Origin of the sequence: Kaistia sp. MMO-174, assembly GCF_037147815.1 — a bacterium.
Lineage (GTDB): Bacteria > Pseudomonadota > Alphaproteobacteria > Rhizobiales > Kaistiaceae > Kaistia > Kaistia nematophila.
Genome location: NZ_JBBCUO010000002.1, coordinates 508946 through 621120, shown reverse-complemented (window position 1 = coordinate 621120; position 112175 = coordinate 508946). Strand labels below are relative to the sequence as shown.

Below are 112175 nucleotides of genomic sequence, written 5' to 3'. Positions count from 1 at the left end.
TCGGCTTCTACCAGGGCAAGCCGTCCGACCACACGCTGAAGATCCTGATGGAGGAGGGCGGCTTCCTCTACACCTCCGACAGCTATGCCGACGACCTGCCCTATTGGGTGAAGGGGCCGAGCGGCCCGCACCTGATCATTCCCTACACGCTCGAAACCAACGACATGCGCTTCGCCACGCCGCAGGGCTTCAACTCGGGCGACCAGTTCTTCACCTATCTGAAGGACGCGTTCGACGTGCTCTACGAGGAGGGCGAGCAGGGCGCGCCGAAGATGATGAGCGTCGGCCTGCACTGCCGCCTCGTCGGACGGCCGGGGCGCGCCGCGGCGCTCGCCCGTTTCGTCGACTACGTGGCGTCGAAGGAGAAGGTCTGGATGCCGCGCCGCATCGACATCGCCTGGCACTGGCACGCGCACCACAGGCCGGCATGAAACGGCGGCGGCCGGCCAGTTTTCCTTGAATCGGCGGAATTCAGCGGATACTCCCATCAGGCATGGGAAAAGCGCTGATTCCGCCGGATGGCGGCCATGTCGAAAGCATCAATCTCCGCGAGGCGCTGGAAGAGCGCTATCTCGCCTACGCTCTCTCGACCATCATGGGTCGGGCGCTGCCGGATGCGCGTGACGGCCTGAAGCCGGTCCACCGCCGCATCCTCTACGGCATGCACCTGCTGCGGCTCGATCCGAACTCGGCCTTCAAGAAGTCCGCCAAGATCGTCGGCGACGTGATGGGCTCGTTCCATCCGCATGGCGACCAGTCGATCTACGACGCGCTCGTGCGCCTCGCGCAGGATTTCTCCTCGCGCTATCCGCTCGTGGACGGGCAGGGCAATTTCGGCAACATCGACGGCGACGGCGCGGCGGCCTACCGCTACACCGAAGCGCGCATGACCGAAGTCGCGCAGATGCTGCTCGAAGGCATCGACGAAGACGCGATCGACTTCCGCGAGAACTATTCCGGCGATCTGAAGGAGCCGGTGGTGCTGCCGGCGAGCATCCCGAACCTGCTCGCGAACGGCACCTCGGGCATCGCCGTCGGCATGGCGACCTCGATCCCGCCGCACAACATCGCCGAGCTCTGCGACGCGTCGCTGGCGCTGATCAAGAACCCCGACGCGACGGCCGAGGATCTCGTCCAGTACGTGCAGGGACCGGACCTGCCGACGGGCGGCATCATCGTCGACACCCGCGCCCAGATCACCGAGGCCTATCGCACCGGCAAGGGCGGCTTCCGCGTCCGCGCGCGATGGCATGTCGAGGACCAGGGTCGCGGCACCTACCAGATTGTCGTCACCGAGATCCCCTATCAGGTGCAGAAGTCGCGCCTGATCGAGAAGATCGCCGAGCTGATCCAGACGCGCAAAGTGCCGCTGCTGGCGGATGTGCGCGACGAATCGGCCGAGGACATCCGCGTCGTGCTGGAGCCGCGCGCCCGCACGGTCGATGCGGCGCTGCTGATGGAATCGCTCTTCAAGCTCACCGAGCTGGAGAGCCGGATCTCGCTCAACATGAATGTCCTGTCGAAGGGCATCGTGCCGAAGGTGATGAACCTCTCGGAGGTTCTCCGCGAATGGCTGGAGCATCGTCGCGAGGTGCTGGTGCGCCGTTCGGCGTTCCGCCTGGCGCAGATCAAGCACCGGCTCGAAGTGCTCGAAGGCTATCTCGTCGCCTATCTCAACCTCGACGAGGTGATCCGGATCATCCGCTACGAGGATGAGCCGAAGCAGGAACTGATCAAGACCTTCTCGCTGACCGACCTGCAGGCCGAGTCGATCCTCAACATGCGCCTGCGCTCCCTGCGCAAGCTTGAGGAATTCGAGATCCGCAGCGAGCACGAGAAGCTGTCGGCCGAGATGGCGGAGATCGAGGCGCTGCTCGGCTCCGAGGACAAGCAGTGGAAGACGGTGGCCTGGCAGATCAAGGAGGTCCGCAAGACCTTCGGGCCCGAAACGCCGCTCGGCAAGCGCCGCACCGGCTTTGCCGATGCGCCCGACCATGACGTCGAGGATATCCAGCAGTCGATGATCGAGCGCGAGCCGATCACGGTGGTGGTATCCGAGAAGGGCTGGATCCGCGCGCTGAAGGGCCATGTCAGCGACTACACGACGCTGACCTTCAAGACCGACGACGGCCTGAAGATGGCCTTCCACGCCGAGACGACGGACAAGCTGCTGGTGTTCTCCACCGGCGGCAAGTTCTACACGCTCGGGGCGGACAAGCTGCCGGGTGGTCGCGGCCATGGCGAGCCGATCCGCCTGATGGTCGACATGGACAATGCGCAGGACATCGTCACGGTTTTCGTGCACAAGCCCGGCCGCAAGCTGCTGCTGGCCTCGACCGATGGTCGCGGCTTCATCGTGCCGGAGACCGAGGTGATCGCCAACACCCGCAAGGGCAAGCAGGTGCTCAACGTCGACGGCACCGAGGAGGCGCGGATCTGCGTCGAGGCTGCGGGCGATCTCGTCGCCATCATCGGCCAGAACCGCAAGTTCCTCGTCTTCCCGGCCGAACAGGTGCCCGAGATGACGCGTGGCAAGGGCGTCCGCCTGCAGCGCTACAAGGATGGCGGCCCGGCCGACGTCCGCATGTTCTCGACCGCCGACGGGCTGACCTGGATGGATTCGTCCGGCCGCAGCTACACGCGCACGGCCGAGGAACTGAAGCCCTGGATCGCCGAACGCGGCCAGGCCGGCCGCCTGCCGCCGGACAAGTTCCCGAAGACCAACAGCTTTGGCACGCCGCCGCTGAAATAGGCCGGCAGACCCTCACCCCAGCCCTCTCCCGCCAGCGGGAGAGGGGGGCGCTGCGGCGCCTGTTGAGGCTTGAGGTTCACGAAGTACGCCGGCCCAAGAGCCCTCGCCCGCTGGCGGGAGAGGGTTGGGTGAGGGGCTTACTTCAAACCTTGATCACTCGCCGTCCTGGCCCACCGGCTCCCAGCCGCGGGGACCAAGATGTTCCTGGGGCTTGAAGCGGGCCTTGTAGGCCATCTTCTTCGAGCCATCGACCCAATAGCCGAGATAGACATAGGGCAGGCCCATCCGCCGGGCGCGGCGGATATGGTCGAGGATCATCAGCGTTCCGAGCGAGCGGTCGATCAGGTCGGGCTCATAGAACGAATAGACCATCGACAGGCCGTCCGAGAGCAGGTCGGTGAGGGCGGTCGCGACCAGCGGACCATCGCCTTCGCCGGTGATGGCGGTGTCCGGCCCACGGAAGCGGTATTCGACCAGGATGGTGTCGACATGCGTGTCCTCGACCATCATGGCGTAGTCGAGCACGGTCATGTCGGCCATGCCGCCCTGCGAATGGCGGGCGTCGAGATAGGCGCGGAAGAGCGAATACTGCTCCGAGGTCGGTGCAGCCGCGACGCGGGTGCCGATCAGGTCGCTGTTCTTCTCCAGCACGCGGCGGAAACTGCGCGTCATCACGAACTGGTCGACGGGGACGCGGATCGAGACGCAGGCCTTGCAGGCCTCGCAGGCGGGCCGATAGGCGATGTTCTGGCTACGGCGGAAGCCGCCCTGGGTCAGCACCTCGTTCAAGGCCGAGGCCTTGTCGCCGACGAGATGCGTGAACACCTTCCGCTCCATCTGGCCCGGCAGATAGGGGCAGGGCGACGGCGCGGTGAGGAAGAACTGCGGCGTGTCGGTCGAGTGATGGGTCATCGCACAACGGGGCCGGACGATTCAGGCATCATCGAACGATAATACGCGAGCAGCCGGTGCCAATAGTAAATTCTGCAGGAGTCAGCGGCGCGTCCGCACCAGCGGGTCGTTGTTCAGGATCACCGTGCCGAGGAGCATGTCCTGCAGCAGGCGCTTGCGGTTGGAGAACAGGCCGACCAGCAGGACGAGCGGCGTCAGCACCGACATGGAGAACCAGAAGATCAGCGCATGGGCGGCCGCGATGATCGGGCCGATGCGCTGGCCGTCGGTGCTGCGGATCGTGACGCCCATCATCCGCATGCCGGGCGTCGCCGCCTTGGGGCCGCCCAGCGTCAGCGCGATGTAGAGCAGCGCCACGATCGCGAACAGCGGCAGCGCGAACAGGAACCAGCCAATGCCGAGCGTCACCACGCCGATCGCGAAGATGACCAGCGCCGCCAGCGCGAGGAAGACGCCGATCAGGATTGCGTCGACGATGCAGGCGAAGAACCGCTTCGACAGCACGCCGTCGAAGAGTTCCGGCTCGCGCGCCGGGTCGAAGACCAGGCCATCCGAGCGGTAGGCGTCGTCATAGTGCGTCATGGCGATTTCCTGGCCCCGTCCCATGGTTAATCAAATGGGAAATGCTGCTCCTTCATACAAGAAGAGATGCTCTCGTGCTGCCCGGGATCAGGGCGGATCCATGCGCTCCACCGAATAGTGCTTCGCCTCGAGGGCGGCGACGATCTCGGCCGCATGCTCGGGGCCGTGCGTCTCGAATGTCACGTCGAGGCTGGCGCCCTTCGCCGGCACGCTCAGCAGGTGGCGATGATGCGAGACTTCGAGGATGTTGCCGCCGCACTCGCCGATCGTCTCGGCGATGTCGGCCAGCACGCCCGGCCGGTCGGGAATGGTCATCCGCACGGCGACGATCCGTTCGGACCGCGCCAGTTCGCGCACCATGATGGAGGCGGCGAGGCGCGGATCGATGTTGCCGCCGCAGAGCACCAGGCCGACGCGTCGTCCGCGGAAGCGCTCGGGATCGGCCAGCATGGCGGCGAGGCCCGCGGCGCCGGCGCCTTCCGCCATCGTCTTCTGCAGCGTCAGATAGGCGTTGACCGCGCGCTCGATCGTCGTCTCCGGCACCAGCACGACATCGTCGACATGGCGGCGGGCGATCTCCAGCGTCAGCTTGCCGACATTCTTGACCGCGATGCCCTCGGCCAGCGTGTTGCCGCCGCATTCGCCCTCGACACCGTCGAGCGCGGCGCGCATGGACGGATAGAGCTCGGTCTCGACGCCGATCACCTCGGTTTGCGGCGAGAGCGCCTTGGTGGCGATGGCGATGCCGCCGATCAGGCCGCCGCCGCCGACCGGCACGAGGATGCAGTCGAGGGGAGGGCCGTCCTCCAGCATTTCGAGCGCCACCGTGCCCTGCCCGCGGATGACGTGCGGATCGTCATAGGGATGGACCCAGACCGCGCCGGTCTCCTGCGCGATGTTCGCGGCGATCGCCTGGCAGACCGCGAGGGTCTCGCCCTCGACGACGACCTTGGCGCCGAACGCCTGGGTCGCCTCGACCTTCACGAAGGGAGTGGTCTTCGGCATCACGATGGTGGCCGGGATGCCGAGCCGCTGCGCGTGGTAGGCGACGGCCTGGGCATGGTTGCCGGCCGACATGGCGACGACGCCGTTGGCGCGCTCCTCCGGGGTCAGCGACAGCAGCTTGACCAGGGCGCCGCGTTCCTTGAAGGCGGAGGTGACCTGCAGGTTCTCGTACTTGACGTAGACCTCGGCGCCGGTGAGGCGCGACAGGCGCGGCGCAGGCAGGAACGGCGTCCGGATCAGGACGCCGTCGATGATCCGCGCGGCGTCGCGAATGTCCTCAAGGGTCGGGATGGCCTGGGGGGAGGGCCGCGACGTGTCTTGGCTGGACGCTTCTTGCATGGAGGTCTCCGAAACTCAGGATAGTCGGGTGCCGCGCCCTTCCTCCAGCGCCTTGCCCAGCCCCATGAGGCCGTTGGGACGCAGCAGGAAGAGCAGCGTGAGCACGCCGAGCACGACGATGTCGCGCGATGTCGAATCGAAATAGGCAGACCACGCCGTCTCCAGCGTGGCGATCAGCAGGCCGCCGAGCACGGCGCCGAGCAGGGAGCCGGCACCGCCGACGAGGCTCGCGAGTAGCGCCTTCAGTCCGACCATCAGGCCCATGGAAAAGCTGATCGTGCCATAGCTCAGAGCCAGCACCAGCCCGCCGCCGGCCGCGAGCGCCGAGGCGAGGATGAGCGTGACGGCGGTGACCGCGCCCGTATTGATGCCGGCGAGCCGCGCCATCACCGGGTCGTCCGCGACCGAGAGCCAGGCCCGACCGAATCGCGAAAGGCGCATGAAGGCGAGGACCGCCGGCAGCACGATCAGCGCGACCAGGATGATCACCAGCCGCATCTCCGGCACGACGACGGGGAAGGCGCCCGCCGTCAGGATCACCGGCGTGTCCAGCATCGGCTCGACCCAGATCTCGCGCGCGCCCTGGCCGAGGTGGAGCATTTCCGACAGCGCGATTCCGAGACCGATGGTAGCGATCATGAAGGCGCGGTCCGGACGGTCCGCGAGCGGCAGCACGACCGTCCGCCCCACCAGCCAGCCCCAGAGCGCCGCGAGCGAGACCGCGCAGGCGACGGCGAGGGCGAGCGTCGCGAAGGGGCCGAAGGAGGGGATCCCGACTGCCGCAACGATGCCGAAGATGGCGCCATAGCCGCCGATCACCGTGATCTGGCCGAAGGCCATGTTGATGCGCCGGATCAGGCCGTAGATGAGGGCGAAGGCGAGGGCGAGCGGCGAATAGAGCGCCGCGAGGTTCAGAATGTTGGTCACCTGCTGGAGCGCGAAGCCGACCGCCTTCGGCGGCGCCCAGGACAGCAACTGGATACTCTCCGGCTGCCAGTTCGTCTCGGCCACGGCGCGATCGATGAAATCGTCCCGCGACAGGAACCAGCGATAGAGCGTCAGCAATTCCCGTTCCGACAGCGCGCCGTCATAGCCGCGCACGCCGATGACGTCGCCCCGGCCGGGCTCCAGCATGCCGCCGCCAAAGGCGCAATCGACATAGAGCGGCAGCGCCATGCCGGGCACGCTGTAGTTCACCCGCACCGCATGGCTGACGCCGACGAGCGGGATGACCGACTGGATCGATACCTTCTGGTTCTCGGGCGCGACGGCGGTGGCGACCGCAACGCAGATCTTCGCCTGCTGGCGGTCGACGTCGCTGCAGGCGGAAAGCAGCGCGGCGGCGCAGAAGAGGAGCGCCATGATCGCGGCCGATCTTGCGGCCCCCCTCATCGGCGCGCCCCGCTCAGCGAGGAAGCAGCGGCGCGACGAGCGGCGCGAAGTAGGTCAGCACCCCGTCCGCCCCCGCCCGCTTGAAGGCTGCGAGGCTTTCGATGAAGGCGCGCTCGCCGTCGATCCAGCCATTGCGGGCGGCCGCCTGCAGCATCGCGTATTCACCCGACACCTGGTAGGCGAAGGTCGGCATGGCGAAGGTCTCCTTCACCCGCTGCACCACGTCCAGATAGGGCATGCCGGGCTTGACCATGATCATGTCAGCCCCTTCCTGGATGTCGAGTTCGACCTCGCGAAGCGCCTCGTCGGTATTGCCGAAATCCATCTGGTAGGTGCGCTTGTCGCCGATCAGGGTCTTCGAGGTGCCGATCGCGTCGCGGAACGGGCCGTAGAAGGCCGAGGCGTACTTGGCCGAGTAGGCCATGATCTGGACGTCGAGGAAGCCCGATTCGTCCAGGACCTCGCGGATCGCCGCGACGCGGCCGTCCATCATGTCGGACGGCGCGATGACATCGGCGCCGGCTTCGGCCTGGCGCAGCGCCTGCTGGACCAGCAGGGCGACACTGGCGTCGTTGACGATGCGGTCGCCTTCCATCACGCCGTCATGGCCGTGGCTGGTATAGGGATCGAGCGCGACGTCGGTGATCAGGCCGATCTCCGGCACCGCCGCCTTGATGGCGCGGCAGGCCTGGCAGACGAGGTTGTTCGGATTGAGCGATTCGGAACCGGTCGGATCGCGCAGCGACGGCTCGGTGAAGGGGAAGAGCGCGATCGCCGGAATGCCCAGCGCCGCCGCCTTCTCGGCCTCCACCACCGCCTGGTCGACCGAGAGGCGCTGCACGCCCGGCATCGAGGCGACGTCCTGGCGAACATTCGTGCCCTCGATCAGGAAGATCGGCCAGATCAGGTCGTTGACCGTTAGCAGCGTCTCGCGCACGAGCCGGCGCGACCAGTCCGCCTTGCGATTGCGTCGAAGGCGGCGGCCGCCCAGGATCGCGTTCATGTCGGGCGGCGTGAAGTTGTGACGGGTCATTCTGCTTTCCTTGGATGCGCGGCAGCGGGACGTTAGCACCGGCAAAGCCGGCGGCAAGCGCCGCGCTGTCGCGCCTCCCGATGGAGTGGAGCGATTAGCTGTCGCTCTTGCGGACGAGCACCTTGTCGATCCGGCGGCCGTCGAGGTCAACCACCTCGAAGATCCAGCCTTCATAACTGAAGAACTCGCCCGGCACGGGGATGTGGCCGAGATGGTGCAGCATGAAGCCGGCCATCGTGGCGAAGTCCTCGTCCTTGGCGAGGGATCGCAGTCCCAGCGTCCGCTCGACGCTGTCGATCTGCGCGCTGCCGTCGATCAGCCACGAGCCGTCGGCGCGTTGCGTCGCGTCGGGGACGTCGTCGCCCTCGTGCTCCGGCATGTCGCCGGCGATCGCCGTCAGGATATCCATCGGCGTGACGACGCCCTGGAAGCTGCCATACTCGTCGAGGACGACGGCCATGTGGACGTTCGAAGTCTTGAACCGGTCGAGGACCTTCAGGATCGCCATCCGCTCGTCGACATAGAGCGGCTCGCGGATGATCGCCTCGATATCGACGGTCTGGCCCTTGTAGATCTGCTCCAGCAGGTCCTTGGCGTGGACGATGCCGATGACAGCGTCGATCTCGCCGCGGCTGACCGGAAAGCGCGAGTGGCCGGATTCGATCACCGTGTTGCGGTTCTCGCTCGGCGGATCCTCGATATCGAGCCAGACGACGTCGGGCCGGGCGACCATGATGGTGCGGACCGGACGGTCGGCGACGCGGATCACCGCCTCGATCATCTCGCGCTCAGCCTGGTGGAAGACGCCGGCCTCGGCGCCTTCGGCGATCATGGTCTTCACCTCTTCCTCGGTGACACCACGCTCGTCATTGCCCTGCTTGCCGATGAGGCGCAGCACCGTGTCCGTCGACAGGCGCAGGAACCAGACCACGGGCAGGGCGATGCGGGCGAGCATGCCGACGGGACGCGCCACCAAGCAGGCCAGCCGCTCGGGATTGGTCAGCGCCAGCCGCTTCGGCACCAGTTCGCCGGCGATCAGCGAGAAATAGGCGAGGCCGACCACGACGATGACGGTCGCGATCGTCGAGGCGCGAGCGCCGAGGCTCGGGAACTCGTACATCAGGAAGTCGGTAAGCGGCGTCGCCAGCGCTGCCTCGCCAAAGGCGCCCGACAGGATGGCGACGAGCGTGATGCCGATCTGGACGGCGGAGAGAAACCCGGTCGGATCCTCCGCCAGGCGCAGGGCCGTGGTGGCGCCGCGGACGCCTTCATTGGCCATGAACTGCAGACGGGCGGGGCGGGATGAAACGACGGCGATCTCGGAAAGCGCGAAGAAGCCGTTGAATGCGATCAACACAGCGATGATCAAAAGGTCTTGCCAGGGCATGTGCGGTTAGCGCGCGGCAATCATTGAGAAGGGTACCATCTTATCCGTTTGGACAAAGAAAAAGGGCTGGCCCGCCGAACCGCAAGGTTCCGCTCCAGAGCAAAGCTTCGCAAAGACTATCTAGACATGCGGTGGATCATATAGAACGCGCCGGCTTCTCGCCAGCGGAGAGATGAGGCCATCATCTCGTCTGAAAGACGCCACCGGCGAATGAGGTGGGGACGGCTGACGACGCGGCCTTGTCCCGCCACGGGTCCCGCTTACCATCGTCCACATCCCGCCGGAGGCAAGATGGCCGAGCCTGAAATCCTGTTCGAACGCCTGGGGCATGCCGGCCTCGTCACGCTCAATCGCCCGTCCGCGCTGAACGCGCTGTCGCACGGCATGATCAAGGCGCTCGCCGGCGCTCTCGAGGAATGGAAGTACGATCCGGCGATCCGCCTGGTGATCGTCCGGGCGAAGGGGCGCGCTTTCTGCGCCGGAGGCGACATCCGCGCCGTCTACGAGGCCGGACGAGGGGCGCCGGACCAGACAGCCTTCTTCCATGACGAATACCGTCTGAACGCGGCGATCAAGGCCTATCCCAAGTCCTATGTCGCGCTCGTCGACGGCTACATCATGGGCGGCGGCGCCGGCATCGCCGTGCACGGATCGCATCGCGTCTTCGCCGAAAAGGCGATCTTCTCCATGCCGGAGACCGGCATCGGCTTCTTCCCGGATGTCGGCTCCAGCTTCTTCCTGTCGCGCATGCCGCACGAGATCGGGCTCTATTGCGGCCTGGCCGCGGCGCGGCTGGCGCGCGGCGATGCGCTCCATGCCGGCGTCGCGACCCATGCGGCCCCAGCCGCCGCCTTCGATGCGATCGTCGCCGAACTCGCGGAATCCGCAGATGTCGACGCGGTGCTCGCTCGCCACGCCGAGGCGGCGCCGGCCGAAACGCTCGGTCCCGTCGATGCGACGATCTCGGCCATCTTCGCGACCGGTCCGGTCGAATCGATCCTCGCCCGCCTCGACGTGCTGGAGGGGCCCCATGCCGAATGGGCGGCGCGAACGGCCGCCACCATCCGCGGCAAATCGCCGACAAGCCTGCGCGTCGCGCTACGGCAGATCCGCGCCGCGCGCGAACTCGATTTCGACGACTGCATCCGGCTGGACTGGCGGATCGCCTGCACGATCCTCGACGGCCATGACTTCTATGAAGGCGTGCGGGCCGTGCTGGTCGACAAGGACCAGTCGCCGCGGTGGAACCCTGCTACGCTCGACGCAGTTGACCCGGGCCTGATCGAAGGGCACTTCGTGGCTCCCCACGACGGAGATCTTCCGCTGCCATGATCGACAATGAAGTTACCCAGCTGCCGAGCGAGCCGGACAATCCGTATGCGCTGGCGCTCGACGTCTATCTGCGTGGCGTGGCGGCCATCCTGCTGCTGCTCGGCCTGCGCCAGTGGCTCTACATCGCCGGCGTCTTCCAGGATGACGGCTGGAGCTTCGAGACGATGTCGACGCAGTGGCGCTTCGTCACCATCCATCTCGCCGTGGTCGACCTCGTCGCCGCTGTCGGCCTCTGGATGCGCGTCGCCTGGGGCAACGTGATCTGGATCTATGTCGCGCTGTTCGAAATCGCGATGCACACGGTGTTCGCCGAGACGTTCGGGCTCAACCTTTTCGTCGTCTCGTTCCACGTCATCGCCCTTCTGGTCTTCGTCGGCCTGCTCGTCATGAGCCGCCGGCACGAGGCGGCGACCGGCTGAAACCGAGGTGGGGCGCGGCGTTCCGCTCGCCATATAGCAAGTTTTTAACGATAGAATCCGTTTCGAATGCCAACCTGCCGGGTAAGTGGCTGTTAATCCTGATCCTTAAGATGATTTTCAAATGCCGCCTATAAGTTCCGTTGTCATGAGGTGAGAAGAATACTTGCCGCGGAACAGAGAGGCACAGAAGATGATCAGCGCAGCTCGGGCAGTCGAAACGGTCGCCAAGCCCCAGTCTACTTCGGAACTCAAGCCGCTTTACATGGAGGCCGTGACGCTCGTCGAGCGTCTGCATCGCCGCCTGCTGGATGTCGTCAAGGACGAGTTCGACCGCGAGGGGCGCTCCGACATCAACAGCACCCAGGCGCTGCTGCTGTTCAACATCGGCGACTCCGAGCTGACCGCAGGTGAGCTGCGCACCCGCGGCTACTATCTCGGCTCCAATGTCTCCTACAATCTCAAGAAGCTGGTCGAGATGGGCTATATCCACCACCAGCGTTCGCGGATGGATCGCCGTTCGGTTCGCGTCAGCCTGACCGAGGCGGGCCGGGAAGTCGCCGCCATCGTCGCCGGCGTCTATGAGCGCCACATGAAGTCGATCGAACAGATCGGCGGCATCGCCATCGACGACTTCCAGCAGTTGAACCGCTCGCTGCAGCGCCTCGAGCGCTTCTGGACCGACCAGATCCTGTATCGCCTCTGAAGCAGGATCGCCTGACCCTCCAAAAGCCCCGGCCACCCCTGCCGGGGCTTTTGCACGTTCGGCGGCGGGTTGGCGGCGCGGCACGCATCCGGGCGACTGCGCTGCGTTGCGGCGGTGTGACATGAAAGCGCCATAGTGACATGAAAGCCAGAGGCATACGGATTGTGCGGTGTCGCGCGTGCGGATCGTCTGTATGGAGTGGGTACAGTCGCGGCGCTGTGCGTTTCGCGTGGTGGTGGGGTCGGCTTCAGGCCGGCCTGTTTTCAAGGTTCGCGGCGCGTGCTAGCCGCAGTCGAAGATCGGGGGCGGGCGATCGGTTCGCGGGCTCCCAGTACAGGCGAGCTTCCAGAAGTATCGACATGAGCGGATCCAAGAACACCAATCTCCTCCCGGCGGCCCGGATGACGCGGCGTGGCGCGTTGCGCACCCTGGCCGGCGCCCTGGCCGCCTCGGTTGCGGCGCCGATCGCGGCGATGGCGCAGAGCGACGATCCGATCAATCAGGTGCTGCAGAGCAGCAGCGGCGACTGGTCCGACGGATTCGATGCCGCGTCGAGCGGCGCCGCCTCTGTGCGCACCTCGGCGCCGATCCTGTCGCCCGATACGGCGCAGGCGGTCGAATACGCGATCCAGAACTATACCGATATCGTGGCGCGCGGCGGCTGGCCCATGGTTCCGGCCGACAAGAAGCTCAGCCTCGGCCTCAAGGATCCCAACGTTGTCATCCTGCGCCAGCGCCTGACCGTTACCGGTGATCTCGCCGCCGGCGCCGGCAATTCGCAGACCTTCGATTCCTATGTCGATGCCGGCCTGCGCCGCTTCCAGGCCCGGCACGGCCTGCCGGCCGATGGCGTCGCCGGCCAGTCGACCATCAACATGATGAACGTTCCGGCGGATGTCCGTCTCGGCCAGCTGCAGACCAACCTGGTCCGGCTGCGCTCTATGTCGGGCTTCCTCGGCGAACGCTATGTCATGATCAACATCCCGGCCGCGGCGATCGAGGTGGTCGAGAACGGCCGCGTCATCTCGCGCCACACCGCCGTCGTCGGCAAGGTCGATCGTCCGACGCCGGTGCTCGCCACCAAGATCTATCGCGTCAGCTTCAATCCGTTCTGGACCGTGCCGGCCTCGATCATCCGCAAGGATCTGATCCCGCTGATGCAAAAGTCGCCGGACTACCTGACCAAGAAGCATATCCGCATCTACGACCAGAGCGGCATGGAAGTGCCGCCGACGGCGATCGACTGGAACACCGACCAGGCGACCAAGGGCTACCGCTTCCGCCAGGATCCGGGTGATTTCAACTCGCTCGGCACCGTGCGCATCTCGTTCCACAACGACGAGCAGGTGTACATGCACGACACGCCGCAGAAGGACATCTTCGGCCGCGAGCAGCGCTTCGACTCGTCGGGCTGCATCCGCGTGCAGAACATCCGCCAGCTGATCGGCTGGCTGCTGCGCGACACGCCGGAGTTCCCGCGCGAGCGCATCGACCAGATCTTCAAGTCGGGCGAGCAGGTCGACATCAATCCGAAGCCGGAGATTCCGCTCTACCTGCAATATATCAGCGCCTGGGCGATGGCCGACGGCGTGACCCATTTCCGCGATGACATCTACAATCGCGACGGCATCGGCCAGCTGGCGCTACAATAGGTCGCTGGCAGGCCCTGAAAGCGTCGTTCCGCGCCAATTGCCCGGAACGACAACCGTTAATTGAAGGGCCGATGAGGCCCTTTTTCTTGGCGTCTACCCCTACATATGGTACGCCGCGCGGGTTCCGGCACGTGCCGTCTCTGGCACGATTCCGGTACCGCCAACAGGATGGACCGCCCCATGTCTCTGACGGATCGTGCAGACAGCCTTTCCTCGACCTCCGCCTTCTTCAACCGGACGCTTGCCCAGGCCGATCCGGAAATCGCCGACGCCATCGGCAAGGAGCTCGGTCGCCAGCAGCATGAGATCGAGCTGATTGCTTCGGAGAACATCGTTTCGCGCGCCGTTCTGGAAGCGCAGGGTTCGGTGCTCACCAACAAGTATGCCGAGGGCTATCCGGGCAAGCGCTACTATGGCGGCTGCGAGTTCGTCGACATCGTCGAGACGCTCGCCATCGAGCGCGCCAAGAAGCTGTTCGACTGCCAGTTCGTCAACGTCCAGCCGAATTCCGGCAGCCAGATGAACCAGGCCGTGTTCCTGGCCCTGCTGGAGCCGGGCGACACCTTCATGGGCCTCGACCTCGCCGCCGGCGGACACCTGACGCATGGCTCGCAGGTCAACATGTCCGGCAAGTGGTTCAAGGTGGCGCCCTATGGCGTGCGCCGCGAGGACCAGCTGCTCGACTATGAAGAGATCCAGCGCATCGCCGAAGAGACCAAGCCGAAGCTGATCATCGCCGGCGGCACGGCCTATTCGCGCATCTGGGACTTCAAGCGCTTCCGCGAGATCGCCGATTCGGTCGGCGCCTACCTGATGGTCGACATGGCCCACTTCGCCGGCCTCGTCGCCGGTGGCGCCCACCCGTCGCCGCTGCCGCATGCGCATGTCGTCACCTCGACGACGCACAAGTCGCTGCGCGGTCCGCGCGGCGGCATGATCATGACCAATGACGAGGCGATCGCGAAGAAGATCAACTCGGCCGTGTTCCCGGGCCTGCAGGGCGGACCGCTCATGCACGTCATCGCCGCCAAGGCCGTCGCCTTCGCCGAGGCATTGCGTCCGGACTTCAAGGTCTACGCGAACAACGTCGTCGAAAACGCTCGTGCGCTGGCGGAAACGCTGAAGGGCTCCGGCTTCGACATCGTCTCGGGCGGCACCGACAACCACCTGATGCTGGTCGACCTGCGGCCGAAGCAGGTGAAGGGCAACGTCTCTGAGAAGGCGCTCGTCCGCGCCGGCCTGACCTGCAACAAGAACGGCATCCCCTACGATCCGGAGAAGCCCTTCGTCACCTCCGGCATCCGTCTCGGCACGCCGGCCGCCACCACGCGCGGCTTCGGCGTCGCGGAATTCCAGGAAGTCGGCCGGCTGATCGCCGAGGTGCTCGGCGCCGTGTCGCAGTCGGAAGACGGTTCCGCCCCGCTCGTGGAAGCTTCGGTCAAGGAGCGTGTCCATGCTCTGACCGCGCGCTTCCCGATCTATTCCTGATCGGGGAACTCCATGCGTTGTCCCTATTGCGGTAGCGACGACACGCAGGTGAAGGACTCCCGTCCGTCGGAGGACAATACGTCCATCCGGCGGCGGCGGGTCTGCGCGGATTGCGGCGGCCGGTTCACGACCTTCGAGCGGATCCAGCTGCGCGAGCTGATCGTCATCAAGAAAAGCGGCCGGCGTGTCCCTTTCGATCGCGACAAGCTGATGCGGTCGGTCCAGGTCGCGTTGCGCAAGCGGCCGGTCGATCCCGAGCGCGTCGAGCGCATGGTCAACGGTGTCGTCCGCCAGCTCGAAAGCAGCGGCGAGAGCGAGATCAATGCGGAGCAGATCGGCGTCTATGTCATGGAGGCGCTGAAGGGCCTCGATGACGTCGCCTATGTGCGGTTTGCCTCGGTCTATCGCAATTTCCGCGAGGCCAAGGACTTCTCCACCGTGCTGGACGAGCTTTCGAGCCAGGACGTGGCGGACGCCGAGGAGCGCGACTAGGGCTTTCCCGGTCTCGCTCGAAACCTGCGGGGGTGTCGGATGGCGACGGAGCGAACGGGCAACGCCGATCCCGAACTGGACCGCCGGCTCATGGCCGTCGCGCTCCGCTTCGGCCGTCGCAATCTCGGTTCCGTCGCCCCGGCGGTCGGCGCGCTCGTCGTCGGGGTCGAAAGCGGCGAGCCTGTCATCTTCGGTCGCGGCAACACCGCGGCCGGTGGCGTGCCACATGCAGAGCGCGGTGCGCTCGCCATGGCGGGCGAATTGGCTCGCGATAGCACTCTCTACACGACGCTGGAGCCGTCGCCGGTCGCCGTTGATGGTGTCTCCGACGTCCAGGCACTGATCGAGGCGGGCGTTTCTCGCGTGGTCAGCGCGCTCGAGAGTCCCGATCCGCAGATCACCGGGCGCGGCCATGCGCAATTGCGCGACGCCGGCGTTGCCGTCACCGTCGGCGTACTCGGCGACGAGGCCAGGCGGTTGCATGCCGGCACCATTTCCGTTCTTGCGGCCGGGCGGCCGCATGTAACGTTGAAGCTCGCCGTTTCCGCCGATGGCATGATTGGCCGACAGACCGGCGAGCGGATGCTGGTTTCCGGCCGGGAGGCGTTCGCCAGGCTGCAGACCATGCGCATCGAGGCCGACGCCACGCTGATCGGCATCGGCACCGCGCTCGTCGACGATCCGAGCCTGACGGTCCGGGTCCCGGGCCTGCGGGCGCATTCGCCGATCCGCATCGTGCTCGATACCCAGGCGCGGCTTTCGCCGAAATCGTCGCTCGTCCGGGGCGCCGCCGATACGGCGCTCTGGGTTGTCTGCAGTAATGAGGCGCCGCTCGCCCACCGTGAGGCTCTGCTGGCGCATGGCGTCGAGATACTGCCGGTCGGCACTGGATCCGGCGGCATCGACATCGAGGCGGCGATGCGCCTGCTGGCGGAGCGCGGCGTGACCCGGCTGCTGGCCGAGGGCGGCGCCAGGGTGGCGGCTTCCCTGCTCGGGCGCGGCCTCCTGGATGAAGTGGTTCTGTTTCACGCGCCGGTGGTGGTCGGGCCGGATGGCGTGCGCGCGCTCGCGGGCGGTGCGCTTTCGGCGATCGAGCGCAGTCCGCGCTTCCGCCGCGTCGAGGAAGCGCGTCTCGGCGAAGACCGAATGGTTCGCTACGAAAGGGCAGTCTGAACAATGTTCACGGGTATCATCTCCGACGTCGGCAAGGTCACGGCGATCGAGCGTCGCAACGACGTCAACCGGATCACCATCGACAGCCGCTACGATGCGGCGACCATCGACATCGGGGCGTCGATCGCCTGCGCCGGCGTCTGCCTCACCGTGATCTCGATTGACCCGCAGCCGAATGGCCGGACACGCTTCGACGTCGAGGCGGCGCCGGAAACGCTCGCGCTCACCGAAGTCGGTAACTGGCAGGCCGGGGAGGCGATCAATCTGGAGCGGGCGCTGAAGCTCGGCGACGAGCTCGGCGGCCATATGGTTTCCGGCCATGTCGACGGCCTCGCCACCATCGTCAGCCGTGAGGAACTCGGCGAGACCACGCGCTTCGTCTTCGAGGCGCCGGCCAGCCTCGCCCGCTTCATCGCCACCAAGGGCTCGGTCGCACTCGACGGCACCTCGCTTACCGTCAACTGGGTCGAGGGCAACCGCTTCTCGGTTCTTCTGATCCCGCACACGCTGAGCCCCGACGTCACCACCTGGGGCGCGCGCAGGGTCGACGACCGGGTACATCTCGAAGTCGACCAGATGGCGCGCTATGTGGCACGCCTGACAGAGGCGTCGTAAGCTGCCAGGAAAGCGGCCTGTCCGCGCGGCCTCCCGCCCCGGAATGCGCGAGCGTTTCCGCGGCGCGGGGAGGGCGGCGGCTGCGGCGTTCTTTTCCCTTTACAGCGCAGGGGCCGCGTGGTTCACCTGCCGCCCATTCCTTTCCGGGTGACCGGTCAAAATGAGAGCCTCAACATGAGCGATTCGGCACCTCATCTCCTCATCATCGACGCCCGCTTCTACGAAGACATCTCCGACGAGCTGTTCAACGGCGCCAAGGGCGCGATCGAAGCTGCCGGTGCAACCTTCGACCGCATCTCGGTTCCGGGCGTGCTCGAGATTCCGGCCGCTCTGTCGATGGCGCTCGCGGCCATGGACGAAGACGAGGTCAGTTATGACGGCTTCGTCGTGCTCGGCTGCGTCATCCGCGGAGAGACCTCGCATTACGACATCGTGGCGAACGAGTCCGCCCGCGCCATCATGGACATGGCGGTGATCGAGTCGCTGGCGATCGGCAACGGCATCCTGACCGTCGAGAACGACGCGCAGGCCTATGCCCGCGCCCGCGTCAGCGAGAAGAACAAGGGCGGCGCCGCCGCCGAGGCCGCGCTCGCCATGGTCGCCCTTCGCAGCAAATTCGGGCTCTGAGAATGGCCACTACCGACAAGGCCCCGCCGACGCCGCGCATGTTCCGCCCGGCCAATCAGCGGGGCGCGGCCCGGCTGGCCGCCGTCCAGGCTCTCTACCAGCTCGACATCGGCGGCCAGACGCTGACCGAGGTCGTGGCCGAATTCGAGAACTATCGCCTCGGCAAGGAACTCGACGGCGACCAGTATCGCGACGCCGACGCCGCCTTCTTCCGCGACATCATCGCCGGCGTCGTGCGCGAGCAGCGCAATCTCGATCCGGCCATCCATGTCTCGCTGACGCCCGACTGGCCGCTGAAGCGCATCGACGTCACGCTCCGCGCCATCTTGCGCTGCGGCACCTACGAACTCATGGGCCGCAAGGACGTGCCGGCGCGCGTCGTCATCACGGAGTATGTCGACATCGCCCGCGCCTTCTTCGGCCCCAATGACGAGCAGCGCATGGTCAATGGCGTGCTCGACACCGTGGCGCGCAAGCTGCGCGGCGAAGAGTTCAGCGACGATCCGCAGGGCGGCAAGGCCTGATCATGCCGGCGCAGGGGGAGCGGCCCGGCGAGTTCGGGATGATCGCCCGCTATCTGCGACCGCTGGCGGAGGATCCAGGCGCGTTCGGGCTGACCGACGACGCCGCGCTGATGCGGCCCGAACCCGGCTTCGATCTTGTCCTGACCAAGGACATGGTCGCGGCCGGCGTGCATTTCTTTCCCGACGATCCGCCGGAATCGATTGCCCGCAAGGCGCTGCGCGTCAATCTTTCCGACCTCGCCGCCAAAGGCGCCAATCCGGTGGGCTATCTGCTCGGCCTCGCCCTTCCGGCCGATTGGACGGAAGACTGGATGGCCGGCTTTTCCGCCGGCCTCGGCGACGATCAGCAGCGCTATGGCATTCCCCTTCTCGGCGGCGACACGGTCAAATCTCCGGACGGCCTGATGCTGTCGATCACGGCGCTCGGCCAGGTGCCGGCCGGGCGCATCGTGCGCCGTTCCGGAGCCGAGGTCGGAGATCTCATCGTCGTGTCGGGCACGATCGGGGATGCGGCGCTGGGGCTGCGGCTCCGGCTCGGCACGCTCGACGGCGCCGCGGCGGGCGAGGGCGCCTCCCACCTCCTCGACCGCTACCTGCATCCGCAGCCGCGGCTCGGCCTCGCGGAAGCCGTCCGCGACCATGCCCATGCCTCGCTGGACATATCCGACGGGCTGATCGGCGACTTGAGCCATGTCACGCGTACGTCCGGCGTTTCGGCGGTCGTCGAGGCGGCCCGCATTCCGCTGTCGCAGCCGGCGCGCGCCCTGGTCGAGCGCGACCTGACGGCGTTCGCCAGCGTGCTGACGGGCGGCGACGACTACGAGGTCCTGACGACCATGCCGGAGGCGCGTCTTGCCGCCTACGAGGCCGCCGCCGCGCGCGCGGGCATACCCGTCACGGTGATTGGCCGGATCGTCGCAGGCGAGGGCGCACCGGCCGTGATCAATGATCGCGGAGAAAGAATCGCCCTCGATCGGGCCTCGCACGATCATTTCTGATTATCGCTGGCGTTTCTGATAGACGAATTTGCTTCGGGCGGGGACTGTCGATCCCGTTCGCGGGCAGGAGAGTGTCGTGGACGCGCAGAACATGCTGGAACTCGATCGGAAGGTGCGGCGCAACGCGTTCGTGCTGATGGCCGCCAATGCAGTCAACGGCTCGATCCTGCCGATCGCTGTGACGCTGGGCGGCCTCGCCGGCGTCTATCTCCTCGGACCAGACAAGTCGCTTGCGACGCTGCCCGTTACCGCCTCGACGGTCGGTTCGGCATTGACGACGATTCCGGCTGCCATGCTGATGAGCCGGATCGGTCGCCGCAGGGGCTTCGTGCTGGGGGCCGCGCCAGCCGTACTGGGCGGCCTGCTCGCCACTTACGCGCTGATGCAGGGCACGTTCGCGCTGTTCGTCGTGGCGCTCTTCCTGATCGGCATGTCTGGCGCGTTCAACCAGCAGTACCGCTTCGCCGCGATCGATGCCGGCAGCATGGCGGTGCGGACCAAGGCGATGTCGCTCGTCATGGCGGGCGGCATTTTTTCCGGCATCCTCGGTCCGCAGGCCATCATCCTCACCAATGACTGGCTGAGCCCGATCGCCTTCGCCGGCAGCTTCCTGGCGGCGGCCGGCCTCGGCTTCATCGGCCTCCTTATCGCGGGTTTCGTGCGCGATGTCGCGCCGCCGCGCGAGGAGCCGCGCGCCCATAGCGGTCCCGCCGGGCGCCCCTTGCGCGAGATCGCGCGCCAGCCGCGCTTCATCGCGGCGGTGCTCTGCGCCATCTCCTCCTACGCGCTGATGAGCCTGGTGATGACCGCCGCTCCGCTTGCGATGATCGGCTGCGGACTGACGCAGAACGACGCCGCGCTCGGCATCCAATGGCATGTGCTGGCGATGTTCGCGCCGAGCTTTTTCACCGGTCGCCTGATCGTCCGATTCGGCAAGGACCGAATCGTCATCGCAGGCATGGCGCTCCTGACCGCCTGCGCCGTCGTAGGCCTCTCGGGAATTACGCTGGCGCATTTCTGGATCACGCTGATCCTGCTCGGCCTCGGCTGGAACTTCGGCTTCATCGGCGCCACGTCCATGCTGTCCGAAACCTACCGGCCGGAAGAGAAGGGTCGGGTCCAGGGTCTGAATGATTTCCTTGTCTTAGGCTCGGCGGCGATGGCGTCGCTCCTCTCCGGCAAGCTGATCGGCGGCCCCGGCTGGGCCTTCATCAACATGATCGTCTTCCCGGTCGTGATGGTGAGCCTCATTGCCTTGACCTGGGCATTTCTGCTGCGCCGCTCGACAAGTCGGGAGAAAGCTTGACCGCGTCGTAAAGGCGTTCTCAACTCGACTTTACGGGGGGAAAAGCTGGGAGGAACGTTGCTCTTTCCCGCCGCACGGTGAAGCCGGCGCGGCGTCCTCGGATGGCCGTAAGCAAAGAGGCCGGCCAGAGGAGGAATGTGGACGTGATCTATCTCATTATTCTATGTGCGTTGCTTGCGCTCGCCTATGGCATATGGGCGACGCGATCGGTCCTCGCGGCCGATGCCGGCTCTGCGCGAATGCAGGAAATCGCGGCGGCGGTTCGAGAAGGCGCAAGTGCTTATCTCCGGCGTCAGTACACCACGATCGCCATCGTCGGCGTGGTGATCTTTATCCTGGTGGCCTGGCTGCTTTCGTTGACCGTGGCGATCGGCTTCGCTATCGGCGCGATCCTCTCCGGCCTCGCTGGCTTCATCGGCATGAACGTCTCGGTACGCGCCAATGTGCGCACGGCCCAGGCGGCGACCAAGAGCCTCGCCGAAGGCCTCGAGATCGCCTTCAAGTCCGGCGCGATCACCGGGATGCTGGTGGCCGGTCTCGCGCTGCTCGGGGTCTCCGGCTACTACCTGATCCTGACGCATGTCGCTGGCTATTCGCCGGATGACCGCATCGTCATCAATGCACTCGTCGCGCTCGGATTCGGCGCTTCGCTGATCTCGATCTTCGCCCGTCTCGGCGGCGGCATCTTCACTAAGGGCGCGGATGTCGGCGGCGATCTCGTCGGCAAGGTCGAGGCGGGCATTCCCGAAGACGACCCGCGCAATCCGGCCACCATCGCCGACAATGTCGGCGACAATGTCGGCGACTGCGCCGGCATGGCGGCCGACCTGTTCGAGACCTATGCTGTGACCGTGGTCGCCACCATGGTGCTCGCGGCGATCTTCTTCGCGTCTTCGCCGGCCTTCGGCAGCATCATCCTCTATCCGCTCGGCATCGGCGCCGTCTGCATCCTGACCTCGATCGCCGGAACTTTCTTCGTCAAGCTCGGCGCCAACCAGTCGATCATGGGGGCGCTCTACCGTGGCTTCATCGCCTCGGCGCTGTTCTCGATCGCCGGCCTCGCCATCGCCACCCACCTGCTCGTCGGCTGGGGCGAGATCGGCACGGTCGGGGGCTTCATGATCACCGGAACGCGCCTGTTCCTGTGCGGCCTTGTCGGCCTCGCCGTGACAGGCCTGATCGTCTGGATCACCGAGTACTACACGGGCATCGGCTTCCGGCCGGTCCGCTCGATCTCGCAGGCTTCGGTGACCGGCCACGGCACCAACGTGATCCAGGGCCTGGCCGTGTCGCTCGAATCGACGGCGCTGCCGACCCTCGTCATCGTCGCCGGCATCATCTCGACCTATGCGCTCGGCGGCCTGTTCGGCACCGCCGTCGCGGTTTCGACCATGCTCGGACTCGCCGGCATGGTGGTGGCGCTCGACGCGTTCGGCCCTGTCACCGACAATGCCGGCGGCATTGCCGAAATGGCGGGCCTGCCCAAGGAAGTGCGCAAGTCGACCGACGCGCTCGACGCGGTCGGCAACACCACCAAGGCCGTCACCAAGGGCTATGCCATCGGTTCGGCCGGCCTCGGCGCGCTCGTGCTGTTCGCCGCCTACAACTACGACCTGACCCACTTCATCGCCGAGGCGAACAAGGAAGGCGCCACTGCCTTCCAGTACTTCAAGGGCGTCGTCCCCGACTTCACCCTGTCCAACCCCTATGTGGTGGCGGGCCTGCTGCTCGGCGGCCTGATTCCCTTCCTGTTTGGCGGCATCACGATGACGGCGGTGGGCCGGGCGGCAGGCTCGATCGTCGAGGAAGTGCGCCGCCAGTTCCGCGAGAAGCCAGGAATCATGGCCGGGACGGAGAAGCCGGATTATGGCCGGGCCGTCGACATCCTGACCAAGGCGGCGATCAAGGAGATGGTGGTTCCCTCGCTCCTGCCGGTGCTGGCGCCGATCGTCGTCTACTTCCTGATCTACTGGATCGCCGGCAAGAGCGAAGCTTTCTCGGCCGTCGGCGCCATGCTTCTCGGCGTCATCGTGACCGGGCTCTTCGTCGCGATCTCGATGACGTCCGGCGGTGGCGCCTGGGACAACGCCAAGAAATCGTTCGAGGACGGTTTCACCGACAGCAATGGGCAGACCCACTACAAGGGTTCGGACGCGCACAAGGCCTCGGTCACTGGCGATACCGTCGGAGACCCCTACAAGGACACGGCCGGTCCGGCCGTCAATCCGGCGATCAAGATCACGAACATCGTGGCCCTGCTGCTGCTCGCGGTGCTCGCGCAGTAGAGTTCGAGGCCAATTCCGGTCCGCGCCCGCAAGCGTGGACCGGATCCGGCTGCGGTACGATCAGCGCGAATCGCCGCTCGTGGCGACCCGACAAGAAAAGGCCCTCTCCGCGATGCGGGGAGGGCCTTTTCATTGGGTAAATCGGTTGGCTGATTCGCTACCGTCCCATCAGGACGGCGCCAGGATCAGGTGCCGAACGGATTGGTGCCCATGCCGACCGTTCCGGTCAGTACCTGCTCCAGGAAGCCCTGGTCCTTGCCGCCCGTCGGCGTCGTCTGGCTAACGTAATCGAAGATCTTGCCGTCCTGGATGCCGTAGTTGGCGACCTTGTCGACTTCGTTCTTCTTGTTGAAGTAGACCGCCAAGATCTTCTGGTCGACGACCTTGCGGTTCATGAAGGCGACCGGACGCTTGCGGGTCTGGCTGATGTAATAATAGACCTCGCCGTCATATTCGGCGGTGGTCGAGGGCGATCCGAGCACGATCTGCACCTGCTCGCGGCTGGCGCCGATCGGCACCTGCTCTATCGCGTTCGGCGGCGGCACGTAGCCCGAATGATACGTCTCGTTGAGGCCGCCGAGGCTGCCGGTGCCGGTCGCGATCTTCGAGCACGCGCCGAGCGAAACGATCGCAACCGCAGCCAGCATGCCGACGCCGGCGCGGCGCACGAAGGGGCTGGCTGCCAAGCGCCGATCTCTCATGCTGAATTCCATTCCATTCTCCTCGCCCAGTCGCTGGGTTGGCATTCTCCCTAGCCTGCGCTAGGGCTCGTGGCAATCTTCCTTGCAAGGGCAGGGGGCAACACCATCTCTGGCAAGAGTGCGCTGCCACCGTGCCCATCTGACCAACCGGATTTGGAGATCGGTCGAATGTTCCGCCGCCTGTTCGCTCGCAATCGCAGGAACGAGGCCATAGCATATTCGCTTTACGGCGCCATCGTGGCACAGGCGCGGCAGCCTGCGCTCTATACGGAGTTTGCCGTGCCGGATACGCTCGATGGCCGTTTCGATATGATCGTCCTGCATGGCTTCCTGATGTTCCACCGCCTGAAGGACGAGAGCCCGGAAGACCGTCAGCTTGGCCAGGACGTGTTCGACATCTTCCTGAAGGACATGGACGGGACGCTGCGCGAAATGGGCGTCGGCGACCTTTCGGTGCCCAAGAAGCTGAAGAAGATGGCCGAGGCCTTTTTCGGCCGGATTCGCGCTTATGACGAGGCGCTCGCCTCCGGCGACCGGGCCAAGCTCGTCGACGCGATCGAGCGCAACATATTTCCGGATGGCGCTCCGGCCGGCGTCGGCGGGCAGATCGCGAGCTATGTCGAGGCGTCGGTCACGACGCTCGCGGCTGAGTCGCTTCCGACGATCTTCTCCGGTCGCCTCGACTACGCCTCCCTTCCCACTCCTTCCGCGGCAGCATAATGACCGAGCTCCAGTTCCACCGACATTTCGACGTCTCCCATCTCGGCAACTCGGGCCAGAAGCTGCATCTTGTCGCCGAGCCTGCCGAGCGTGCGGAGCTTGCCAAGGATTTCGACCTGCTGGCGCTCGACAGCCTCGAAGCCGATCTCGACATCACGCCCTGGGGCGTGAAGGGCGTCCGGGTGGAGGGGCGGTTGCGCGCCGATGTCGTGCAGGCCTGCGTCATCACGCTGCAGCCGGTGCCCGCCCATATCGACGACCGATTCTCGCTGAGCTTCCTGCCGGCCGACGCGATCGCCGCCGATCCGAAGACGGTCGCGGAGGCCGAGGTGATCGTCGTCTATGACGAAGAGGATCCGCCGGAGCCGCTCGAGGGGAACTCGATCGACTTCGGGCCGATCGTGGCCGAGCAACTGGCGCTGGCGCTCGATCCCTATCCGCGTGCGCCCGGAGCCTCGTTGGAGGGTGGCGAGCATGACGGGGGGACAAACCCCGGCTCGCCCTTCGCCGCCCTGTCGAAGCTGCGCGATAAATGATAGCAAAGGCCTTGAATCGGCCACACGGTGATTGAAAGAGTGTTGTCTCACCGGCTGAAACAGTTATTTTCCAGCGCCGTCGTCGCCGGGCTCTTCGCTCAGAGCGGCCGCGTCGAACAGGGGCGGAATGGTTCAAGCGATTAGAATAGCGATCGACGCAATGGGCGGCGATAACGGACCCGCGACGGTGCTTGCGGGGGCCGATATCGCGCTCGTCCGTCGTCCCGAGCTGCGCTACCAGCTCTTCGGCGAGGAGCGGGCGGTCGTGCCGCTCCTCGAATCCTATCCGCGCGTCAAGGCGGCCTCGACCTTCACGCATTGCGACGTCACCGTGCAGATGGACGACAAGCCCAGCCAGGCCCTGCGCAAGGGCCGCTGGAAGTCGTCGATGTGGCGGGCGCTCGACGCCGTCAAGAAGGGCGAGGCGGATGTCGCGCTCTCCGCCGGCAACACCGGCGCGCTGATGGCGATGTCGAAGTTCTGCTTGCGCACCATGGCCGGCATCGAACGCCCGGCGCTGGCGGCGATCTGGCCGACGCTGCGGGGCGAGAGCGTGGTGCTCGACGTCGGCGCCACCATCAACGCCGATGCCCAGCAGTTGATCGATTTCGCCATGATGGGCGGCGCGATGGCGCGTGCCCTGCTCGACATCGAGAAGCCGACCGTCGGCCTGCTCAATATCGGCGTCGAGGAGATGAAGGGGCTCGAAGAGGTTCGGGTCGCCGGCCAGCTCCTCCGCGAAGCCGACCTCAAGCACCTGAAATATATGGGCTTCGTCGAGGGCGACGATATCGGCAAGGGCACGGTCGACGTCGTCGTCACCGAAGCGTTCGCCGGCAATATCGCGCTGAAGACCGCCGAGGGCACCGCCCGCCAGATCTCGACGCATCTGCGCGATGCGATGAGCCGGACGCTTATGGGCAAGATCGGCTATATCTTCGCCAAGGGCGCGTTCCAGCAGCTGCGCCAGAAGCTCGATCCGCGCGCGTCCAACGGCGCGGTCCTGCTCGGCCTCAACGGGGTTGTCATCAAGAGCCATGGCGGCACGGACGGCGTCGGCTTCGCCAACGCCATCGAGGTCGGCTACAGCATGGCCAAGAATGACTTCCTGTCCAAGATCAATCAGGATCTCTCCGACTATCACCGCGCCGGCTTCGCGCGGGGAGTGGCAGCGATCGTCGATGAAGGTGTAATGTGAGTTTCATCCGTTCGGTCGTCCTCGGCTGCGGCAGCTACCTGCCCGAGAAGACCCTGACCAACGCCCAGCTGTCGGAAATGGTGGAGACCTCGGACGACTGGATCGTCCAGCGTACCGGCATCCGTGAACGTCACATCGCGGCGGAGGGCGAGCTGACCTCAGACCTCGCCACCGCCGCCGCCAAGCTGGCGCTGGCCGATGCGGGGCTTACGGTTGGCGAGATCGACATGATCATCGTCGCCACCGCGACGCCGGACGACACCTTTCCCGCCACCGCCGTCACGGTGCAGCGCAAGCTCGGCATGGAGCATGGCGCGGCCTTCGACATGCAGGCCGTCTGCTCCGGCTTCGTCTTCGCGCTGTCGACTGCCGACGCGTTCATCCGCGCCAGCCAGGCCAAGCGCATCCTGGTGATCGGTGCCGAGACCTTCTCCCGCATCCTCGACTGGTCCGACCGCACCACCTGCGTGCTGTTCGGCGACGGCGCCGGCGCCGTCATTCTCGGCGCCTCCGTCCAGGACGGCACCCGCGAGGATCGCGGCGTGCTGACCACGCATCTGCGTTCGGACGGCCGCCACCGTGACAAGCTCTATGTCGACGGCGGTCCGTCTTCGACCGGAACCGTCGGCCACCTGCGCATGGAGGGCCGCGAGGTCTTCAAGCATGCGGTCGGCATGATTACCGACGTGATCGAGGACGCCTTCCGCGCGACCGGCTATGGCGCTGAGGATGTCGATTGGTTCGTGCCGCACCAGGCCAACCTTCGCATCATCGACGGCAGCGCCAAGAAGCTCGGCATCGAGAGCGACAAGGTCGTTCGCACCGTTTCGCTACACGGAAACACTTCGGCCGCCTCCATTCCGCTCGCCCTTTCGGTGGCGCGCGACGACGGCCGCATCAAGCGGGGCGACTTGATCCTGCTCGAGGCGATGGGCGGCGGCTTCACCTGGGGCTCCGTTCTCCTACGCTGGTAGGAAATCTGCCTGAGATGCTAGCACCTTAGGATCAAGGACGTTGACCGGTCCTCGCTCTGGCAATAGGCTTGCCTGTGGGGAAGTGACGTTGGGTCGCCAAGCAGAACATCGGGAAACGAGGCCATGTCAGGCAAGACTGTCACGCGCGCCGACCTCTGTGAGGCGGTGTATCAGAAGGTGGGGTTGTCGCGAACGGAATCCGCCGAACTGGTCGAGTCGGTCCTCGACGAGATCAGCGCGTGTATTGTCCGGGGCGAATCTGTCAAACTGTCTTCGTTCGGATCGTTCCTGGTCCGCTCCAAGGGTGAGCGCGTCGGGCGCAATCCGAAGACGGGCGAGGAAGTTCCGATCGCGCCGCGCCGCGTGATGGTTTTCAAGCCCAGCAATGTCCTCAAGCAGAGGATCAATGGCTCTCTGGTCCCGAACGGGCATGACACATCCGAGGATGAGTGATCCCCGCAGCCGGACGAAGCGGGCGCCACAGTGTGAGAGTTGATGTCCAAGGGTCCTGACGCGTTCCGGACGATCAGTGAGGTGGCCGAGGAACTCGACCTGCCACAGCATGTCCTGCGGTTCTGGGAAACCCGGTTTGCCCAGATCAAGCCGATGAAGCGCGGCGGTGGTCGCCGCTATTATCGCCCCGACGACGTCGAACTGCTGCGGGGAATCCGCCGCCTGCTCTATGGCGAAGGCTATACCATCAAGGGTGTGCAGAGGATCCTGAAGGAACAGGGTCTTCGCCATGTCATCGCCGCCGGGCAGGGATTCGGCCTGGATCCGGCTCCGGAGGGGGACGAGGCGGACGATTTCAGCGGTGAGGTCGCCGAGGACCTCGATTTCGATTCCGGTGCCGACGACGATTTCGACGAGCCGGAACAGCAGGATTCCGATCGCGATACCGATGGCCGTCGTGAGCCGGTCTTCGGTTCGCGCGCCACGCATCCGGATCGTCATGCCGACGCGCCAGCCGTTCGGGTCTCCGTTGACCGCCAGCAGCATGAGCCGTCCTTTGGCGGCCGGGCGCATGAGCCTTCGCCCGCGCCGTCTCGCATTCCGACCGCGCCGCCCGACCTGCCTTCCTCGGCTGACGACTATTTGCCGCCGCTGGTAGCCGATTTGCCGATGCCGCCCGAGCGCGGCGCGGCGTCATCGCGAGCGGAATCGATCTACGCCCCGCCGCAGCCCGCAACCCGGCGCGAGCCCGGCATGACGTCGACCCGACCGCATATGGCCTCCGCCGAACCCGGCGACTACGAGCCCGCGCCTGTGCGGGCGGCCGAAAGGGCGGCGGCCGCACCGTCGCAGCCCGTTCTTGGCCATGGCGACCGCGAGCGGCTGCAGGCGACGCTGATGGAACTCCTGGAGTGCAAGCGCATCCTCGACAATGTGCGCTAGCGTCGCTTCCCGCGCCGCGTTGCCGGTTCTGTCGCAGGTTTCCGGGGCTTCTCGATCAATCCACCGAAATGAATGCGGATGCGCGGGATCGGGCCGAATTGCCGGGTGACAAGCCCGATCGAACCATGCTAACAGCGGCGCATCGGCAGGCGACCCCAACGATGCCGACGCGGTTTCGACCGCTTCAGGGCCAAGCCCCTGAATGGAATGCGGATTTGATAATCCGATGGTGACGGAGCGTAGCGCAGCCTGGTAGCGCACTTGTCTGGGGGACAAGGGGTCGCAGGTTCAAATCCTGCCGTTCCGACCATAATTTCAAAAGCAGCACCGGATCCGACAGCGAGAGACGATGTGCCGCCAGCAGCGGCGCCGCTGCGTTGCGGGAATGCCTCGATCCTTGATATGTCTCTGACGTATGAGATCGCTCCGGCGCGGGTCGACGCGGCCATCCCGAGCGTCCAGATGTCAGCCGTCGTTGCGCCCGCCGATCAGGCGGCCCGCGCGGCCGACTACCCCGCCTTCGGCGGTGAAGGACAGCTTGCCGTTCACATAAACCCGGCCGATGCCGATTGAGCGGCGGAGCGGCTGGTCATAGGTCGCCTGGTCGAGGATCGTCTCCGGATCGAACACCACCAGATCCGCGAAGGCGCCGGCGGCGAGGCTGCCGCGACCGGCCAGCCGGAAGACGCGGGCAGGCAGGCTGGTCATCTTGTGGATGGCGGTCTCGATCGGAAACAGCTTCTCGTCGCGGGCGTAATGCCCGATGACGCGTGGAAACGTCCCCCAGAGGCGCGGATGCGGGTGATGGTCATGCGGCAGGCCGTCCGAGCCGATCATGGCCAGCCGCGAGCTCATCACCCGCCGCACGTCCGCCTCGTCCATCTGGAAATAGATCGCGCCGGCCGGCTGCAACCGTCGCGCGGCTTCGTGGATGTCGACGCCCCATTCGGCGGCGATGTCGATCAGGTCGCGCGCCTGCATCTCCGGGTGGGGCCGCGACCAGGCGATCATGATTCGATAGGTGTCGGTGACCAGGTCGGCGCGCAGATTGGTCGAGCCGGCGGCATAGGGGTAGACGTCGACATTGACCGGATGGCGCGAGGCGGCGGCCTCGATCTTCGGCAGCGTCTGCAGCGTGCGGCCCCAGTTCGATACGCCGGCGCATTTGTGATGTGAGATCACCAGCGGAATGCCGGCGGCGGTCGCCGTCGTCACGGTCTCGTCGATGCTGTCCAGAACGTGCTCGAACTCGTCGCGCATGTGGGTGGCGTAGACGCCGCCATGCTCGGCGAAGCGGCCGGCGATCCGGGTCACCTCGTCGATGTCGGCGGCGGCATTGGTGGGATAGAACAGGCCGGTCGAGAGGCCGATCGCGCCGTTCGCCATGGCCTCGTCGGCATGCGCCTGCATCGCCTCGATCTCGTTCGGCGAGGCCTTGCGCGTGATGTCGCCCATGGTCGCGAGGCGCAGCGCCGAATGGCCGATCAGCGCCGCGACATTGACGGCGGGCACCACTCGGGCGATCGCCGCGGCGTAGTCGGCGAAGCTCGCAAAGGCATAGGCCCGGGCGTCGCCGAGCAGGTTCATGGGTGGCGGCGGGTTGTCCGTGAAGGTGACGGGGGCAAGCGAGATGCCGCAATTTCCAACCACCACCGACGTCACGCCCTGGCTGATCTTGGGGAGCATTTCCGGCGCGTCGAGGACGATGCGGTCGTCGTGCGTGTGGGCGTCGATGAAGCCCGGCGCCAGCGCCAGACCGCCAAGATCCTCCTCGCGTTCACCGGTTCCCGGCGGGATGGTCCCTGCCGGCCCCACGGCGGAGATCCGGTCGCCGGTGATCGCCAGTTCGCCGGGGTAGGGCGCGCCGCCCTTGCCGTCATAGATCCGGGCGTTGCGCAGAACGAGATCGTGTGCGGGGCGCGTCGTCATGGCCTATTCACGCGGTTTGCTGGCCGATGCCAAAGGGGTCGGATCGGTCGAGGGGGTAGGGATGGCGATGCCGATGCTCGCCACCGTGTAGCGGACGCGGCGGAGCGCCTCGCGCCCCTTGCCGCCGAGCTTCACGGCGACACCTGCCGCGATCGTGTCGATGACGGCCATGTGCGCATAGCGCGATGGTGTCGGCAGCAGGACGTTCTCGTCCTCCGCGATGGTGATCGGGATGACGACCGAGGCGGCGGCCGCGAGCGGCGTGTCGGGCCGCGTCAGCGCCACTGTCGTCGCGCCGAACGAGGCGGCGATCTCGACCGCCTCGACGACGGCGCGCGAGCGGCCGCTGTTCGAGATGGCGAAGACGGCATCGCCGGGCTGCAGGGTCGCTGCCGACATGCGCATCTGGTGGCTGTCGGCATAGGCGGAGACGGGGATTCCGAGCCGGAACAGGCGCAGCTTCGCATCCTCTGCCATGGCCGCGGAGCCGCCGCCCTGGCCATAGATGTCGATGCGGCGTGCCTTGGCGAAGGCCGCGATCGCGGCGCCGACGGCGGCTGTGTCGAGCTGATCCAGCGTCTCGCGTACCGTGGTCGCCGCGCGCATCATGATGGTCTGGGCCAGCTGGCCGACGTCGTCGCTGAAGACGCGATCGGAGCGCAGATAGACCGCCGCCACCGTCAGCGTCGTCGCCAGGCCGAGCTTGAATTCGTTGAATGACGCGCAGCCGACAGAGCGGCAGAACCGCGTCACGGTCGGCTGGCTGACGCCGGCCCTGGCGGCCAGGTCGGCGATGGTGAAGCGCGTCGCGGCCTCGAAATCCTGCCGAACCACTTCTGCGACCCGGCGCTCCGCGGGCGAGAGCTCGCCTTCGACGCGCTCGATGCGCGAAACGATGTCGACAGCCGCCGTCGTCATCGGGCTGCTGCGTTTGACCATGCGGCCTCTCCTCGAAACCCGTGCGGCGGAGGCGTCGTGGCCCCGCGCCAGCGTGCCAGTGGCGAAAGTGAATTACACGATTTTTGATAATCGGCAAGCGGATCGGCGTTGCTCCGAATTCGGAGGGCTTGCGTGCCAGATTGTGGAATGGCGTCCAGAACACCCTTCATAATGGCTGAAATTTGCGGGTATTGGTCGGTTTGGATGCATTTTTGATGCCCGCGCTTTAGTGCTTGCAGTGTCCGGAGTTCTGTAACATGATTTCATGAACGAGCTGCTCAGCAAGAGTGGCCGGGGAACATGCCCGACGGATCGAGCCGCAAAAGGCCGCCGACGGATTCAGGGAATGTGGAGGGGCCTAGCGTGAACGCTATCGGAGCTCTTGGTTCGTCACGGGCGGACGTCACTGCCAGGACCAAGATGGTCGTGGAGGGGGCGAGCAAGTTCTATCAGGCGCGCAGCGGTATCGTACACGCGCTCGACGACGTTTCGCTCGAAGTGAAGGAAGGCGAGTTCCTCTGCATCCTCGGTCCGTCCGGCTGCGGCAAGTCCACCCTGCTGTGGTCGATGGCTGGCCTGCACGGACTGAGCGGCGGCCGGATCCGTCTTGGCCAGGAGCCGATCCTGAAGCCCCATCCCGAGATCGCGATGATCTTCCAGGAGGCGAACCTGCTGCCCTGGCGCAATCTCGAAAAGAACATCGAGCTGCCTTTCGAGCTGAAGCGGATCCCGCCGGACAAGGCGCGCATCAAGGCTCTGCTTGAGCGCGTCGGCCTCAAGGGCTTCGAGACGAAGATGCCGCGCGAGCTCTCCGGCGGTATGCAGCAGCGCGCCTCGATCGTGCGCAGCCTGGCGGTCGATCCCTCCGTGCTGCTGATGGATGAGCCCTTCGGCGCGCTCGACGCCTTCACGCGCGACGAGATGAATCTGCTCATCCAGGAAATCTGGATGGAGACGAAGAAGACGATCATCTTCATCACGCACTCCATCGTCGAGGCGCTGTTCCTGGCAGACCGCATCGTCGTGATGTCGGCGCGACCGGGCCGGATCCAGGAGATTGTGGATGTCGACCTCCCGCGCCCGCGCGGCGTCGACGTGCAGTCGACGCCTGAGTTCATCGAACGCGTCAACGCGATCAAGGCGATGATCGACCACCGCAAAGCCTGACGGTCGCAGTCAGAGTTCAAGGATAGTGCAAGTGGACAGCCAACTTCGCGACCAGATTCCGACTTTCGGCGCCAAGCCTGACGCTTCAGGCGGCGCCAGCCTCTCCGGAGGCCTGTCGTCATTGACGTCGGGCGGCGGCCGCAGCGCCTTCGAGACCCTCATCATCATCCTGGTCGCCGTGGTCATCATCGGCGGCACCGAGATTTTGCTCGGCATCTTCCAGGTGCCGCAATACATCATGCCCAAGCCGAGCCAGATCGGCATGGCGCTGATCACCGAATGGAAGTTCATCTGGCCGCATCTCGTCGTGACGATCTGCGAGCTGCTGATCGGCTTCGCCATCGGCGCCTCGATCGGCTTCGTGCTCGCGGCGGTGATCACACAGTTCCCCTTCGCCGAGAAGATTGTCACCCCCTACATCCTGCTGCTGGTGACGACGCCGATGCTGGCGCTCGTGCCCCTGCTGGTGCTGCGCTTCGGCTTTGGCTGGGAGCCGCGCATCATCGCGGTGGCGCTCGCCTCCGGACCGATGGTGATGATCAATTCCGCGACAGGCTTCCGACGCGTCGATCTCGCCAAGATCGCGCTCGCCCGCTCCTTTGGCGCCTCCACGCTGCAGATCTTCACCAAGATCCGCATTCCGATGGCGATGCCGATGATCATCGTCGGCCTGATGGTCGGCTCCATCTTCGGCCTGTTGACCACGGTCGGCGCCGAGATGGTCGGCGGCGCCGAGGGGCTCGGCAACCGCCTCAACTACTATTCGTCGATGATCCGGATGCCGCAATTCTTCGCGGTCATCACGTTGCTCGCGATCATCGGCATCTCGATCTACGTCTTCTTTTTCTGGGTCGGAAAAAAGTGGGCCAATTGGGAAGCCTGAGCCGGCCGTTGCCTGACAGAAACGAGGGAACTGCTATGACGGACATATCGAACATGATGATCAATCGTCGCCGGCTGCTTCAGGTGACGGCGGCAGGCGTGACCATCTCGGCCATCGGCCTTGGCGGCACCGGCTCGGCCGAGGCCGATGAAATCACCGTGCGCTGGGTGTCGCCGCGCGGCACGCTCGAGGTTCTCGACGATTTCGCCTACTGGGTCGCCAAGAAATACGGCTATTTCGGCGATCTGAACACGGTGATCGAGGCTGGTCCGCAGGACGGCACGGCGACGGTCAAGCTCGTCGACCAGAAACAGTCCGATTTCGGCTACCCCTCGCCCGGCATCCTCTCGCTCGGCCTCGAGCAGGGCATGGACCTCGTCTCCGCCTATCACGTCATGGCGGGCGACGTGTTCAACTTCGCTTTCCCGAAGGGCAAGGCCCCGGCGGACCTGAAGGGCCTCGAAGGCAAGACGATCGCGCTTGGCTCCTCCGGCTGGCAGGCGATCACCAATCCGATGCTGGCGGCGGCCGGCGTCGATACCAGCAAGGTCAAGTATGTCGAGGTCAGCGCCTGGGGCCAGGCGCTGGCGCAGGGCCAGGCCGATGCGGCGCTGTCGTGGGAAGGCCTGCGGGCGCAGTGGCGCGGGCAGGGGCTCGATTTCGACTACCTGCTCGGCAAGAACGTCTCGAAGTTCCCGGCCAATTCCTACGTCATCCGCAAGTCCGATCTCGCCGACGCGGCCAAGGTCGCGGCCTATGAGAAGTATCTCCGCGGCTGGGCCATGGGCATGGAGTTCGGCTGGATCAATCCGCGCGCCGCGACCCAGATCACGATGGAGCAGTTCCCCGGCCTGGCGAGCCAGATGGATCCGACGGTGGCGACGGAATCGCTGATGCAGCAGACGGCGCTAATGCATGCGCGCTGGGACGAGCGCAAGGCGTGGGGCTTCCACATCGAGGACAGCTGGCAGGGCTATTTCGACGCGATCGCCGCGATCGGCCAGGTGTCGCAGGTGTTCAAGGCTGCCGACGTAACGACCAACCAGTTCATCGCCGCGGCAAACGATTTCGACCACGCCAAGGTAAAGGCCGACGCCGAGGCGTTTCAGCTTTCGGACGCCTACAAGGCCGTCGACGTCGCCGCGATCCAAGCGGTTCTCTGAATAAAGCGGGGCGTCGGCAGGGTTTGCCGTCGCCCCTCTTCTTTCCGGGGGGGGGAGCAGATGTTCGAATTCGATCATGTCGGGATCACCACGACCGAGCCGCAGCCCAACGAGAACTGGGTCGAGCAGAGCAGGCTCTGGGTGACCAATCCGCGTCATCATCCCGAGCATATCGAGTTCCTGCGCTATGCGCCCGACAGCCAGGTGCCGGAGTTCGTCCGCAACAATCCGCATGTGGCGTATCGGGTGAAGGAAATCGAGCCGCTGCTTGGGGATGCCGAGGTGCTGATCCCGCCCTTCATCGTCGGCGATTTTCTTGAGGTCGTCTTCCTCCGCCGCCACGGCATGGTCTTCGAATACATGCGCTACCTGAAGGACGGCTGGTTCGGCGAGTGAGCCGGCTGTCGCCGGTCGGTCGCTCTGCATCTTCATATGCGTCGATCCCGCCTTCGCCGGATCGACGGGCATCGAAAGGGTTCGCGATGAGTGGTGCCTTTGCGGGCAAGCGGGTGGCGGTGACGGGTGCCGCCGGCGGTATCGGCCAGATGCTCTGTCGCCAGTTCGGCGGCGATGGGGCGACGATCCTGGCGGTCGACAAGAGCCCGGCCGTGCGCTCTTTCGTCGAGACGCTGAAGGGCGAGGGCATCCGGGCCCGCGCGGCCGAGGTGGATATCGGCTCGGCGGATCAGGTCGCCGAGGCGTTCGCCGCGTTTGGCGCTGTCGATATTCTCGTCAACAATGCCGGCTATTCGTCGCATCCGACACTTGCTGCCACGGATCCAGCCGGCTGGCAGTCCGACATGCACGGCAATCTGGGCGGCGCTTATAACTGTGCGTATGCCGTCCTGCCCGGCATGGTGGACCGGCGCTCGGGTGCGATCGTCAATGTCGGATCGGTGAACGCCCTCCATGCGCTCGGCGACCCTGCCTACAGCGCCGCCAAGGCGGGCATGATCGCCATGACCAAGGCGATCGCCATGGAGTATGGCCGCTATCGCGTCCGCGCCAACATCGTGCTGCCGGGAACGGTGCGGACGCCGCTCTGGGAGCAGCGCGCGGCCAAGGACCCGAAGGTGCTGGAGACATTGCAGCGTTGGTATCCGCTCGGTCGCATCGTCGAGCCGGCCGAAGTGGCGCGAGTCATCGTCTTCCTGGCGTCGGACGCGGCCAGCGCCGTCACGGGCACGGTGCTGCCGGTCGATTGCGGCCTCTCCGCCGGCAACATCGTCATGTCGCGCGAGCTGACACTCGAAGATTTCTGAGGGGGAGAGACATGGACAGACTGCGCATCGGCGTCATCGGGCTCGGCTGGTTCGGCGAGATCCACTGCGAGACGATCATCGGTGTTCCCAATCTCGAACTGGCGGCGCTCTGCACGCGCCAGCCGGATCGCCTTGCTGCCATGGGCGCCAAGTTCGGCGTCGCCAAGACCTATGTCGACTACAACGACATGCTTGCCGATCCGGATATCGACGCCGTCTCGATCTGCACCATGTGGGACCAGCACGTCGGCCCTGCCGTAGCTGCGCTGAAGGCGGGAAAGCACGTCTTCCTGGAGAAGCCGATCGCCTCGACCGTCGAGGACGCGCGCACCATCGTTGAGGCGGCGAAGGGCGCGAAGGGCATCCTGTTTGTCGGTCACATCGTGCGCTTCAATCCGCGCTACCGCATGGCCAAACAGGCGATCGACGCCGGCAAGATCGGCAAGATCGTCGCGCTGTCGTCGCGGCGGAACATCCCCGCCGCCTGGACGCCGACCATCCTGAACAAGATCGGCCCGATCGTCGGAGACGCCATCCACGACACCGACGTCATGCTGTGGTTCACAGGCGAGAGGATCGTTTCCGCCTATGCGCAGACCATCTCGGTGCGCAACCTTAGGCATCCCGACATCGGCCAGACGATGTACCGCTTCGCGAGCGGGGCGACGGCGACGCTCGAGACGGTCTGGTGCATGCCGGAGAAGACGCCTTTCGACATAGACGAGCGCATGTCGATCATCGGCACCGAGGGAATCATACACGTCCAGGACACCTTCCCGAACCTTGGCATCGTCTCCAGCGACAAGCTGCATAGCCCGGACACGACCTACTGGCCGGAGTTCAACGGCGTGCGGGGCGGAGCGCTGCGCGACGAGTTTTCCTATTTCGCCAATTGCGCGCTCGCCGGCCAGACGCCGGTCATGGGCGTGCCGGAGGATGCCGCCGCGGCGCTCGAAGCGACGCTGGCTGCCGAGGAATCCGCCCGCACGGGCAATGTCATCAGGATCGAATAGGGGTGAGGAAAATGGCCAAGCAACGCGTACTCGTCGTCGGTCTGGGCAACATGGGCATGAGCCACGCGCTCGCCTATGCGAAGATCGATGGCTACGAACTGGTCGGTCTCTGCACGCGCAACATCGACAAGGTCGAACTGCCGTCGCAGCTCCAGGGCGTGCCGAAGTTCAACAATTTTGAAACCGCGCTGGCCGAGCTGAAGCCGGACGTCGTCTCGATCAATACCATGCCGGACACCCATGCCGATTTCGCCATCAAGGCGATGGAAGCGGGCGCGCATGTCTTCGTCGAGAAGCCGATGGCAATCTCGGCCGAAGACGCCGAGCGCGTCGTCGAAGTCGCCAAGCGGACCAAACGCAAGCTCGTCATCGGCTACATCCTGCGTCAGCATCCGAGCTGGGTGAAGTTCATCGAGATCGCGCGCGAGCTCGGCACGCCGCTTGTCTTCCGCATGAACCTGAACCAGCAGTCGAACGGTGAGACCTGGGAATGGCACAAGCGGCTGATGCAGAGCTTCCCGCCGATCGTCGATTGCGGCGTCCATTATGTCGACGTCATGTGCCAGATGACCTCGGCCAAGCCGGTTCGCGTCCACGCCATTGGCGCGCGCCTGACGGACGAGGTGCCGATCAACAATTACGGCCAGTTGCAGGTGATGTTCGAGGATGGCTCGGTCGGCTGGTACGAGGCCGGCTGGGGGCCGATGGTGTCGGAGCAGGCCTTCTTCGTGAAGGATGTGTTCGGCCCGAAGGGTTCGGCTTCGATCGTCATGGCGGAGAACAACTCGGGCGTGAAGTCGGACGACATCAACGCCCATACCAAGACGAGCCAGATCCTTCGCCACTATGCCGATATGAGCCAGCCGGACGAACGCATCGACGTTTCGGACGAGCCTGACCACAATGCCCTGTGCGAGCGGGAGCAACTCTACCTGCTCAAGGCGATCGAGGAGGATCTCGACCTGACCGATCACATGAATGACGGCGTGAAGAGCCTCAAGATCGTGCTCGCCGCCGACAAGTCGATCCAGACGCAGCAGGTCGTGGCCCTTTAGCTTCCGCCTGTCGCCAGAAAGGTAGTCGGCGGAAATTCAGCGCCGGGCCGGAAGCGGTCCGGCGCCTTTTTTCTATTCGTTTGCCTCTCCTTTGAGCGCATCTACACTCCGGCCCAACCTTGAGTGACCTCGATCACATACCAAATCGGCGGGTCGTTATATGGCTTGAGGGCAGGTCGACAATTTTCTAAACTGAATCATACTTTGGTCAGAATCGCGGATTATAGAACTCATCATGTCGATGGTGATTCATCTTTTTGTTTCGAGGCCGACCGGAAAAATGTGCGATTTTTCCCGGAGCGGCTTCTTGGCGAACTGAATACCGCGCAGTTCTTCCTCTCCGGGTCCAGATCATCGTTTGCGGTTGATGCCTCTTGTGTGGCTCTCGCGGCCGGAGTTTTTGATGTCTGTTTCGTTTAGCCTTCCGATTTCTTCCCGATACGCGTCAGGCGCGCAGCGCACGTCTGTGCGCGCTCGCGGGGCGCGGCGGCCCGGGCTGGTCCAGCGCGGGGCTCGGCACTGATGGACGAATTGATCCTCGAGCGCCCGTCGCGCTGGCGTGAACCTCTCGAAGAAGGCGACGTCTTTCAGCAGTTCGGTGCCTTGCCGTGGCGGCGCAACAAGCATGGCGAGATCCGCGTGCTGCTCGTCACGTCGAGGGAACGCGGACGCTGGCTGTTCCCGAAGGGCTGGCTGGCGCCGGGGCGCTCGGCGCCCGACAGCGCCGCGACCGAAGCGTTTGAGGAAGCGGGAGTCGTGGGTGACATTCACCGCGAGGCGCTCGGGTCCTACAGCTATGCGAAGATCCTGAACGACCAGTCCTCGGTCGATTGCATTGTCACGATGTTTCCGCTGCGGGTGCGTGGAACCCTGCTGGAGTGGCGCGAGCGTTGCGAACGCAAGCGTCGCTGGTGTCATCTCTCCGAAGCCGTCGAGATCGTCTCCGACGAGGGGCTGGGGCGGCTGTTGCGCGAGATCCAGGCGGATGATCGCCTGAAGGCGCTCTGCGGGCGCTAGCTCCCTCGACATCACAGGCTCGCGCTGCTCGCGGCGGCGCGGGTTCGCCTGAGGCTGGCAGGATCACAATCGGTTGTCCGGCGGGAAGCGCTGTTGCCGCGCCTGCGTGCCGAGCACGCTCCAGAGGGCTTCGTGCCCCGCCGCTGGCCCGCTGCACGGCTCGGTTTCGTCCGGCTCGGGCAGGGGTGGCGACACGCCCTGGGTGGTCACGTTTCGGCGAGACGGCCGGAGCGGCGGGACGGCTCCTTGCCGCCCGCGTGGCCACGCCAAACTCCGATCCTGTGCTAGACTGGCGCCGCGACCGCGAGGCGCCTGCCGCGGTCGAGCGGAGATCGATCCATGGTCGATGTGCTTCGTACCCACCGGCAGCTTGACCGGCATGTATCGGCTCGAGCCAGCCTGCCGTCGCAGCAGATCTTCCAGCGTGACTGGAAGATCTATCGGAAGTTCATCGACAACAACTACCTGTTCCATCGCGAGGCCTATGCCTGCCTGCGCAGCGTCCTGGCCCGGGAGATGAGCGGGAAGTCGTTCTCCTTTCTTGACATTGCCTGCGGCGATGCGGGCGCCAGCATCGACGCGCTGCGCGGGGCCGGCATCGTGCACTATGAGGGCATCGACCTCTCTCGCGCCGCGCTGGATATCGCGGATGCCAACCTGTCGGCGCTCGGTTGCCCGTTCGTGCTGAAGGAGGGCGACTTCGCCGAAGTGTTGTCGCAGCGCGAGGAGCCGGTAGATTTCGTCTGGATCGGCCTTTCGCTTCATCATCTGCGCACACCGGAGAAGCGCTCCGTCATGCGCGCCGTTCGGTCCATCATCGGCGAGAATGGGCGCTTCCTGATCTATGAAAATACCAGCCCGGACGGCGAGAACCGGGAGGGCTGGCTGGAGCGGTGGCAGGCGCAGCGTCCGTTCTGGACTGCTTTCGATGCCGCCGAATGGGACGTGACCTGGAACCACGTTTCGGCCGCCGATTTCCCGGAAACGGTATCGGGGTGGCGAAGCCTGGCGGAGGAGGCCGGCTTCGAACGGGCGCGAGAATTGTTCGTCGCGCCGAGTGACCTGTTCCGCCTCTACTCGTTCGAGTGATGCCGTTCAGCCGGCACGGGGCAGGGCGACCGGCCCGAAGATTAGGGGTGACGGGGCGGCGGGCCGCATCCGCGCCATGCGCTGCGTCTTCCATTCGAGCGCATAGAGCCCCCAGAGCAGGCCGTAGATCAGGAAGACGTGCCGCCAGTGATCGTTGTCGATCACGTTGTGGATCATCAGATGGCCGAGATAGACGGCGTAGACGCTCTGCACGAATGGTGTCCAGGGGCGGTTCCTGAAGACCAGCGGCGTGGCGATCACCAGCGTCCAGATGACGAGGACGATGTAGGAGAAGCCGCCGAGCCAGCCATAGGCGGTGAAGCCCTTCAGCCACATGTTGTGCTCGTCCTCGCCCATCATCTTGCCGAACTCGAACGGGCCGAGTCCGAACGGAAGCTCCTGCACCATGAAGAAGCCGATGATGTGCCGCTCGAACCGGCCGAGGCGGCCGCCGTCATATTCCTGCACCAGCTTGAAGCGTTGGGCGAAGAGATCCTGCACGACGGGAATGGACAGGAGCAGCGCCAGCAGCAACGCCGTGATCAGGAGGCCACCGAGGATATAGGCGAGCATCCGTAGCCGGTGGCTCTGGCGCGGCTCGGTCAGGAAAGCGAGCAGCGTCACCAGCAGGAGCGCGAAGATGGCGAGGCCCCAGGCGGCGCGCGAGAAGGACAGGAAGATGCCGGCCAGCAGGACCAGTATGCCGGCCATGCGCCAGAACGAACGGCTGAGGCGGTCCGTCAACACCGCTCGGGTCAGCACCACCAGCGGCAACACCAGAAATGGGCCGAAGACGTTCGGATCCTTGAATGTGCCCTTGGCGCGGTCATAAAGGGTGAAGAGGCTCGCATAGGGCATCTTGCCGAAATAGGCGAGGATGCCGATCAGCGCGCAGATCACGGCGGCGGCAATGTAGCTACGCTCGATCACCTTGAGCCGACGCTCGGTATCGACCTGGATGACGGCGGCGAAGAAGATCGACGAGATGATGAGGAAACCCGTCGTCGCCATGTAGACGACCGGCTTCTGGAAAGCCTGCAACTGCGTGAAGGAAAGCAGGCCGCCGGCCATGTAGGCCAGCATCAGCGCGATCATTGGCAGCATGGGCCGGCTCAGCTTCAGGCCGGCGAAGGCCCAGATCGCGACGACGAGGCACAGCAGCAGGTCCGACGGCGCCGGCTCGAAAAGCACGAAGCCGCTCAGGAAGACCAGAACCGCGATGGTCGCGTTGGCAACCAAGCGGGCCGGGATCGCCAGGGGCCTCGTCACGACGCGCATCAATAGGCGTTTTCGGAGTTGATCAGCGAGAACGGCGTCATCATCAGGATGTAGAGGTCGAAGGGCACTGACCAGCGCTCGATATATTGCAGGTCGAATTCGACGCGGCGGCGGATCTTCTCCGGCGTGTCGACTTCGCCGCGCCAGCCATTGATCTGGGCCCAGCCCGTGACGCCCGGCTTCACCTTGTGGCGGGCGAAATAGCCGTCGACGACCTCGTCCCAGAGCCGGTCCTCTGTGTGGGCGTTGACCGCATGCGGCCGCGGGCCGACCAGCGAGAGTTCGCCGCGCAGCACGTTCACCAGCTGCGGCAGCTCGTCGAGCGAGGTGCGGCGGATGAAGCGGCCGATCCGGGTAACGAGGGCATCGCCCTTGGTGACGGCGACCTTTGCCGCCGGGTCGCTCATGTGGTGATACATCGAGCGGAACTTGAAGACCTCGATGACCTCGTTGTTGAAGCCGTAGCGCTTCTGGCGGAACAGCACGGGCCCCGGGCTGTCGAGCCGGATGGCGATGGCCGTGAGCAGCATAACCGGCGACAGAACGATGAGGGCGAGAGTCGCGATGACGATGTCGAAGGTCCGCTTCAGAAGCGAATCCCAGCCGGCGATCGGCCGATCGAACAGGTCGACCAGCGGCACCGGGCCGACATACGAATAGGAGCGCGGGGTGAAGCGGAGCTTGCTGCCAAGCGCCGAGATGCGGATATCGACCGGCAGCACCCAAAGCCGCTTCAAGAGCTGAAGCACGCGGTTCTCGGCGCTCATCGGCAGCGCGACGATCAGGAGGTCGATGCGGGCGAGTCGTGCGAATTCGACGAGCTCTGCCACGGTGCCGAGCTTGGGGACGCCGGCGACTTCGTCGGGCGAGCGATCGCCGCCACGATCGTCGAACAGGCCGCAGATACGGACATCGGCGCGGCCCTGGTCGCCGAGCGCCTCGAGCAGCTCGGCTGCCAGCTCGCCGCCACCGACGATCACCGCGCGGCGTTCCAGCCGGCCTTGTCCGGTCCAGCGATGGACGAGCGCGGCGATCGTGACGCGCTCGAGGATGAAGAAGGTCGCGCCCACAAGGAACATGATGCCGAGCCAGGCACGGCGCCCATCGCTCTGGAGCTCGAAGAAGAAGCTGCCGGCGGCAACGATGGCAATGGTCAGCGCCCAGCCGATCAGGATGCGCGACAGCACCGGTAGATAGTCGCGGAGTGCCCCAATGCTGTAGCCGCCGATTGAACGGATGCCGAAGATGGCGATCAATGGTGCAGCGACGACGAGCAGGAGTTCGCTCAGGCCGGGCACGGCCGCCGAAGATGCGCTCGGCCAGAAGGCAAGGCCGATGAGAATGAGCGCGATCGCCTCGATCGCCTGGACCGCGCCGGCAAGCAGGCGTGGCGATATGGCTTCCTTCGATAGCGCCGCGGCGACCTCGCGCGCATGCTGGTTCAGCGAGGCACGGTGCGGCGACGCTTCGAGGCTTTGATTGGGATCGATCGTCATGGCCTGATGGAAACCGACAATATCCCAACAGTTTAGGCCGCGAGCGCTAACAAACCTTTGCCGCCCCGTCTCGCCCGGGGAAATGAAGCCACATGGACGGCATTGTCCGCTACAGTGAGTGGCGGCGAAGGATTGAGGAGGCAGGAGAGCGCATTGCTGGAGAGGGATTTCGGCGTTGCGGCGCCGGCCGATGGTGCTGGTGTCTACCGTGAGTATCTCCCTCCGGCGGCGCTTGGCGCGCATTTTCAGTGTGTCTGGCTGCACCGCGCGGCGCAGGATCATTCCGGGCCGGTCGAGGTGGTTCCCGACGGCTGCGTCGATATGATCTGGCGGGAGGGCCGCCTCCATGTCGCGGGGCCGGACATCACGACGGCCCGGCCCATCCTGAAGGCCGGGGCGGTCGTCCTCGGCGCGCGCTTCCGCGCCGGCGCGGCTTCGGGCTGGCTCGGCCTGCCGATGAGCGAGATCGTTGGACGCGCCGTCGACATGGCCGATCTCTGGGACGCGCGCTCGGTCGCCGATATCAACGATCGGGTCGGCGACGCCGCATCGCCCGTGGCTCAGGCGCGCCGGCTTTTGCGGGCGCTGGCCGAGCGGGCACCTTCCCAGCCGGACCCGGAGCCAGCCGCGGCGCGCATGTTCGCCTGGTTGCGTCGCGGGCTCGGCAGCGCCGAGCCGGTCGCAACGTTGCGCCGGCGTCTCGATATGAGCGAGCGCACCTTGCTACGCCGCAGCCGCCAGCACTTTGGCTACGGGCCGAAGACGCCCGACCGCATCCTGCGGTTCCAGCGCTTTCAGGCGGCGGCGCGCTGTGCCGACTGCGCCAGCCTGGCCGAGATGGCGGCGGAGGTCGGATATGCCGACCAGGCCCATCTCGGGCGGGAGATCCAGGCCCTCTGCGGCATGTCCGCCGCGACCTATGTGCGCCAGCTCGGCGGTTGATTGGCCGATTTGTTCAAGACGCCGTCATGACGTTTCGCCAGCATGGTTCCCACTTTTCCTCGACTTCAGGAGCATGAAACATGGGTACGCGCGGCAAAGACCGGCAGATCGACAACATCGAGTTCAACGTCAGCGACATCGCTCGCTCAAAGGCTTTCTATGGCAGCGTGTTCGGCTGGACCTTCACGGACTATGGTCCGGACTATTGCGAGTTCACGGATGGCCGCCTGACCGGAGGTTTCACGACCGGCTCCGTTCGTCCGGGTGGCCCCCTGGTCATTCTCTATGCCGACGATCTTGCCGCGACGCAGAAGCGTCTGGAGGCCGTTGGCGCGCCGATTACGACGCCGACCTTCGACTTTCCCGGCGGTAGCCGGTTCCATTTCACCGATCCGGACGGCTATGAACTTGCCGTGTGGATGGCGCGTTAGAGCGTTTTCGAGCGAAGTGGATCCCGGGTCGCGTGAAGAAAACGCGACCAAGCTCTCGTCGAACTCAGAGGATCGGCCGGGGCTTGTGGATCGGCTCGACGCCGTCCTCGCGGCAATCGCGATAGAGCGCGCCGACCACATTCGTCATGTGGCGGATCGAGAAACGCGGGTGGACGAGGTGCTGCAGGCGCAGCGCCTCCTCCGCGGCGCGCGCCGGATCGTCGAGCAGGTCACCCATGGCATCGGCCAGCGCCCCCGCGTCGCCCGGGGCAACCAGGCGGCCTTGCTCGGAAGCAAAGATCTCCGGGATGCCGCCGACCCGCGTGGCGATGATCGGGCGTGCCGCCGCGGCGGCTTCCAGCACGACATAGGGCATCGATTCGGCTCGTGACGGCACGACGACCATCCGCGCCATGCCGAAGGCGGTGCGGGTTGCCATGGCCGGGTGGAAGCGGGTGGTCGCCTCCAGGCCGAGCCGGCGCACCAGCGCCTCGTAACTCTCCTTGTCGGGACCGTCGCCGACGATTTCGGCTGAAGGCGCGACGCCGCGCCGGTCGCGCAGGCGGGCGAGGGCATGGATGAAGACATCGGTGCCCTTCAGGTCGCGCATCATGCCGATATAGAGGAAATCGGCCGGGTTCGGGACGGCGACGACCGGCTCGAACTCCTCTTCGCGGATACCGTTCGGCACGATCCGCCACGGCTTGCGCGGCGCGCCGACCTTCTGAGCATAGGCCTGCGCCTCGTAGTGGCTGACGAAGACGAGTGCGTCGGTCATCGTCTCCAGGAAGTGCTCGATGCGAAAGAACAGCCGCCCCGAGCGCGTCCCAGAGTCATAGTGCAGGCTTCCGCCATGCGGACAGTAGATGCGAGCCACGCTGGAACCAAAGACCCGCAAGAGCGTGCCGATACCGCGCCCATACACGCCGCCCTTGGCGCCATGCGTATGGATGATATCGGGATCGAGAGCCCTGATGCGGCGGAACAGCCGCAGGAAGGCGAGAAGGTCGGATGGCGACACCTGCCGTTGCATCGGCGTGCGGTGCAGCCCGAGTTCGAGATGCGGCAACAGCGCCTGGATCAACTCTTCTTCCCGCGCGCCGCCCGTGGAGGAATCGCAGACGATGCCGACGCTGTGTCCTTCGGCCGCCTGCGCCTCCGCGAGGTCGCGAACATGTCGGAAGATGCCGCCGACGGGTGACCGGAAGCAGTGAACGATCCTGAACTTGGCGCCTTTGCGCGCGTGAGGTTCGTCCAGCTGCTCGGTCATTTGGGTCAGAAGAAGCGCTCGCGCACGTTGACGGTATCGCCGGGATAGATCGGCTGCGTCGGCAATAGCCGAACAGTCGTGACTTTTCCGTTCACCTGGCGAGTGACGTCGACGTCGGCACGCTGGGCGCGTGGCGTGAAGCCACCGGCGATGGCGACGGCCGTCTGCGCGGTCATGCCGTTGACATAAGGATACTGCCCGGCGCTTGCGACCTCGCCCATGATGAAGAACGGGCGGTAGCGATCGACCTCGACCGAAACGTCGGGATTGCGCACGAAACCCTTGCGCAGCTTGGCGGCGATGTCGCCTTCCATTTCCTGGGTGCTGCGGCCGCGGGCAGCCACCGCGCCGATCAGCGGCATCGAGATGTAGCCGGCCTGGTCGATGGTGTAGCTGTTCGTCAGGTCCGCCTGGCCAAACACGATGACGCGCAGGCGATCGCCGCTGTCGAGGCGATAGGGGGCGATCAGCGCCTTGTAGGTCGCGGGGTCCTGCGGCGGATAGGCGGTGGCGCAGCCACCGAGCAGGGCAGCGCCGATAAGCGTCGCGACAATAAGGAAGAATCGCATCAGGGCAGCGTCCGGCTCGCGAGTGAATCGATAGGCTGGACTGTCAGTCGCGCATGGTTAATGCGAGGTAAAATTGCCGCTCGTGCCCACATCGTTCGGCGGAAGCCCTTAACCGCCCGCGAGCGAAATTAACGCAGTAGTTACCCTGACTTACGATCATGCCGCGTCGGCAGGGAGACTGGGCGCGATTATGACGGATGGCCGGTTGGGGCAAATCGATGATGTCGAGCTCGACGTCAGGGCGCTGTTCGGCGCGCTTTTGCGCGCATTGCCATGGCTCCTGCTGGCCGCTGTCCTGTTCGCCAGCGCGCTTTATGTCGGCCTCAATTTCGTCACGCCGCGCTACTCGGCCGAAGCCAAGATCCTGATCGAGAGCGGCGAATCGGAAATCACTCGCGCCGGGACCGGCACCGAGGAGGTGAGGGCGCTTCTCGATTCCGAGGGCGTCGCCAGCCAGGTCCAGCTTATCGGGTCGCGCGACCTGGCGACGACGGTGGTCGATTCGCTCGACCTCGCCTCGCTCAAGGAATTCAACAAACCGCGTTTCCTGCCCGGATTCGACCAGATGCTGGTCCGGATTGGGCTCGGCCGGCCCGTGCCCGAGGGCTCGGTGGAAGAGCGCGTGCTACAGCGTTTCGCCGATCGGCTCGACGTCTTCTCCATCGACAAGACCCGCGTCATCACGGTCGGGTTCTCCTCGACCAACCCGCAGCTTGCCGCGCGGGTCGCCAATGCGGTTGCCGACGAGTATCTCGCGCTGGAACGCGAGGCGCGGCGTTCGACCAACGCCGATGCCACCCGCTGGCTCGAATCGCAGATCGCCGAACTGCGCACCAAGGTCACCAGTGCCGAGGCCAAGGTGGAGGCCTTCCGCACCGAGCATGGCCTGTTTTCCGGCGGGCAGAACAACACCTCGCTCGCGCAGCAGAAGCTGAATGATCTGAACGCCGAGCTGGCGCGTCTCGTCGCCGCCCGTTCCGCCGCCGAGGCCAAGGCCGACATGGTCCGCAAGAGCCTCGCCAGCGGCGCGACGCCGGACGTGCCGGATGTGCGCGATTCGCAGCTGATCCAGCGCCTGCGCGAGCAGCAGGTGGCGCTTCGGGCGCAGATCGCCCAGCTTTCGGCGACCTTGCTGCCGGCGCACCCGCGCATTCGCGAATTGAACGCCCAGTTGGGCGACCTCGACGGCCAGGTTCGCCGCGAGGTGACCCGTATCCTGCAGAGCCTCGACGGCGAGGCGGCGACGGCGCGTGCCCGCGAGGCGGATATCGGTCAGGACATCACCCGCGCCAAGGCAGCGACCGGGCAGACCAACAATGACGAGGTCGAGCTTCGGGCGCTCGAGCGCGAGGCGACCGCGCAGCGCGACCTGCTCGAGAGCTATCTGAAGCGTTATCGCGAGGCTTCGTCGCGCCAGGACGGCAACTACCTGCCGGCGGACGCCCGCATCATCTCGCGCGCCGCCGTGCCGCTGGAGCCGACCTTCCCGAAGAAGCTGCCGATCACCGCGGCGGCCACCGTGGCGCTGCTGCTGCTCGCGATCGCCGTCATCATGATCCGCGAGCTTACCTCCGGCCGGGCGCTCCGTCGCATCTCGATCGGCGCGCCGCCGATGGTCCCCGACGCCGTTCCGGTCGACGGCAAGATTCGCTGGCAGGACGAAGCGACGGAGCCGCAGCCGCTGGATCCGCCGATGCCCGCCCTGGCGCGCGGCCTGACCGCCGAGGCGCAGGATTCGCTGAACTCGATCGTCGACCACGTGGTCGAATCGAAGGCGCGCCGCGTCCTGGTTTCCATGGCGGAGCTGGGTTCGACCGGCCGCCCGCTCGCGGCGGTCGCGCTCGCCCGCGCCCTGTCGCGTCGCGGCAACCGCGTCCTCCTGATCGATCTCCATGCCGACGGGGCGGACAGCAAGGCGATGTCGGCGGGCGAGCGCCTGCCGGGCCTCACCGATCTCTTCGCAGGGATCGCCTCGTTCGCGCAGGTGATCTTCCGGGACCGCCGCTCGCGCGCCCACCTCATCCCGCACGGCCTCCTGGAATTCGGCCCGGACACGGCCGAGGGCGAGCGCTTTGTCAGCATCCTCGATGCGCTCGATCAGACCTATGACCAGATCCTGCTCGACGCGGACGCCGAGATGGCGCTTCAGCTGGCGGCGCAGTCCGGCGCCGTGATCGTCGTTGCCGACGGCAGCGCCAGCGATCCGCGCACGGCGCGCGCCTATGAGGCGATGAAGGCGGCAACCTCGGCCGAGGTCATGGTGCTGATCGCCGAGGCGCCGACGGTCGCGGAGGATGCGGCGCTCGAGGACGCCGTCGCCTGATCAGTCCGATTCGGCGGCGCCGGGCTTTTCAGCCTGGCCGCGCCAGCGCCGGACGGTCTTCGCCAGTTTCCAGAGCTTCGGATTGTCGCGGACGGCGCGCTCGGCACGATCGGCGAGGCGGAGGACGGTCGCAGCGGCCCGTCCCGCCGGCGTCACCGGGACGATGGCGCGCACATGCGGTTCGACGACGTCCAGCCAGGACGCCTTGTAGCGCTCGTCGCCGCGTCCGAGGTCGAGCGCCGTCAGGCCCCGCTCGCAACTCGCGGCGATAACCTCGTAGAGCATCAGTTCGCCGGGGCTGACCCGCCGCCAGTCGTCATCCGAAACGGACATGAAATATCCGCTCAGACGTCCGGACCGGGTGCCGCTGCCGAGGATGGCGCGGATGCCGCCATCGATCTCCAGCGCGTCGAGTTCCATGACGAAGTTGCTGTCTCCGCTCCAACGGCGGCGGACGAGGGCACGGAAGAATTCCGCGACGCCCGGCTCGGCGAAGCTGTCGTCGATGCCCTGGGCGCGGAACCACGCCGCCTTCTGGGCGAAGTAGCTATCGAGAATGGCGAGCGCCTCGGCCTCCGAGCCGGCGCGTCGCAACTGGAAGCCACCAACGGGTTCGAGCGTGTTGGTCTGCCAGCGGCGCTTCTTGGCCTTCTTGGCGCCCCGATGCGCCTTGAGCACGGCGGCGAAGTCCGGCTCCAGCCGCATCATGCCGACATCGCAGCGCGCGGGCGCGGCCTCGGTGTGGGCCGCCAGCGGGTTTGCGGCCCCCGCCCATTCGCGCGGCTGGGCGTCGAGATCGAAGAGGTCGATGCGGCCGATCGTCTTGGCGACGCGGCTCAGCAGGGCCAATGTCGATGTCCTGTCGAGCGTGGCGGAGAAGGCGGGATCGAACAGGCCCATGCGGATATTCGCATGCTCACCGCCGAGAAAGCGGCCGATCCGCAGCGGGCCGATCCTTTCGATGCCGAGCGGCAGGATGGCAAGCGGACGCCCCTGATGGCGGATCGCGACGATGGCAGGCCGGATGCGCTGCGGTCCGGTCGCCGCCTCCGTCCAGCAATCGATCCAGTCGAAGCTCTGGTAGACGGAGACCGGCAGGGATCCTTCCAGCCTTCGCCAGTCGTCCGCGATGGCGCGTGGCGAGGCATGCACGGAAATGTCGAGATCCGTAACGGCGATGCGTCTCGTCGGCGCCTGCGCGTCTGATCCGTCCATGCGTGCGATTCCACGGTTGCCATAAGTTCTTGCAACGATATCAACCTATCGTAAACATCGGGTTCGTATGACGCAGCGGCGGCTATACGGCGCGGGCGGGCTGGGATCACCGATGCATGGGCTGAAGACTACCGGCTACAAGGCAGGCCTGAACGCGCTCTACTGGAGCGGCGCGCATCGACTGTTCGCGCCGCATGCGCGCGGCGCCGGCGCGATCCTGATGTTCCATCACGTTCGGCCGGCCAGCCCTTCGCGTTTCCAGCCCAATGCCCATCTCGAGGTCACGCCCGGGTTTCTCGCCAAGGTCATCCAGCGCACCCGTGTCCATGGACTGGATATCGTCGACCTCGACGAAGCGAGGCGCCGACTGGCTGACCGTGAACGCGGCGGCCGGTTCGTGGTCCTTACCTTCGACGACGGCTATCGCAACAATTTCACCGACGCCTATCCGATCCTGAAGGCGGAAGCGGCGCCCTTCACGGTCTATGTGGCGACGGGACTGATCGACGGGACGGCGGTTCCCTGGTGGGAGGTCATCGTTCTGCTGATCGAGCGCACCCGGCGCGTGCAGGTGCGGATCGGCGACCGCGAACTAGACCTGCCGGCGACAAGCCTTTCGGAGAAGCGCGTCGCGGCGCGGACGCTCGCCCGGGAGCTGTGCAATGTCGGCGAGGACGAACAGCGCGCAGCGATCGGGCGCATCGCGGCGGCGCATGGCATCGACACGCGGCAGATGCTGGCACAGGAGATGATGGACTGGGACGAGATCCGGGCGCTCTCCGCCGACCCGCTGGCGACGATCGGCGCTCATACCGTCGGTCACTACGCCCTGGCGAGGCTGGATCCGCGCCGCGCCCGCCGCGAGATGATCGAGAGCCGCGAGCGGATTGAGGTGATGACGGGAAAGCGGCCGCGCCATTTCGCCTATCCCTATGGCTCGCTCCGTTCGGCAGGGCAGCGCGAGTTCGATCTTGCCGCCGAGCTCGGCTTCGCCACCGCAGTGACGACGCGACGCGGCGTGCTCGGTCCCAGGAGCCGATTGACGGCGCTGCCGCGGATTTCGATGAACGGCCACTATCAGTCCGCTCATTATATCGACCTGCTGCTTTCCGGCGTTCCGATCGCGCTGGAGCGGCGGATTCGTGGCTGGGTCGGCCGGAATCCTAGCGCTTCGGCTCGATAGGCTTCTGCATCCAGGCGATGATGGCGCCGGCCGGGAAGATCCAGGCGAGGCCGACAACGACATAGTAGAGCATCTGTGCCCAGCGCGGTGCTTCCGGCAGTTTCAGCTGGGCGATCACCATGGCGACGAAGGCATAGACGATCACCAGAACCACGAGCGCGATCATGCCGATGAATTTGCGGAGCCGGATGGGCATGTCTGGCCTTTCGTGTAGGACCTGCTGCTGGGGAGGGCTTGGCCGAGGGCATAGCGCGTTCGCCGCCGAACCGCAAAGGCCGTGATCGACCTTGGCAGGGCCTGACATTGCGCGACCGGATGTCGCGCGGCCGATTGGTACGCCGGGGGCGGGGTCTGTTGTCCGCGGCGCGCCGAGCCGCTAAGCCCAACCGTCGAGATCTCTTGAGGTGCGCGATGGCGATGGATGGTTTGGCGGCGAACAGCACGGTGAAGCAGTCCCCTGTGCGGGACAGGCAGCGCGACCGCGCGCTGATCCGCATCTGGCTCGGCGCCGTCATCGTGATGGTCATCGCCATGATCGTCGTCGGCGGCGCCACGCGCCTGACCGGCTCGGGTCTCTCGATCACCGAGTGGAAGCCGATCCATGGTGTGATTCCGCCGATCGGCGACGTCGAGTGGCAGGAAGAATTCGCCAAATACCAGCAGATTCCGCAATACGAGATCGTCAACAAGGGCATGACGGTCGACGAGTTCAAGCAGATCTTCTGGTGGGAATGGGGCCACCGCCTGCTCGGGCGCCTGGTCGGCGTCGTCTTCTTTGTACCTTTCGTCCTGCTCTGGGCCACCGGCCGGATCGAGCGCCGGCTGGTGCCGCGCCTGCTCGGCCTGTTCGCGCTCGGCGGCCTGCAGGGCGCCATCGGCTGGTGGATGGTCACCAGCGGCCTCGTGAACCGTATCAGCGTCAGTCAGTACCGGCTGGCGATCCATCTCACCATCGCCTGCTTCATCCTCGGCGCCGCCGTCTGGATCAGCCGCGGACTGGCGCCGGATCGCCGCGAGAATCGCAAGGCCTCCGCGCCGCTCAAGGGCATGGCTACCTTCATGGTCGTGGTCGTCTTCCTGCAGATCTTCCTCGGCGGTCTCGTCGCCGGCCTGAAGGCGGGACTGACCTACAACACCTGGCCGCTGATGGCCGGCAATTTCATCCCGATTGGCGTCTATGACTACGATCCCAAGTGGCGGAGCGTGTTCGAGGACGCGATGACGGTGCAGTTCGACCATCGCGTCGTCGCCTATCTGCTGTTTATCGCCGCGCTGATCCATGCCTTTCAGGCCTGGAAGCTGGTGCCCCGTTCGGCAGCGGCCCGGCGCGCCCGCCATCTGGCGCTGCTCGTCACCGCGCAGGCCGGCATCGGTATTGCAACCCTGATCGCCGTGGTGCCGCTCGACCTCGCCCTGCTGCACCAGTTCGGCGCCGCTGTGGTGCTGTGGGCGGCTGTCTCGCACCGGCGCGCATTGAACGAGCCGACGCCCGTCACGGCATAGGAACTTCTCGACCGAAGGAAACGCGAGCGCCGGCTTCGGCGCTTGCCACCCTTTGGCTTAAGCCCGCTTGCCCCAGCCGCCGCCCTGCGCCGTAGTGATACGGATGCTGTCTCCCGGCGCGACCGGAACCGCGCTTGCCACCGCATGGCGCTCGACGGAACCGTCCGTGCGCAGGATCTCGACCCGATTGGTGGTGCCCGCTTCGCCACCATTCAGGCCCCAGACGGGCTCGACGCTGCGGCTGAAGCCGGCCGTCATCACTGTCTCCGTGCCGCGCACCGCATATTCCGACACGATGCCCTTGCCGCCGTGGTGCAGGCCGTCGCCACCCGGTTCGTCGTTCAGCGACAGGCGGCGATAGTCGAGCCCGTAGCGGGCCTCGGCGATTTCGACCGGGCAGTTGTAGGTGTCGCCGTGACCGGCCGAGAACTGCGCGTTGATGCCGTCGCGGGTCGCCGTCGCGCCCCAGCCGCCGACCTGTGGCTCGACCAGGGTGAAGCGGCGACCATGGGCCGGATGCCGGCCGGCGACGACGATGGAGCAGATCGAGGCGAAATGGCCGGCCGGCATGCGCTCGGGGGACGCCTCGGCCAGGCCGCGCCACAGCATGTCGTAGAGGCGCACGCGGGTTTCGAAATAGTAGCCCTGCGGCGCCGGCGGGCGCGGATCGAAGATCGAGCCTTCGCGGGTCAACACTTCCAGCGGGCGGAACGATCCGGCATTGCAGACCATGTCGGGCGCCGTCGCCATCTTGAAGATCAGCTGGCAGGCGATGATCGCGCCGTCGCGGCTCAGATTGTTCGGTTTGGCGCTTTCGTCCGGCGCGTCGCGCAGATCGACGATGAAGCGATCTTCGGTGATCTCGATTGCGGCGCGCCAGAGCGAGCCATCGTCCAGCCGTTCCTCGACCTGCAGCCGCCCCTTCGGCAGCAGCGCCAGCCCCTGCCGCGACCGCGCCTCGGCATAGGCGAACATCCCCGCGATGGCGTTTTCGACGGTTGCCGCGCCATAGGAATCGACAAGGCGCTCGACCCGCTCGGCGCCCTTGCGGACGCTGGCGATCGAGGCCCAGAGATCGCCTTCAAGGAGATCGGGCAGGCGTGAATTCGCCTTGAGGATGGCGAAGACCGGCTTGATCGGCTTGCCCGCCTCGAAGAGCTTCACCGCCGGCAGCCGCAGGCCCTCGGCGAAGATGTCGCGCGCCTCGGTCCACATCGACCCGGGCACGGCGCCGCCGAGATCGCTCCAGTGACCGACATTCGCGGTCCAGGCGACAAGGCGCCCCTCGGCGAAGACCGGCATCGCCAGCACGACATCGTTCAGATGCGTCACGCCGCCGAAATAGGGATCGTTGGTGGCGAAGACATCGCCGGGCCGGATGTCGTCGGGCGAGGTGAGGGCGATGATCGCCTTCACCGCCTTGTCGAGCATGCCGACGAAGGTCGGGATGCCCGCGCCCGAACTGACCAGTTCGCCGCGCGCGTCGGTGATGCCGGTGCCGACATCGAGCACTTCGTAGATGATCGGGCTCATCGCCGCCTTGCGCAGCACGGCGAACATTTCGTCCGCCGCCGCCGACAGCGACGAGGCGATGACGTCGAGCGTGAAGGGATCGTCGACGTCGGCGCTCATGCTCATGCCTCGGCTGGCGCGACGAAGACGTCGCGCGACAGGCGGCTGACGATGCGCGGGCCGTCCGCCTCGAGGATGACGATCTCCTCCAGGCGAATGCCGAACTTGCCCTGCAGGTAGATGCCGGGCTCGATCGAGAACACCATGCCTTCCTCCAGGATCGTGTCGCTCGTCGAGGTCAGATAGGGCGGTTCATGCCCTTCGAGACCCAGGCCGTGGCCGGTGCGGTGGGTGAAATAGGGGCCATAGCCCGCCGCCGTGATCACACCGCGCGCGGCCGCGTCGACCTCGCGGGCGGCGACGCCGGGACGCGCCGCGGCGCAGGCCGCCTGCACGGCCGCTTCGACCACTGCATGGACCTTCAGATATTCCTCGCTCGGCGTGCCGACGAAGGCCATACGGGTCAGGTCGCTCGAGAACGAACCGGAGCGGGCGCCGATATCCATGACGATGGCGTCGCCGACCGCCACCGGCTGGTCGCCCGTCGCATAGTGCGGGAAAGCGCCATTGCCGCCGGCGCCGACGATGGTGAAGAGCGGCGTGGCGCCGGCTTCCTCGAACACGGCGCGCGCCGCGTCGGCAATCTCGCGTTCGGTGACGCCCGGCCGGATCGCCGCGAAGGCGGCTTCCATGGCGCGGTCGTCGATCTCGGCGTTGCGCAGGATTTCGGCCTTCTCGGCCTCATCCTTGGAAAGACGCATCCGGCCGACGCTCTCGGCGGCAAACGCCGTCTTGGGCTGGCCGAGCGCTTCGATCACGAGCAGCGCGAAATCGGCGCGCATCGTCTCGTCGACCTGCACCAGCTTGGTGCCTTTCTCGATGCCGAGCGACTGGATCAGCGCGGCCAGTGCCGTCTGCGGACCGGTGGCGTCGGACCAGGTGAAGAAGGGCAGGTCGGTCTGCCGCCGCATCTCGTCGGCGTTCAGTTCCGGCATCAGGATGGCGGCGCCGGCCGGCGTTGCGATCAGCAGGCAGGGGCGCTCGTCGGCATGCGGATGGACGTCGGCGATATAGGCCATATGCGGGCCCGGTCCGAGCGCCACCGCGTCGACGCCGTTCTGGCGCAGCATGGATTGGAGGGTGGCAAGCCGTGTCATTGTCGTCTCCCGCATGAAGTTTCACTATTGGTAAAAACTATGCGAGGCAGGGTCAACCGGCGATCGCCGACGCTTGCGAAGCCGGCGCGATTGCGGCATTGGCTATTGAAGGCTGATCCCCAGCAGGGTCATGATGCGCGTTCTTCTCGTCAAACTGTCGTCGCTCGGCGATGTCGTCCACACCTATCCGGCGGTGACGGACGCTGCGCGTGCGATTTCCGGCCTTGAGCTGGATTGGGTCGTCGACGAGACCTTTGCGCCGCTCGCGCGCCTTCATCCGTCGGTGCGAAACGTCATTGCGTTGCCGATCCGCCGGATGAAGAAGAAGCCGCGCGAGACCTTCGCCGAGATGAAGGACGCGGTCGGCATGCTTCGGGGCGGCGGCTACGACCTTCTCATCGATGCCCAGGGCCTGATGAAGAGCGCGCTCGTCGGCGTGTTTTCCGGCGTGACCCCACGCCACGGCTTCGCCAAGGGTAGCGCCCGCGAGGCCATGGCGACGTGGTTCTACCAGGTCGGGCACGACATCCCCGAGACCGAGCACATGGTGACGCGCATCCGCAAGCTGTTCGCGCAGTCGCTCGGCTATCCGATGCCGACGACGGCGGCGGATGCGGGCCTGGTGCCGGATTTCGCCAATTCCGGCATCCGCACGCGCAGCGGCGACGGCGTCGTGCTGATCCACGGCACCAGCTGGGCTACCAAGACCTGGACCGTCGAGGGCTGGCGTGGCGTTGCCGAACGCTGCGGCGCGGCCGGGCTTGGCGTGAAGCTGTTCGCCCATGGCGCGACCGAGACCGAGCGCGCCGGCAGGATCGCCGCCGACATGCCGAATGTCGAGCAGGTGCCCGCGGGCGGGCTGGAGAGCATCATCCCGGTGATCGCCAATGCGGCCGGCGTCGTCACCGTCGATACCGGCCTCGGCCACCTCGCTGCAGCCTTCGGCATCCCGACGATCGGCCTCTACGGCCCGACCAATCCCGGGCTGACAGGCCTCGTCGGGCCGGATGTCGAGGAGTTCCTGTCGACGCGAGACTGTGCGCCGTGCGAGCAGGCGCGCTGCCGGATCAAGCCGGATTTCGGCGAGGGGCCGCCCTGCATGGCCGACCAGGCGCCGGATCGCGTCTGGAACGCCCTCGCGCGGCGTCTGCGGCTCGCCTCACTCGGCGGCGTCTGACCCGAAAGCCTGGTCGGCTTCGAAGATCGCGCCCATCATGTGATAGAGCGTCGACGCCGGCATGTGGTCGACGAGCGGCGTGCCGTCGGCATCGATCCGATCCATCCAGCCGCCTTCGAGCGAGTCCGGCGCGAAGGTCAGCAGGCTCGCCATCAGATGATCGGCCATTTGGGCGGCGCCGGGGTGGCCGGCGGCGGTCGCCGTCACCAGCGCCTTGACACCCTCTGCGTGCGGCCAGGAGCGGAAGCTCGGGATCAACACGCTGCCGCTGTCGGTCACCGCATCGACGATCAGGCCGGTCGCCTGGTCAAGACCGTTGTCGATACCAAACATCAGCAGCGCGTCGGTTACCGATTCCGGCACGACACCGCCGAGACGGCGATACTCGCCGAACAGCCAGTACCATTCGAACTGGTGGCCGGGCTCGACGCGATTCTCGCCGCGCGGCTGCAGCGGCTTCCAGTCTGACGAGAAATCCTCGAGCAGCGCGCCACTCTCGGGATCGATCAGCCTTTCGAGCGCCAGCGTCACCAGCGCCTCGGCGCGGGCGAAGTCACGCGCCCGTCCTGTCGTCTCGTAAAGGGCCAGCACGGCTTCCAGCAGATGCATGTGCGGGTTCTGGCGACGGGTTGGGTCGATCGACGGCGCTGCGTCGAGAAAACCGCCATGCGGCGCCGCCAGCACGACGTCGATCTCCGCGAGCGTTTCGTCGGCCAGCCGGATCGCATGCGGATCACCGGTCAGGCGATGGCTCCAAGCGAGCGCGTAGAGGATGAAGGCATGGGCGTAGAGGTCGCGAACCCGGCTCGCCGGCCTTCCGTCGGCGTCGATGGAAAAGATCCAGCCGGGATGGCCGTCGCCGCGATGATAGAGCCGTTCGACATTGGCGAGGCAGGTGACGACCGCCTCGTCGGCGCCCCTGTGCCAGCCCTTGAGACTGGCGCGCGAGAAGGTGGCGATCTGGCGGGCCTGCACCATCAGCCGGCTGGCGGGCATGGCGATCGGCCGGCGCTCGAAATCGAGGCGCTCATGGAACAGGCCGCGCTTATCGTCGAAACCGGCACCGGCCCAGAGCGGCAGCGCCGTCTCGGTGGCCCAGGCCTTGGCGTAGGCGAGGCTCTTCATGACCGTGCCGATGCGACGAGGGCGCTCGTGGAGCGTCCGGCGATCAGATTGGCCAGCACGACCTTGCCGCCGCGCGCCTTGACGAAATCGCCGCCGACGACCTGGTCCTCGCGATAGTCGGCGCCCTTGACCAGCACGTCCGGCTTGATCGCCTGGATGGCTTCGAGCGGCGTGTCCTCGTCGAACAGGATGACAAGGTCGACGGCGCGCAGGGCCCCCATGACGCGGGCCCGCGCCTGCTCGTCCTGCAGCGGCCGCGACGGCCCCTTGAGGCGCTTGACGGAGGCGTCGGTGTTGAGGGCGACGACCAGCCGGTCGCCTTCCTTCGCCGCGGCCTCGATCAGCGCGATATGGCCGGGGTGGAGAAGGTCGAAGCAGCCATTGGTGAAGACGACGCGCGAGCCGCGCGCCTGCCAGCGGGCGACAATCCGGGCCGCGTCCTCGCGCGAGACGAGCGCGCCGGCGTGATCCTCGGCGTGGCTGGTGCGATCGAGCGCGGCGACCAGTTCGGCGCGGGTCACGACAGCCGTGCCGAGCTTGCTGACGGCGATCGCCGCGGCCGCGTTGGCGGTGACGATGCTGGTTTCGAGCGGCAGGCCGGAGGCGAGCGCCACCGCCAGCGCGGCGACGACGGTGTCGCCCGCGCCGGAGACGTCGAACACCTCGCGCGCCTCGGTCGGCACATGCGTCACGGCCCCGGTCTGGCGCCACAGCGTCATGCCCTTTTCGGCACGCGTGACGAGGACGTCGCCGTCGAACTGCTGGCCTGCAGCGGCGGCCGCGCGCACGGCTTCGTCGTCGGTGTCGTCGTTGAGGCCGGTCGCTTCGAACAGTTCCTTGCGGTTCGGCGTCACCAGCGTCGCGCCACGATAGATATCGAAGGTCCGGCGCTTCGGATCGACGATCACCGGGACGTTGCGCGTCCGGGCTTCGGCGATCAGCGCGATGATCACCGCGTCGGAGAGCACGCCCTTGGCATAATCGGACAGGACGACGACGTCGGCCTCGGCGATGGCGGCCCTGCCGGCGGCGATCAGGTTCGCCTCGGCTTCCGCGCCGGGCGCGCCGGGGCTCTCCGCGTCGATGCGCACGATCTGCTGGCGACCGCTCATGACGCGGGTCTTGGTCACAGTCGGGCGGGTCCGGTCGACGACGAGATGGTTCAGGTGGATGGCCGGATATTCGCCGAGCACGGTGCGCAGTTCGTCCGCCTCGACATCCGCGCCGACATAGCCGACCAGCGTCACGGCCGCACCAAGGCCGGCCGCGTTGGCAGCGACATTGGCGGCGCCGCCGGCAACGATGCGGATGTTACCGTGCAGCAGCACCGGGACGGGCGCTTCCGGCGAGATCCGGCTGACCGAGCCGGTAATGTAGCGATCCACCATGACGTCGCCGATGACGGCCACGCGTCCGGAATGCAGTTCGTCCAGCATCGAAAGATCCTATTTGGGCCCGAGGGGGGCGCCCGCCTGTAGGAGCACCCCGGCAACGAAATCGTCAAGATCCCCGCCGGGAAAGCGATGTCCCGAAATGCTCGCTGCCGTCGCCGCCTGAACGTCGGTCGGCAGGTCGCCGATCAGGAAGGAGCGGCCGGCGTCGATCGGCAGATCCCGGAGCGCGCGCAGGATCATGCCGGGCCTCGGCTTGCGGTCGGGATGGTCGAGCCGGTAGGCAGCGACGACGCCCTCAGGGTGGTAGGGGCAGCTGTAGAACGCATCGATCTTCGCACCCGACTTGGCGAGTTCCGCCTGCATATGGGCGTGGAAGCGCTCGACGTCCACTTCGCCGTAATAGCCCCGCGCCACGCCGGACTGGTTGGTGACGACGACGACCAGATAGCCAGCCTCGTTCAGCCGGCGGATGGCGTTGGGCGCCCCTTCGATGAAGGCGAGGTCTTCCGGCTTATAGGTGTAGCCGTGATCGACATTGATGACGCCATCGCGGTCGAGAAACGCCGCCGGGCGCAGGGTTTCGCTCAAAGCGCGACGCCCTTGGCGAGATAGTCGCCGACATAGCTCTGGATGCCGTCCTCCAGCGAGCGGAAGTCGGCGTTGTAGCCGGCCCGGCGCAGCTTGGTCATGTCGGCTTCCGTGAAATACTGATAGGCGTTGCGGATCCGCTCCGGCATGTCGACATAGTCGATCACCGGCTCGCGGCCCGCAGCTTTGAACACGGCCCGCGCGAGATCGGCAAAGCTGCGCGCCTTGCCGGTGCCGACATTGAAGATGCCGCTGACAGCAGGGCTGCCGATCAGCCAGCGCGCGACATCGACGCAATCCGCGACATGGACGAAATCGCGCAACTGGCCGCCATCGGCATAATTGGGGTCATGTGAACGGAACAGGGTCACGGCTTCGCCGGCGGCGGCGGTCGGATAGATCTTGTGGATCACCGAGCGCATATCGTCCTTGTGCGCCTCGAACGGGCCGTAGACGTTGAAGAACTTGAGGCCGGCCCATTGCGGCGGCGTGGGGCGGCCGGCGCGGACGTCATCCATGATGCGGCGGTCGACGGCGAGCTTGCTCCAGCCATAAGCGTTCAATGGCCGCAGCTTCGCCAGATGCGCGGGATCCTGCTCGTCGACGAAGCCGTCCTTGCCGTCGCCATAGGTAGCGGCGGAGGAGGCATAGATAAGGCGGATGGCGTGGCGGGCCGACAGCGCCCAGAGATCCAGCGTGGCGCGGATGTTTCGCTCGACGATCAGGTCCACATCCTGCTCGGTGGTCGCTGAAATCGCACCCATGTGGACGATCGCCTCGACGCGGCGATGATTCTGCTCCAGCCAGGCAAGGGTAGCCTCGGGAAGGATCACGTCATCGAGCAGGACATCGGCGACGTTCAGCCATTTGCGGCCGGTGCCGAACCAGTCGGAGACGACGATGCGCCAGCCATCGGCTGCGAGCGCGCGCGCCATGTTGGATCCGATGAAGCCGGCGCCGCCGGTCACCAGGATCGTGTCGCGTCCGTCTCTCGAATTCACGCTCATCGGCATCTTCCTCAAGCCCGCGTCGGATCGGCGCGTCGGCGGTTGGATATCGCAAGTCAGAGGCGGATGGAACCGGCGGACTCGGTTTCGGCAACGGCGATCACGCGCTGCACGGCGGCGAAGACGCGCTGCGCGTCGATGCCTTCGAGGCAGGCCAGCGTGCCGAGCGGGCATTCGCGCTTGAAGCAGGGCCGGCAGGAAAGCTCGATCGAGACGATCTCGGCGTTCGGTGCTGTCGGCGGCGTCATCTTCTCGGAACTCGACCCGTAGACGACCACCAGCGGCCGGTCGAGCGCGCCGGCGACATGCATCAGGCCCGAATCGTTCGACACGACGGCGGCGCAGCGGCCGAGCAGGGCGGCTGCCTCGATCAGCGAGGTCTTGCCGGAGAGATCATCGACGGCGACGCCGGCGAGCCGGGCGATTTCGGCCGAGATTGCCTTGTCCTTCGGCCCGCCGAACAGCCGCACGCGATAGCCGGCTTCGTCGGCAAGACGGGCGAGGGCTGCGAACTTCGCCGCCGGCCACTGCTTGGCGGGGCCATATTCCGCGCCCGGGCAGAGGCCGAGGACGGGGCGGTCATCGTTGAGACCAAAGCGGGTACGGAGATCAGCGAGATCGATCTTAGGCTGTTGCAGCATCGGCCGCGGCGAGGCGGGGGGCTGACCTGCGGGACCAGCCAGCGCGACGAAGCGGTCGATCGTGCGGGCCGTCTTGCGGTCGGCGTCGCTGCGCGCATCGGTCAAAAGAATGCTGCGCCCCTCGGCGGCATAGCCGATCCGTTCCGGGATCCGCGCCGCGAAGGGCGGGATCACCGCCTTGAAGGCGCGGGGCAGCACGATCGCCGTGCCATAGCCGGCGCTCTTCAGCGATCGGCCGATCTTCCAGCGGCCGGAGAGACCGAACTGGCCATGGCCGAAGCCGAGCGGGATGGCGTTGCGGACGCCCTCGATCAGGGTCGAGATGGGCAGAGATGCCGGAGGCGCCAGCACGTCGACCGGACGGTTTGGAAAGCGCTGGCGGATTGCGGCGACGAGACTCGCGGCCATGACCATGTCGCCGACCCAGGAGGGGCCGACCAGAAGAATGGGGGAGGTGGTGTCCGTGGCGCGCATGTGTGGCTCGGGGCTTTCATGGCCCCGGCCCGTGCGGGCGTCAAGACGGATCAGCCGCGCGGTTCGGTGATCGGGAACTCCTGCGGCGAATTGCCGGGCAATTCCTGCGGCACCGGCTGGATATCCGGCGGGCTCGGTGGCGGATTGGGCTGCGGCTGCGGGTCGTGGATCGGCGGCATGGGCTGCGGCGGCGCCGGGTTGGGCACGTCGGGATTGTCCGGCAATTCCTGCGGCGGGATCGGCGGAATATCCGGCGGGCGCGGCGGTTGGTCGGGCTGTGGCTTCGGATCGTGCACAGGCGGCGCGGGCTTGGGCGGCTGGCCCGGATCGGGCACGTCGGGTCCCGGCGTGGCGAGAGCGGGGCGGTTGGGATCAGGCATGGAAATCTCCCTTCGCTCGCTCAACGGGGCGCGGCGAAGGGAGTTCCTGCTGGATCGTCTAGGCGCCGGTCGTCGCGCCGGCTTCCGGCGGCGTCTCGTCCGGCTCGCTCGCAGATTTGGAGCCGCCGAACAGCAGCCGCTGATAGACGAGGCCGATGCCGATCAGCACCGCGCCGAGGCCCATGAAGGACAGCGCCCGCCAGACGCCTTCGAGATTCGACATGTCGATCAGGAAGACCTTGAGGACCGTGACCACGATCAGCAGCGCCGAGGCGAGGCGAGCCGCCCGCTGGCGGAAGACCAGCCCGAAGGCGAGCAGCAGAATGCCGAGCGCCAGCCAGGCGGCCGAATAGGCATAGGACTCGGCCGAACCGACGGCATCGCGGGAGAGATCCGGCGAGATGGAGAACAGGAATCGGATCTCCAGCGTCACCGCCATGAAGGCGAGGATCAGCGCGACGGCGCCCGTCGCCGTCTGCAGCCAGCGCAGTTGCGCCGGCGGCGCGCGGAAGGCGACGAGGCCCGCGAGGACGGCCGGCAGGCCATAGGCGAGCAGGATTTCGTTGAGGACCGCCCCGCCGCCGACCGGGTCTCCGGTCAGGAGCGGATTGACGACGAAGCCGAGGCCGATCACCGCGTTGAGCAGGCCGAGGATACGGGCCAGCACGCCGCCCAGTCGGAAGACCGGGCTCGGGCGGCTCTGCGCCAGCCGCGACAGGCCCAGCGCGAAGGCAAAGGCTGCTGCGGTCGTGAGGCCCTGTTCGCTGAGCGCGGTTGCCGGTGTCAGCAGGTCGCCGCCGAAGACGATGGCGCGGATCTCGAACACCACCAGCAGCGCGGCCATGATGACTGCCAGCGCCTCCGCCGCGAATACGGCGCGGTCGACCCGAACCCGCCGCAGCAGAACGGAGGCAACGGCGAAGGCGGCGGCCGGAATGCCGTAGCCGATCAGGATGGAGAGATAGACGCCGCCGCCGGACCGGATGCCGAAGATGTACGGGTCCCAGGCGACGCGGGCGAGGACGAGCAGTGCCAGGACGGCCACACCGTAGCGCAGCACGCCGATCGGACGTCGCAACTGCACCCAGGCCGCACCAAGCGCGGCGAGCGCCAGCGCCGTCGTCAGGATGCCGCCCTCGAGCGCCATGGTCATGGCGCAGGCAATGGCGGCGATGGCGCCGGCAGCGAAGAGTCCCGTCGGTACCTGATCGAGCGCCTTGCCGGGCCGTTCACGGCGGGCGAAGCGTTCCGTCAACACGGCATAGAGGGCGGCCAGCGCCAGCGCGATCGCGGCAAAGCCGATGCTGGAGACGAAGCCCGTGATGCGGAGATAGGCGACGATGGCCGCGACGACGGGGCCGGCGCTCGCAGCGCCCGCGTGAGCCGAGGTCGCGAAGGGGCCGGCATTCGGCTTCGCCAGCAGTCGCGCCAGCGCCGTCGCGATCAAGGCGGCGGCGCCGAGCAGGCCGACGATGCCGAACATGCGGATGGCGTCGGGGAGGGGGAAATAGGTCGAAAGCGAATCGACGATGTAGGTTACCGGCTCGCGCGCCGCCTGCGCGGCGGCCGGCCAGAAGAAGAGCAGGGCGACCAGCTCGGCGGCAGCCAACGGCGAGACGAACGCGACGGCGTCATGGCGGCGGGCGAGGAGGAGCAGCATGGCGCCGCCGATCAGGCTGGCGGCGATGCTGGCGGACGCATAGTCGCGGGCGACGGCGCCGAGCACCAGCAGGGCGGCAAGACCGGCCAGGACGCCGACGGCGAACCAGTCGGGTCGGTCGGCTGTCCCGTCACGCTGTACATCAACAACGAGGAAGACCGATGCGAGCGCCAGCAGCACGATCGCATAGATGCCGCTCTCGATCGCCCCAGCGCCGGCCATGACCATGGCGGCGCCCCAGAGGATCGCGGCGACACTGGCGGCGATCGCCAGCCAGCGCCACAGCCGCAACCGTGCCAGCGCGAACGCAAACGCGGTTACGACGATCAGATAGATCATCAGCGCCAGGATGTTGGGATTGTCGGATGTGATGAGCAGCGGGGTGACATAGGAGCCGACGAGGCCGAGGCCCGAGAGCCACGCGCCATGCAGGCCAGCGGCGGCCATGGTGGCCATGCCGATCAGCGCGAGCAGGATGAAGGCCGCCATCGGGCCGATCAGTCCATAGAGCGAATAGGCCGCATAGACCGTGGCGAACAGGCCGACGGTGCCGGCCGCCGTCAGGATGCCGGGGACATTGGCGGCCGGGATGCGCGAGATCGCCGTGATCCGGTCGGAACGGCGCAGCCATTCGCCGAGGGCGAGCAGGGCGATCGAGAACAGCGCGCCGAAGGCGATGCGGACGCCGGGACCGAGCAGGCCTGCCTCGATCGAGAAGCGGACCAGGAAGATCGCGCCGAGCGCGAGCGCCAGGCCGCCGACCCAGACCGCCCAGCGCGCGCCGAGCTTCTGCTCGAAGCTCTCCTTCGGCCGCTTCGGCGCCGTAGGGGCCGTCTCCTGCGATGCCGCAATCAACTCCGGCGGCGGTTCTTCGGCCTCTGGCGGGACGGCGACGATGTCGGCCTCGGGCGCCGGCGTCTCGATATCGGCGATCGGGAACGGTGCGATCGGCGAGACAGCCGCACCGAACACGGCCGGTGGCCTTTGTTCCAGAAGGCTCAGGCGTGATTCGAGCGCCCGGATTCGCCGACGCGCGCCGAGCGACATGATAAAGGCAGAGATAGCCATGACCGGCAGCGCGATCAGGGCAATGATTCCAAGGGCGATCCATTCATCCATGCCCGACTGTTAGCATGCGGAATGTGTTTGGGCTGTGATCGATTTCTCAAACGGATCCCATGGCTACATGCGATCGATCGGCGCGGAGCTTCCGCGGCTGTTGCTGCCGGACGGAGTTCGCTATATCCCGCAGGCTTCGGGCACGAATGTCGATGGGACGGTAAGCGCGTGAGCAGGGCCGAGGCGACCGCAGGCGGGACGGACACGATCTGGGCGCGTCTCGCGACGAGGATCGAACGGGCGGTGGACCGGATCGCGGGCTCGTCTTCGGCGAGCCTTGCCCTGATCGCGGTCGTGGCCCTGCTCTCCTTCCTGCCAGGCCTCGCCACGCTGCCGCCGGTCGACCGCGACGAGCCGCGCTTCGCGCAGGCGACGCACCAGATGGTCGAGACCGGCAACTACCTCGATATCCGACTGCAGGAAGAAACCCGATACAAGAAGCCGATCGGCATCTACTGGCTGCAATCGGTCGCTGTCTGGGCGACTGGCACGGGACCGGACGCGCCGATCGGCGTCTATCGCCTGCCTTCGATGATCGGTGCGATTCTCGCCGCCTGCCTGACCTGGTGGCTGGCGATGGCCTTCGGGCGTCCGCGCGTGGCGCTGCTCGCCGGCCTGCTGATGGCGTCCACGGTGTTGCTCGGCGTCGAGGCGCGGCTGGCCAAGACGGACGCCGTGCTGCTGGCGACCATCCTGGTGGCGCATGGCGCTTTGGCCCGTGCCTGGCTCTCGCAATCGACAGAGCGGAACCTCCGGCTCGCCGCGATCTTCTGGACGGCGCTTGGCGCCTCGATCCTGATCAAGGGCCCTGTCGGGCTAGCGGCGGTCGCCTGTCCGTTGATCCTGCTGTCGCTCGTCGGCGGCTCGTTCCGCTGGTTCAAGCAACTGGCGCCGCTGCCCGGCCTGATCTGGATGGTGGTGGTTGTCGCGCCCTGGTTCGTGGCGATCGGCATCGCCAGCAAAGGCGCCTTCTTCCAGGAAGCGGTCGGCAAGGACCTGATCGGCAAGGTCGTCAGCGTCCAGGAATCGCACGGCGCGCCGCCCGGCGCATATTTGCTGCTGATGTTCTTCACCTTCTGGCCCGCCGCCGCCTATTTCACCGCCGGCATTTCCTGGATCATGGACCGGTTCAGGCAGCCGGCGATCCTCTATGCGGTCGTATCGGTGGTGCCATTCTGGCTCGCCGTCGAGGCCACCCCGACCAAGCTGCCGCATTACGTGCTGCCGCTCTATCCGCTGATGGCGCTGGCGACAGCCGCTGCGCTCGACGGGGGCGGCGTCCGCACGAGCGGCTGGTTCGCGCGTTTCGCCGCCTCCGGCGCGGCGCTGTTCTCGTTCGCCTTCGCCATCGTCGCGGCCGTCGTCGCCGTCCTGCTCGGCGAGCCGATACCGGTCGTCGGCATCCTCGTCCTGCTCGTCGCCGTCCTGGTCGGACTGGTTTCCGGCAAGCTGTTCACGCTGTCGCCCATATCAAGCAGCATCGTCGCAGTCCTGTCGGCGATGATCACGTATCTCGGAATTTTCGGCATGGTGCTGCCCGGCTATCAGCAGACACGGATCAGCGAAAACCTGGCGCGTGCCGGCCATGCCGCCCTGTTCTGCGCCGAGCCCCGATTTGCCAGCGCCGGCTATGCCGAGCCGAGTCTTGTCCTGCTCGCCGGAACGGACACGCTGCTGACGGATGGCAGCGGCGCTGCCAACTTCCTCGCCGGAGGCGACTGCCGCGCCGCCTTTGTCGAGAGCCGGCAGTTGCAGAGCTTCAAAGAGCGGGCAGAGGATCTCGGAATGATGGTGGACGAGGCGGGTCGTGTCCATGGCTATGCGCTAAATGGCGGCCGGATGCTCGATCTCCATGTGCTCGTCTCGCGGAGCGCGACTCCGTGAGCGTCTGGCGTTTCCGTCTTTCCAAGCGCCTGTCCTGGCCGCGCGAGAACTGCGCGGCCATCGCCGAACGGATCCGCCGGGTCGAACAGCGCCCGTCGATCCATGCGCCGGTGTTCCAGCTTTCCGACATTCTGGCGCTGGTCATCATCAGCGTGGGACTGATCCTGATCGTCGGTCTCGCCTTCGATGGCCTGTCGGTCCAGCGCGCCCGCGCCCTGCCGCGCGCGGTCTATGTCGTCGGCGACTGGCTGTCCTATTTCGGCAAGTCGCAATGGGAGCTGGTGCCGGCCGGCGTCGTGGTTCTTGTGCTGATCTCGGGCCGCTGGAAGATCGTGCCGCCGCTGGTGCGCGCCGCCTGGGCCGAGATCGGCGCGCTCGCGGCCTATATCTTTCTGGCGATCGCCGGCTCCGGCATCATCGTCAACATCGTCAAGCAGTTCATCGGCCGCGGCCGGCCGCCGACCTTCGACGAATATGGCGCTCTGGTGCTGCGGCCGTTCGAATTTGCCTACAGCTTCCAGAGCTTTCCTTCAGGTCATGCGACGACGGCCGGCGCGCTGATCGCCCTCGGCTTCCTGGTCGTTCCGCGCTGGCGTCTGGGCCTCCTCCTGCTCGGTCTTGTCATCGCCGGCAGCCGTGTGGTGGTCGCCGCGCACTACCCTAGCGACATCCTGGCCGGATTGATCTTCGGCTATGCCTTCAGCCTCTGGCTAGCCGGACGTTTTGCCGCCGCTGGCTGGGGCTTTGCACGGGGATCGACCGGCTCTATAACCGCGCGCACTGCGGCGATCCGGATCTCATTCGGAAGTCCCGCGCGTGTCGCGATCCTCTTTGCCGGGCTTCTGGATGCGCTCGTGGGGCGGCGTATCTGGATCGCGGCGCTCAAGTCCATCGGAGACGGTTCCTATGACGATGCCCGCTCCCGGCGACACCGTCCTGACGAGCAATGACGCCACCGCCCGGCCGCTGTCGCGGCCGGAGGTTTCGGTTGTCATTCCGTGCAAGAACGAAGCGGAGAACCTGCCCGAGCTGATCGGCGAGATCGCCGCTGCCCTGGCCGGTCGCAATTTCGAGATCATCGTCGTCGACGACGGCTCGACCGACGCAACTCCGGCGGTGATCCGCGACCTGATGCGCGATCGCCCCTGGCTGCGCTCGATGCGCGATACCCGCTCGAGCGGCCAGAGCGCCGCGGTGCGCACGGGCCTGCTCGCAGCGCGCGGCGACGTCGTGCTCACCATCGACGGCGACGGCCAGAACAATCCCGAGTTCATGCCGGCCATGCTGGACGCGCTGGAGCAGGGCGGTCCCCGCACCGCGCTCGTCGCCGGCCAGAGGCTCAAGCGCACCGATTCCGGCGCCAAGCGCATGGCCTCGCGCTTCGCCAACCGGCTGCGCGGCTCGATCCTCAAGGACGGCACGCGCGATTCCGGCTGCGGCCTCAAGGCCGTCCGTCGCGAAGTCTTCTTGTTGTTCCCCTATTTCGACGGCTGGCATCGCTATCTGCCGGCCCTGACGATCCGTGAAGGCTACAAGGTGGCGCATGTCGACGTGGTCGACCGCAATCGCCGCCACGGTACGTCCAAATACGGCATCCTGGATCGCGCGCTCGTCGGCGCGCTCGATCTCTTCGGTGTCTGGTGGTTGATCCGGCGGCGGAAGAACCTTCCCGCCCCGACAGAGGTGAAGATCGATGGCCGGTAATCTGTTCGGCGCAATTGCAAACTGGCTGCACCACGTCTTCGTGGAGCAGTTCGACGTCTGGATCCTGCTCGGTTTCGTCGCGCAGGCGCTGTTCACCATGCGCTTCGTTGTGCAGTGGATCGCCAGCGAGCGGGCGAAGAAGAGCGTGGTGCCCGCCGCCTTCTGGACCTTTTCGATCCTCGGCGGCGCGCTTCTTCTGATCTATGCCATCTACCGCAAGGATCCGGTGTTCATCGCCGGTCAGGCAGCAGGCCTCTTCATCTATTTCCGCAACGTCTGGTTCATCCTGCACGAGCGGAAGCTGACGCGCGAGAGCGGCGCCGTCAGCTGAGATTGCTGACGCGCGCGAAGCTCGCTTCCAGATCGGCGATCAGGTCGGACGTGTCTTCCAGTCCGATCTGAAGCCGGATGATGCGGTCCTCGACCGTCCATGGCACGGCCGTGCGCGTCGGGCGTCCGATGATTGCCAGGCTCTCATAGCCACCCCACGAATAGCCAAGCCCGAACAGCCGCAGGCCGTCCAGGAACGCCTTGACCTTGTCGAGGCTCCAGTCGTTCGTGACGATACCGAACAGGCCGCTCGATCCCGTCATATCGCGCTTCCAGACCGCGTGGCCGGGATCGGTCGGCAGGCCAGGATGCAGGACGCGGGCGACCTCGGTGCGGCCCTGCAGCCAACGGGCCACGGTCAGCGCCGATTCCATCTGCCGGTCGAGACGGACGCCCATGGTGCGGATGCCGCGCAGCGTCAGGTAGATGTCGTCCGGGCCGACGCAAAGCCCCATGTCGCCATGCGTGCTGCGGAGCATCTTGTAGGCGCGCGCATTGGCGGCGACGGTCCCGATCATCACGTCGGAATGGCCGCAGAGATATTTCGTGCCGGCCAGGATGGCGAGATCGGCGCCGTGCTCCAGCGGCTTGAAGAAATAGGGCGTCGCCCAGGTGTTGTCCGCCAGCACGAAGGCGTCGCGGGCATGGGCGACGGCGGCAATCGCCGGGATATCGGAGATCTCGAAGGTGAGCGAACCCGGGCTCTCGAGATAGACGGCGCGGGTGTTGGACTTGAACAGTTCCGCGATGGCGGCGCCAATCCGCGGATCGAAGAAGGTGGTCTCGACGCCGAGCCGCTTCAGCATGTTGCTGGCGAAGTTCCGGGCCGGGTCATAGACGTTGTCGGCCATCAGCAGATGATCGCCGGAGCGCAGCACAGTGAGCAGGGCGGTCGAAACGGCCGAAAGGCCGGATGGGCAGAGTACGGAGCCCTCGGCCCCCTCCAGTTCGGTGATCGCCTCTTCCAGCGCCTCGATGGTCGGCGTGCCACGGCGGCCATAGGTGTAGCGCTGCTGGCCGCTCAGCAGATCGTCCGAATTCTCGAACAGCACTGTCGAGGCATGCACGACCGGCGGATTGACGAACGGACCGGTGATGCCGTGATCCCGCCCGCTGCGCACGAGGCGCGTCAGCGGCTTTTCGATCGACTGGCCATGGTCATTGCGGGACATGCAGGACTCCGAAGAAATTAGCAGGCTGGGGGCCCGAACCGTGGTCCCGCGCTCATGCCTTCTTCGAAAAACCTTGCTTCAACAATGGTCTGTCGGCACAAGCGCGCCCCCTTGACCCGCTTGGCATAATGCCATGTGATGCAGGGGTCAATTCAGGTTCCGACACACGGGGTCTGGATCAAGTGACGGGCGGGTGTCGCCCGGCCTAGACGCATCGAAATGAATGCAGGACCCGGCCATGTCGATCGGCCGGAGCCAAGATCTCGCAAACGAGGCGATACTGCATCCAATCGAAATGATGGGCACTCCAGGGGAACAAAAGGCCGAACGATGAACAGAAAGATTGCTTCTATTCTGGTTGGCGCCGCGATGGCGCTGACGGGTGCGACGGCAGCCAAGGCGGGCACGCTCGAAGACGTGAAGGCCAAGGGCTTTCTTCAATGCGGCGCCAATGGCGGCAATTTGATCGGCTTCGGCGCGACAGACGAAAAAGGCGAGTGGAGCGGCATCGACGTCGACTTCTGCCGCGCGATGGCGGCCGCCATCTTCAACGATCCGAAGAAGGTGAAATTCACGCCGCTGAACGCCAAAGAGCGCTTCACCGCGCTTCAGTCGGGCGAAGTGGACGTTCTCTCCCGCAACACCACCTGGACAATGTCGCGCGACAGCTCGCTCGGCCTGCAGTTCGTCGGCGTCACCTATTATGACGGCCAGGGCTTCATGGTCCGCAAGTCGCTCGGCGTTTCCTCGGCGCTCGAGCTTTCGGGTGCCAAGGTCTGCACCCAGACCGGCACCACGACCGAGCTGAACCTCGCCGACTATTTCCGCTCGCACAACATGCCCTACGAGGTGGTGGCGTTCGAGAAGAACGAGGAAGTGCTGCAGGCCTATGAGGCCGGCCGCTGCGACGCCTACACGACCGACGCCTCCGGCCTCTATGCCGAACGCCTGAAGCTGACCAATCCGGACGAGCACATGATCCTGCCGGAGATCATCTCCAAGGAGCCCCTCGGGCCGGCCGTCCGCCAGGGCGACGACAAGTGGTTCACGCTGGCGAAGTGGACGCTGTTCGCGCTGCTGAACGCGGAAGAGCTCGGCCTGACCAAGGCCAACATCGACGAGAAGAAGACCTCCGATAATCCGGAGATCAAGCGCTTCCTCGGCATCGAGGGCAATTTCGGCGAGCCGATCGGCCTGTCCAGCGACTGGGCCTACAACGTGATCAAGGGCGTCGGCAATTACGGCGAGATCTTCGACGCCAATATCGGCCCCTCGACGCCGCTCGGCATCGCGCGTGGCCTGAACAATCTCTGGTCGAAGGGCGGCATCCAGTACGCCCCGCCCATTCGCTAGAATCGGCGCATCGATCCGGGGCGGCGCTGTCGCCGTCCCGGATTCCGCTGCGGCCAACGGGCAGCAAGACCCGGGCCGCACCGTCGCAAGACGGCTGACCTCAAAGGTCCGGTTGATGAGGGGATACAAGTTTGGCTGACAGAGGCGCGGCGTCCGCAGGGGGACGCATGGCTACCCTTCTGAACAATCCGACGATCCGAGGCTACGCGTTCCAGATTGTCTTCGTGCTCGTCCTCGGCTGGTTCGTCTGGGACATCATCGACAACACGGCTCGCAATCTGCAGAAGGCCAACATCGCCGCGGGATACGGCTTCCTCGATAGAACGGCCGGCTTCGGCATCGTCCAGAAGCTTGCGGCCTACACGGAGGCTTCCTCCTACGGCCGGGCGCTCTTCATCGGCCTGCTGAACACCTTGCTCGTCGCCGGCCTCGGTATCGTCTTCGCGTCTATCCTCGGCTTCATCGTCGGCATCGCCAGGCTTTCCTCGAACTGGCTGCTCTCGCGTGTCGCGGCCGCCTATGTCGAGATCTTGCGCAACATTCCGCTGCTGCTGCAGCTCTTCTTCTGGTATTTCGCGGTTCTGCGCGCCGTGCCGGGCATGCGCGAGAAGTGGACGTTCCTCGGCTTCTTTCACCTCAACATCGGCGGCCTGCACGTTCCGAAGCTGGTTCTGAGCGACGGTGCCTGGATGGTGCTGGCGGCCGTGCCGATCGCGATCGCGATCTCTATCTTTGTCTCGAAATGGGGAAGCGAGCGGCAGGACCGCACCGGCATCCGCCCGCCGACCGGTCGGATCAATACGGCCATCATCATCGGCCTGCCGGTCATCGCCTTTTTCGTTGCCGGCCGACCGGCCTATTTCGACGTGCCGGTCTTCAACGAGACGGGGCCACTCCTGCGTCGGGGCTTCCAGTCCGATGCCGGCATGACCATCATTCCGGAATTCATCGGCCTGTTGCTGGCGCTGTCGCTCTACACGGCGAGCTACATCGCCGAAGTGGTGCGGGCCGGCGTCCAGGCGGTGCCCCGCGGACAGACGGAAGCGGCTTCGTCGCTTGGATTGCGCGGCGGCCAGGTCCTCCGGCTGGTGGTGCTGCCGCAGGCGATGCGGGTGATCATCCCGCCGCTCACCAACCAGTATCTCAACCTGACCAAGAACTCCTCGCTCGCCGTCGCGGTCGCCTATCCGGACCTCGTCTCGGTCGGCGGCACGGTGCTGAACCAGACGGGGCAGGCGGTCGAGGTCGTCAGCATCTGGATGCTGTTCTATCTCGGCCTCAGCGTGCTGACTTCCTTCGTCATGGGCTACTTTAACAAGCGCGCCGCGCTGATCGAGCGGTGAGGGCTGCGCCATGAACGCACCAAACAGCCAAGGCTATGTCAGCGCCACGATCCTGCAGCCGCAGGCGCCGCCGAGAAGCTCCGTCGGCGTCCTCGGATGGCTCCGGCAAAACCTGTTCTCCACCCCCCTGAACAGCATCACGACGATCGTCCTGCTGGCATTCGTCGCCTGGGCGCTGACGCCCTTCATCCGCTTCACGCTGATCGACGCCACCTGGGAAGGCGCCGACCGGCAGGCCTGCGTGCAGTCGGCCGGCGCCTGCTGGGCCTATGTGAAGGCCTATCTGCCGCAATTCATCTATGGACGCTATCCGATCGACCAGCGCTGGCGCGTCGACCTCGTGTTCCTGATGCTGATCATCGGGCTGATCCCGATGCTGATCCCTCGCGTCTCCTACAAACGCCTGAACGCCCTCTATCTGCTCATCGTCTTTCCGGTCGCCGCCTTCATCCTGCTGACCGGTGGGCATGTCCGCTACCAGGGCGGCCTGTTTCTTGGCTCCGTCATGCCGCCTTCGCCGCTTCGCTTCGCGCTCGACTACGCAATCCTGTCGGCGCTGCTGCTGCTCGCCGTGCGGGTGTTTGCCTGGATGTCGGGCCAGCCGGTTCGCGGTTCGGGTCGTACCCTCGCCATCGTGCTCGCCGGCATCGCGGTCGTGCTCGCCTTGTTCGGCTTCGATTTCGGGCTTGAACCAGTCGAGACGGCGAATTGGGGGGGATTGCTGGTCACTCTCGTCGTGGCCATCACCGGCATGGTCGCCTCGCTGCCACTCGGCATCCTGCTGGCGCTCGGACGGCGCTCGCATATGCCGGTCGTGAAACTCGCCTCGACGATTTTCATCGAGGTCTGGCGCGGCGTGCCCCTGATCACCGTGCTTTTCATGGCCTCGGTGATGCTGCCGCTATTCCTGCCCGACGGTGTCACCTTCGACAAGTTGCTGCGGGCGCTGATCGGCGTGGCGCTGTTCCAGGCGGCCTATATGGCGGAAACCATCCGCGGCGGCCTGCAGGCGATCCCGCGCGGCCAGTATGAGGGCGCCATGGCGCTCGGCCTCGGATATTGGCAGATGATGCGCAAGATCGTCCTGCCGCAGGCTCTGCGCGTCGTGATACCAGGCATCGTCGGCGCCTTTATCTCGCTGTTCAAGGATACGACGCTGGTGATCATCATCGGCCTCTATGACTTCCTCGGCCAGATCCAGGCCTCGGCCAACGACGCGAAATGGGCCTCGCCGGTGACGGGACTGACGGGATATATCTTCGCAGCCATGGTGTTTTGGGCATTCTGTTTCTCGATGTCGCGCTATGCTGCGTTTACAGAAAGACGGCTCGATCGGGGTCGCAGATGATGTTCAAGGGGAAATCGTGATGTCGGATCTTTCCGTCGCTACCGCCGACCTGCAGCCCGCTCCGCCCGAACTGGCTGTTTCCTCGACCGACGTCGCGGTCGAGATGGTCGGCGTCAACAAGTGGTACGGCGAGTTCCACGTCCTGCGCGACATCAACCTCAAGGTCATGCGCGGCGAACGGATCGTCATCTGCGGCCCGTCCGGCTCGGGCAAGTCGACGTTGATCCGCTGCATCAACCGCCTCGAGGAACACCAGAAGGGCAAGATTGTCGTTGACGGCAAGGAACTTACCAACGACCTCCGCAAGATCGACGAAGTCCGTCGCGAGGTCGGCATGGTGTTTCAGCACTTCAACCTGTTCCCGCACCTGACCATTCTGGAGAATTGCACGCTCGCGCCGATCAACGTGCGCAAGATGCCGAAGCGCGAAGCCGAGGACATCGCGATGCACTATCTGAAGCGCGTCAAGATCCCGGAACAGGCCAACAAATATCCTGGCCAGCTTTCCGGCGGCCAGCAGCAGCGCGTCGCCATCGCCCGCTCGCTCTGCATGAACCCGCGCGTCATGCTCTTCGACGAGCCGACCTCGGCCCTCGATCCCGAAATGATCAAGGAAGTGCTGGACGTCATGGTCGGGCTGGCGCTCGAGGGCATGACGATGATCTGCGTAACGCACGAGATGGGCTTCGCCCGCCAGGTGGCGAACCGGGTCATCTTCATGGATGGCGGCCAGATCATCGAGCAGAACGATCCCGTCAGCTTCTTCACCAATCCGCAGCATGAGCGGACCAAGCTCTTCCTGAGCCAGATCCTTCACTGATGGATCCGTCCGTTTTGTCCTGAAACGAAGGAGCCCGGCAGTAGACCTGCCGGGCTCCTTCGCTTGTGGAGGGCTCCGGCGAACCGGTTCTTCCGGTTCGCCGTGCGAGGTCCCTGTCCGGAATCCGCCTCAGTAGCCACCATGCAGAAGGGGCGTGATGTTGCGGATGGTGACGCGGCGGTTCTGCCGTTCCGGCGCGTCGGTCGGGATCTTCAGGTAGCGCTTGCCGTAGCCCTGGCTGACGAGCGCGTCGCGGGGAATATCGAAATAATCCGACAGGATGCCGGCGACCGCGGCCGCACGGCGATCCGACAGCTCCAGATTGGCGAGGTCGGTGCCGACCGCGTCGGTGTGGCCCTCGATGAGGAAGACCGCGTCCGGGTTGCGGTAGACGACGCGGCTGATGGCGCGGCCGATCGACTGCAGCTTGCGTACCTGATCGTCGGGAACGCGGGCCGAGCCGAACTCGAAGGTGATGGTATCGATATCGACGCGGCGCACCATGTCGCGCACGCGGGGATCACGGCGGATCTCGTTCATCGAATAGCCCCGATCGATGCGCTGGACCGGCGCCGCGCGGAACGTGTCCTCGATCTGCCGCTCGGAGGCGCGGCCACCATCGATGAAGCGGCCATTCGGGCGGTAGGGGCGGGGATCGTCGCGATAGGCGCCCGGAGGCGGCGGCACTTCGCGATCGCCGGGGCGCGAACCGTCGATGAACACGTCGCGCGGCGCACCGCGATAGTCGTCGCGGTAGGAACCCTGATCGCGATCGCCCGGGCGGGGCGGACGGGCATCGGGACGCGGCCGCTGCTCGTTGCCGGGCCGAGCCGAATCCGGACGGCTTTGATCGTTGCGTGGCGGACGACTGCCGGCATCGTCCGGACGGCGGTCGGGCGCCGGACGAGCCGTGTCGGGCTGGGCGGTCGGCGGCTGGGACGGCTTCGGTTTCGCTTCGCCCTGCGCGGGTTGCGCTGGCTTGCGGTCCGGGGCAGGCTTCGTTGGCGGTGTCTGGGCGGGCGAGGGAGCCGGGGCAGGCTTGGCTGCGGGTGCCTCAGGCTTCTTGGCACCGGCCGGCGGCTGGTACGGCTTCGGCTGGCTGCCGCCTTCGACCTGGGGATTGGCCTCTGCCGGACGGGCCGGGCGCATCGGCCGTTCTTCCGACGGGCTGGGCGCGGATTCCGGAGCAGGAGCGCCGCCCGCGGCGGTTTCGGCCGACCGCAGGTCCTTCATCGCATCGGCGACGCCGCGGCGCGCGGCGCGCACGTCGCCACCGGTGTCTTCGGCCTGCTTGAGCGATTCCTGTGCCTGCTCCAGGAGCTCCTTGGCCCGGGCAACCCGGTCCTCGGCCTGGGCGACGACGATCGGCCGGGCGTTAAAGCCAGCCTCTTCACCGAAGGCCAGCGATGTGCCGCCCAGCAGGACCGGGAGCGCAACCGACGAAAACAGGAGAAACTGGGAAGGTCTCATGGGATTCCTGAAGCTTGGCCTGGGCCGGCCGTTGTCCGTGACAGATCCGGCGATACGTCCGAATGTGCCTGCTGCATGCCGATCAATTGCGGCAACCATGAGGGACATATGCGCAGAGCGCCGCTGAACGGTGGCTGAATGGCCCGTTCAGGTTGCGTGGGGATCAGACGCGTTCGAGCGCCTGGTGCGGTCCGGTGGGGAGGACGACGCGGATTCGGTCTTCGGGCCGCACCACGCCGCCGGCCTTGACGATCCCCATGACGCCGGCCTTGCGGATGAGATTGCCGTCCGCGTCGCGGTCCAGCGTCGCGGACGTCAGGCCCTTTTGGTAGTGGTCGAGCTGTATGCAGGGATTGCGCAATCCCGTCACCTCGACCACGGCGTCTGGACCGAGACGCAGCAGTGCGCCGCGCGGCAGGCCGAGCAGGTCGATGTCGCGGGTGGTGACGTTCTCGCCGATCGTCCCGGGACCTACCGCGAATCCGCCGGCCTGCAATTCGTCGAGCAATTCCGCATGAACGAGATGGACCTGCCGCAGATTGGGCTGCGTCGGGTCCTGCGCGACGCGCGAGCGATGCTTCACCGTCTCGCCCATATGCGCGTCGCCCTCGACCCCCATGCCCGCGATGAGGCGGATCTCGGACTGCAGCGCCTTGCTGAAGCTGTGGGTGGGGCTGAGCGCGACGGCGACAACGCGGGACACCATCGCTCGCTCCTCCGCTACTGCTCTGCCGGACCGGTGACGACCGGGGCTTCTTCGGCGCCGCCCCATTCGGCCCAGGAGCCGTCATAGAGCGCGACCGTCTCGGCGCCAATCGTGCCGAGCGCCAGGGCGAGGATCGCGGCGGTGACGCCGGAGCCGCAACTGGTGACGATGGGGCGCGCGGGATCGACGCCGGCAGCGGCGAACGCTGCCGCGATCTCGGGCCCGCTCTTCAGCGCGCCATTGGAGACGAGGGAGCCCGACGGCACATTGCGGCTGCCCGGCATGTGGCCGGACCGCAGGCCCGCTCGCGGTTCGGCCTGCTCGCCACGGAAGCGCTCGCCGGGACGGGCGTCGACGATGGTGACGCTGCGATCGGCGACCAGCCGGCGCATGTCGGCGATCGATCGAACCTGGGCGGCGTCGAGGCGGGCGTGGAACACCTTCGGCGCCGGAGACGTCGCCCCCGCTTCGACGGGACGTCCCTCGGCGGTCCATTTCGGGAAGCCGCCTTCGAGGATGCGCACATCCTTCGCGCCCATGACGCGGAACGTCCACCAGACGCGGGGCGCCGGGAACAGGCCCGCGCCGTCATAGATGACGATGGTCTGGGTCTCGGAAATGCCGAGATCGCCGACCGTCGCGCCGAACTGCTCGGCCGAAGGCAGCATATGCGGCAGGCCGGAGCTGGTGTCGGCCACCTTGTCGAGGTCGAAATAGACCGCGCCGGGGATGTGCGAGGCCCCGAATTCCGCCGCCGCGTCGCGATTGGAGTTCGGCAGGTACCAGGAGGCGTCGACGATGGCGATGGACGGGTCGCCGAGCCGTTCGGCGAGCCATTCGGTCGAAACGAAAGTGGTGGCGCGGTCGATCATGGCCATCTCCGATACTCGGTTACCCAGCGGGCGCGGTCAGGCGAAGCGGATGCGCACGCGCCGGTTCTGCTTGCCCTTGTTCTCGATCTTGGCGACGACAAGCGGGCCGATCTCGGCAGTCGACTGCACATGCGTACCGCCGCAAGGTTGCAGATCGATGTCACCGATGCGAACGAGGCGCACCCGGCCGCTGCCCATCGGCGGCATGACGCTCATCGTCTTGACGAGGCCCGGATTGGCCAGCAATTCCTCGTCGGTGATCCACTCCGTCGAAACGGGATGGTCGGCGGCGGCGAGCGCGTTCAGCCTCTCCTCGATCGCCTCCTTCGCCGGCACGGCGCCGTCGATGTCGAAGTCGAGGTGCCCTTCGTCGGCGCCGATGCGGCCGCCCGAAACCGGGAACGGCAGGGCGACCGTCAGGAGATGCAGGCCGGTGTGGATGCGCATGTGGCGGTGCCGCGTCGTCCAGTCGATGTGCTGGACCAGCGTTTCGCCCGGCGCCGGGAGGGCGGAGCCCTCCGCCGGGACATGCACGATCTCGCTCTTGCTGTCGCCATAGACCGTGGTCGCGATCTTGATCATCGAGCCGTCTTCACGCTCCAGCGTGCCGGTATCGCCGGGCTGGCCGCCGCCGGTAGCGTAGAAGATCGACCGGTCGAGGAGGATGCCGCCGCGATCGTTGACGCCGATGACCCTGGCCTCGGCGGTCGAAAGATAGGCATCGTCGCGGAAGAGCAGGGTCGTCTCGGTCATTACGGCGCCTTGTCGTAGGGGACGGAAATGTCGGAGTGGCGTTCGAGCCAGCCGGGGACCGGCAGTCCCTTTTCGCGCAGGAAAGCCGGGTTGAACAGCTTCGATTGATAGCGCGTGCCGTAATCGCAGAGGATCGTCACGATGGTGTGGCCGGGGCCGAGCGTCCTGGCGAGGCGGATGGCGCCAGCGATGTTGATGCCGGACGAGCCACCCAGGACCAGGCCTTCATGCTCGGCGAGGTCGAACACGACGTCGAGCGCCTCGGCGTCGGTGATCTGGTAGGCGGTGTCGACCGGCGCGCCTTCGAGATTGGCCGTGATGCGCCCCTGGCCGATGCCCTCGGTGATCGACGATCCCTCTGCCTTCAGCACGCCGGTCGTGTAATAGCTGAACAGCGAGGCGCCGAGCGGATCGGCGAGGGCGACTTGGATGCTGGGATTGTAGCCCTTCAGCGCGATGCCGATGCCGGCGAGCGTGCCGCCGGAGCCGACCGCCGAGACGAAGCCGTCGATCCTGCCTTCGGTCTGCGCCCAGATCTCGGGGCCGGTCGTCTCGATATGGGCCTGGCGGTTGGCGACATTGTCGAACTGGTTGGCCCAGATCGCGCCGTTCGGCTCGGTCTCGGCCAGCTGCTCGGCGAGCCGGCCGGAAAGCTTCACGTAGTTGTTCGGATCCTTGTAGGGGACGGCCGGCACTTCGATCAGCTCGGCGCCGGCGAGGCGCAGCGCATCCTTCTTTTCCTGCGACTGCGTCTCGGGAATCACGATGACCGTCTTGAAGCCGAGCGCGCTCGCGACGAGCGCCAGGCCGATTCCCGTGTTGCCCGCCGTGCCCTCGACGATCGTGCCGCCCGGCCGTAGCTGACCCTTGGCGATCGCGTCGCGAATGATGAACAGCGCGGCGCGGTCCTTCACCGACTGACCGGGATTCAGGAATTCTGCCTTGCCGAGGATCTCGCAGCCCGTCTCCTCGGATGCACGACGCAGGCGGATCAGGGGCGTGTTGCCGATGGCTTCGATGACGGAGGGGAGGACGGCCATGATTGCTTTCTTGTACGAGAGGCGGGGAGGCTAGCGGGCCCACAGACTGGCTTCAAGCAGGCCCGCCGGGCAAAGCACCATTCCCCGGCAGCTTCCATGCGCGCGAAATATCATGCTTCAATCATCGTCAAATCCGGAAGACGAATCCAAATCATCCTCGCGCATCTGCTGAAAGGCACGCAAAGCCCTCTCGCGCGTAGCACCGAGATCTACAATCGGCCCGGGATATCCGGGGACACCGCCAGCCTTCCAGGCGGCATGGATCTGCTTGGCGGGGACATCCGCCAGTTCCGGGACGAAGCGGCGGACATAGTCTCCGGCCGCATCGAATTTTTCGCCCTGCAGAACCGGGTTGAAAACGCGGAAGTAAGGAGCCGCGTCGGCGCCAGAACCGGCGACCCATTGCCAGCTCGCCGGATTGTTCGCGGCATCCGCATCGACCAGCGTGTCCCAAAACCACGCTTCGCCGATGCGCCAGTCGACCATCAAGTTCTTGATCAGGAACGAGGCGACGATCATCCGCACACGATTGTGCATGAAGCCGGTCTTCCAGAGCTCCCGCATGCCGGCATCGACGATCGGGATACCGGTCCGGCCCTTTCGCCACGCGACCAGCGCGGCCTCGTTGACGGCGGGCCACGGAAAGGCGTCGAAGCGCGGCTGGAAATTCCGCATCGCGAGATCGGGCTGGTGGAACAGCAGGTGCCACGAGAATTCGCGCCAGCCGATCTCCGACAGGAACTTGTCGACATTGGCCTGGCTGATCTTTGTCCCATCGCCGAGACCTTCCGGTGAAACGCCGTGCCAGAGCTGGAACGGGCTGATCTCGCCGAAGCGCAGATGCGGCGACAGTCTTGATGAGACGTCGGCGGCCGGTTCGTCGCGATGCGCCGCATAGTCCTTCAGCTTTTCCGCGCGAAAGGCCTGAAACCGCGCCTGAGCGCCATCCTCGCCCGGCGTCCAGCTGTCGCGCAGGCCGCCGGCCCAGTCCGGCCGGGTCGGCAGCAGCTTCCAGTCGGCGAGGCTGTCGGACGCCACGCCATCGACCGGCGAGGGCAATTCATCTGGCGCGGGCAGGGGCTCCCGTGGCGGCATCTGCGCCCGGCAGGCGTTCCAGAACGGCGTGAAGACGCGAAACGGCTGATCGGCCTTGGTGCGGATGGTCCAGGGCTCGCAGAGCAGGTTGGCCTGGAAGCTCTCGACCGCGATCCCCCTGTCTTTCAGCCCGGCCTTGATGGCCGCATCGACGGCGCGTTCGCCGCCGCCATAGCGCCGGTTCCAGAACACGTGACCGGCGCCGAGTTCACCGGCCAGCTTGAGCAGGACGTCCTGCGCCGGTCCGTGCCGCAGCACCAGCCTCTGGCCGTGCTTCGCCAGCGCCTTGCCCGAGGCATCGAGCGATCCGTGCAGCCACCATTTGGAAGCGCCGCCGAGCCGGCGAATGCCCTCGCTCATCTCGTCTAGAACATAGACGACGACCAACGGTGCACCGATGCGCGCTCCGGCAGTCAGCGCCGGATTGTCGGCGAGGCGGAGGTCGTCGCGCAGCCAGACGATGGTGGGCTTTCCGAGCGAGGCCATCCTATTCAGCCGGCGCGAATTTCGGTGTCTTCACGCGGTCGATGCGCGCCCAGGCGGGCCGCTCGAACAGGAAGCGCAGGCGCGTGTCGCGCACGACCCAATAGAGAAGGATCGGTACGACGACGCCAACGGCGGTGACGATCAGCGAGACGGTGCCAAGATCCGGGATGATTCCTGTGCGCAGCAGCAGGACGCGCGTCGCCGCCATGGGAAGGAAGAAGGCGAGGTAGATGACGATCGAATGCTCGCCGCAATAGCGCAACGGCGCCATCAGGTCGGCCTTCGAGAGCAGAGCCGAAAAGGCGACGACGGCGCAGGCGCCGAGAATTCCGAGGCAAAGGCCGATGAAGGGCATCTCAGACACGCCGGCGAAAACGGCGTAGCCGTTGATCATCGCCCAGGCGACCAGGCCGAGAATCGCGAGGCCCGGCTGGGCGATGACAGCGGCCGCCAGACGAAACACCTGCGGCGCGAATAGATAGCCGGCATAGAAATAGACGAAGCGCGACGCGAACTCGTCGGGGATGGTCCATCCCGTATGGATCGGCGCGATCTCGAGCGCCGCCGCCGCGACCAGCACGATCCAGGGCGGCACACCGCGCAGCAGCTTGGTCACGGCGAAGAAGATCGGCAGCAGGTAGATGAACCACAGCGTGCCGAACGGCTCGATGAAGGCGAGCAGGAATTGTCCGAGCGCGGCCCCGACGCCGTCCTCGGCCGCCATGCCAGGCGCCTTGAAGGCGAACTGGATTACCAGCCAAAGGACGTAGAAATAGGCGAAATGGATGATCTTGCGGTCGGCGTAGGTGCGCCAGTCGCGATCGATGACGCGGGCGAGGAACAGGCCCGAGATCAGGAAGAAGTCCGGCATGCGGAACGGGCGCGCGAAAGCAACGAGATGGCCAAGCCAGCTTTCTGCCCCGGCGGCTTTTTCGACCCCAAGCGTCGAATGCATCATCACCACCATGACGATGCAGAAGCCCTTGGCATAGTCGACCCAATCGATCCGGGCGTGCCCCGACATTGATCCCCAACCCCGTTATCGTTGCGAGCATGGCTTCATGCGGGAACCGATGCCCGCGAACGAAAGGCGGCGGAGGGAAGCCGCCGCCTTTCCTGATCCCGACAGGTTGTCGTGAGGCGCTACCGGATGCCGCGCTGGGCAGCGCAGTTCTTGGCTACGGCGACCTCGATCAGCGCGATCCGTTCGCCGCGCGCATGCGCCATGAAATCATCATAGGTCGGGTTAGGCGTCCGGATGCCGAGCAGGACGAACTGCAGCGTCGGGTTGCGGCGAAGCTCGTCCCAGCTGTTGTTGTTGCTGGAGATCGGAATGTTCAGCGCCTGGATGCGGGCGGCGATCTGGTCGCAGGAAAGCTTGCGGAACTGGGCGGAATCAACGGGCGCGATCGCCTCCGTCTGCGCGCTGGCGGCGGTCACGCCGGCAACGAGGGCAAGCGCTGCCAGGGAAAAGCGTCTCATCATGGTCTCCTGTCGCCGAAGCCGAATAAGCGGTTGCGAACCAATATAGATCGCCGTCCGCCGCTTTGCATCGCGCTTTGATGGAATGGCTAACGGCAAATGCACGGAGTGCGGGCAAAAGTCAGCCAGCCTGCAGTTCCGCCGCCTCGGCTTCCGTGAGGCTCGCCGGCCGCACCTCGCATTCGGGCAGTGTCACAGCCGAACCCGATGCGCCGGCCTGAAGGATGCCCTCCAGAACCTCCAGCACATGCAGCGCCAGATCGCCGGAGGCGCGCGCAGGCGTTCCGCCGTCGAGGGAGCGGGCGAGATCGGCGACGCCCAGCATGCGATAATTGGCGCGGTCCGGCGCGTCATAGGGCCAGTTGATGCGACCGTTCAGCGTCTCCGCCGTCGACAGCTCCTCCCAGGCCTCGCCGAGTCGGCTGAGCGCAACCGTGCCCCCGAAGGTGTCAGGATCGGGCAGGCGCAGGGATCCCTCCGTGCCGTGCAGCTCGATCGGATGATTGCCGTGCCGGAAGACATCCCAGCTCATGCCCAGCGTCACGCTCGCACCGGAGACGAATTCGATCAGCGCCATGATCGTTGTCGGCGTGCCGACCGGGAAAGCCGTGCCATGGTTCGGGCCGGGCGCCGTGATGAGCCGCTCGGCCTGTCCGATCGTGCTAAGCGCCATCACCCGCTTCGCCGGTCCGAGAAGATTGACCAGCATGGTGACGTAGTAGGGCCCCATGTCGAGGACGGGCCCGCCGCCCGGCTGGTAATAGAATTGTGGTGCCGGATGCCAGTGCTCCATGCCGCGGCCCATCATGAAGGCCGTGCCGGCGACGACCCGGCCGATGGCGCCCTCATCCATCAGTCGTCGCGCCAGCCGGCCTGCCGCGCCAAGGAAGGTATCGGGTGCCGAGCCGATGGCGAGATTCCGCTGCTTCGCTTCGGCCACGAGCTTGCGGCCCTCTGCGGCCGTGGCGGCCAGTGGCTTCTCGGTGAAGACGTGTTTGCCGGCGGAGAGGGCGGCCATCGAGATGTCGAAATGGGCGTTCGGGACCGTCAGATTCAGCACGAGATCGACATCGTCGGCGGCAAGAAGCGCGTCGACGCCGAGGGCCTGGATGCCGAATTCGCGCGCGCGTCTCTGCGCCGCCTCCGGCTGCATGTCGGCGCACGCGCGCAGTTCCACGCCCGGAAACAGCGCCGCATTGCGCAGATAGGTGCTGGCGATGTTGCCGCAGCCGATCACGCCAATTCCCAATCGTTTCATTCAGTGTCTCCCCGCCTCTGACGTCACGCCAGTCCTCCTCGAACGGCGCGCTGCGCATCGATGCGCATTCGTGCGTCATCATGCTTGACCGGCGCGCATAAAACAGCAAGCATGATTTGAACGAAAATGCGACGTCGCCACCCGGAACCCGGAACCCGCTCATCATGCTGCAGATCGGCTGCCAGACCTACACGTGGGAAATGCTGGGGGACCGCTGGAAGGGCGGCCCGGACGACCTGTTCGATGCCATCGCGGCGGCGGGCTATTCCGGCATCGAGATCACCGACACGATGATCGGCGACTATGCCGGCAAGCCGGAGGCTTTCGGCCGGGCGCTGGCGGCGAGAGGGCTGGAACTGGCCGCCTTCGCCTGCGCGAGCGGCAGCGGCTATACGGAGCCGGCCCGGCTGGAGAGCGATCTGGCCATGATCGATCGCACTCTCGATTTCGTTGCTGCGTTTCCCGGCGCCGTGCTGTCGCTCGGCAGCGCCACCGTCGTGTCGCCGGGCGATCTCGACGGCAAGTTCGCCGCCGCGGCGGCGCTCTACAACGGCGCCGGCGAACTGGGCCAGAAGACGGGCGTGCCGGTCGCCGTGCATCCGAGTTCGCACCACAACACGCTGCTGTTCAGTCGCGCCGACTATGACCGGCTCTTCGGCCTGACCGACCCGGCATTGCTCGGCTGGGTGCCCGATACTGGTCATATCCTCCGCGGCGGCATGGATATCCTCGACACGCTTTCGACCTATCGCGACCGCATCCGCTACCTGCACCTGAAGGATGTCGACGCGGCCGGGGACTGGCAGATGTTGGGTTCCGGCATCTGCGACACGCGCGCGGTTGTCGACATTGTCGCGGCGAGCCCGAACTTCAACGGCTGGCTCGTGCTCGAAGAAGAATCGGACATCGCCGCCGCCGATCCGGCCAAGGGTGTCCGCACCAACCGCGAGACGATGCGACAGCTCCTCGCCTGACAACGACAAGGATATTCCATGCTGAAGAAGGAAGCGCGCAGGCTGCGGGTTGGCGTGCTCGGCTGTGGCCCGATCGCTCAGTTCGCGCATCTCGAATCCTCGGTGAAGGCCCGCAACGCCGATCTCTACGCGATCTGCGACGCGGCGCCGGACCTGCTGGCGCGGATGGCGGCGACCTATGAGCCGACCAAGGCCTACGCCGACTACGACGCCATGCTGGCCGATCCCGAGGTCGAGGCCGTCGTCGTCGCGATCTCCGACAGCTTCCATGTGCCGATGGCGATCCGGGCGATCGAAGCCGGCAAGCATGTGCTTTGCGAGAAGCCGCTCGGCGTCAACGTCGAGGAAGTCGAGGCCCTGAAGAAGGTCGTCGACCGCACCGGGCTGACGCTACAGGTCGGCCACATGAAGCGCTTCGATCCGGGCCTCGAGGCGGCGGAGGCGTTCATCAAGACCGAGATGGGCCAGCAGCTTTCGCTCAAGGCCTGGTATTGCGATAGCACGCATCGCTACACGATGACGGATGCCGTCCAGCCACTGCCGATCACCAGCAAGCTGGCGAAAAAGCCGAGCGAGAACCCGAAGGCGGACCTCCGGCGCTACTTCATGCTCGCGCATGGCAGCCATCTGGTGGATACCGCGCGTTTCCTGTGCGGCGAGATCACCGAGGTCCGGGCGCGCCTCCTGGAGCGTTTCGGTGCCTATAGCTGGTTCGTCGAGACCGGCTTCGCCAATGGCGTGCTCGGCCATCTCGACCTGACCGTGGCCGTAAGAATGGACTGGTTCGAGGGCTTCCAGCTCTATGGCGAGAACGGCAGCATCGTCGCCAAGACCTACAATCCCTGGTATTTCAAATCGAGCGACGTCGAGATCTTCTCGGAGAAGGATGCGACCTATCATCGTCCGCTCGGCGCAGACGGCCACTTCTTCCGCCGCCAGCTCGAAGGCTTCGCCGACACCATCCTGAACGGCGTTCCGCAGCGCGGCGCCAACATCGATGATGGCCTCGCCTCCGTTCGCGCCATGGCGGCGATCGCCGAGTCGGCCCGGACCGGCAGGGCGGTCCGCGTCGCCGACATGCAGGGGGCGGTCTGATGCGCCTCGGCATCTTCGCGAAGACATTTTCCGGTAACGACCCGTTAACCGTGCTGGCCGCCGTCAGGGAGGCCGGCTACGACTCCGCGCAGTTCAACATGGCCTGCGCCGGATTGCCGGCGATGCCGGACCAGATCCCGGCCGAGACGATCGCCGCGATCCTCGATGCCGTCGCCGCGACCGGCGTCGAGCTGGTCGCGCTCTCCGGCACCTACAACATGATCCACCCGGACATCGCCGTTCGCGAGACGGGGCTGCGCCGGCTCGGCGTCCTGCTCGATGCGGCGAGGGAACTCGGCATCCCGCTGGTGACGCTCTGCACCGGCACGCGCGATCCCGACGACCAGTGGGCGCATCACCCGGACAACGCGACGCCGGAGGCCTGGGCTGATCTCCTGGCCGAGATGGCCAAGGCGGTGGCGCTGGCGGAAGCCGCCGGCGTCGATCTCGGCATCGAGCCGGAACAGGCGAATGTCGTGACCTCCGCCGAGGACGGCATCCGGCTGGTCGAGGCGATTGGCTCGGCGCGGATCCGCTTCGTGCTCGATCCCGCCAATCTGTTCGAGATCGCCGATCGCGACACGGCGCGGACGATCGTTGCCGGGGCGCTGGACTTGCTCGCCGGCCGCATCGCCATGGCGCATGCGAAGGATCGTAATCCCGACGGCAGCTTTGCCACCGCCGGAACCGGCGTCGTCGATTTCCCGGACTTTTTCGGGCGACTGGAAGTGGTGGGATTCGACGGCTCGGTGGTGACGCACGGCCTTTCGGCCGAGGAGGCGCCCGGCGTCGCCCGCTATCTCGCGGGCCTGCTGCGGCCATGACCCGTTCGAGCTTCCGGCGCGACGACGCAGAACTCAGCGTCTTCGATAGCGGCATCGGCCTGCCGGTGGTGTTCCAGCACGGACTCGGCGGCGACAACGGCCAGGTCGTGGAGAATTTTCCCGATGGCCCGGCATATCGCCGGCTGACGGTCGAATGCCGCGCGCAGGGACAGTCGCAGCCCGGCAGCATCCGGCCGTTCTCGATCGCCATGTTCGCCGCCGACATTCTCGCCGTCTGCGACGCCCGCGGCATCGATCGCTTCGTCATGGGCGGCATATCGATGGGGGCCGCGATCGCGCTGCACATCGCCCATCGGAACCCCGACCGCGTCGCCGGCCTTGTGCTGGCCCGCCCCGCCTGGCTGTTCGATGCGGCGCCGGAAAACATGCGCCCCTATGCGCTGGTGGCGGAGCATCTGCGCCGCGCTCCGCCGGAACAGGCCAAGACGGCCTTCGCCGCCTCGCCGCTGGCCCGTAAACTTGCCGTCGACGCGCCGGACAATCTCGCCTCGCTGCTGAAGTTCTTCGATCGTCCCGAGCCGTCGGTCACGGCCGATCTCCTTGGTGGCATCGCGCTCGACGGACCCGACGTCACCGAGGCGGAGGCGAGGGCGCTCGACCTGCCGACGCTGGTGATCGGGCACGAAGTCGATACCGTCCATCCGCTCGCTTTTGCCAAGCGCCTGGCCGAAACCATACCGGGCGCCCGCCTTGCCGAGATCGCGCCGAAGGCGACCAACAAGGCCCGCCATGTCTCCGAATTCCGCAGCGAGCTCGAAAGCTTCCTGCGCACGATAAAACCTCTCCGGGAGAAGACCGCATGACCGCCTCCAACAAGCCCGCCGCTGGCTGGCTCCAGGCCCTGCCGCGCAACCGCCTGCTCGGCGAATTCTCGCTGTGGTCGGCCGATCTCTGCAACATGGAGGTCGACATCCGCCGCATCGATGCGCATGTCGACCTCTACCACATCGACGTCGCCGACGGTCATTTTGCCCCGGCGCTGCTGTTCTTCCCCGATCTCGTCGCCCGTATTCGCCGCCTGACCAGCCGGCCGCTGCATGTGCATCTGATGACGTCGGACGACGTGCTGCTGTCGCAGATCCGCCAGTTCGCCGAGGCCGGCGCCGATCTGATCTCGATCCATGTCGAGAATGCCGCCGTCGCCGAGGAAGCGCTGGCGCTGATCGCCGAGCTCGGCGTCGAGGCCGGCATGGTGCTGCGCATCGAGACGCCGGTCGAAACGGTCAAGCCGTGGCTTTCGAAGCTCGCCTTCGTGACGCTGCTCGGCACCGCGATCGGCGTGAAGGGGCAGGGGCTTTCCGACGAAGCCTGCCCGCGCCTCGAGGCGGTACGCGCCATGCTGCAGGAAGCGGGCCTCGAGGATTCCGTCCGCCTCGCCGCCGATGGCGGCATCCGCGAAAACACCGTGCCGCGCCTGCGCGCCGCCAGCGCCGAGACGGTCGTGCTGGGCTCGCTCGCCTTCGGCGATCCCGACCTCGCCGCCCGCATGGCCTGGCTGCACGCGCTCCCCGGTCCGGGCCAGGCGGCATGACACGCGCGGCGCTTGCCATCGATCTCGGCGGCACGGAACTGCGCGCGGCCGTCGTCGAGGCGACCGGCCATGTCGCCGCCTTCGCCGCGACGCCGACCGACGCGCAGGGCGGCCCGCATGCGGTGATCGCCCAGATGGTGGCGTTGCTCGATCGGGTGCGGAGCGAAGCGCCGGCGGCGGAGATCGTCGGTCTCGGCGTCGGCGCACCGGGACCACTCGATCCCGACGCCGGCATCGTCGTCGATGCACCGACGCTGCTCGGCTGGCGCAACGTGCCGCTGACCTCGATTCTTTCGGAGCGTCTGGGCCTCGCCGTCCAGTTGGAGAACGACGCCAATGCGGCGGCGCTCGGCGAATGGCGCTTCGGCGCCGGGCAGGGCACGCAGTCGATGGTGTTCATTACCGTCTCGACCGGCGTCGGCGGCGGCGTCATCGTCGACGGACATCTCCTGCATGGCCGTCGCGGCCTTGCCGGCGAGATCGGCCATATGGCGGTCTCCGAGCAGCCGGTGCGCTGCTCCTGCGGTGGCCTCGGCTGCTGGGAGGCGTTTGCCTCGGGCACGGCTCTGGCGCGGGAGGCGAGCAAGCTGGTGGAATCGGGCGGCGCGCCGGAAATCGGCCGGCTGGCGGGAAGCGAACCGGTGACCGGCAGGCACGTCGCCGAGGCCGCCCGCCAGGGTGACAGCCCGGCACTGAAGCTGCTGGACGACGAGGCGCGCTGGCTCGGCGTCGGCCTGACCAACCTGCTGCATCTCTATTCGCCCGAACGATTGATCCTCGGCGGCGGCGTCGGCAGCCTGCTGCCGATGATGCAGGCTCGCATCGAGGGCACGATCCGCGAGCGGGCGATGTCGGCGTTTCGCGACGTCCCGGTGGTGGCGGCAGCGCTTGGCCGCAACGCGGGGCTTGTCGGCGCCGCCAGCCTCATGCTCCAAGGATCGCCTTGAGACAAGGGACGCCATGAGCCAGGACGACAGCCACCCGCCCGTCACGATCGAACCCGACGCCAGCGGCGGCGCGCTGCCGGCGCTGCGCCATAGCCGGCTGCTTCAATATCTGCAGGATCGCGGCCAGGCGACGGCGGCGGAACTCGTGGCGCTGCTCGAAGTCTCCCGCGATACCGTGCGCCGTGACCTCGATCTTCTGGAACGGCGCGGGCTGCTGGTGCGCACCCATGGCGGCGCGGTGACGAAGGATCGCCTCGTCCGTGTCGACACGACCATGGGCCTGCGCATGGATGAGCATGTTGAGGCCAAGCGCCGGATCGGTCAGGCGGCCTCATCCCTCATCCGCGACGACGAAACGCTGATCCTGAATGGCGGCTCGACGATCTGCTTCTTCGCCGCCGCGCTCGGGGCGCGGCGCAGCCTCACCATCGTCACCAACAATCTGCGCCTGCCGGCCGTCGTGCCGGAGGGCAGCATCCAGTCGATCCACATCCTGGGCGGATCATACTGGCCGAACTATCAGGTGACGATCGGCGCCATCGGCTTCGCGGCGGTGGCCGGCATCCATGCCGATACGGCGGTGATCGGATGCTCCGGCGTTTCCGGGTCCGGCATATCGATGACCAAGCTCGACGAGGCGGCGCATACGGCCGGCATGATCGGCGTGGCGTCGCGCACCATCGTCGTCGCCGACCGCAGCAAGTTCGGCATCACGGCTTTCGCCAACATCGCGCCGCTCGACGACATCCAGTGCCTTGTCACGGACGGCGAGCCGCCGCCGGAGCTGGCGGAGGCGCTGGAGCGGGCAGGGGTGCAGGTGATCGTCTGCGGGCCGTGAACGCTAGTTCAGGCCGCCGTTCCGCGTGAGATAGACGTCGCCGCGGCGCTCGGAAAAATAGTCCGGGATCTGCGGATGGCGCAGCGGCTCGTCCGAATTGTCGATCAGCAGGTTCTGCTCCGAGACATAGGCGACGTACTCGGTTTCCGCGTTCTCGGCGAGCAGGTGATAGAAGGGCTGATCGCGCGACGGCCTGGCGTCGGCGGGGATGGCATCCCACCATTCCTCGGTGTTGGAAAAGACCGGATCGACGTCGAAAATCACGCCCCGGAACGGAAAGGTACGATGGCGGACGATCTGTCCGATCTGGAATTTGGCTGTACGCGGCTGAACCATGGCCTATCCAATTGTCTCGGGCTGGCCAGAAGCCACGATGTTCCGGCCACGTCAACCTCCCGAAACGATTTAGGCGGCTGAGCGAAGCCGCGCCGCCGCCTCACAGATGCGGCGTCAGCCCCTGGCGCATCACGAGGCGCTTCAGCTTCGGCAGCCGGTCGATGGCGTAGAGCCCGATGCCGCGCATGGCCTGCACGGGCAGGAAATCGGTCAGGAGCGTGCGGTTCAGCGCATCGACCGCCGTCGTCCTCGACAGGATGTCGCCGGCGCGGGCCTTGTCATAGGTGGCGAGCGCGTCGGCGCTGCCGGGATCGTCGCGATGGTCGCCCACCGCGGCGGCGAAGGCTGCCGCGTCGCGCAGGCCGAGATTGAGCCCCTGGGCGCCGATCGGCGGGAAGACGTGCGCGGCCTCGCCGATCAGTGCGATGCGTCGCGCCGCGAAATGGCGGGCGGTCTGGCCGGAGAGCGGGAACACCTGCCGGCTGCCGACGATGGTGATCTTGCCCACGATCGAGCGCGAGCGCCGCTCGAACTCGGCCGCAAGTGCCTCGTCGTCGAGCTTCGACAGCCGCTCGGCCTCGGCCGGGCTCTCGACGCAGACGATGGCGGAGTGCAGGCCGGGCATCGGGACGATGGTGAAGGGGCCGGTCTCGGTATGGAACTCGGTCGAGACGTCGTCATGCGGCCGGCTGTGGGCGATGTTCACGACCAGGGCCGCCTGCGGATAGGACCAGCTGCGTACGGTGAGGCCGGCTGCGTCGCGCGCCTTGGAGCGGCGGCCATCGGCGGCGCCGAGCAGCTTGCTGCGAATCTCCCGGCCGTCGGCCGTCACTACTGTGACCGCGTCGTCCGCCGGCTGGATGTCGGAGGCAAATCCCGTCGCCCGCTCGATGCCGGCCTGGTCGATGGCCTCGTCGAGGGCGGCGATCAGCACGGCGTTCGGGATGTTGTAGCCGAACGCCTCGCGCTCGACCTCATAGGCGTGGAATTCGACCAGCGGCGCGCGGATCAGCCGGCGCGTCGCATCGACGATCCGCATGGTGCGCAGAGGCGCAGCCTTCGATTCGACCGCCGGCCAGATGCCGGTCTGCTTCAGGATGTCGACCGAGGCGCCGAGCATCGCCACCGTGCGCTCGTCGCGAGGCGGCGTCTTCGGCGCGACCAGGGTCACGGAAACGCCATGGCTGCGCGCCAACAGCGCGGCGACGAGGCCGGCCGGGCCGCCGCCGACTACGGCTACGTCGCTGAGATCATCGGTCATGGCTGGGCCTGTGTCTTTTCATCATCCGGATTGCGGCGCCCGCGGATCAGCCGAACCGCCAGCGACCCGACCGCCATGGCGGCAAGGAAGATCAGGATGTCGGGCAACGCGAAGGCGATATTGGCGATGGCGGGGCCGGGGCACAAGCCGGACAGGCCCCAGCCGATGCCGAACAGGATCGATCCGAGCACCAGCGGCGCGTCGACACGACGGGCGCTCGGCGTCGCGAACGTCGCGGCGGCGATCGGGTGACGATGGCGGTGGGCGATCCTGAGCGCCGCCATGCTGACCAGTACCGCCGAGGCCATCACGAAGGCGAGGCTCGGGTCCCAGCCCCCGGTCGGGATCGCGGCGATGTCGAGGAACGCCTTCACCTTGGACGGATCGATCATGCCCGAAATCGCCAAGCCAAGGCCGAACAAGAGGCCGGACGCGAGCGCGCCGAGGCGGAAGAGGGCCGGGCGCATGGTCACAGGCCATGCCTCACGATGAAGACGGTGACGATCGCCGCCGCCATGAAGGCGAGGACGGCGACCATCGAGCGGACCGACAGCCGCGCCAGCCCGCAAACGCCGTGGCCCGAGGTGCAGCCACGCGCCAAAGCCGTGCCGACGCCGACCAGCAGGCCCGACGCCGCCAGGCCGAGCGGATCGAGATTGAGGGCGGGCATGGCGGCCGACGCATCGGGAATCAGGCGCGGCGCGACTGCAAGCCCGATGGCGGCTCCGATGGGCAAGCCGGCGAGGAACAGCAGCCGCCAGGGCAGGTCTTCGAGCCGGCGCGACAGCGCCGAGCCGAAAATCGACGAGATGCCGGCAACACGGCCATTGACGATCCATAGCAGGCCGGCGGCCGCGCCGATCAAGGCGCCTCCGATTATGGCGGATATGGGCGAAAAGCCGATCATGCGGTACTCCTGCAATACCGTCATGGTGGGTGAGGGATAGGAGGCGGGCAATCCTGTCAGATGTCGCAGGTCATGACGCCGCAGTGGCTATTGCCAGCCAGCGTTGGAGCACGTATCGACAGTAAAAGCTGCCAAAGGCGCTGGATGCGGCCGCGCAACCTTCGCCGGCGGCCAGTGCAGCTGGGGATCCTTATGCCAACGACGAAGACCTGGGCCGTTCATCTGCTTACGGCGAGCGGCGCCGCCTTCGCGCTGCTTGCAGCGCTCGCCGTGGCGCGTGGCGCGTGGGTGGAGACCTTCCTCTGGCTCGGCGCGGCCCTCTTCGTCGACGGCGTCGATGGCCCCCTGGCGCGCGGCTTCCGTGTCGGCGAACGCGTGCCCTGGTTCGACGGCGCCATCCTCGACATGGTGATCGACTACACGACCTATGTCTTCATTCCCGCGCTGATCCTGGCCCGCTCGGACCTCATGCCGCCGATGCTGGCGGCGCCGGCCGGCATCCTTGTGGCGGTCATCGGCGCGCTCTATTTCGCCGACACCCGGATGAAGACGCGCGAATACGGGTTTCGTGGGTTCCCGGCGGTCTGGAACATGGTCGTCTTCGTGCTGATGGTGTTCGCGCCGCCGCCGGTGTTCTCTGTCATCGTCATCGTCGCGCTCGCGGTGCTCACTTTCTCGCCGGTCGAGTTCGTGCATCCGGTGCGGGTCAAGCGGCTGCGTCCGCTGACGCTGACGGTGACGCTCGCCTGGTCGATCTTCTCGCTGCTTTCCGTCCTGGCCGAACTGAAGCCGAATCAACTGGTTCTGGCCGGCCTCGGGCTGACCACCGTCTATCTGACCATCATCGGCGCGGTTCTCCAGGCGACCCGTTTCCGCCTGCCTCGCCGAAGCTGAGGAGCGAACCCTCCGATGAACGTCGACCTTCTGTTTCAGCCGGCGGCATGGATCAGCTTCCTGACGCTCTCCGTCATGGAGATCGTGCTCGGCATCGACAATGTTGTGTTCATCTCAGTGCTCGTCTCGCGGCTCCCGGCCGAACAGGCGAAGCGGGCGCGCCAGATCGGCCTGTCGCTGGCGCTGGTGTTCCGCGTCCTGCTGCTGATGGTGCTTTCCTACCTGATCGGCCTGACGACGCCGGTCTTCACCCTGTTCGAGCACCCGTTCTCCTGGCGCGACCTGATCCTGCTCGCGGGCGGCCTGTTCCTCGTCTACAAGGCGACGCACGAGATCCATAAGGGCGTCGAAGGTCACGACGAAGGGGCGGGCGGGGCGCTGAAGGCCGGCTTCGCCGCGATCGTCGCCCAGATCATCGTCATCGACATCGTCTTCTCGGTCGATTCGATCATCACCGCGATCGGCATGGCCGAGCATCTCGAGATCATGATCGCCGCCGTCATCGTGGCGATGATCATCATGTACATCGCCTCCGGCCCGATCTCGCACTTCATCGAGCACCACCCGACCACCAAGATGCTGGCACTGGCCTTCCTGCTGATGATCGGCGCGGCGCTGATCGCCGACGGCATCGGCTTCCATATCCCGCGCAGCTACCTCTACGCGGCGATGGCGTTCTCGACGGTCGTGGAAGTGCTGAACGTGGTCGCGCAGCGCAACCGCAAGAAGGCATGAACCAGGGCGCGAACCGAAGGCCGGATCTCTGGTTTTGACTGGATCCGGCAGATTGAATCGGTTCTAGAATCGGTTGCACGTGCCAGGGGGCGCCTGTACAAGGAATTTCCCCCTTCTGGCGGGCGTTTTTGCCCGGATGGCGCCAATCCATCCACGCGGCTTCGGCTGCGTCCGCAACCCAACAACGACAGAGTCCGAAATGGGCCTTTCCTTCGCGTCCGCGCGCCTCATCATGGCGCTGTTCTTCTTTTATTCCAGCTCCATGTCGAACTGGCTGATCCGCATTCCGGACGTCCAGCACAAGCTGGGCCTGGAGCCGGCGACGCTGGCGATCTGCCTGCTCGGCGTGCCGATCGGCCTCGTCACCTCGATGGCGTTCTCCGGCGCGGTGGTGGAGTGGCTCGGGCCACGCCGCGCGATCAAGATCGGTTTCCCGCTGCTGCTCGGACCGCTGCTGCTTCCCGGCTTCGCGACCTCGCCGACGCTGCTGTTCCTGGCGCTGGTGCTCGTCGGCCTCGGCATGGGGCCGCTCGAGGTCGCCCTCAACGTGACCGCCGACCGGATCGGCCGCGCGATCGGCCGCACGGTGATGTCGCGCTGCCATGCCTTCTGGAGCTTCGGCCTGATGGGCGGCAGTGTCACCGGATCGCTCGCCGCGACCTATGGCCTGTCGCCCGGCATCCACATGATCGTAGTGGTGATCTCGGTGTTCGTGATCGGCGAGGCGCTCGCCTCGCGCCTGCCGCCGATCCACACCGCCGAGGACGCCTCGCCCAAGGCGAAGACCCCGGCCTTCGTGCTGCCTTCGCCGAAGATCGTGCTGCTCTGCCTGTTCGCTTTCGGCATGCTGCTGGTCGAAGGCGGCATCATCGACTGGAGCGCCATCTATCTGCGCGACGTGTTCGGATCGAAGCCGCCGACGACGGGTTACGCGCTGACCGCCTTCAGCATGTTGATGGCGTTCGGCCGCCTGATCGGCGACTGGCTGTCGATGCGCTATGGCGCCGTGAAGATGGCGCGCGTCTGCTGCGCGGTGGCGCTCGCAGGCCTGCTGGTGATGGTGCTCGCCGTCGATCCGTTCATGGTGATCATCGGCGCGGCCGCAACCGGCTTCGGCGTCTCGATCGTCTTCCCGCTCGCCGTCACCGCGGCCGCCTCGCGCGAGGGACCGCCGGCCGTTAACGTCGCTGCGCTGTCGCTGCTGTCGTTTTCGGGCTTCCTGCTGGGGCCGCCGATGGTCGGCTTCGTCGCCCAGGTCGGCGGCTACCGGCTGGGCATGGCGACGCTGCTGCTCGCCGCCGGCATGAGCCTGTGGCTTTCCGGCGAGGTGCGCCCGCGCAAGCCCGGCAGCACGCCCGTCGCGGCGAAGGACGGCGTCCGGGACACCGCGAACGAACCGGTATAGCATCCGCCGGCACGAACCGGCCCCGGCCGGATCCCCGAGATGGCGTCCGGCCGGACGCGCGCAGAAATGGAATAGGGTCATGGTCGAAGCGATTGCGGTACACGCCATCCGGGTACACTCGCATGGCGGTCCCGAGGTACTCTCCTTCGACAGGATCGACGTCGGCGCCCCGGGGCCGGGCCAGGTCCGCCTGCGGCATACGGCGATCGGCCTCAATTTCGTCGACACCTATTTCCGCACCGGCCTCTATCCGGCGCCCGGCGCCTTTCCCTTCGTACCCGGCAGCGAGGGCGTCGGCGTGGTCGAGGCGGTTGGCGAGGGCGTCACCGAGTTCAAGGCCGGTGACCGCGTCGGCTATGCCGATCCGATGGGTTCCTATGCCGAGGCCCGGCTCGCGCCGGCGGCGCGGCTGATCCCGATCCCGGATGGCATCAGCGACACCATCGCCGCCTCCTCGATCCTGAAGGGGCTGACGGCGCGCTACCTGCTGCGCGAAACCTTCAGGGTGGGCCCCGAGCACACGATCCTGTTCCATGCCGCAGCCGGCGGCGTCGGCCAGATCGCGACGCAATGGGCAAAGTCGCTCGGCGCGCGGGTAATCGGCACGGTCGGCTCGGAAGAGAAGGCGGCGATCGCCCGCCGGCTCGGCTGCGACCACGTCATCAACTACCGCACGGAGAATTTCGTCGAGCGCGTGCTGGAGATCACCGGCGGCGCCAAGCTCGACGTTGTCTATGACTCCGTCGGCAAGGACACGTTCCCCGCTTCGCTCGACTGCCTCAAGCGTCGCGGCACGTGGGTTTCCTTCGGTAACGCGTCCGGCGCCGTACCGCCGTTCTCGATCGGCATCCTGAACCAGAAGGGCTCGCTCTACGCCACCCGCCCGTCACTCGGCGGCTATGTGGCCGAGCGCAGCGAACTGGTTGAATCGGCGAAGGATCTCTTCGACGTCATTCTGTCGGGCAAGGTCGTCGTCGCCGAGCCGCAGACCTTCCGGTTGGCGGACGCCGCCGAGGCGCAGCGTGCGCTCGAAGGCCGCCGCACCACCGGCTCGGTCGTTCTGATCCCGTAGGTCAATAGAGCCCCTCGCGGGCGCGGAAATGGCTGCTGGCGAGGTTGAAGAAGGCGGCGGGGGCGAAGCGCAGGTCGCCACCCTTGCGGATCACCATGCCGAAGCGGTTGAGCGGCAGGCCCTTGTCGGCGATCGGCCGGAACACGACCTCGCCGCTCGCCAGTTCGCGCTCGATGCCGAGCGGCGTCATGAACGACAGGTAGCGGCCGGTCTTCGCCAGTTCGAACAGCATTCGGATCGAGTTCACCTCGACGAAGGAGCGGCCGCGCGAGCCGTCCTGGTCGAGGAAAGGCTCAAGGATCTCGCGGATCGAAAGTCCCTGGCGCGGCACCGCGAAGGGGTGGGCGAAGCAGGTGGCGAAACTCGGGCGCATCTCGCCCGCCAACGGATGATCGGCCCGCATCACGGCGCCGATCGGCAGGTCGCGGCGAACCGCGATCTCGATGCCGCGATGCTGCGCAGCCAGGAAGGTGAAGCCGATGTCGACGTCGGAATCGACGACCATGGCGATTGCCTCCTGCGCCGACGCCATGCGGATATCGACATGCAGGTTGGGATAATGGGCGCTGAAGTCGGCGATGATGCTGGGCAGGATCGTCAGGCCGACGCTCTCGACGGTGGCGACGCGGACCGTGCCGGTCTTCAGCCCGGCCAGCAGGCTCAACTGCGAGACGGCGGCCTCTAGCGGGCTGGTCAGCTGCTTGGCGTGGCGCAGCAGGATCTCACCCGCCGGCGTCAGCCGCAGCCGGCGCGCCTCGCGCACGAACAGCGGCATTTCCAGCGTCTGTTCCAGATGGCCGATCTGCCGGGCGACGGCCGAAGAGGCCACGTTCATCCGGCGCGCTGTCTCCCGCATCGACAGCGTCTCCGCCACCGTCAGGAAGTAGAGCAGGGAAGGCGTGTGAAACAGCCGCGCCAGACTGGCGGGCGCGAGGGAGTTCTTGCTCTCGGAGACCATCCTGCTTTTGCCCCGCTTTCTCCGAGGTGCTGCCTTTTCGGCAGCGCCATGCGCTCCAACTGGCAGTATCATGGACCTTGGAGGCGTTCTAGCATGATGGCGGGGGATCGTTGCCGTCACGGTATTGCAGCTGTCCCTTGCCGCATTAAGATGCACCAGTTGATCAAAAAATCCATTTGATCAAACCTTAGGCATCTCTCTATGTTTCGTCCAAGGTCGGACGCCTGAGAAGCAATTGGAAACGGACCGCAAATGGGTCGCCTCACCACACATGTTCTGGATACTGCCGCGGGCCGGCCCGCAGCGGGTTTGAAGATCGACCTGCATCGGCTCGGCGCGGACGCGAAGCTTCTGAAGTCGGTGACGACCAATTCCGATGGCCGGGTCGACGGGCCTCTGCTCGAAGGCGCGGCACTGGAGGAGGGGGAGTATGAACTCGTCTTCCACGCCGGTGATTATCTTCGCGGCACGAACGGCGCCCTGCCGTCGCGTCTGTTCCTCGACGTCATTCCGATCCGCTTCGGTATCGCGTCCGTGAGCGAGCACTATCATGTGCCGTTGCTGATCTCGCCCTATGGCTATTCGACGTATCGGGGTAGCTGAGCCGAACCATGCGCCAGACCATCCGCTTTCTCCGTCGCGGCAAGATCGTCGAGGTCGGTAATGTCGATCCGATGACGACGCTGCTCGATCACCTGCGCCTCACCGAAGGCGCGACCGGAACCAAGGAGGGTTGCGGGGAGGGCGACTGCGGCGCCTGCACCGTCGCCATCGGCCGCGCCCGCCACGGCAAGGTGGTTTATGAGCCGGTCAACGCCTGCATCCAGCTGCTCGGCATGGTCGACGGCGCGGAGGTCGTGGCTGTCGAGGACCTGGCCGAGGAAACGGAACTCCACCCCGTCCAGGCGGCGATGGTCGAGAAGCACGGCTCGCAGTGCGGATTCTGCACGCCGGGCTTCGTGATGAGCATCTTCTCCCTCTACCAGGGCACGGACGGGGCCGTCGGCCGCGACGAGATCAACAACGCCATTGCCGGCAATCTCTGCCGCTGCACCGGGTACCGGCCGATCGTCGAGGCAGCGCTTTCGGTCTGCGCGAGCCCTCGCGACGACAAATTCCGCAAGGCGACCGAGGATACCGCCGGCGTCCTGAATTTCATCGCCGACGACAGCGACATCTTCATCGGCGACGACAAGCGCTTCTTCGCCGCTCCCGCCTCTATCGACGCGCTGGCAGCGCTCTATGCCCGGCACCCCGACGCGACCATCGTCGCCGGCGCGACGGATGTGGGGCTCTGGATCACCAAGCAGCTGCGCGACCTGCCGAAGATCATCCATATCGGCCGGGTTCGGGGCCTTGACGGCGTCGAGGATACCGGCCGTGAGATCCTCATCGGCGCGGCCGCCACCTATGCCAGGGTCGAGCCCTTCATGCGGGCAATCGATCCGGATCTCGGCGAGCTCTTCCGCCGCATCGGCTCGAAACAGGTGCGCGCCAGCGGCACGGTGGGCGGCAATGTCGCGAATGGCTCGCCGATCGGCGACACGCCGCCAGCGCTGATCGCGCTCGGCGCCTCGATGGAACTGCGTCGCGGAGACCGGCCGCGCGTCATGCCGGTCGAGGATTTCTACATCGAATACGGCAAGCAGAACCGCGCCTCCGGCGAATTCGTCACCGGGCTGCTGGTGCCGAAACTGCGGTCGGACCAGATCTTCCGCTGCTACAAGGTGACGAAGCGCTTCGACCAGGACATTTCCGCCGTCATGGGCGCCTTCCGCTTCACCGTCGACGCCGAGGGGCGCATCCAGGAGGCCCGCATCGCCTATGGCGGCATGGCCGGGACGCCGAAGCGGGCGAAGCGGGCGGAGACGGCCCTGCATGGCGCCAGCATCCGCGACACCGCCGCCTGGGCCAAGGCTTTCGACGCGCTGCGCGCGGATTTCACGCCGCTCGACGACCATCGCGCGAGCGCCAGCTACCGGGCCGAGACGGCGCATGCGCTGCTCGGCAAGGCCCTGATCGAAGCGGCTGGAACGCCGAGCTCGCGAACCCGTTTGACCGGCCAGCGGGAGGCAATCGTCCATGCTGCAGAATAACAAGGGCGCCTCCGCCATGCCGGCCACCGACGATCTCGCCGTCGTCCGCAAGCCGTTGCCGCATGACAGCGCGCCGCGCCATGTGACCGGTTCCGCCGCTTATATCGACGACATCCGGGAGCCCGCCGGAACGCTGCATCTGGCGCCCGGCTATGCGCCGATCGCGCGCGGCCGCATCACCGGCCTCGACCTCGAAGCGGTGCGGGCCTTTCCGGGCGTCGTCGCCGTGCTGACGGCAGATGACATTCCGGGCGCGAACGACGTCAGCCCCAAGCTGATCGGCGACGATCCGGCGCTGGCCGTCGACGAGATCCGCTTCTACGGCCAGGTGGTGTTCGTCGTCGTGGCGAACACCCGCGACATCGCTCGCCGCGCGGCGAAGAAGGCGAAGTTCACCACCGTGGCCGAGCCGCCCGTCATCGATCTGGCGGATGCCGTCGACACGGTGCTGCCCGAATATTCCTTCGGCCGGGGCGACATCGAGGGAGCGCTCGCCGGCGCGCCGCTGAAGCTGGAGGCGAGCTTCCGCATCGGCGGGCAGGAGCATTTCTATCTCGAAGGCCAGATCGCCATGGCGGTGCCGGGCGAGGCGGGCGAGATGTTCGTCTATTCGTCGACCCAGCATCCGAGCGAGGTCCAGCATCTCGTCGCCCATGCGCTGCATGTGCCGTCGAGCGCGGTGACGGTCGAGATCCGCCGCATGGGCGGCGGCTTCGGCGGCAAGGAGAGCCAGGCCTCGCAATGGGCCGTGCTGGCGGCCCTGGCCGCCTGGAAGACCGGCCGCCCCTGCAAGATGCGGCTCGACCGCGACGACGACATGATCATGACCGGCAAGCGGCATGATTTCCGCGTCGACTACCGCGTCGGCGCCAGCCCGGAAGGGCTGCTGGAGGTGGTCGATGTCGCGCTCAACGCGCGCTGCGGCCATTCGGAAGATCTTTCCATGGGCGTTGTCGACCGGACGATGTTCCATTCCGACAATTCGTATTTCTATCCGAGCTGCCGTGTGCTGACGCGGCGGCTGCGCACCAACACCGTCTCGAACACGGCGTTCCGCGGCTTCGGCGGCCCGCAGGGCATGACCTTCGCCGAGCGGATGATGGATCACGTCGCCTATACTTTGGGCAAGGATCCGCTCGAGATCCGCAAGGCAAACTTCTACCAGGGCGATCGCGACCACACGCCGTACGGCATGAAGGTCGAGGACAATCTGCTGCAGCCGCTGGTGGCGCAGCTCGAGGCGAGCTCCGACTACTGGGCGCGGCGCGAGGCGATCACTGCCTTCAACGCCGAGAGCCGGATCCTGAAGAAGGGCCTGGCGCTGACGCCGGTGAAGTTCGGCATCTCGTTCACGCTGATGATGCTGAACCAGGCCGGCGCGCTGCTGCATCTCTACCGCGACGGCTCGCTCAACCTGAACCATGGCGGCACTGAGATGGGGCAGGGCCTCTTCCTCAAGGTGGCGCAGGTCGTCGCCGAGGAATTCGGCGTCGACATGGGCAAGGTGGCGATCACGGCGACACGGACCGACAAGGTGCCGAACACCTCGCCGACCGCCGCCTCGTCCGGCACCGATTTGAACGCGATGGCGGCGCTCAACGCCTGCAACATCATCAAGGACCGGCTCTACAACTTCATCGAGGAGAAGTGGCAGGTTCGCCGCAACCAGGTGTCGTTCCGCGACAACCAGGTGATCATCGGCAACCATGTCATGAGCCTGGCCGAGCTCGCCAACGCCGCCTATGTCGAGCGCGTGCAGCTCTCGGCCGCCGGCTTCTACAAGACGCCGAAGATCGCCTGGAATCGCGACAAGGCGGAGGGCCGGCCGTTCTTCTACTTCGCCTATGGCGCATCCTGCTCGGAAGTCACCATCGACACGATGACCGGCGAGATGAAGGTCGACAGGGTCGACGTGCTGCATGATGTCGGCAAGTCGCTCAATCCGGCGATCGACATCGGCCAGATCGAGGGCGGCTTCGTGCAGGGCATGGGCTGGCTGACGACGGAGGAACTGGTCTGGGACAAGCAGGGCCGCCTGCGCACGCACGCGCCCTCGACCTACAAGATTCCGGCGGCCTCGGATATTCCCGAACACTTCCGCGTTGAACTATTCCAGTCGGAAGGACCTCGCGAAGACACTATCTTCAAGTCGAAGGCCGTCGGCGAGCCGCCGCTGATGCTCGGCATCTCGGTCTTCTGCGCGATCACCAATGCGATCGCCAGCCTGAAACCGGGCGTCATGCCGGCGCTCGACGCGCCGGCGACGCCGGAAGCGATCCTGAGGGCGGTTCGCGGCATGACGGCAGCTTGATGATGGCAGGATAACATCATGTTGGTCTGGCAGCGTCTCCTCCAAGCGATCGATCGGCAGGGCAAGGCCGCCATGGCGACCATCGTGGAGACGCGCGGCTCGGCCCCCCGGGAGGCGGGCGCCCGCATCGTGGTGCTGCCGGACGCGAGCTTCTTCGGCACGATCGGCGGCGGCACGCTGGAATGGCGGGTCATCGCCGACCTGCAGGCGGCGCTGGCCCGGCCGAACCCGCATTTCTACGCGACCCAGCGCGTCGCGCTCGGGCCCGAGCTCGGGCAGTGCTGCGGCGGACGGGTCGATCTGGCGCTGGAGGTGTTCGATCGCTCGCGCCGGGCGGAGGTGCAGGAACTGGCCGAGGCCGAGGCCGCCGGCCTGTTCCGCACCCGCGGCACGCAGATGTCGGACGGCAAGCTGCACCGGAGCATCGACGCCGGGCTGCACGTCCCGATCGGTTCCGCGCATGTCGATCACGGCGTCATCGTGGAGGGGTTCGGCGACGACAGCCGCGTCCTCTATCTCTTCGGCGCCGGCCATGTCGGCCGCGCGCTCGTCATGGCGCTGGCGCCGCTGCCGTTCCGCGTCGTCTGGGTCGATCCGCGGCCGGATGCCTTTCCACAGCATGTTCCCGCCAACGTGCGCTGCGTGCAGCCGCAGGATACGCCGGCGGCGCTCGACGACGCGCCGGCCGACAGCTTCGTCCTGGTGATGTCGCACAGCCATTCGCTCGACCTCGCCATCGTCGCCAGGGCCTTGAAGGGACACCACTTTGCCTATGTCGGCCTGATCGGCAGCGAGACCAAGCGCGCCCGCTTCACGCACCAGCTCGATCGCGCCGGTCTCCCGAAGGAGGACATCCAGCGCATGGTGACGCCGATCGGCGTCGCCGGGATCCACTCGAAGCTGCCCGCGGCTATTGCGGCCTCGGTCGCCGCCGATCTACTGGTACGCGACGAAGCGATGCGACAACTGCTTGCGCATGGAACGACTGGGCCCGCCGAGCCGTCGGCGCTGGCAATGGGGGGGCACTGAGTTGGAGGTCATCCTGGGACGTGCGGACAGCGCGGCGCCGAGCCGGCAACGGCCGGAGAGCCCGCCGCTTCTGCACGCGGTCGGCATCACCAAGATGTTCGGCGCCTTCAAGGCCAACGACACCATCGACCTGGCTATCCGCCCCGGCGAGATTCACGCGCTTCTCGGCGAGAACGGCGCCGGCAAGTCGACGCTGGTCAAGATCCTCTACGGCGTCCTGCAGCCGACCGAGGGGCACATCCTCTGGAAGGGCAAGCCGGTTGGCATCGCCAGCCCCTCCGCCGCGCGAAAGCTCGGCGTCGGCATGGTGTTCCAGCACTTTTCGCTGTTCGAGGCGCTGACCGTCGTCGAGAACATCGCGCTCGCGCTCTCCGACCGGAAGAGCCGCGCCGCGCTGGCGCGCGAGATCGAGAAGATCTCGGCCGAATACGGCCTGCCGCTCAACCCGTCCTCGGTGGTGGCCGATCTCTCGGTCGGCGAGCGGCAGCGGGTCGAGATCGTCCGCTGCCTGCTGCAGAACCCCGAACTGATCATCATGGACGAGCCGACCTCGGTGCTGACGCCGCAGGAGGCCGACGACCTGTTCGTCACGCTCGACAAGCTGACGGCGCGCGGCTGCGCCGTGCTCTACATCAGCCACCGCCTTGAAGAGGTGAAGCGGATCTGCCATCACGCGACGATCCTGCGCCACGGCAAGGTCGTGTCGGAATGCGACCCGCAGAAAGAGACCGCCGCCAGGCTCGCGACCATGATGGTGGGCGCCGAGGTGCGCAAGCTCTCCTCCGACCTGCCGCCGCCGCAGAACACCCGCACCCGTCTCTCGGTCGCCAATCTGTCGTTGCCGCAGCCGCATCCCTTCGCCGTCGCGCTGCATGGCATCTCGCTCGAGGTGAAGGCGGGCGAGGTGATGGGCATCGCCGGCATCGCCGGCAACGGCCAGTCCGAACTTTTCGACGCCCTCTCCGGCGAGCGCACCGCCGGCACGGCCGCCTCGATCTCGATCGACGGCAAGCCATGCGGCGATGTCGGCGTCACGTCGCGGCGTCGCCTCGGCGCTGCGTTCGTGCCGGAGGAGCGGCTCGGTCATGGCGCCGTGCCGCGCATGCGGCTCTCCGACAACGTGCTCCTGACCCGCCATTCGACCGGCGATCATCTGCTGCGCGGCGGCGTGCTCGATCCCGATGCCTCGCGCCAGCTGGCCGACCGGGTCAGCCGCGCCTTCGATGTCCGCAAGGGCACGCCGGATCCGGAGGCGGGATCGCTATCCGGCGGCAATCTGCAGAAATTTGTCGTCGGGCGCGAGATCGACCGCCAGCCGGGGGTCCTCGTCGTCAGCCAGCCGACCTGGGGTGTCGACGCGGGCGCCGCGGCGATCATCCGCCAGGCGCTGATCGACCTGGCCCGGTCGGGTTCCGCCATCCTGGTGATCAGCCAGGATCTCGATGAAGTTCTTGAAATTGCCGACCATGTCGCCGTGATCTCCAAGGGACATCTTTCGCCGTCGCGTCCGACCTCCGGGTTGACGCGCGAGGAAATCGGCCTGCTGATGGGTGGTATGGGCGAGCCGGTTGCGGCCGACCGGGGGGCAGCACATGCGGGTTGAGTTGGTACGGCGCAGCGAACGCTCCGCCGCCATGGCCTATCTTTCACCGTTGCTGGCGCTGCTGCTGACGCTGATCGGCGGCGCGCTGATCGTCATCGTCTGGCGGTTGTCGACGGTCGACCTGTCCAACCCGGAGACCGGCGGCTTCTTCGGCGCGCTGCAGCAGGGCTTCATCGACTATGGCCGCTTCCTCTACGTGTTCTTCATCGAGCCGCTGACGGAGCTATGGTCGCTGGAGGAACTGGTCGCCAAGGCGACGCCGATCATCCTCGTCGCGATCGGCCTGTCGCTCTGCTACCTGTCGAACACCTGGAACATCGGCGCCGAAGGCCAGATCGCCGTCGGCGCCATCACAGGCTCCTTCCTGCCGATCTTCTTCCCCGACTGGCACGGGCCCTTCATGCTCCCGGCCATGCTCGCGCTCGGCATCCTGGGCGGCATGGCCTATGCCGCGATCCCGGCGCTCCTGAAGATCCGCTTCGGCACCAACGAGATCCTGACCAGCCTGATGCTGGTCTATGTGGCGCAGCTCTTTCTCGACTGGCTGGCGCGCGGTCCCTGGCGCAATCCGGAAGGCCATAATTTTCCGGATAGCCGGCCGTTCGATGGCGGGCAGCTGCTGCCGACCCTGTTCGGCACCAATATCCGCATCAGCCTGATCTTTGTCTTCGTCGCCGCTTTCGCCGCCTGGTTCCTGATGCGCTGGACCAAGATGGGTTTCCAGATCAAGGTGCTCGGCCAGGCGCCGAGGGCAGGGGCCTTCGCCGGCTTCAGCCAGAACCGGATGGTGCTGCTGACCTTCCTGATCTCGGGCGCGCTGGCGGGATTGGCCGGCATCTGCGAGGTCGCCGGCCCGATCGGCCAGCTGCGCACGTCGGTATCGCCCGGCTACGGCTTCACCGCGATTATCGTCGCCTTCCTCGGACGCCTGAACCCGATTGGCGCGATCTTCGCCGGTTTCCTGCTGGCGCTTTCCTATCTCGGCGGCGAGGGCGCGCAGATCGCGCTCGGCATGTCCGACCAGACGACCCGGGTATTCCAGGGCATGCTGCTCTTCTTCGTGCTCGCGTGCGACAGCTTCATCTTCTATCGCCTGCAGATCGTCAGGACGCCGGCGATGCAGGCAGGGACGGTGTCGTCATGACCGCGCTCATGCTCGAGGGCATCCTCCTCACCATCATCACGGCCGCCACGCCGCTCCTGTTCGCCTCGATCGGCGAACTGGTCACCGAGCGCTCGGGCGTGCTCAACCTCGGCGTCGAGGGCATGATGGCGATGGGCGCCGTCATCGGCTTCGCGGTGGCGCATTCGACCGGCAACATCGCGCTCGGCGTCGTCGGCGCGATTGTCGCCGGCGTCGCCATGGCGGCCCTGTTCGGCGTCGTGACGCTGATCTTCGTCGCCAATCAGGTCGCCTCCGGCCTGGCGCTGACCTTGTTCGGGCTCGGCCTCTCGGGGCTGATCGGCGACGCCTTCGTTGGCGTGCCCGGCGCCGGCCTCGCTCGCGTCTCGATCCCCGGCTTGAGCGACCTGCCGGTCGTCGGCCTCCTGTTCCGGCTCGATCCGCTCACCTATCTCGCCGTCGCGATCACCATCGCCGTGTCGTGGTTCCTGTTCCGCTCGCGCGGCGGGTTGATCCTGCGCGCCGTTGGCGACAGCCACGTCTCGGCGCATGCGCTCGGCTACAGCGTCATCCGCGTCCGCTTCATGGCGGTGCTGTTCGGCGGCGCCTGCTCGGGCCTTGCCGGCGCCTATCTCTCTCTCGTCTACACGCCGCAATGGACGCAGGCGATGACGGCGGGCCGCGGCTGGATCGCACTGGCGCTCGTGGTGTTCGGCACCTGGCTGCCAGGACGCGTGGCGATCGGCGCTCTGCTCTTCGGCGGCGTCAGCATCCTGCAATTGCACGCCCAGGCTCTCGGCGTCGGCGTGCCGTCGCAGTTCCTGTCGGCGCTGCCCTACCTCACCACGGTCATCGTGCTGGTGATCATTTCGCGCAACCGCGCGCTGGTCCGCGCCAATACGCCGGCGGCGCTGGGGCAGTCATTCGTTCCCGACCGGTAGGGAACGCCATCCGGGACATGCCGCAGCGATCCGCGGCCGGGTTCCGATCGAGTGGATCGCAATTGGTTAGTGCCAGAGGGGACCAGGCAATGAAGAAACTTCTCACCGCCGCGACGGCCGTCGTCGCGCTCGCCATCGGCATCGGCTCCGCCGGGGCTGCTGACAAGCTCAAGGCATGCTGGATGTATGTCGGCCCGCACAATGACGGCGGCTACAGCGAAGGCCACGACGTCGGCCGGCAGATGGTCGAAAAGGAACTCGGCGACAAGGTCGAGACCTCCTATGTCGAGAGCATTGCCGAAGGCCCTGACGCCGAGCGCGCGCTCGAGCGGCTGGCCCGTTCCGGCTGCCAGATCATCTTCTCGACCTCGTTCGGCTTCATGGACCCGACCATCAAGGTTGCCGCGAAGTTCCCGAACGTGAAGTTCGAGCACGCCACCGGCTTCAAGACGGCGCCGAATGTCGGCACCTACAATGCGCGCTTCTATGAAGGCCGCTACATTGCCGGCCAGATCGCCGCCAAGCAGTCGAAGACGGGTGTCGCCGGCTATATCGTCTCGTTCCCGATCCCCGAAGTCGTGATGGGCATCAACTCCTTCATGCTCGGCGCGCAGTCGATCAATCCCGACTTCAAGCTGAAGATCGTCTGGGTCAATTCGTGGTTCGACCCCGCCAAGGAAGCTGACGCCGCCAAGGCGCTGTTCGACCAGGGCGCCGACATCATCGCCCAGCACACAGATTCGCCGGCTCCGCTGCAGATCGCCCAGGAGCGCGGCCTGCATGGCTTCGGCCAGGCGCACGACATGTACAAGTTCGCGCCCAAGGCGCAGTACACCGCGATCATCGACACCTGGGGCCCGTACTACGTGAAGCGCGTCAACGCGGTTCTCGACGGCACCTGGAAGTCCGAGCAGATCTGGGACGGTCTGAAGGACGGCATCCTGCACATGGCCGATTACACCAACCTGCCGGATGATGTCGTCGCCGCCGCCAAGAAGACGCAGGCCGAGATCGAGGCCGGCACGCTGCATCCGTTCAAGGGCCCGATCTTCAAGCAGGACGGCACCGAGGCGATCGGCGAGGGCAAGAACCTCGACGACGGCACGCTGCTGAGCATGAATTGGTACGTCAAGGGCATCGACGACAAGCTGCCGCAGTAACGGCACGCCCCATCTCCCGGACCGGCCTCGCGCCGCGTCCGGGAGATCCTCCCCGGATCCAGGGATCCCGCGCCCCGGCTGCCTAGCCGCAGCGGGGAGCGCCTCGAAACAACTCCGCTTTCTCGGAACCGGTAGGTGCGCGCCCACACGCAACCGGCACCCCAACGAGACTGATCACCGCCAGATGTCCGCATTCGTCGTCGATTGGCTGAACCTCCTGATCCGCTGGGCCCACATGATCGTGGGCATTGGCTGGATCGGCGCCTCTTTCTATTTCATCGCGCTCGACCTCTCGCTGAAGAAGCGCGAGCATATGAAGGAGGGCGTCTATGGCACCGCCTGGGAGGTGCATGGCGGCGGGTTCTATCATGTCGAGAAATACCTGGTGGCGCCGCCGGCGCTGCCCTCCGACCTGATCTGGTACAAGTGGGAAGCCTACCTAACCTGGGTCACCGGCTTTCTGCTCCTGACCGTCCAGTATTACTGGAACGCCAACACCTATCTGATCGACAAGTCGATCCTGCCGATGCTCCCGTCGCAGGCGATCGTCATCTCGTTGCTGTCGCTTGCCGGCGGCTGGGTGATCTACGACCAGCTCTGCAAGTCGATCATCGGCCGCAGCACACCGCTTCTCGCGGTCTGCCTGTTCGTGCTGATCGTCGGCGCCGCCTACATGTTCACCCATGTCTATTCCGGTCGCGGCGCGCTGATCCATGTCGGCGCCTTCATCGGCACGATCATGGCGGTGAACGTCTTCGGCGTGATCATCCCGAACCAGAAGAAGATCGTCGCCTCGCTCCTGAAGCACGAGAAGCCGGATCCGCGCCTCGGCGCCATCGGCAAGCAGCGCTCGGTGCACAACAACTACCTGACGCTTCCCGTGCTGCTGATGATGGTGTCGAACCATTATCCCATGCTCTCCAGCCATCCGCAGAGCTGGATCCTCGTCGCCTTCGTGCTGCTGCTCGGCGGCTCGATCCGTCATTTCCTCAACCGGCACGAGGCGCATGATCCGTTCAAGAAGTTCGCCTGGACGATCCCGGCGGCGGCCGTCGCCTTCGGCGTCCTCTTGGTGATGACGGCGCCGCGGCCGACTGAGATCGATCCCAGCCTGATGGTTTCGGATGCCGATGTGCTGACGCTCACGGCACAGCATTGCGCCATGTGCCATTCGGCCAAGCCGACGCATGACGGCTTCGACGCGCCGCCCAAGGGCGTCATCCTGACCTCGACCGACCAGTTGAAGGCGCACAAGGAACAGATCCTGGCGCAGGCCGTGAACGGCACCGCCATGCCGCTCGGCAACGAGCGCGGCATGACCGAGGAAGACCGCAAGAGGCTTGGCGCGTGGCTGCAAAGCCATTAGAGGGTTTGGCTTGGTCGCGTTTTTCTGACGCGAACCCCGCCACACTTCGCTCGAAAGCGCACCGGCCCATCCGGCGCGTTTCCTGAAACCGGGATGAAATGTCGACCCAACCGCTGACGCTCGCCGCGGTAAACCGCATGGATGAAGACGCCTTCGTGGCGAGTTTCGGCGATATCGCCGAACACTCGCCATGGGTGGCGAAGGTGGCGGAGAGGGCGCGGCCCTATCCCGACCGGACCGCGATGGTAGCCGCCTTCGTCGAGGCGGTGGCGGAGGCGGAGCAGGAAGCCCAGCTGGCGCTTCTGCGCGAGCATCCCGATCTCGCCGGTCGCGCCGCGATCGCCGGCGAACTGGCGCCGGAATCCCGCAACGAGCAGACCGGCGCCGGCCTCGACCGGATGACGGCGGACGAATACGACCGCTTCTCCCGCCTGAACGCCACCTACCGCGACCGCTACGGCATTCCCTTCATCCTCGCCGTCAAGGGCGCCACCAAGGACCAGGTGCTCGCCGCCTTCGAGGCCCGCCTCGACAATCCCGCCGACATCGAATTCGCGACCGCCTTGACGCAGGTCCAGCGGATCATCCGTTTCCGCCTCGAGGACCGTGTTTCAGCATGACCGACAAAGCCGCCATCCGCGCGACCGGCAAACGCGCGCAGCAGATGATCGACGCGCTCGCCGCGATCTCCGCCAGCCCCGACAATCTGACCCGGCTCTACCTGACGCCCGAGCACAAGCGCGCCGCCGAACTGGTCGAAGGCTGGATGCGCGAGGCGGGTCTCTCCGCCCGCATGGACGCTTCCGGCACGGTGCGCGGCTCGCTGCCGCCCGGCCGGTCAGGACGCAGCGGCAACAAGTCCCTGCTGATCGGCTCGCATATCGACACGGTCATCGATGCCGGCCGCTATGACGGCAATTTCGGCGTCGTGGCCGGCCTGCTCGCCGTCGAGGCGCTGAAGGCGCGCGGCATCGCGCTGCCGTTCGGGCTCGAAATCCTCGCGTTCGGCGACGAGGAGGGCGTCCGTTTCCCGATCACGCTCACCTCCTCGGCGATCGCAGCCGGCGTCTTCGAGACGGCGACGCTGGACCAGACCGATCGCGCCGGCGTCACGATGCGCGACGCGCTGACCGCGTTCGGCGGCAATCCAGACGGCCTCGCCGCCGAGGCCTATCCGGCCGATTCCGTGCTCGGCTACCTGGAGGTTCATATCGAGCAGGGGCCCGTGCTGGAACGCACCAATGCCTCGCTCGGCGTCGTCACCGCCATTGCCAGCCAGAGCCGTCACCATATCCGCATCCGCGGCGAGGCCGGCCATGCCGGCACCGTGCCGATGCCGATGCGGCGCGATGCGCTGGCGGCGGCGGCGGAACTGATCGTCGGCATCGAGGCCATCGCCCGCAAGGACCGCAGGAACGCGCTCGTGGCGACGGTCGGCCAGATGGACGTGCTGCCCGGCGCCTCCAACGTCATTCCGGCCGAGGTGCGCCTGACGCTCGACGTCCGCGCCGCGACCGACGACGCGCGCCGCGACGCGGTTTCGGCGATGCTGTCGCTGGCGCGCAAGATCGAGGCCGTGCGCCAGGTCTCGCTGAGCTTCGATACCTACCTGGAAAAGCCGTTCGCGCCCTGCGGCCCGCGGCTGACCGCGGCGATCGAGGCGGCGACCTCGGAGGTCATGGGCAAGCCGGCGCAGCGGCTTCTTTCCGGCGCCGGCCATGACGGTCTTTCGATGGCGCATCTTTGTGAATACGGCATGATCTTCGTGCGCTGCCGGGGCGGCATCAGCCACAACCCGGCCGAGTTCGTCACCGAGGACGACATGGGCGCCGCGGTCGAGGCCTTGGTCGAGACCATTCTCGAACTGGCCCGACAGGAAGAGGCGACATGATCCGCGACGCCGTCGCCGCCAATTGGGAGCGTGAGGTCGCCTTCCTGAAGGCGTTGATCCAGATACCGAGCGACAATCCGCCCGGCAACTGCGCCCCGCATGCGGAAGCGACCGCCATAGCGCTGGAAAGGCTCGGCTTCACGGTGGAGCAGCATCCCGTGCCGGAGCCGTTCGTCCGCCAGCACGGCATGAAGAGCGTCACCAACCTAATCGTCCGCAAGACCTTCGGCACCGGCGAGGGGCCTGTCATCGCGCTCAATGCGCATGGCGATGTCGTGCCGCCCGGTAATGGCTGGACGACGGATCCCTATGGCGCGGAGGAGCGCAATGGCGCCGTGTACGGGCGCGGCGCGGCCGTCTCGAAATCCGACTTCGCCACCTATGCGTTCGCGTTGCTGGCGCTGGATCGGTCGTTCAAGCGGCTCAACGGCGGCGTCGAGCTGCATCTGACCTATGACGAGGAGACAGGCGGCTTCGTCGGGCCGCAATGGCTGCTGGCGCACGGCCTGTCGAAGGCGACATACGCGATTTCCGCCGGCTTCTCCTACGCGATCACCACGGCGCATAATGGCGCGCTGCATCTTGAAGTCGTCGTGCGCGGCAGGCAGGCCCATGCCGCGATGCCTTCTTCGGGCGTCGACGCGCTCGAAGCGGCAACGCCGATCCTCGCCGCCATCTATGCCGAACGCCGTCGCCTGCTGGAACGGGTCTCGACCGAGCGCGGCATCGGTTCGCCGCAGATCACCGTCGGGCTGATCTCGGGCGGCATCAATACGAACGTCGTGCCGGACCGGATCGCCTTCCGCATCGACCGTCGCCTGATCCCGGAGGAACAGGGCGAAGCCGTCGAGGCCGAGCTGATCCAACTGATCGAGGCGGCCACGCCCGACATGGAAGGCGTCGAGGTCGAGTGTCGCCGGATCATGCTGGCGGAACCGCTGCGGCCGCTGCCGGGCGTCGAGCGGTTGGTCGAGGCTGTGCAGGGGCCGGCCAGGACCGTGCTGGGGCTGGAGATCGAGGCCACCGGCGTGCCGCTCTATACCGACGCACGCCACTATTCGGCGGCCGGCATCCCGACCATCCTCTATGGCGCCGGGCCGCGCTCCATCCTGGAGGCGAGGGCGCATTCGACCGACGAGCACCTTCAGCTGTCGGACCTGCGCGCCGCGACCGAGATCGT

106 protein-coding genes, 1 tRNA gene and 1 pseudogene (3 of these 108 only partly in view) are annotated in these 112175 nt (G+C 66.4%); 68 read left to right on the top strand and 40 right to left on the bottom strand.

The window, feature by feature from the left end; genetic code table 11:
- Window positions 1–431: the 3' portion of an allantoinase PuuE gene (gene puuE, locus WFK98_RS08880; protein ID WP_336799972.1), read on the top strand. 481 nt of this gene lie to the left of the window's left edge; the window shows 431 of its 912 coding nt (coding positions 482–912); the start codon falls outside the window, past its left edge; it ends in the stop codon at window positions 429–431.
- Between the two features lie 62 nt (window positions 432–493).
- Window positions 494–2752 (top strand): DNA topoisomerase IV subunit A, encoded by a 2259-nt coding sequence (parC, locus tag WFK98_RS08875; RefSeq protein ID WP_336799971.1) that lies wholly within the window; start codon window positions 494–496, stop codon window positions 2750–2752.
- A gap of 153 nt (window positions 2753–2905) precedes the next feature.
- Here the strand turns inward: parC and WFK98_RS08870 are convergent, their stop codons facing one another.
- The 6 genes from WFK98_RS08870 to WFK98_RS08845 all read right to left on the bottom strand — a co-directional run bounded on the left by WFK98_RS08870 (window position 2906) and on the right by WFK98_RS08845 (window position 9402).
- Window positions 2906–3664 (bottom strand): arginyltransferase, encoded by a 759-nt coding sequence (locus WFK98_RS08870; RefSeq protein WP_336799970.1) that lies wholly within the window; start codon window positions 3662–3664, stop codon window positions 2906–2908.
- An 81-nt stretch (window positions 3665–3745) separates the two neighbouring features.
- Window positions 3746–4246, bottom strand: coding sequence for an RDD family protein (locus WFK98_RS08865; RefSeq protein ID WP_336799969.1), 501 nt, complete (start codon window positions 4244–4246; stop codon window positions 3746–3748).
- An 87-nt stretch (window positions 4247–4333) separates the two neighbouring features.
- Window positions 4334–5590 carry a threonine ammonia-lyase gene (locus WFK98_RS08860; RefSeq protein ID WP_266337646.1) on the bottom strand — a complete coding sequence of 419 codons (1257 nt, stop codon included), beginning with the start codon at window positions 5588–5590 and terminating at the stop codon, window positions 4334–4336.
- A gap of 15 nt (window positions 5591–5605) precedes the next feature.
- The gene (locus WFK98_RS08855) at window positions 5606–6952 is read right to left on the bottom strand and encodes a branched-chain amino acid ABC transporter permease (protein ID WP_336799968.1); all 1347 of its coding nucleotides are present in this window, start codon (window positions 6950–6952) and stop codon (window positions 5606–5608) included.
- Window positions 6953–6995: 43 nt separating this feature from the next.
- On the bottom strand, window positions 6996–8015 hold the full coding sequence (hemB, locus tag WFK98_RS08850) for a porphobilinogen synthase (RefSeq protein WP_336799967.1): 1020 nt from the start codon (window positions 8013–8015) through the stop codon (window positions 6996–6998).
- Between the two features lie 94 nt (window positions 8016–8109).
- Entirely contained in the window at window positions 8110–9402 is a 1293-nt protein-coding gene (locus tag WFK98_RS08845) for a hemolysin family protein (protein ID WP_277614168.1), read from the bottom strand.
- Between the two features lie 291 nt (window positions 9403–9693).
- Between WFK98_RS08845 and WFK98_RS08840 the strand changes: the two genes are divergently transcribed.
- The 13 genes from WFK98_RS08840 (at window position 9694) to WFK98_RS08780 (ending at window position 23016) form a co-directional block, all read left to right on the top strand.
- Window positions 9694–10734, top strand: a complete 1041-nt coding sequence (locus WFK98_RS08840; protein WP_336799966.1) for an enoyl-CoA hydratase/isomerase family protein — start codon at window positions 9694–9696, stop codon at window positions 10732–10734.
- On the top strand, window positions 10731–11153 hold the full coding sequence (locus WFK98_RS08835) for a DUF6163 family protein (protein ID WP_266337641.1): 423 nt from the start codon (window positions 10731–10733) through the stop codon (window positions 11151–11153). Before WFK98_RS08840 ends, WFK98_RS08835 begins: the two co-directional genes overlap by 4 nt.
- Window positions 11154–11343: 190 nt before the next feature.
- Window positions 11344–11856 carry a transcriptional regulator LdtR gene (ldtR, locus tag WFK98_RS08830; RefSeq protein WP_266337640.1) on the top strand — a complete coding sequence of 171 codons (513 nt, stop codon included), beginning with the start codon at window positions 11344–11346 and terminating at the stop codon, window positions 11854–11856.
- 359 nt (window positions 11857–12215) lie between these two features.
- Entirely contained in the window at window positions 12216–13508 is a 1293-nt protein-coding gene (locus WFK98_RS08825) for a L,D-transpeptidase family protein (RefSeq protein WP_266337639.1), read from the top strand.
- Window positions 13509–13688: 180 nt separating this feature from the next.
- Window positions 13689–14996 carry a serine hydroxymethyltransferase gene (gene glyA / locus WFK98_RS08820; protein ID WP_266337638.1) on the top strand — a complete coding sequence of 436 codons (1308 nt, stop codon included), beginning with the start codon at window positions 13689–13691 and terminating at the stop codon, window positions 14994–14996.
- Window positions 14997–15008: 12 nt separating this feature from the next.
- Window positions 15009–15488, top strand: a complete 480-nt coding sequence (gene nrdR, locus WFK98_RS08815) for a transcriptional regulator NrdR (RefSeq protein ID WP_336799965.1) — start codon at window positions 15009–15011, stop codon at window positions 15486–15488.
- A 39-nt stretch (window positions 15489–15527) separates the two neighbouring features.
- Window positions 15528–16661 (top strand): bifunctional diaminohydroxyphosphoribosylaminopyrimidine deaminase/5-amino-6-(5-phosphoribosylamino)uracil reductase RibD, encoded by a 1134-nt coding sequence (gene ribD, locus WFK98_RS08810; protein ID WP_336799964.1) that lies wholly within the window; start codon window positions 15528–15530, stop codon window positions 16659–16661.
- A 3-nt stretch (window positions 16662–16664) separates the two neighbouring features.
- Window positions 16665–17276 (top strand): riboflavin synthase, encoded by a 612-nt coding sequence (locus tag WFK98_RS08805; RefSeq protein ID WP_336799963.1) that lies wholly within the window; start codon window positions 16665–16667, stop codon window positions 17274–17276.
- Window positions 17277–17450: 174 nt separating this feature from the next.
- Window positions 17451–17903: a 6,7-dimethyl-8-ribityllumazine synthase gene (gene ribH / locus WFK98_RS08800; protein ID WP_266337634.1), complete on the top strand. Its 453-nt coding sequence runs from the start codon at window positions 17451–17453 to the stop codon at window positions 17901–17903.
- Window positions 17904–17905: 2 nt separating this feature from the next.
- Window positions 17906–18427, top strand: coding sequence for a transcription antitermination factor NusB (gene nusB, locus WFK98_RS08795; RefSeq protein ID WP_266337633.1), 522 nt, complete (start codon window positions 17906–17908; stop codon window positions 18425–18427).
- A 38-nt stretch (window positions 18428–18465) separates the two neighbouring features.
- Window positions 18466–19425, top strand: coding sequence for a thiamine-phosphate kinase (gene thiL / locus WFK98_RS08790; protein WP_336799962.1), 960 nt, complete (start codon window positions 18466–18468; stop codon window positions 19423–19425).
- A 76-nt stretch (window positions 19426–19501) separates the two neighbouring features.
- Complete coding sequence (locus WFK98_RS08785; protein WP_336799961.1) at window positions 19502–20731, top strand: MFS transporter; 1230 nt, start codon at window positions 19502–19504, stop codon at window positions 20729–20731.
- A gap of 101 nt (window positions 20732–20832) precedes the next feature.
- Window positions 20833–23016, top strand: coding sequence for a sodium-translocating pyrophosphatase (locus WFK98_RS08780; protein WP_277614167.1), 2184 nt, complete (start codon window positions 20833–20835; stop codon window positions 23014–23016).
- 185 nt (window positions 23017–23201) lie between these two features.
- On the opposite strand, the gene WFK98_RS08775 is transcribed toward WFK98_RS08780, so the two are convergent.
- Window positions 23202–23717, bottom strand: a complete 516-nt coding sequence (locus WFK98_RS08775) for an outer membrane protein assembly factor BamE (RefSeq protein WP_336799960.1) — start codon at window positions 23715–23717, stop codon at window positions 23202–23204.
- A 168-nt stretch (window positions 23718–23885) separates the two neighbouring features.
- Between WFK98_RS08775 and WFK98_RS08770 the strand changes: the two genes are divergently transcribed.
- The 7 genes and pseudogenes from WFK98_RS08770 (at window position 23886) to WFK98_RS08740 (ending at window position 28850) form a co-directional block, all read left to right on the top strand.
- A complete protein-coding gene (locus WFK98_RS08770) occupies window positions 23886–24437 on the top strand; it encodes a ubiquinol-cytochrome C chaperone family protein (protein WP_336799959.1) in 552 nt (183 codons plus the stop codon).
- Entirely contained in the window at window positions 24437–24973 is a 537-nt protein-coding gene (locus WFK98_RS08765; RefSeq protein WP_336799958.1) for a YceD family protein, read from the top strand. The genes WFK98_RS08770 and WFK98_RS08765 overlap by 1 nt, the downstream gene beginning before the upstream one ends.
- A 127-nt stretch (window positions 24974–25100) precedes the next feature.
- Window positions 25101–26171, top strand: coding sequence for a phosphate acyltransferase PlsX (gene plsX / locus WFK98_RS08760; protein WP_336799957.1), 1071 nt, complete (start codon window positions 25101–25103; stop codon window positions 26169–26171).
- Window positions 26168–27145 (top strand): beta-ketoacyl-ACP synthase 3, encoded by a 978-nt coding sequence (locus tag WFK98_RS08755; RefSeq protein ID WP_266337625.1) that lies wholly within the window; start codon window positions 26168–26170, stop codon window positions 27143–27145. The genes plsX and WFK98_RS08755 overlap by 4 nt, the downstream gene beginning before the upstream one ends.
- A 123-nt stretch (window positions 27146–27268) precedes the next feature.
- On the top strand, window positions 27269–27598 hold the full coding sequence (locus WFK98_RS08750) for an integration host factor subunit alpha (RefSeq protein ID WP_266337624.1): 330 nt from the start codon (window positions 27269–27271) through the stop codon (window positions 27596–27598).
- A gap of 42 nt (window positions 27599–27640) precedes the next feature.
- A pseudogene (locus WFK98_RS08745) lies at window positions 27641–27884 on the top strand (MerR family transcriptional regulator); the annotation flags it as partial.
- An 889-nt stretch (window positions 27885–28773) separates the two neighbouring features.
- Window positions 28774–28850 (top strand) — tRNA-Pro (locus WFK98_RS08740).
- Window positions 28851–29005: 155 nt separating this feature from the next.
- Here WFK98_RS08740 and WFK98_RS08735 read toward each other — a convergent pair.
- Together WFK98_RS08735 and WFK98_RS08730 are read right to left on the bottom strand one after the other, a co-directional pair.
- Window positions 29006–30469 (bottom strand): N-acyl-D-amino-acid deacylase family protein, encoded by a 1464-nt coding sequence (locus WFK98_RS08735; RefSeq protein ID WP_336799956.1) that lies wholly within the window; start codon window positions 30467–30469, stop codon window positions 29006–29008.
- Window positions 30470–30472: 3 nt separating this feature from the next.
- Entirely contained in the window at window positions 30473–31408 is a 936-nt protein-coding gene (locus tag WFK98_RS08730; protein WP_336799955.1) for a MurR/RpiR family transcriptional regulator, read from the bottom strand.
- Between the two features lie 363 nt (window positions 31409–31771).
- Between WFK98_RS08730 and WFK98_RS08725 the strand changes: the two genes are divergently transcribed.
- The 9 genes from WFK98_RS08725 (at window position 31772) to WFK98_RS08685 (ending at window position 40057) form a co-directional block, all read left to right on the top strand.
- Entirely contained in the window at window positions 31772–32575 is an 804-nt protein-coding gene (locus tag WFK98_RS08725; protein WP_336799954.1) for an ABC transporter ATP-binding protein, read from the top strand.
- 31 nt (window positions 32576–32606) lie between these two features.
- The gene (locus WFK98_RS08720) at window positions 32607–33458 is read left to right on the top strand and encodes an ABC transporter permease (protein ID WP_442907390.1); all 852 of its coding nucleotides are present in this window, start codon (window positions 32607–32609) and stop codon (window positions 33456–33458) included.
- Window positions 33459–33493: 35 nt separating this feature from the next.
- Window positions 33494–34621, top strand: a complete 1128-nt coding sequence (locus tag WFK98_RS08715) for an ABC transporter substrate-binding protein (protein ID WP_336799953.1) — start codon at window positions 33494–33496, stop codon at window positions 34619–34621.
- 60 nt (window positions 34622–34681) lie between these two features.
- The gene (locus WFK98_RS08710; RefSeq protein ID WP_336799952.1) at window positions 34682–35017 is read left to right on the top strand and encodes a hypothetical protein; all 336 of its coding nucleotides are present in this window, start codon (window positions 34682–34684) and stop codon (window positions 35015–35017) included.
- A gap of 86 nt (window positions 35018–35103) precedes the next feature.
- The gene (locus WFK98_RS08705; RefSeq protein WP_336799951.1) at window positions 35104–35883 is read left to right on the top strand and encodes an SDR family oxidoreductase; all 780 of its coding nucleotides are present in this window, start codon (window positions 35104–35106) and stop codon (window positions 35881–35883) included.
- A gap of 11 nt (window positions 35884–35894) precedes the next feature.
- Complete coding sequence (locus WFK98_RS08700; protein ID WP_336799950.1) at window positions 35895–36896, top strand: Gfo/Idh/MocA family protein; 1002 nt, start codon at window positions 35895–35897, stop codon at window positions 36894–36896.
- An 11-nt stretch (window positions 36897–36907) separates the two neighbouring features.
- Window positions 36908–37951 carry a Gfo/Idh/MocA family protein gene (locus WFK98_RS08695; RefSeq protein ID WP_336799949.1) on the top strand — a complete coding sequence of 348 codons (1044 nt, stop codon included), beginning with the start codon at window positions 36908–36910 and terminating at the stop codon, window positions 37949–37951.
- Between the two features lie 522 nt (window positions 37952–38473).
- Complete coding sequence (locus WFK98_RS08690) at window positions 38474–38968, top strand: NUDIX hydrolase (protein WP_266337614.1); 495 nt, start codon at window positions 38474–38476, stop codon at window positions 38966–38968.
- Window positions 38969–39307: 339 nt separating this feature from the next.
- Window positions 39308–40057, top strand: a complete 750-nt coding sequence (locus tag WFK98_RS08685) for a class I SAM-dependent methyltransferase (protein WP_336799948.1) — start codon at window positions 39308–39310, stop codon at window positions 40055–40057.
- Between the two features lie 6 nt (window positions 40058–40063).
- Here the strand turns inward: WFK98_RS08685 and WFK98_RS08680 are convergent, their stop codons facing one another.
- A complete protein-coding gene (locus WFK98_RS08680) occupies window positions 40064–41326 on the bottom strand; it encodes a hypothetical protein (RefSeq protein WP_336799947.1) in 1263 nt (420 codons plus the stop codon).
- Window positions 41327–41334: 8 nt separating this feature from the next.
- Window positions 41335–42831, bottom strand: coding sequence for an undecaprenyl-phosphate glucose phosphotransferase (locus WFK98_RS08675; RefSeq protein ID WP_336799946.1), 1497 nt, complete (start codon window positions 42829–42831; stop codon window positions 41335–41337).
- Window positions 42832–42984: 153 nt separating this feature from the next.
- Between WFK98_RS08675 and WFK98_RS08670 the strand changes: the two genes are divergently transcribed.
- Both WFK98_RS08670 and WFK98_RS08665 read left to right on the top strand, forming a co-directional pair.
- Window positions 42985–43773 (top strand): AraC family transcriptional regulator, encoded by a 789-nt coding sequence (locus WFK98_RS08670; RefSeq protein ID WP_336799945.1) that lies wholly within the window; start codon window positions 42985–42987, stop codon window positions 43771–43773.
- Window positions 43774–43853: 80 nt separating this feature from the next.
- Window positions 43854–44204 (top strand): VOC family protein, encoded by a 351-nt coding sequence (locus WFK98_RS08665; protein ID WP_336799944.1) that lies wholly within the window; start codon window positions 43854–43856, stop codon window positions 44202–44204.
- A 64-nt stretch (window positions 44205–44268) separates the two neighbouring features.
- Here the strand turns inward: WFK98_RS08665 and WFK98_RS08660 are convergent, their stop codons facing one another.
- Both WFK98_RS08660 and WFK98_RS08655 read right to left on the bottom strand, forming a co-directional pair.
- Entirely contained in the window at window positions 44269–45474 is a 1206-nt protein-coding gene (locus WFK98_RS08660; protein WP_336799943.1) for a glycosyltransferase family 4 protein, read from the bottom strand.
- Between the two features lie 5 nt (window positions 45475–45479).
- Complete coding sequence (locus tag WFK98_RS08655) at window positions 45480–46043, bottom strand: polysaccharide biosynthesis/export family protein (RefSeq protein WP_336799942.1); 564 nt, start codon at window positions 46041–46043, stop codon at window positions 45480–45482.
- Window positions 46044–46248: 205 nt separating this feature from the next.
- On the opposite strand from WFK98_RS08655, the gene WFK98_RS08650 reads away from it, so the two are divergent.
- Window positions 46249–48366 carry a GumC family protein gene (locus tag WFK98_RS08650; RefSeq protein ID WP_336799941.1) on the top strand — a complete coding sequence of 706 codons (2118 nt, stop codon included), beginning with the start codon at window positions 46249–46251 and terminating at the stop codon, window positions 48364–48366.
- Here WFK98_RS08650 and WFK98_RS08645 read toward each other — a convergent pair whose 3' ends face one another.
- Window positions 48367–49581 (bottom strand): GNAT family N-acetyltransferase, encoded by a 1215-nt coding sequence (locus WFK98_RS08645; RefSeq protein ID WP_336799940.1) that lies wholly within the window; start codon window positions 49579–49581, stop codon window positions 48367–48369.
- A gap of 112 nt (window positions 49582–49693) precedes the next feature.
- Between WFK98_RS08645 and WFK98_RS08640 the strand changes: the two genes are divergently transcribed.
- Window positions 49694–50764, top strand: coding sequence for a polysaccharide deacetylase family protein (locus WFK98_RS08640; protein WP_336799939.1), 1071 nt, complete (start codon window positions 49694–49696; stop codon window positions 50762–50764).
- On the opposite strand, the gene WFK98_RS08635 is transcribed toward WFK98_RS08640, so the two are convergent.
- Window positions 50745–50960, bottom strand: coding sequence for a DUF2842 domain-containing protein (locus tag WFK98_RS08635; protein WP_266337603.1), 216 nt, complete (start codon window positions 50958–50960; stop codon window positions 50745–50747). The genes WFK98_RS08640 and WFK98_RS08635 overlap by 20 nt on opposite strands.
- Window positions 50961–51175: 215 nt before the next feature.
- Between WFK98_RS08635 and WFK98_RS08630 the strand changes: the two genes are divergently transcribed.
- A complete protein-coding gene (locus tag WFK98_RS08630; RefSeq protein ID WP_336799938.1) occupies window positions 51176–52267 on the top strand; it encodes a COX15/CtaA family protein in 1092 nt (363 codons plus the stop codon).
- A 57-nt stretch (window positions 52268–52324) separates the two neighbouring features.
- Here the strand turns inward: WFK98_RS08630 and WFK98_RS08625 are convergent, their stop codons facing one another.
- A complete protein-coding gene (locus tag WFK98_RS08625; RefSeq protein ID WP_336799937.1) occupies window positions 52325–53899 on the bottom strand; it encodes a hydantoinase B/oxoprolinase family protein in 1575 nt (524 codons plus the stop codon).
- A 2-nt stretch (window positions 53900–53901) separates the two neighbouring features.
- Window positions 53902–54996, bottom strand: coding sequence for a M24 family metallopeptidase (locus WFK98_RS08620; protein WP_336799936.1), 1095 nt, complete (start codon window positions 54994–54996; stop codon window positions 53902–53904).
- Between the two features lie 130 nt (window positions 54997–55126).
- Between WFK98_RS08620 and waaC the strand changes: the two genes are divergently transcribed.
- Window positions 55127–56173 (top strand): lipopolysaccharide heptosyltransferase I, encoded by a 1047-nt coding sequence (gene waaC, locus WFK98_RS08615; protein ID WP_336799935.1) that lies wholly within the window; start codon window positions 55127–55129, stop codon window positions 56171–56173.
- Here the strand turns inward: waaC and WFK98_RS08610 are convergent.
- Genes WFK98_RS08610 through WFK98_RS08580 form a run of 7 tightly spaced genes read right to left on the bottom strand, consistent with a single transcriptional unit; the run spans window position 56156 to window position 64561 of the window.
- Entirely contained in the window at window positions 56156–57298 is a 1143-nt protein-coding gene (locus WFK98_RS08610) for an AGE family epimerase/isomerase (RefSeq protein WP_336799934.1), read from the bottom strand. The genes waaC and WFK98_RS08610 overlap by 18 nt on opposite strands.
- The gene (gene rfaE1 / locus WFK98_RS08605) at window positions 57295–58734 is read right to left on the bottom strand and encodes a D-glycero-beta-D-manno-heptose-7-phosphate kinase (RefSeq protein ID WP_336799933.1); all 1440 of its coding nucleotides are present in this window, start codon (window positions 58732–58734) and stop codon (window positions 57295–57297) included. The genes WFK98_RS08610 and rfaE1 overlap by 4 nt, the downstream gene beginning before the upstream one ends.
- Window positions 58735–58743: 9 nt before the next feature.
- Window positions 58744–59280, bottom strand: a complete 537-nt coding sequence (locus WFK98_RS08600) for a D-glycero-alpha-D-manno-heptose-1,7-bisphosphate 7-phosphatase (protein WP_336799932.1) — start codon at window positions 59278–59280, stop codon at window positions 58744–58746.
- Window positions 59277–60287 carry an ADP-glyceromanno-heptose 6-epimerase gene (rfaD, locus tag WFK98_RS08595; protein WP_266337595.1) on the bottom strand — a complete coding sequence of 337 codons (1011 nt, stop codon included), beginning with the start codon at window positions 60285–60287 and terminating at the stop codon, window positions 59277–59279. The genes WFK98_RS08600 and rfaD overlap by 4 nt, the downstream gene beginning before the upstream one ends.
- 56 nt (window positions 60288–60343) lie before the next feature.
- Window positions 60344–61402 (bottom strand): lipopolysaccharide heptosyltransferase II, encoded by a 1059-nt coding sequence (gene waaF, locus WFK98_RS08590; RefSeq protein ID WP_336799931.1) that lies wholly within the window; start codon window positions 61400–61402, stop codon window positions 60344–60346.
- Between the two features lie 50 nt (window positions 61403–61452).
- Window positions 61453–61782 (bottom strand): hypothetical protein, encoded by a 330-nt coding sequence (locus WFK98_RS08585; RefSeq protein ID WP_336799930.1) that lies wholly within the window; start codon window positions 61780–61782, stop codon window positions 61453–61455.
- A gap of 58 nt (window positions 61783–61840) precedes the next feature.
- Window positions 61841–64561, bottom strand: coding sequence for a DUF2339 domain-containing protein (locus WFK98_RS08580; protein WP_336799929.1), 2721 nt, complete (start codon window positions 64559–64561; stop codon window positions 61841–61843).
- 168 nt (window positions 64562–64729) lie between these two features.
- Here WFK98_RS08580 and WFK98_RS08575 point away from each other — a divergent pair, with 168 nt between their 5' ends.
- The 4 genes from WFK98_RS08575 to WFK98_RS08560 are packed head-to-tail and all read left to right on the top strand — an operon-like array spanning window position 64730 to window position 68480.
- The gene (locus tag WFK98_RS08575) at window positions 64730–66445 is read left to right on the top strand and encodes an ArnT family glycosyltransferase (protein ID WP_336799928.1); all 1716 of its coding nucleotides are present in this window, start codon (window positions 64730–64732) and stop codon (window positions 66443–66445) included.
- On the top strand, window positions 66442–67395 hold the full coding sequence (locus WFK98_RS08570; protein ID WP_336799927.1) for a phosphatase PAP2 family protein: 954 nt from the start codon (window positions 66442–66444) through the stop codon (window positions 67393–67395). Before WFK98_RS08575 ends, WFK98_RS08570 begins: the two co-directional genes overlap by 4 nt.
- Window positions 67352–68149: a glycosyltransferase family 2 protein gene (locus WFK98_RS08565; RefSeq protein ID WP_266337589.1), complete on the top strand. Its 798-nt coding sequence runs from the start codon at window positions 67352–67354 to the stop codon at window positions 68147–68149. Before WFK98_RS08570 ends, WFK98_RS08565 begins: the two co-directional genes overlap by 44 nt.
- Window positions 68139–68480 carry a lipid-A-disaccharide synthase N-terminal domain-containing protein gene (locus tag WFK98_RS08560; RefSeq protein ID WP_266337588.1) on the top strand — a complete coding sequence of 114 codons (342 nt, stop codon included), beginning with the start codon at window positions 68139–68141 and terminating at the stop codon, window positions 68478–68480. The genes WFK98_RS08565 and WFK98_RS08560 overlap by 11 nt, the downstream gene beginning before the upstream one ends.
- Here the strand turns inward: WFK98_RS08560 and metC are convergent.
- On the bottom strand, window positions 68473–69651 hold the full coding sequence (metC, locus tag WFK98_RS08555; protein WP_336799926.1) for a cystathionine beta-lyase: 1179 nt from the start codon (window positions 69649–69651) through the stop codon (window positions 68473–68475). The two genes, WFK98_RS08560 and metC, sit on opposite strands and share 8 nt — an antisense overlap.
- A gap of 330 nt (window positions 69652–69981) precedes the next feature.
- On the opposite strand from metC, the gene WFK98_RS08550 reads away from it, so the two are divergent.
- From WFK98_RS08550 to WFK98_RS08535, 4 genes are all read left to right on the top strand, one after another.
- Entirely contained in the window at window positions 69982–71004 is a 1023-nt protein-coding gene (locus WFK98_RS08550) for an amino acid ABC transporter substrate-binding protein (protein WP_266337586.1), read from the top strand.
- Between the two features lie 167 nt (window positions 71005–71171).
- Window positions 71172–72347: an amino acid ABC transporter permease gene (locus WFK98_RS08545; RefSeq protein ID WP_336799925.1), complete on the top strand. Its 1176-nt coding sequence runs from the start codon at window positions 71172–71174 to the stop codon at window positions 72345–72347.
- Between the two features lie 10 nt (window positions 72348–72357).
- The gene (locus tag WFK98_RS08540; protein ID WP_266337584.1) at window positions 72358–73695 is read left to right on the top strand and encodes an amino acid ABC transporter permease; all 1338 of its coding nucleotides are present in this window, start codon (window positions 72358–72360) and stop codon (window positions 73693–73695) included.
- 19 nt (window positions 73696–73714) lie between these two features.
- Entirely contained in the window at window positions 73715–74515 is an 801-nt protein-coding gene (locus WFK98_RS08535) for an amino acid ABC transporter ATP-binding protein (protein WP_277614166.1), read from the top strand.
- A 129-nt stretch (window positions 74516–74644) separates the two neighbouring features.
- On the opposite strand, the gene WFK98_RS08530 is transcribed toward WFK98_RS08535, so the two are convergent.
- The 9 genes from WFK98_RS08530 to WFK98_RS08490 form a co-directional block, all read right to left on the bottom strand.
- A complete protein-coding gene (locus tag WFK98_RS08530; protein ID WP_336799924.1) occupies window positions 74645–75985 on the bottom strand; it encodes an OmpA family protein in 1341 nt (446 codons plus the stop codon).
- Between the two features lie 163 nt (window positions 75986–76148).
- Window positions 76149–76691 (bottom strand): MOSC domain-containing protein, encoded by a 543-nt coding sequence (locus WFK98_RS08525; RefSeq protein WP_336799923.1) that lies wholly within the window; start codon window positions 76689–76691, stop codon window positions 76149–76151.
- 14 nt (window positions 76692–76705) lie between these two features.
- Window positions 76706–77563: a 3-mercaptopyruvate sulfurtransferase gene (gene sseA / locus WFK98_RS08520; protein WP_336799922.1), complete on the bottom strand. Its 858-nt coding sequence runs from the start codon at window positions 77561–77563 to the stop codon at window positions 76706–76708.
- Between the two features lie 36 nt (window positions 77564–77599).
- Window positions 77600–78316: an alanyl-tRNA editing protein gene (locus WFK98_RS08515; protein WP_336799921.1), complete on the bottom strand. Its 717-nt coding sequence runs from the start codon at window positions 78314–78316 to the stop codon at window positions 77600–77602.
- Complete coding sequence (locus WFK98_RS08510; protein ID WP_336799920.1) at window positions 78316–79356, bottom strand: cysteine synthase A; 1041 nt, start codon at window positions 79354–79356, stop codon at window positions 78316–78318. The genes WFK98_RS08515 and WFK98_RS08510 overlap by 1 nt, the downstream gene beginning before the upstream one ends.
- Window positions 79357–79473: 117 nt before the next feature.
- Window positions 79474–80937: a cryptochrome/photolyase family protein gene (locus WFK98_RS08505; protein ID WP_336799919.1), complete on the bottom strand. Its 1464-nt coding sequence runs from the start codon at window positions 80935–80937 to the stop codon at window positions 79474–79476.
- 1 nt (window position 80938) lies between these two features.
- Window positions 80939–81961 (bottom strand): acyltransferase family protein, encoded by a 1023-nt coding sequence (locus tag WFK98_RS08500; protein WP_266337577.1) that lies wholly within the window; start codon window positions 81959–81961, stop codon window positions 80939–80941.
- Between the two features lie 119 nt (window positions 81962–82080).
- Window positions 82081–82419, bottom strand: a complete 339-nt coding sequence (locus WFK98_RS08495; protein ID WP_266337576.1) for a hypothetical protein — start codon at window positions 82417–82419, stop codon at window positions 82081–82083.
- A 121-nt stretch (window positions 82420–82540) separates the two neighbouring features.
- Window positions 82541–83677, bottom strand: coding sequence for a Gfo/Idh/MocA family protein (locus WFK98_RS08490; protein ID WP_336799918.1), 1137 nt, complete (start codon window positions 83675–83677; stop codon window positions 82541–82543).
- Between the two features lie 164 nt (window positions 83678–83841).
- Between WFK98_RS08490 and WFK98_RS08485 the strand changes: the two genes are divergently transcribed.
- Genes WFK98_RS08485 through WFK98_RS08455 form a run of 7 tightly spaced genes read left to right on the top strand, consistent with a single transcriptional unit; the run spans window position 83842 to window position 89907 of the window.
- A complete protein-coding gene (locus WFK98_RS08485; RefSeq protein ID WP_336799917.1) occupies window positions 83842–84651 on the top strand; it encodes a sugar phosphate isomerase/epimerase family protein in 810 nt (269 codons plus the stop codon).
- An 18-nt stretch (window positions 84652–84669) separates the two neighbouring features.
- A complete protein-coding gene (locus WFK98_RS08480) occupies window positions 84670–85746 on the top strand; it encodes a Gfo/Idh/MocA family protein (protein WP_336799916.1) in 1077 nt (358 codons plus the stop codon).
- A complete protein-coding gene (locus tag WFK98_RS08475; RefSeq protein WP_336799915.1) occupies window positions 85746–86570 on the top strand; it encodes a sugar phosphate isomerase/epimerase family protein in 825 nt (274 codons plus the stop codon). Before WFK98_RS08480 ends, WFK98_RS08475 begins: the two co-directional genes overlap by 1 nt.
- A complete protein-coding gene (locus WFK98_RS08470) occupies window positions 86567–87394 on the top strand; it encodes an alpha/beta fold hydrolase (protein ID WP_336799914.1) in 828 nt (275 codons plus the stop codon). The genes WFK98_RS08475 and WFK98_RS08470 overlap by 4 nt, the downstream gene beginning before the upstream one ends.
- Window positions 87391–88122, top strand: a complete 732-nt coding sequence (locus WFK98_RS08465; RefSeq protein ID WP_336799913.1) for a ribulose-phosphate 3-epimerase — start codon at window positions 87391–87393, stop codon at window positions 88120–88122. The genes WFK98_RS08470 and WFK98_RS08465 overlap by 4 nt, the downstream gene beginning before the upstream one ends.
- The gene (locus tag WFK98_RS08460) at window positions 88119–89069 is read left to right on the top strand and encodes an ROK family protein (RefSeq protein ID WP_336799912.1); all 951 of its coding nucleotides are present in this window, start codon (window positions 88119–88121) and stop codon (window positions 89067–89069) included. The genes WFK98_RS08465 and WFK98_RS08460 overlap by 4 nt, the downstream gene beginning before the upstream one ends.
- 13 nt (window positions 89070–89082) lie before the next feature.
- Window positions 89083–89907, top strand: coding sequence for a DeoR/GlpR family DNA-binding transcription regulator (locus WFK98_RS08455; protein ID WP_336799911.1), 825 nt, complete (start codon window positions 89083–89085; stop codon window positions 89905–89907).
- A 3-nt stretch (window positions 89908–89910) separates the two neighbouring features.
- On the opposite strand, the gene hspQ is transcribed toward WFK98_RS08455, so the two are convergent.
- From hspQ to WFK98_RS08435, 4 genes are all read right to left on the bottom strand, one after another.
- Window positions 89911–90243, bottom strand: coding sequence for a heat shock protein HspQ (gene hspQ / locus WFK98_RS08450; RefSeq protein WP_266337567.1), 333 nt, complete (start codon window positions 90241–90243; stop codon window positions 89911–89913).
- A gap of 100 nt (window positions 90244–90343) precedes the next feature.
- Window positions 90344–91504, bottom strand: coding sequence for a UbiH/UbiF family hydroxylase (locus tag WFK98_RS08445; RefSeq protein WP_336799910.1), 1161 nt, complete (start codon window positions 91502–91504; stop codon window positions 90344–90346).
- On the bottom strand, window positions 91501–91971 hold the full coding sequence (locus WFK98_RS08440) for a YeeE/YedE family protein (protein ID WP_336800322.1): 471 nt from the start codon (window positions 91969–91971) through the stop codon (window positions 91501–91503). The genes WFK98_RS08445 and WFK98_RS08440 overlap by 4 nt, the downstream gene beginning before the upstream one ends.
- Before the next feature lie 2 nt (window positions 91972–91973).
- Window positions 91974–92411, bottom strand: coding sequence for a YeeE/YedE family protein (locus WFK98_RS08435; RefSeq protein ID WP_336799909.1), 438 nt, complete (start codon window positions 92409–92411; stop codon window positions 91974–91976).
- A 192-nt stretch (window positions 92412–92603) separates the two neighbouring features.
- Between WFK98_RS08435 and WFK98_RS08430 the strand changes: the two genes are divergently transcribed.
- The 4 genes from WFK98_RS08430 (at window position 92604) to WFK98_RS08415 (ending at window position 96517) form a co-directional block, all read left to right on the top strand.
- Window positions 92604–93305, top strand: coding sequence for a CDP-alcohol phosphatidyltransferase family protein (locus WFK98_RS08430; protein ID WP_266337564.1), 702 nt, complete (start codon window positions 92604–92606; stop codon window positions 93303–93305).
- Window positions 93306–93320: 15 nt separating this feature from the next.
- A complete protein-coding gene (locus WFK98_RS08425; RefSeq protein WP_266337563.1) occupies window positions 93321–94040 on the top strand; it encodes a TerC family protein in 720 nt (239 codons plus the stop codon).
- 199 nt (window positions 94041–94239) lie between these two features.
- Window positions 94240–95445 carry an MFS transporter gene (locus WFK98_RS08420; protein WP_336799908.1) on the top strand — a complete coding sequence of 402 codons (1206 nt, stop codon included), beginning with the start codon at window positions 94240–94242 and terminating at the stop codon, window positions 95443–95445.
- A gap of 79 nt (window positions 95446–95524) precedes the next feature.
- Complete coding sequence (locus WFK98_RS08415; RefSeq protein WP_336799907.1) at window positions 95525–96517, top strand: quinone oxidoreductase family protein; 993 nt, start codon at window positions 95525–95527, stop codon at window positions 96515–96517.
- A gap of 1 nt (window position 96518) precedes the next feature.
- Here the strand turns inward: WFK98_RS08415 and WFK98_RS08410 are convergent, their stop codons facing one another.
- Complete coding sequence (locus WFK98_RS08410) at window positions 96519–97475, bottom strand: LysR family transcriptional regulator (RefSeq protein ID WP_266337560.1); 957 nt, start codon at window positions 97473–97475, stop codon at window positions 96519–96521.
- A gap of 252 nt (window positions 97476–97727) precedes the next feature.
- Between WFK98_RS08410 and uraH the strand changes: the two genes are divergently transcribed.
- The 12 genes from uraH to WFK98_RS08350 form a co-directional block, all read left to right on the top strand.
- Entirely contained in the window at window positions 97728–98078 is a 351-nt protein-coding gene (uraH, locus tag WFK98_RS08405; RefSeq protein WP_336799906.1) for a hydroxyisourate hydrolase, read from the top strand.
- A gap of 8 nt (window positions 98079–98086) precedes the next feature.
- The gene (xdhA, locus tag WFK98_RS08400; protein ID WP_336799905.1) at window positions 98087–99571 is read left to right on the top strand and encodes a xanthine dehydrogenase small subunit; all 1485 of its coding nucleotides are present in this window, start codon (window positions 98087–98089) and stop codon (window positions 99569–99571) included.
- Window positions 99558–101882: a xanthine dehydrogenase molybdopterin binding subunit gene (gene xdhB / locus WFK98_RS08395; RefSeq protein ID WP_442907389.1), complete on the top strand. Its 2325-nt coding sequence runs from the start codon at window positions 99558–99560 to the stop codon at window positions 101880–101882. Before xdhA ends, xdhB begins: the two co-directional genes overlap by 14 nt.
- 18 nt (window positions 101883–101900) lie before the next feature.
- Window positions 101901–102911 carry a xanthine dehydrogenase accessory protein XdhC gene (gene xdhC / locus WFK98_RS08390; RefSeq protein WP_336799904.1) on the top strand — a complete coding sequence of 337 codons (1011 nt, stop codon included), beginning with the start codon at window positions 101901–101903 and terminating at the stop codon, window positions 102909–102911.
- Between the two features lie 94 nt (window positions 102912–103005).
- Window positions 103006–104514 (top strand): ABC transporter ATP-binding protein, encoded by a 1509-nt coding sequence (locus WFK98_RS08385; RefSeq protein ID WP_336800320.1) that lies wholly within the window; start codon window positions 103006–103008, stop codon window positions 104512–104514.
- Complete coding sequence (locus tag WFK98_RS08380; RefSeq protein WP_336799903.1) at window positions 104504–105658, top strand: ABC transporter permease; 1155 nt, start codon at window positions 104504–104506, stop codon at window positions 105656–105658. Before WFK98_RS08385 ends, WFK98_RS08380 begins: the two co-directional genes overlap by 11 nt.
- Window positions 105659–105666: 8 nt before the next feature.
- Window positions 105667–106578 carry an ABC transporter permease gene (locus tag WFK98_RS08375; RefSeq protein ID WP_266338173.1) on the top strand — a complete coding sequence of 304 codons (912 nt, stop codon included), beginning with the start codon at window positions 105667–105669 and terminating at the stop codon, window positions 106576–106578.
- An 89-nt stretch (window positions 106579–106667) separates the two neighbouring features.
- The gene (locus WFK98_RS08370) at window positions 106668–107738 is read left to right on the top strand and encodes a BMP family ABC transporter substrate-binding protein (RefSeq protein WP_266337555.1); all 1071 of its coding nucleotides are present in this window, start codon (window positions 106668–106670) and stop codon (window positions 107736–107738) included.
- A 184-nt stretch (window positions 107739–107922) separates the two neighbouring features.
- Window positions 107923–109104 (top strand): urate hydroxylase PuuD, encoded by a 1182-nt coding sequence (locus WFK98_RS08365; RefSeq protein ID WP_336799902.1) that lies wholly within the window; start codon window positions 107923–107925, stop codon window positions 109102–109104.
- Between the two features lie 98 nt (window positions 109105–109202).
- Window positions 109203–109724, top strand: coding sequence for a 2-oxo-4-hydroxy-4-carboxy-5-ureidoimidazoline decarboxylase (uraD, locus tag WFK98_RS08360; protein WP_266337553.1), 522 nt, complete (start codon window positions 109203–109205; stop codon window positions 109722–109724).
- Window positions 109721–110995 (top strand): allantoate amidohydrolase, encoded by a 1275-nt coding sequence (locus WFK98_RS08355; protein ID WP_336799901.1) that lies wholly within the window; start codon window positions 109721–109723, stop codon window positions 110993–110995. The genes uraD and WFK98_RS08355 overlap by 4 nt, the downstream gene beginning before the upstream one ends.
- Window positions 110992–112175, top strand: the 5' portion of a protein-coding gene (locus WFK98_RS08350; protein WP_336799900.1) for an ArgE/DapE family deacylase. It continues 34 nt past the right edge of the window; only the first 1184 of its 1218 coding nucleotides appear in the window; the start codon lies at window positions 110992–110994; its stop codon lies beyond the right edge, outside the window. Before WFK98_RS08355 ends, WFK98_RS08350 begins: the two co-directional genes overlap by 4 nt.
- Window positions 112140–112175 carry the final stretch of an isoprenylcysteine carboxyl methyltransferase family protein gene (locus WFK98_RS08345; protein ID WP_266337550.1) on the bottom strand. The gene runs 540 nt beyond the window's last position, so the window shows 36 of its 576 coding nt (coding positions 541–576); its start codon lies off the right edge, out of view; it ends in the stop codon at window positions 112140–112142. The two genes, WFK98_RS08350 and WFK98_RS08345, sit on opposite strands and share 70 nt — an antisense overlap.

Bases quoted from the DNA above. Each gene is read 5' to 3' on its own strand.
- parC (WP_336799971.1), top strand. From the start codon at position 494: ATGGGAAAAGCGCTGATTCCGCCGGATGGCGGCCATGTCGAAAGCATC.
- WFK98_RS08870 (WP_336799970.1), bottom strand. From the start codon at position 3,664: ATGACCCATCACTCGACCGACACGCCGCAGTTCTTCCTCACCGCGCCG.
- WFK98_RS08865 (WP_336799969.1), bottom strand. From the start codon at position 4,246: ATGACGCACTATGACGACGCCTACCGCTCGGATGGCCTGGTCTTCGAC.
- WFK98_RS08860 (WP_266337646.1), bottom strand. From the start codon at position 5,590: ATGCAAGAAGCGTCCAGCCAAGACACGTCGCGGCCCTCCCCCCAGGCC.
- WFK98_RS08855 (WP_336799968.1), bottom strand. From the start codon at position 6,952: ATGGCGCTCCTCTTCTGCGCCGCCGCGCTGCTTTCCGCCTGCAGCGAC.
- hemB (WP_336799967.1), bottom strand. From the start codon at position 8,015: ATGACCCGTCACAACTTCACGCCGCCCGACATGAACGCGATCCTGGGC.
- WFK98_RS08845 (WP_277614168.1), bottom strand. From the start codon at position 9,402: ATGCCCTGGCAAGACCTTTTGATCATCGCTGTGTTGATCGCATTCAAC.
- WFK98_RS08840 (WP_336799966.1), top strand. From the start codon at position 9,694: ATGGCCGAGCCTGAAATCCTGTTCGAACGCCTGGGGCATGCCGGCCTC.
- WFK98_RS08835 (WP_266337641.1), top strand. From the start codon at position 10,731: ATGATCGACAATGAAGTTACCCAGCTGCCGAGCGAGCCGGACAATCCG.
- ldtR (WP_266337640.1), top strand. From the start codon at position 11,344: ATGATCAGCGCAGCTCGGGCAGTCGAAACGGTCGCCAAGCCCCAGTCT.
- WFK98_RS08825 (WP_266337639.1), top strand. From the start codon at position 12,216: ATGAGCGGATCCAAGAACACCAATCTCCTCCCGGCGGCCCGGATGACG.
- glyA (WP_266337638.1), top strand. From the start codon at position 13,689: ATGTCTCTGACGGATCGTGCAGACAGCCTTTCCTCGACCTCCGCCTTC.
- nrdR (WP_336799965.1), top strand. From the start codon at position 15,009: ATGCGTTGTCCCTATTGCGGTAGCGACGACACGCAGGTGAAGGACTCC.
- ribD (WP_336799964.1), top strand. From the start codon at position 15,528: ATGGCGACGGAGCGAACGGGCAACGCCGATCCCGAACTGGACCGCCGG.
- WFK98_RS08805 (WP_336799963.1), top strand. From the start codon at position 16,665: ATGTTCACGGGTATCATCTCCGACGTCGGCAAGGTCACGGCGATCGAG.
- ribH (WP_266337634.1), top strand. From the start codon at position 17,451: ATGAGCGATTCGGCACCTCATCTCCTCATCATCGACGCCCGCTTCTAC.
- nusB (WP_266337633.1), top strand. From the start codon at position 17,906: ATGGCCACTACCGACAAGGCCCCGCCGACGCCGCGCATGTTCCGCCCG.
- thiL (WP_336799962.1), top strand. From the start codon at position 18,466: ATGATCGCCCGCTATCTGCGACCGCTGGCGGAGGATCCAGGCGCGTTC.
- WFK98_RS08780 (WP_277614167.1), top strand. From the start codon at position 20,833: ATGGCCGTAAGCAAAGAGGCCGGCCAGAGGAGGAATGTGGACGTGATC.
- WFK98_RS08775 (WP_336799960.1), bottom strand. From the start codon at position 23,717: ATGAGAGATCGGCGCTTGGCAGCCAGCCCCTTCGTGCGCCGCGCCGGC.
- WFK98_RS08770 (WP_336799959.1), top strand. From the start codon at position 23,886: ATGTTCCGCCGCCTGTTCGCTCGCAATCGCAGGAACGAGGCCATAGCA.
- WFK98_RS08765 (WP_336799958.1), top strand. From the start codon at position 24,437: ATGACCGAGCTCCAGTTCCACCGACATTTCGACGTCTCCCATCTCGGC.
- plsX (WP_336799957.1), top strand. From the start codon at position 25,101: ATGGTTCAAGCGATTAGAATAGCGATCGACGCAATGGGCGGCGATAAC.
- WFK98_RS08750 (WP_266337624.1), top strand. From the start codon at position 27,269: ATGTCAGGCAAGACTGTCACGCGCGCCGACCTCTGTGAGGCGGTGTAT.
- WFK98_RS08735 (WP_336799956.1), bottom strand. From the start codon at position 30,469: ATGACGACGCGCCCCGCACACGATCTCGTTCTGCGCAACGCCCGGATC.
- WFK98_RS08730 (WP_336799955.1), bottom strand. From the start codon at position 31,408: ATGGTCAAACGCAGCAGCCCGATGACGACGGCGGCTGTCGACATCGTT.
- WFK98_RS08715 (WP_336799953.1), top strand. From the start codon at position 33,494: ATGACGGACATATCGAACATGATGATCAATCGTCGCCGGCTGCTTCAG.
- WFK98_RS08710 (WP_336799952.1), top strand. From the start codon at position 34,682: ATGTTCGAATTCGATCATGTCGGGATCACCACGACCGAGCCGCAGCCC.
- WFK98_RS08705 (WP_336799951.1), top strand. From the start codon at position 35,104: ATGAGTGGTGCCTTTGCGGGCAAGCGGGTGGCGGTGACGGGTGCCGCC.
- WFK98_RS08700 (WP_336799950.1), top strand. From the start codon at position 35,895: ATGGACAGACTGCGCATCGGCGTCATCGGGCTCGGCTGGTTCGGCGAG.
- WFK98_RS08695 (WP_336799949.1), top strand. From the start codon at position 36,908: ATGGCCAAGCAACGCGTACTCGTCGTCGGTCTGGGCAACATGGGCATG.
- WFK98_RS08690 (WP_266337614.1), top strand. From the start codon at position 38,474: ATGGACGAATTGATCCTCGAGCGCCCGTCGCGCTGGCGTGAACCTCTC.
- WFK98_RS08685 (WP_336799948.1), top strand. From the start codon at position 39,308: ATGGTCGATGTGCTTCGTACCCACCGGCAGCTTGACCGGCATGTATCG.
- WFK98_RS08675 (WP_336799946.1), bottom strand. From the start codon at position 42,831: ATGACGATCGATCCCAATCAAAGCCTCGAAGCGTCGCCGCACCGTGCC.
- WFK98_RS08665 (WP_336799944.1), top strand. From the start codon at position 43,854: ATGGGTACGCGCGGCAAAGACCGGCAGATCGACAACATCGAGTTCAAC.
- WFK98_RS08660 (WP_336799943.1), bottom strand. From the start codon at position 45,474: ATGACCGAGCAGCTGGACGAACCTCACGCGCGCAAAGGCGCCAAGTTC.
- WFK98_RS08655 (WP_336799942.1), bottom strand. From the start codon at position 46,043: ATGCGATTCTTCCTTATTGTCGCGACGCTTATCGGCGCTGCCCTGCTC.
- WFK98_RS08645 (WP_336799940.1), bottom strand. From the start codon at position 49,581: ATGGACGGATCAGACGCGCAGGCGCCGACGAGACGCATCGCCGTTACG.
- WFK98_RS08640 (WP_336799939.1), top strand. From the start codon at position 49,694: ATGCATGGGCTGAAGACTACCGGCTACAAGGCAGGCCTGAACGCGCTC.
- WFK98_RS08635 (WP_266337603.1), bottom strand. From the start codon at position 50,960: ATGCCCATCCGGCTCCGCAAATTCATCGGCATGATCGCGCTCGTGGTT.
- WFK98_RS08630 (WP_336799938.1), top strand. From the start codon at position 51,176: ATGGCGATGGATGGTTTGGCGGCGAACAGCACGGTGAAGCAGTCCCCT.
- WFK98_RS08625 (WP_336799937.1), bottom strand. From the start codon at position 53,899: ATGAGCGCCGACGTCGACGATCCCTTCACGCTCGACGTCATCGCCTCG.
- WFK98_RS08620 (WP_336799936.1), bottom strand. From the start codon at position 54,996: ATGACACGGCTTGCCACCCTCCAATCCATGCTGCGCCAGAACGGCGTC.
- waaC (WP_336799935.1), top strand. From the start codon at position 55,127: ATGATGCGCGTTCTTCTCGTCAAACTGTCGTCGCTCGGCGATGTCGTC.
- WFK98_RS08610 (WP_336799934.1), bottom strand. From the start codon at position 57,298: ATGAAGAGCCTCGCCTACGCCAAGGCCTGGGCCACCGAGACGGCGCTG.
- rfaE1 (WP_336799933.1), bottom strand. From the start codon at position 58,734: ATGCTGGACGAACTGCATTCCGGACGCGTGGCCGTCATCGGCGACGTC.
- rfaD (WP_266337595.1), bottom strand. From the start codon at position 60,287: ATGAGCGTGAATTCGAGAGACGGACGCGACACGATCCTGGTGACCGGC.
- waaF (WP_336799931.1), bottom strand. From the start codon at position 61,402: ATGCGCGCCACGGACACCACCTCCCCCATTCTTCTGGTCGGCCCCTCC.
- WFK98_RS08585 (WP_336799930.1), bottom strand. From the start codon at position 61,782: ATGCCTGATCCCAACCGCCCCGCTCTCGCCACGCCGGGACCCGACGTG.
- WFK98_RS08580 (WP_336799929.1), bottom strand. From the start codon at position 64,561: ATGGATGAATGGATCGCCCTTGGAATCATTGCCCTGATCGCGCTGCCG.
- WFK98_RS08565 (WP_266337589.1), top strand. From the start codon at position 67,352: ATGACGATGCCCGCTCCCGGCGACACCGTCCTGACGAGCAATGACGCC.
- WFK98_RS08560 (WP_266337588.1), top strand. From the start codon at position 68,139: ATGGCCGGTAATCTGTTCGGCGCAATTGCAAACTGGCTGCACCACGTC.
- metC (WP_336799926.1), bottom strand. From the start codon at position 69,651: ATGTCCCGCAATGACCATGGCCAGTCGATCGAAAAGCCGCTGACGCGC.
- WFK98_RS08550 (WP_266337586.1), top strand. From the start codon at position 69,982: ATGAACAGAAAGATTGCTTCTATTCTGGTTGGCGCCGCGATGGCGCTG.
- WFK98_RS08545 (WP_336799925.1), top strand. From the start codon at position 71,172: ATGGCTACCCTTCTGAACAATCCGACGATCCGAGGCTACGCGTTCCAG.
- WFK98_RS08540 (WP_266337584.1), top strand. From the start codon at position 72,358: ATGAACGCACCAAACAGCCAAGGCTATGTCAGCGCCACGATCCTGCAG.
- WFK98_RS08535 (WP_277614166.1), top strand. From the start codon at position 73,715: ATGTCGGATCTTTCCGTCGCTACCGCCGACCTGCAGCCCGCTCCGCCC.
- WFK98_RS08530 (WP_336799924.1), bottom strand. From the start codon at position 75,985: ATGAGACCTTCCCAGTTTCTCCTGTTTTCGTCGGTTGCGCTCCCGGTC.
- WFK98_RS08525 (WP_336799923.1), bottom strand. From the start codon at position 76,691: ATGGTGTCCCGCGTTGTCGCCGTCGCGCTCAGCCCCACCCACAGCTTC.
- sseA (WP_336799922.1), bottom strand. From the start codon at position 77,563: ATGATCGACCGCGCCACCACTTTCGTTTCGACCGAATGGCTCGCCGAA.
- WFK98_RS08515 (WP_336799921.1), bottom strand. From the start codon at position 78,316: ATGACCGAGACGACCCTGCTCTTCCGCGACGATGCCTATCTTTCGACC.
- WFK98_RS08510 (WP_336799920.1), bottom strand. From the start codon at position 79,356: ATGGCCGTCCTCCCCTCCGTCATCGAAGCCATCGGCAACACGCCCCTG.
- WFK98_RS08505 (WP_336799919.1), bottom strand. From the start codon at position 80,937: ATGGCCTCGCTCGGAAAGCCCACCATCGTCTGGCTGCGCGACGACCTC.
- WFK98_RS08500 (WP_266337577.1), bottom strand. From the start codon at position 81,961: ATGTCGGGGCACGCCCGGATCGATTGGGTCGACTATGCCAAGGGCTTC.
- WFK98_RS08495 (WP_266337576.1), bottom strand. From the start codon at position 82,419: ATGAGACGCTTTTCCCTGGCAGCGCTTGCCCTCGTTGCCGGCGTGACC.
- WFK98_RS08490 (WP_336799918.1), bottom strand. From the start codon at position 83,677: ATGAAACGATTGGGAATTGGCGTGATCGGCTGCGGCAACATCGCCAGC.
- WFK98_RS08485 (WP_336799917.1), top strand. From the start codon at position 83,842: ATGCTGCAGATCGGCTGCCAGACCTACACGTGGGAAATGCTGGGGGAC.
- WFK98_RS08480 (WP_336799916.1), top strand. From the start codon at position 84,670: ATGCTGAAGAAGGAAGCGCGCAGGCTGCGGGTTGGCGTGCTCGGCTGT.
- WFK98_RS08475 (WP_336799915.1), top strand. From the start codon at position 85,746: ATGCGCCTCGGCATCTTCGCGAAGACATTTTCCGGTAACGACCCGTTA.
- WFK98_RS08470 (WP_336799914.1), top strand. From the start codon at position 86,567: ATGACCCGTTCGAGCTTCCGGCGCGACGACGCAGAACTCAGCGTCTTC.
- WFK98_RS08465 (WP_336799913.1), top strand. From the start codon at position 87,391: ATGACCGCCTCCAACAAGCCCGCCGCTGGCTGGCTCCAGGCCCTGCCG.
- WFK98_RS08460 (WP_336799912.1), top strand. From the start codon at position 88,119: ATGACACGCGCGGCGCTTGCCATCGATCTCGGCGGCACGGAACTGCGC.
- WFK98_RS08455 (WP_336799911.1), top strand. From the start codon at position 89,083: ATGAGCCAGGACGACAGCCACCCGCCCGTCACGATCGAACCCGACGCC.
- hspQ (WP_266337567.1), bottom strand. From the start codon at position 90,243: ATGGTTCAGCCGCGTACAGCCAAATTCCAGATCGGACAGATCGTCCGC.
- WFK98_RS08445 (WP_336799910.1), bottom strand. From the start codon at position 91,504: ATGACCGATGATCTCAGCGACGTAGCCGTAGTCGGCGGCGGCCCGGCC.
- WFK98_RS08440 (WP_336800322.1), bottom strand. From the start codon at position 91,971: ATGCGCCCGGCCCTCTTCCGCCTCGGCGCGCTCGCGTCCGGCCTCTTG.
- WFK98_RS08435 (WP_336799909.1), bottom strand. From the start codon at position 92,411: ATGATCGGCTTTTCGCCCATATCCGCCATAATCGGAGGCGCCTTGATC.
- WFK98_RS08430 (WP_266337564.1), top strand. From the start codon at position 92,604: ATGCCAACGACGAAGACCTGGGCCGTTCATCTGCTTACGGCGAGCGGC.
- WFK98_RS08425 (WP_266337563.1), top strand. From the start codon at position 93,321: ATGAACGTCGACCTTCTGTTTCAGCCGGCGGCATGGATCAGCTTCCTG.
- WFK98_RS08420 (WP_336799908.1), top strand. From the start codon at position 94,240: ATGGGCCTTTCCTTCGCGTCCGCGCGCCTCATCATGGCGCTGTTCTTC.
- WFK98_RS08415 (WP_336799907.1), top strand. From the start codon at position 95,525: ATGGTCGAAGCGATTGCGGTACACGCCATCCGGGTACACTCGCATGGC.
- WFK98_RS08410 (WP_266337560.1), bottom strand. From the start codon at position 97,475: ATGGTCTCCGAGAGCAAGAACTCCCTCGCGCCCGCCAGTCTGGCGCGG.
- uraH (WP_336799906.1), top strand. From the start codon at position 97,728: ATGGGTCGCCTCACCACACATGTTCTGGATACTGCCGCGGGCCGGCCC.
- xdhA (WP_336799905.1), top strand. From the start codon at position 98,087: ATGCGCCAGACCATCCGCTTTCTCCGTCGCGGCAAGATCGTCGAGGTC.
- xdhB (WP_442907389.1), top strand. From the start codon at position 99,558: ATGCTGCAGAATAACAAGGGCGCCTCCGCCATGCCGGCCACCGACGAT.
- xdhC (WP_336799904.1), top strand. From the start codon at position 101,901: ATGTTGGTCTGGCAGCGTCTCCTCCAAGCGATCGATCGGCAGGGCAAG.
- WFK98_RS08385 (WP_336800320.1), top strand. From the start codon at position 103,006: ATGTTCGGCGCCTTCAAGGCCAACGACACCATCGACCTGGCTATCCGC.
- WFK98_RS08380 (WP_336799903.1), top strand. From the start codon at position 104,504: ATGCGGGTTGAGTTGGTACGGCGCAGCGAACGCTCCGCCGCCATGGCC.
- WFK98_RS08375 (WP_266338173.1), top strand. From the start codon at position 105,667: ATGCTCGAGGGCATCCTCCTCACCATCATCACGGCCGCCACGCCGCTC.
- WFK98_RS08370 (WP_266337555.1), top strand. From the start codon at position 106,668: ATGAAGAAACTTCTCACCGCCGCGACGGCCGTCGTCGCGCTCGCCATC.
- WFK98_RS08365 (WP_336799902.1), top strand. From the start codon at position 107,923: ATGTCCGCATTCGTCGTCGATTGGCTGAACCTCCTGATCCGCTGGGCC.
- uraD (WP_266337553.1), top strand. From the start codon at position 109,203: ATGTCGACCCAACCGCTGACGCTCGCCGCGGTAAACCGCATGGATGAA.
- WFK98_RS08355 (WP_336799901.1), top strand. From the start codon at position 109,721: ATGACCGACAAAGCCGCCATCCGCGCGACCGGCAAACGCGCGCAGCAG.